The following is a 115,343-nucleotide window of genomic DNA, read 5'->3' as shown; positions in this document are numbered from 1 at the left end:
CGTAAAATAGATGAATTTTGGCAAAATAAATCACCTAATAAACCATATACTTTGAATGATTTAACCAATGAATTCAACCTTTCTCGTCATTGAAGGCAAGAAATTTATCGGAGCGAAAAGATAGTTCCTTTACTTGAAAAACAAGTTGATAGAATTGAAAGTGAAATAATTAATTTTATGATGAAATCACCTGATGGTGCTAAATTATATTGACAACGAGCATTTAATTATAAATATTCACTACAAGAAAAAGAACTTGAAAAAGAATTAAACTTAAATAATCAACAGCCAATAATTGTTAATTTACAAACTGATATTAGAGATATTAAAAAAGAAAGTGATAATAATGCTTAATCATTTTACTTATTTGTTAGAAACACCTTATTGGTTATTACAAAATAGTAGTATTGGTAATAAATATCCCTTTGCTAAGAAATATGAGTTAGTTAATGAAATTAATCAAATTGGAACACGATATAGTGGTAAGACTATTTCAAATATTAAAATGTTTGGTGAATTATTAAAAATTAGTTTATTAATTCAAGAGCCAATTTGTATTATTGCTAGTATGTATTGAAGTAAAGATTTAAAAGATAGTGTATTTCAAAACATATGAAATATGTTAGATGAAAATCATATTCCTTATACTATTAATTTATCAAATTTTACTTTTACTTTATCAAATGGTAGCAAAATATATTGTAAAGGGTTACATTCACCAAGTCGGAAAGAAAAATTAAAAGCCTTTGCTGATTTGAATAAATATAAATTAGTTATTGATTGAAGAGAAGAATGTGATCAATTTCAACAAAAAGATTTAAGTGATTTAGAATTTGCTATTCGTGGTTATAAAAATAAAATAACAATTAATACATGTAATCCTGAAAGTTTAAAAAGATATATTGTTGGTTATTGTAATCAATTATTACCTTTTAATGAAGAAATAATGCGTAGTAAATATGAACAAATTAAATATATTAAAAAATGAAATATGAAGATTATTATTCATTATTCTAGTTGAAGACTTAATTATGAATTACCACAAGATAAAGTTAATGAACAATTAAGATTAGAACAATTAGATATTGAAAGAGCAAGAGTATGGAGTTGAGGTTTACCAGGTAATACTAGTGGGTCAATCTTTGCTAGATATATTGATATAATGCAAGCAACAGATATTATTCAACCAACGAAATTATTAGGTGGCGTTGATATTGCGAATGCTACTAGTCCCAAAGGACATACAACAGCAGCGAGTTTTTGAATATATAATTCATTTGATAAAAAAGCATATAAAGTAGCAGAATATACACACTCAAATGCTACACAACAATTTAAAACTGAATTAGAACAAGTTAAAGATATTTTAGAGTTTTATAACAATCAATTAAATCAATATTTTAATTTAATACAACAAGGTATATCAATTAATGTTGATGATAGTGCTTATTCAACATTGCAAAGTTTAAACCGAGAAAAATATAATTATTCTTTTGGTCAATATATGCATTTTAAACCAGCACAAAAGCAGAAGTTTAAAGTAAGACATCGTGTTGAAGCATTCACAATGCTAATAAATACTAATCAATTAAAATGATTATGAGAAAAATGTCCTATAAGTAAAAAGCAGTATGAATTAATTCAATGAGAAGATAAACCAGATGCCCGAGAAGAACGACCGTTAGACTTATATGATGATACCTTTGATAGTGATTTTTATGCCTTACACTTTGAATTAATTCCAATGGTTAAACATAATAATTCAGCAGATTATAAATTATGACAACAAAGGGAGTGAATAACTTAATGAAAAAAGATATTTATGTAATACATGATGAGCGTGTAATAAATGCAAAAAGACCATATATGTCTGTTTGTGGACAAGTTAAAAAAAGACTTTGTCAAGAATTAAAAAAAGATAATATCGCAATATGTAAATTAAATTTATATAACGAATATATTAAAAGATACCAAAAAGTTAAAGTATGTGTGCAAGTGTTAGCAAATGAACCTAGTTTATTAACAGTAAATATTATTAATTATGCACTTATTTTAAAATTAAAGGAGCAAAATAACAATGAATAATACTTTCCCTAGTTTACCAAACTTAAATGATATTAATAGTGTTTTAAAATTTTATAATTATGATTGAACTATTAATTTAGCCAATATTATTGCTCGCCATCAAATGCGATTAGTAAATGGTAAAGATATTTTATTTAAGTCTCATCGTAAAGATATTTTAGAAAAATTAAATTGATGATATGAAACTTATAAAATAAAAGAAAAATTAGATAAAAATGAATTAACAGCAAGTTTAATGGGTAAAACTATTTTTGGTTTATTAGAAACATCAGATGGTAATATTGATTTATGAATTAATCCTTTTAACTTTACATCACGTGTAAGTAAAATAAACGAAATTGAACAAGGTGCTGATATTTGATTAAATTATCATCAATCAGATAGTGGTTTTATTTTAAATTTAATTTGTACAAAAGATAAAATAATTATTAAAGGTTGACCAAAAAATAATGAAGTAGTTGTTGGACAAAGTAAAACACAAATTAAAGATAATGTTAAACCTGTTTTAGTACAAGAATTTAAAAATAAATTAGGTATAGTACCTTTTTGAGAAATGATAAATGAACCTAATCCTTTATTTTTATCTACTTCAACTACATTAAATCCATGACCTACAATGGCAAATTGTTATAAATTACAATTTGATTTAGAAGATAGTTTTGATATTAAATCAAAAGAACGATGAGCAAACCGTACTCATTGATATGGAATATTAGATGATGATTTAATGACTGCTTACAATAAAGGTAATAAAAAAGTATTACAAAATGCTTTTGATGATATTTTTATTCAATCAGGTCAATCAGCCGTAGATGGCCAATTATCTCAATCTTTACAAGTAGTACAAGGTACACCAACCTTAGAAACATATACAGAAGACCAAAAATCTATTATTGAGCAAGTATATTTAGCATGTCATTATTCTAGTCCATTTGGTGATAAATCAGATAATGACCAAAATAAAACACAATCATTATTAACTAAAACAAAAGATTTAGAAAAACAAGCATATTTACAAGCATATCGTAAACAATATTATACTAAAATGTTTGATACTGTTTTAAAATATTATGGTTTATGAGATGGAAATGGTGAACGACCTTATGGATTTGATTTTGTTAGTGCTAGTTTAGTAGACCAAATGCGACAAAATGAATTAATTACTGCTAGATTAGAAAATGGCACAATGGAACCAATAAGAGCCATAACTGAATATGATAATATTGATGAATTAGAAGCAACAAAATATTTTGAAAAAGTAGAAGCATGACAAGATAAAATGCAAGCAAAAGAAATAGAACATAATAATAAATTAATGGAATATGATGAAACTGGTAATAATCAAAATGCTGTACAAGGTAGAACAGAAATTAAGGAGAATTAACAAATGAGTAGAATTAACCCAGGGGTTATGGAAGAATTAAGAAGACAAGCCCACGATACTTTAATAGATATTAGAGAAAACATACGAGATAATAGACATTGAATGGTATTTCCTTTTAATGTTTATAGTTCATATATACCTGATACAGAAACAGGATGAAAACCTAATAACGCTAAACCAAGTGATTATGGTAGTTATACACGAATATTTGATAATATGGAAAGTACTATTGCTCAATGACAAGGTAGTTTAAAAATAATCCAAAAATATAAAGGTGAAGAAATTAATATCTTAACTATTGATGATTTTAAAAATCAACCTATTAACTCAACTATATGAGCCAATAATGAAACACCTTTTGCGATAAAATTAAAAGATGAAAATAATAATGTTTATTGAAAATTAATTGATGGTGAAAATATTTATGATATTAATAGAATGTTAGAATACTTAAATCAATATAAATTAAGTTATTTTATTAATAATGATAATAAAGCCGATAACTTTTATACAAAAGAGGTTAAAGTTGGTAAATATTGAGATGCATATATGATTGATGATAGAAGCTCAATTCAATTTGGTGATGCTAAATTTGAGCAAGTATTTACTCAACAATCAACAGAAAGACAATATACTTTATTAATTTTAGATGAAAATGCTGAGAAATTAAATATTAATGATTATTATAATTTTTATACTGTATTTAATGATCGTGGCTTAAATATTGGTGGTGGTGATATTAATTCTGCTCCACAAGATAGACAATGATTATATCCTTCAAATGTTATTAATTATTATTCCCCTTATGATGGAAGTTTCTTATGACAAGAAATTACATTTTCAAGTATTAATGACAAAATTAGTAATAGTGGTTTATCAGTAAGACAATTTATTCAAACAAGTGCCCCTGGTGAAGGTTATTGTTTTCCTAAAATAACTTATGATGAAAAATTAAATAAAGGTATTGTTGAACTAGATGATATCTTATTAAAAGACCCTGGTGTTAGAGCAATGTCAGTTAAATTTTATGGTAATCCAATCTTTTTTGATATGCCAGTTATTGGCCGACCAATTATTAAAGGTCAATTTAATAAAAAAGTAATGAATTCTCGTGATTTATTAATGTATAACATGTTTCCTGCTCCTCCAGATAAAATTAATACTTATGCTTCACCTGATGTAAGTTGATATAATATTCAAGCTATTCAGCCAACTATGATAACAGGATTTAAAGATTGAAAAGATAGTATGGAAGCAAGATATGATTTTTGAAATCAAAAAAATAGTGAGGGTATTGTTATAACTGACCCAACTACTACATCAGCAACTAATTCTAGTGTTGGTAGAAATATTCATACAGAAGATGATAGTTCTAAGTTTTATTGGTCTAAAAACTGAAAAATAACACCACCAAATAAAGTAAAAGTAAATAGTGGTAATGTTGATAATATTATTAGTACGCAAGCTTCATCTTATTTTAGAAGAAAAGATGAATTTGGTAATACTGTTGGTCAAGTTCAAATTGAATATAATAAAATGGGCAAATGTAATGTTTGAGATATTTTAAATATGAATAATTTTATTAATCGCCAAATTACAGTATTACCCTTAAACTATACGCAAAAATTAGTATTTAATCCTTTTACAATACCAGGTGGAGTTGGTAAATTCTTAAACTTTATTTCATTTGGTATTCCTTGAGGTTGAGTTATTAATCAAGATGAAAAAACTTGACCTAATTTTCAATGATTAAATGGTTTTATGAGTGCAAATATTTATAGTTTTTATAATGATGCATTTTGAGGTGATGATTCCAAAGGTAAAGGTTATTTACCATTTGAAATATTTAGAGAACAAGGTAATGATAAAGTTGGTGCTATTTTTGGTGCAAATGCCACTAGTTTAGGTTTTACAACTTTATTAACTGATAAATGTAAAGGTACTGTTTTAACTAACGATGGTTCAAAAACAAGTGAGTTAGTTTATTCAACATATAATTTAAAACAATTAAATCCTAAAACTAACCGAGTTTATTTAATTAATGAACAAACTAAAGCAGTTGATGCTCAAACACCAGTTACTCTTAGTGAACAAGATGATGATTGTGAATTCTTACAAACACCTGATGGTACAAATTGTAGTTATATAATTGATATGTTTTCAATTCAAGCATTATATAAAGGTAATTTTGAAATTATCTTTTATGCTGATAATCCATATACTAATAATGAAGAAGATTATTTACGCTTATCAGTATGGAGTTTTCGTGGAAAAACAAAAAGTGTATTAAATAATTATTTACGAGATATGACAACTAATTATAAAACTAGTTTCTTACTCCCACACGACTATGAAATACCAACCTTTAATTACCCACAATATGTTCTCCCACCAGTACCTTATAACTATCAACCTTATACACAAGATATTTGAAATGGTAAAACAGGACAAGCATTAATAACTAAAATTACAGCACCAGCACAATGTAACCGCTCAAATACTCCTAATAGTTATATTAATTTATTTTCTGATGAATTTAAGGATGCTTATTATGAAACTGAACTTGATTTAAGACAAATTGATCCAACAATTCAAAGTATCGATAAATTTATTAGTTCTTATAAAACAATAGAAATAAGTAATCTTGACAATTTAAAAGTTAGTTGTATTGAACCTGATATAAAACATTTTATTCGTGATAGAAATGTTAATATTCTAGGAGGTTATTCTACTTGTGAATATAATTTTGGGTCACTATCTGATGCAACTTTACACAAAAAGGGATTGCAACAAAAGGATAATGTTAATTTTCCAAATACTTTTACAATAGATACGAAAAAAATAACTAATGATATTCAAACATTTGAACCTATTGCATATACTAATGGTTTACCAAGTGGAAATTATCAAAGTGAATACACTATTTCATGAAGAAACTGAGACATTAATTTTTTATTACAAATAACAAAATTATCTAATAATGATAATAATAAAATTAAAGAAACATATTTACAAGCATATTATACTAATGATGTAAAATTAAAAATTAGATTTTCAAAAGTATTATTTCCTCAATTATTAGGATATTGTTTAACAAATAATACTTCATGAGGTAATGACAAAAATATAACAATAGACTTAAATGCCTTAGGTGTATTAAATATGGTAAATACGAGCGATAATCCTATTAAAATTACAATAAAACCAAGGTAAAATGTTATAATAAAAATAAAATGAGGTAATAAAATGACATTTTTAGATTATTTAAAAGAACTTAAAAATAAAAGTAATTTAGTTATTATTTTTAATAATAAGCAATATAAATTTAATAAAAAAAATATCTTAAAAGAGATAAATTTAATAAGCTTAATTATTTAGTAAATATACCTAATTTAGATAAATGTAAAATTGTTAATATTGAATTTCTAACCAAAAAATACAATGACAATTTAAAAATTACATTAGTATAAAAAAATCTAGCATTTTTGCTAGACTCTTTTTTATTCACCATTAACTTTTATATTACCATTTTCATCAATAATTAAATCAGGTTCTTGTGTATCTAAATTTCAACGATAAACTGCTTTAAAATGAGTTCCTTTGTCTGTTCTTCAAGGTCAGTTTGTTGTTTTAGATGGTTCGTAATTAAACAAATCAACTTCATAATTTAAACTATACCTATATAAACCAAATTCATATCCTTCTTCTTCTTTCAAGACTTTTCTACTATCTCGATTTAATAATTTTTCATTATTTAATAATTTTGTTATATATCATTTTGATTTACCTTTTCATACTACATAATAATATTTATTATCAACATTATTAAATGGTTTTTCTTGTGGTGCTATTCATTCTAGGTTGTTTTTAATAGTTTCATCTGCTGTATTTATTTGGTTTTCTTTTTTTAAATGTTCTAATTCTTCTTTTGTATATTCTTGTGTTTTATTACAAGCAACTAAACTTGTTGTACTTGTTCCTAGTAATGAAATTGCACCAATAATACTTAATAATCTTTTCATTCCAATTAACCCTCTTTTCTATTAGTTAAATTATATAAAAATATAAATAAATGTAAATACCTTTATTAATTGTTTTAAGAGCTATATTAGCAATGAAATATATTAAGTTATAATATTTATATTAATAGTTGTATTACTAAAATAATAGTGTAAAATAAAGTTAACGGTTTATCCTTTTAACAAAAAAGTAATTTACGGTTTATGCTTTCCGCCTTAAAAAGACTTATGCTGACTTGTTATTCGGACAAGAATAAAAAAAGAGAGGTTTATAAAATGGCACTTACAAAAGAACAATTAATAGAACAAGGTTTAAGTGAAGAAATAGCAGATAATATTTTAAATGAATTTCATAATGAAACAAAACAAATTATTGAGGGAATACAAAAACGAAAAGATACTATTTCAAAAGAAGAGTATTTAAAAGTTGCTAATGAATTAGATGAGTTAAAAGCATTTAAAGGTGTTCCATCTACTAAAATTGAAGATATTAAAACTAATTTAGATAAAGTTAGTGGTAATTCTTTAACTGAAAAAATGCAAACTTTAAAAGAATTAAAACCTGATTTGTTTGTTGAAGAACAACAATCAATTTCACCAACTAATTTTATTAAAGATATGATTGAAAAATCAACTGAAAATAAAAATGATGAAATTGAAACTATTAAAGAAAAAGGAGCATATACTCCTGATGAAATTAAAAAAATAACTGATTATACACTTAAAAACCTTAGATAATAAGGGAGTGAAATATTATGGCAACAATTAATTTGCCACAAGTACCTTTTACATTAGAAGGTAATACAACAGATCAAAAAGCATATGTTGATATGGTTAATGCTTTATTGCGTGGACCTTTATATAATGAATATGCAAGTATTATGCAGTATGCTACTGCAACAGCTGAACAAGTTGCTTGATTACCTAATGCTGGTCAAGCATTATATAATTTAACTCATCGTGTAGTATGACAAGATGATTATTCATTACCAAATGGTGGAACAACTCAAACAATGGGATTAACAAGAATTCCAGTTCCTATTGATAAAAGATTTAATTTAAAATTAATGAATGAGGCTTTTGATTTAGCATTAATAGAACAAAATATTAAAAATGGTGTTATTGCTGATGCTATTTCTAGTGTTGTACAGAATAAATTTGTTAATTTAGAATGTGAATTAATTCAGGCTATTTATGATTATTGTTTAGCAGATGGTCAATATGAGGTAATTCCATTTCGTAGTTATACAGCTGAAAATGCTGATGATGCAAATAAAGCATTCTTTACATTAAATGAAACTTTGATTGAATTAACAAACCAAATTAGTAATTTATATTTTGGTTTGCCAACAGATAAAATGTTTATGGTTTTAGGGCGAAGAGCATATTTAGGATTAACACCTGCTTATTTAAAAGTAATTGGTTCACAAGCTCAATTAAAAGCAATGGTAAATGGTGAATTATATGAAAATACAGCAATGGGAATTCCTGTATCTAAAAGTTTTCATTTAGAAAAAACATATACAAAAGGACAAGTTAACCGAGATAAAGGTTATAATTTTAATAATGTAAATGGTTTAATTATTAATAAACAAGTATGAGCATATCCAATTAATATGGATACTATTCAACAAGTTTTAGATAATGATACTGCTAACCCTAAATGAATTGGTAAAGTTCAATATGCAACACCAACAATTTTATATCCAAAAACATGTAAAATTATTTTAGAAAAACAACCAACACAAGATGAAATTAATACTGCTAAAAGTAATCTAAATAAAACATTTAGAGTTCCAATTGATTATGTAATTCCAGCAGCAAGTAAAATAGATATTAGTAAAATTAATAAAATTGATGAACCAAATATAAAAGTAAAAAATCCGAACAGTGTTACGCAACAAGAATTAACACCACAATTTAAAGATGTTGTTTTAAAAGCAGTTAAAACCGTAGATATTTCTTTAACTGAAAGTGATTTTGATTACTTTATTGAAAGTAAAGGTGAAGATTGACCAATTAATATTACAAATGATAAAACTGTTGCCGTTCAAATTGAAGGTAAAAATAACGCCACTGGTCAAACAAACCCTATTGATGTTGTAATTAAAAATTCTTAATAAACAATGAATTTACTAATATTACGCGTTTTAACTTTATTAGTATCTAATTTAGAAAATAAACCTTTAATAAGTAAATTTGTAAATTTAATTAATAGAGTTAATCAAGTTAAAAATAAAGTATTAAAGCCAATTAATTATATTACTGATAAATATAATAAAATTACAAATAAAATTGAAGATATTTATCAGTGATTAAATCCATTTACTTATTTAGATTTAATTAAAAAAGGTCATAAAAAAGAAATACAACAAATATTAAGTCAATTAGAAAAAGATAATAATATTCAAAATAGAGAACAATTTAAAAATGAAAATTATCTAAATACTAATTGACAACCTTTAAATAGTAGTTGACTTGATAGCGGTATGTTTAATATTACAAATAAGTTAACTTTAACAGGTAATTTAACTATTTTAATATATACAAAAACAGCAAAAAATCCGAAATTTTATGGTCCATATGTTTATCCTAGTGTTCCAGTTGAAATTTGAAAATTATTAAGTAATGCTGTATCTAACGCTGGAACATTATTTTGAAGATATTGATTAAGAAAATGATTACCTAGTCATTTAAGAGATTATATTAAAAAACGATTACCACAAGCATTAAAAGAAAAATACCCCAAAGGAACTACTAAATTAACATTACCAACAGTTCAAAAATTACAACAAATTAAAAACTTTATTAATAATTTAAAAATTGGACATTTTAATTTTAATTTTGCTGGTGAAATTAATAATAAAAAATGGTATCGTGAACGCCGAAGTGATGTTAAAAACATTAAGAATTTATATAAAACACCAGTTAATAATAAATTTTATCAGGTTAATAAATCTATTAAAACAATTAAGAAAACAAGAACAAGAGTTAATAGTTATAAGCCAAGTAATTTAAAAAATAAATATCGTAATCAATTAAGGGGTGTTTTATATGGAAAATAATTTAAGTAATTTGTTATTTATAACAGTTGAAGATGTGAAAGAAAGTAAACTTTGACAACCTATTAATGATAGAAAACAATCTGCTTATAATGATAATTTAATTTATAATGCTATTTTAAAAACTAGTTTATGAATGGATAGATTATCAGGTGGAACAATTTCCGATAAAATAAATAAAAAAGATTTATTTCCCTGAGTAAAAAAAGATAATACTGGTTTAATTGAATATGATAAATGATTAAGTTATATTCAATCTGCTTGTTTATTAGCAGTTATGAATTGATATTTACCAAAAGGAGTCAATGATTTAACTGGTAGTGCATCTTTTTCACAAGGTGGTGTCGCATATTCACAAACTAATGACCCAGAAGCAAATGAAAATATTACTCGTGATGTTAAAAATGCTTTAAAATTAGCAGGTGAAATAATTGATATTATATCTAGTAAAACAGTATCTAGACCTTATAATTATAGTTTAGATAATTATGCTCATCCATGAGAAGAAGAATATAAACATATTAGTAAAAAAACTTTTTATCCAACATTATTATTTTGATTAAAAGAACGATTACAAACTAATAATTCAATTAATATAACTTATCCAACTATTAATGATTTTAGTAAGATTGATTATAACGAATATATTAAATTAATAGTTCCATTTGATAATGATACAATTTATAATGAAAATGGAGTTTGAAAAGCAAAAAAAGGTGGCGATGTTCCATCAGATGTTATTAAAAATAGTGATTTAGATAAAAATTATATTGATAAGCAAAATGGTAAATATATTGTAAAAACATCACAAGATATTAATACTAAACAAGATAAAATCCAAAATGGCGTTGGTATTAGTATTAGTAATGATAATCATATTAATTTTAATTTAGGTCGTACTTTAACAATGGGAGAAAATAATACAATTGAAGTAAAAGATTATACTCCAACGCAACATCATTATTGAGAAGTTGTAGATACTAGTGATTTTATATCAGAAAGCACAAGTTATATTTTTAATAAATATGATAGCAATTATGAATATAAAATATCAGTATATGGATTAGGAAACGATAACATATCAGGAATGTTAAGTTTTTATCCAATTAATGATAATATTAATTATTATAATAATTGTATTGCTATTTGAAATCAAGATAATTTATATACTATTTCATTTAAAGTATCTGATAAAAAAATAAGAGTTTATAAAAAAAATATAATATATGAAAAAATAAAAAATATTGTAATTATGCGTAAGAAAAAAATAAGTTAGAAAGGAGTTTAATTAATGAAACAAGATAAAACAACTTGATTAAAGGGTGCATTACCGTGAAATTGATTTAAAAAAGACCCTATTCCGACTTATAATTGAACTCATAAAGATATTAGAGAATGAGAAAGAAAATATAAAATTCGTAGTTGAGTAGTTAGTTTTTATACATTAATATTTTTAGTATTAAATTGTTGATTAGAATATGGAATGATTAATGCAATTAAAGATAATATTAATTGGTATAATTATGGTCAATATTGAGGTAATGGCATTGCTATTTTATTAACACCTTTATTTACACACGGAATTCAGGGTATATTTGTTGCTAGTAGTAAACCCAAAGTAGATATGAAAATTGATATACCACGATTAAAAATATCCAAAATGGGATTAGTATTTACAATATTACCTTTAATTACTTTAATAATTTCTTTAATTATTATTTGAATTGATAAATCAAAATGAAAAAAAGACCATTTAAGACATTGTTTAGATTGTCGAATTAATCCGCGTGTTATTCAACCACGAATAGCAAAAGCATGAAATAAATTAGATGGTATAACAGAAGATATATTTAAAAATATACAGAATGAAAACATTAAAAAACAAAAACAAGAATTAAATATAAATTAAGATAAACTATATAGGGGCGGTTGATATTTTGGGTGGTTATATAGTTTAATTTATAAATTATTTTGTTCTGAAAGGATGGATGGCCACTGTTTGAGTAAGGATAAGAAAGGAATTAAAAAAATGAATGAAACATTAATGATTACTTTACTTGTGTTAGCAGGTGCTGGTGGAATGGGTAGTCTTGGTATTCTTGGATTATCTGCTAAAAAAATTAAAAAATATAAAGCAGAAATTAGAGAATTAAGAACTGCTGTTATTGCACACGAAAAACATTTACGAGGACCTGAATATGCAACAGAATTAGCATTAAAAACAGGTCAAATTAAAAATGTTAAAAAACAAGTTAAAGTAAACGACAAAAAACAAGCACAAAAAGATGCTATTAGACAACTAACAAATAGTATTTAAAAAAATAACCAATTAAGGTTATTTTTTATTTGTTTTCTAAAAGTTATCTTCTATCATACGCATTATTATTCTGATTCCAAATTGATTTGGATTTCTCTTTATTTGTTCTTTACAAAATTCAAAAGCATAATTTTTCTTTCTAATTCTTCTGTTTTCATCTTTACAATTTTGACACTTACAATTTCCACACATTTATTTAACCTCCTTTTTTATTTTCTAATATAACTAAATTCTTTTCCCCATATGTTTTTTTATAATATTCTCAGTATTCAGTTGAATTAATATTTATATCTTCAATATCTGATCCAGTAATATAATTACCTAATGGTGTTTTACAAGGCCTATTACCTTGTAAGGTTTTATAACATAATATATAGTTATTCATTATCATTGTTGCCTTTTGTAAATTCTTGAATATCTTTAAATAATAATTTATTTTTTGATATATCGTGTGGCCCTAAATTTTTTCTTGCTTTTATTCATGGTAATGAATAACGAGTTTTTTCTACTAATTCTATTGATGACATATTTATGTATTTTTTTATATTTTCATTAATAAAATTTTTCACTTTTTCATCTGTTAAGTATTGTATTTTTTCTATTTCTAAATATTTATCAGTATAACTTTCTATTTCAATAAAATTATATCCATTATATCTTATATGGTTAAAAATTTTTCTTATAACTGGACCATAAATCCATGCTTCAAATTCATCATCAAATAATTTTTCATCATATTGTTTTAAATAATCTAAATATAAAAAATATAAAATTTTTTGTAATTTAACAGGTTCTTTAATATTATATTTTTCAACTAAATACTTTGTGATAGAAAAAATAATATCGTTGTTAATTTTATATTTTACTTTATTCATTATCATTTCCTCCTTTATTATTTATAATATAATAATTAATAAAATGCTGTATTTTTTGATTATTAGTATATAATTCAGGTAATTCATTTCATACTTTTTCTTGGTTTTCATTTAAGTAAACATTAACATTACGAATTAATTTAGAATAATATTTTCCTGTTTTTTGATTATATGATTGTTTCATAATTAACCCTCATAATTAGCAATAATAATTGCATCGCGGAGATGATTACTTATTTTTTCATTATTATAGAATCAACCTTTACCATATTCATAAGTTAAATTAACATCTTTTTCAAATTCTCATAAACAATTATCATTATATTTACTTAAATTTTCCATATTTTTAACAACTGATTTAGTATGTTTTGGTGATACTCAATTAATACTATTTCAAAATTGTTTTTCAACAACACCTAATAATCTTAATAAATCATCGCGGTCTTTTGAACCATTAGCATTTGTATATAAGCAATTTTCAATATTTATAATTTCATTTTGATATAGATATTCTCAAATAATTTCAATAATATAAATAGCATGACATTTTCAATCTTTATTATCAAACAATTCTTTTCTAATAAGTTTATTATCTTCAAAAATAGCAATAGCGGTAGTACCAGTTCCTGATGGGTCAATACCAATTTTTATCAAGTTGCTCATTCTTCATCATTGTTATTAACTGCTGGTACTACATTTGATATATCTTCTTCTTTAACTACATTATCGTTTGTGTCCGCTATTTCTGTATAAGATGTGGTATTTATATTATTTGATACAGGTTCAACGCTCATCTGCCCCTGATTTTTGGCGACAGTAATATCATTATCAATATAAATCTTTTCATCATTAGTCGTAATAACGGCTTGATCTGATTTATATGCTTGTTGTAATTCAACAGACATAATACCTCATTTTCTTAATAAACTAGTTAATACTGTTTTTAATGCCATTTCATCAAAACTAGCAATATAAAATGATTTATTTTTAGCATAAGTTTTAGAGTATTTCATAAAATGATTTTCCATTTGTTCTTTTGTCATATATAAAGTTTTTTCAAAACCATTAACCATTTTAAAATATGCTACATAACCTATAATTGATAATTTTTCTCTTTCATCTTCATCTTGTATTCAATTAAAAGTAGTACCTTTTAAACGATCATAATTTACTAATTCACCATTTCTGACATCAGATACTGACATATCTAAATATTGACCACTTCTTTGTGCTAATTGAATATAACCTTTATAACCCATTTGAAATTGTGCTTGATTAACTCATTCTTGGATTTCACGACCATTAATAATTCTTGTTATTTTAGTATTATATGGAACGACATAAGCATAACCAAATTGCTTTTCCATAGGTAAATTTAATAAAACACCTTGATAACAAGCAGTCATAATTGTTGCAGGACTTGCTTTTTGTAATAAATCATTGCTGTTAGAAATAGCTACTAAATTACTTTTAAATCTAGCAATTTCACTTTCATTAGAAAATTTACTTTTAATTCATTGAGTTGTTTTTTCTTCTTTTAAAAAATCAATCATATTTGCCATATTTTAATCCTCCTTAATTATTTCTTTTAATTGGGTAATAATATTTATAAAACTTTTATATCAACCACCAAAATCCATATCTTTTGTTGTTTCTGCATCTTCGTAATAATCAATCTCATTTTTTAAAGTATCTATATCATCAATAATATTTTTTATTTCTCTTTTAGTATCTTCTAACATATTTATTTTTCTCCTTTATTTATTTTAAAATTAATACCTTTAACTCCAATAGTATTTACATCGGCATTACTATCTCATTGGTCTTTAATTTCATTTTTAACAATTTTTTCATCAATAATTAAATAATTTTTAATTAAATTAATAAGTTCTAATTTATCTGCATTTTGTAAAAAATCATCATTAATACCAATTAATTCAATATCTTTTACTAATAATTTTTCTTTAATTATATTAATACCAACTTTTTTTAATTGTTTTGGATCAAGTGATTTATCAATTTCTTCAATTTTTTCCATTACACGAACTTGTTCATCTTGAATTTGGTCTATGTCTACACCCATATCAACAGTTAAATTATTTGCTTTTTCAATTAATTCTTGCTTTTTTAATTCTTGTTCTTTTAAAAACTCTTGTTGTTTTTGTTTGCGAGCTTGTGTCAAATTATTATTAATTTCAACTCTGTATCTTTCAATATAATTTCTATAATTAGTAATTATTTTGCCAATTCTATTATGTTCATCTAATAATTTTTGAATAGGTTCTAATCATTCTTTAAAAACAAAATTATTTTTAGTAATAGCACTTGGAATATCTTTTAAATGAACATCTTGATAACCATTTAATGCATAATGATTAATATGTCTAAAAATATACTCAGTTAATTCTTGTTTATTTTCTTCTTTAATTTTTTGAATATTATACGCTAAAAGACTTGCATTTTTAAAATCATCTCCTTTTAAAGGAAATTGAAATGTAATATTATTTACTATATTTTTAACTACATCACTCATTATTTATCATCTCCAATCAATTTTTTTAAATCATTAATTACAACTTTTAACATTTTTCGATGAGTTGGACAAAAAATATAATTTTCATTATAACTTAGATATAATCCATCTTTTGAATGTTTCTTAATTCAATCTTTACTAGCATATTTACTCATTTTTTAATCATCCTTTCTAAAATAAGTATTAATCTTCATTTACAATATAATTATTTTTGGGTTTATCAAAATATAAATGAGTAAGATTATCAATTTCTTCAGGTGTTAATTTTTTCTTTTCAACTTCAATTTCATAACGATCCATAATTGCTAAACCATAATCTTTATAACAATCTGGATAATTATCAAACATTTCATTTAATAAATCTTTTAAATTCATAATTATTTATCTCCTTTACAAATTTCACTTAGTCTTTTTCTTCTTTCACAATCTTTACAAATTTCATTTTCTTCTCAATATTTACGATTATTATCATAATCTTTAATTAACTGTTTAAATTCATCAATATTATATTTATCAAGATGTAATTCTTTAAAATTTAATGACCAATCTCCTTCAACAAAATAATGACCAACTTTAACATCATATTTAAAATCATCTTCATCTTCGTTAGCTTTATATTTATTTAAAAATTCATTAATACTAATATTATTTTTTTCCATATTATTCATCTCCTTTACCAAATAATTCATTGTATTTTTTAGGGTCCATAATTTTTAATTTTTCTATATTAGAATATAATTCTGAAGTATTTTCCTTTACTATAAGTTCTAATTTTTTAATCAATTCTTCACTATTTTTAAGAATATTTGCTTTTATAAATTCTCTTAATATATCTAATAAAGTATCTACTTGATATTCTTCTAATGTCATTTCATAATCTCTAATTTTAATTTTTTCTTTCATATTATTCAACTCCTTCTCATTGAATGCTTTCTAAATCAATAATTGTTGTTAATCATTCTTGTTTATTTTCAACATTAGCAGTAATTTTCGCTTCTTCTAATGTATAAAAGCAGTTTGTTATTAAATCACCATATTTACTTTTCATTACTAATAAATATCTTTTATTCATAATTTATTCCTCCTAACAATTTTCAATCTTAATAAATTATTTAACTCGCTTGTATTTTTAAAATTAAAATATAATTCTGATAATGTTAATATGTCAATAGAATTATCTTTTCAATAACACTTATATTTTTTATCTTTACATTTATTTCAATTAACACTAATAAAAGTTAATCAAGCGTTTTTATAATTAATTTCTCAATTCATATATTTTTCCTCTTAATTCTTTCTGCCTAATGCTCAATGTTCATCAGTCATTTCTTCAAATGAAACTGGATAACTTTTAAGCATTAATTGATTTAATTTATTTTCTTGATTACATTTTGAGCAATAACCTCAATATCTTTGTTTAAGACAAATTTTATTTAACTTTTTCATATAAACCTCCTATAATCTTGGTAAATGTTGGTAAATCAACTACAATGTTCTACAATTTGTAGTTGTTTGTATAGTTGGTACGCCAGACATATATGTCTTCCTTCTTCCGTGCCCATTTGTGCTTTCGCTCTGGGATTTGACGCTCAGTTTTTGAAATTAAATTTACTTGCACCCATATGAAGGACCGAATGCTAAACGCAAATTTAATTGTTTAAGTCACTATCTCTTTTTTTATTGTCGTTTGATATTAGCCTTGGACTTATCACGACTATCGCTTAGTTATAAAAACCAGCGCCGATTTACATTTTTCCTCATACACTATTTCAGTACTTGCCTCGGCAGGCTGTGGAATAAAAACACTTAGTTATTAAAAATAACCGTCCCACACTGCATTAAGTTGTTTTATAAAATTTAAGTTTTAAAAACCCAGTTTCTCAATCAAAGATAATTTTTGAATTTTCTAATTTTTGATAAAATTGTTTTTGTGTTTTATCTTTTACTTTATTCAATAAATCTTTATGTTTTTCACAAGTTCATAAAACTTTATTTGATAAAAATTCTTCGGTAATGAATGATATTACTTTATAGCAATCATTAACATCACATATTTTTTGTTGTTTAATTATCATTACCTCCTTTTAGGAGTTGTTTTATTTCAAATAAAAAAACAACCCTAACAAGAGTTGTTTTTTTGGAGCTTCATCGTACATTATACATATTTTAGTAATTCATTATTTTTATGGTTATCTATTTAATCAAATTATCAAATTAATAAAAGAAAATAAAAAAGAAAAGGTGGTAAAGAATAATGCGTAAGTCATTATCTTTATTTGCCATATTTATTTTAGGTATTTTAGGTTTAATTATTCCTTTTATTACTTTAACAGCGTTTAAACCATTAAATCAGCAAAATTATACTGTTAATCAACAAACAACGGGAATGAATGAAACTGACTTTATTAATACTATGTTTTTACGCAGTAGTTTCTTTGAAAATTGGTCAGAAACAAATTACTTTATTAACTCCACTTTAAAAACATCACAATCATTAACTTATAATGATAAGTGATATTTAGATTTTCTAAAAGATAGTTATTCAACGGGAATTTCATTTGATAAGCCGAGTGATGAATTTATGGATTTATATAAAAATTGAGATACTTATATTAAACAGTATAATATTGATAAATTTTATGACATTGATAGAAAACAATTTTTAAAAGAATTAATAAATTTTTCTTATTCTTTTGCAAAGTATTTTAATACTGTTGAAGTTATTAATAAATTAGAAAAAAGTGTTGATAATTTACAACAAGTTAATTTAAAGTTTCAAAATTGAAAATTAGATAATAATCCAAATTTTATTAATTATAAAGTTGATAATAAATGATATATTGCAATTTTTAAAAATTATACAAAAGATTGATATATTGTTAATTTTTTAAATGATAGTAGAAATGATAAAATTTTAGGTGAATTTTGTTTTTATGATACTTGTCAAAATCTTTATTTATCTAGTCTTAGAGAATTTTTTAAACGGGGTGATGTAAAAACAGTTTATCAATGAAATGGTATTAATAATCCAAATACGCCAGAAATCAACAAAGATACTGGTAAAGTAATTTTTTATACTGACAATGAATATCAAAATGTTCGTTCTTTTTTATTAAAGTATATTGATTTAATTATTCAAGAAAATATTAGAGTTCAACAAGGTGGAAATCCAAACTATGATGATCCAAATTTGGGTAGTGAAAGAATAATTTTTGATTTTGAAATTATTAATAATTTGGATAAGTCTAGTACTGGTACTATTTTAACTAAAAAATCAATTTATCGGATGATTTTAACGATTGATGAACATAAAAATATTGTTGCTGGGAGTTTAGAACTAACACATTTTAAACAATATTGGAATGGATATGATTATAATAGTTATCGGTATACTGATGATTTAGGGTTTTTATTTTCTTTTATGAAAGATAAAGAAAATATATTTAATTTTAGTGCTGAAACATATAATTATTATCAGGGTAATACTCCTAATACTGGTAAGTGGGTTTTTGAGCAGATGAAAGGTCAAATTGATATTAGTAAATTTTTAAAAGCATTTTTTGCTCATGCATTAGTACCTGTGTTTCAAAATCGTAGTAATTTTATTGAAAGTGGTTATATTGATAATTTACAATATGATACTGTTTTAATTAATTTTTTTGGTTTAAAGTTAGTTAATTTTAGAAATGTATTAATTGATGAAAATAATACTTATGTGCAAGGTTATAATAAAAAATATGGTTTATTAGCGAATAATGGTTTTAAAATTTATCCGCGTTATTTTTATTTTTCTGATAAATATAAGCAATTAGATATTAAATTATATTCTGCCTTCAAAAATCGGTTTTATAATACTAACTATGGTAATGTATTTAATTATGATTTTTCAGTTTCAAATGGTTATAATATTAATCAAAATGAGGGTTATGTTTTTGAAGGTGCTTTAAAAGATAAATATGGTTTAAAATATAAAAAGATTGAAGAACAAAAAATCGGTTATAATGTTTTTGAATTGCAAGCACAAAAAGAAAATGATATCTATCGTTATTATGATTTTAATTTTGGTATTTATAATTGACAAGAAATAAATAACGGTGGATTATTTCCGGATGGGCAATGATGACAAGCACAATATGAAAGTTGTAGTTGATATAATTTAGCGTGTCATATTCGAAATGCTGCAATTTGAATTGTCAATAATATTCCTGGGGTAAAACAAGTAAATGAATTAGCAAGTGGTGTTGGTAAGATTTTTCAAACAATATATAGTTTTTTCAGTCAGACATTCGAGGTATGAAAATTTAGTCCAGCATTATACAATACAATAACAAATATATTTCTATTAATTATTTTTATGAAATTTGTAAGATTAATATAAAAGGAACTTTGTAGTTCCTTTTATTCTTTTCAATTGGTAATTTTACCTGTATCTTTATCAATTATTAGTATTGTTGGTTCATTATTTTCATCTCATTGATAAACTGTTTTTACATCACCCCGTTTAAAAAATTCTCTAAGACTAGATAAATAAAGATTTTGACAAGTATCATAAAAACAAAATTCACCTAAAATTTTATCATTTCTACTATCATTTAAAAAATTAACAATATATCAATCTTTTGTATAATTTTTAAAAATTGCAATATATCATTTATTATCAACTTTATAATTAATAAAATTTGGATTATTATCTAATTTTCAATTACTATTTTCTGGCGGTTGTTGTGGATTTCAAGGTTTTGGTTTATTACCCCCTCCGTTTTCATTGTTATTTGGTTTTTCACAACTAATTAATGTTGTTGTACTTGTTGCTGTTAATCCGATTGTTCCTAAAATGCTAACTCATTTTTTCATATTTTACTTCTCCTTTATATATTTTACTTCTCCTTTATTAAAATTACTTGAATGCTATAATTAATTATATTATATATCAATAATGTATTAAATAATTTTAATATTAAATTTATAAATTAATGAAAGGTATATAAATGTTATGTATAGTCATTTAAGTTTTATTAATAAGGTTAAATTGGAAAAATTATTATTATCCAAATTATTTTTAAAAAAGAATGGTGAAATAAATATTTCACAAATTGCTAAATGTTTGAACAGACATCGTAGTACTATTTTACGAGAAATTAAGCGTTTTAAAACTATTGATGAATATAGTGCTTATAAGTCAGATAAAATGTATTATGAGAAAAGAAAAAAGAATAATAAAAGATATAAGTTTACAGAAAAACAATTAAATTTTATTAATATAAGATTTAATGTTTATCGTGATTCTCCATCACAACTTATCCATCGTTATTTTTTAAAGTTTGGTATTAAATTTCCTGTTTGTGTTAAAACATTGTATAAATGAATTTATTTAGGTTTTTATGGTTTTTTAAAACAGAATTTACGTTATCATGGTAAAAAATATAAAACAAAAGGAAAATTTGATAATCGTGGTAAATTAACTAATTTTAAATCAATATGAGATATTGAAAATAAAAAAATTAATGCTGGTTGATTTGAAATGGATACAGTAGTTGGTAAAGACCATCAATCTAGTAATTTAGTTTTAGTAGAACAATTAAGTAAAAATTACTTTGTAATGAAATTAAAAAATCATACTGCTAATGAAGTTGTAGAAAAGTTTAAAGATATTGTTATAAGTAATAATTTAATTGGGAAAATTAAAGGAATAATAACCGATAGAGGAAAAGAATTTAGTAAATGAAGAGAATTAGAAATATTTGCTGAAACACAAGTTTATTTTTGCGATCCGGGTTCACCACAGCAAAAACCACTAATTGAATATATGAATTCTGAACTTAGAGAATGATATCCTAAGGGAACTGATTTTAATAATGTTAGTCAACAAAAAATAAATTGAGTAGTTAATGTTATAAATGATAAATTAAGGCCTATTTTAAATTGAAGAACATCAAAAGAGGTATTTTTAGAGAATTTTTAAATAAATTTATTACTTAACTTAATAAATTATTTTTTAGTATGGCTAAGTGTGCTTAAAATAAAGTAAAAATTATAAATATTTTAATTTTTGAAAATTTATAATTGATTTTTTATGATTTTTATTATATTATTTGATTAATAAGATTTGTTGCATTTCATTTTACATGATTCCATTTCATAAAATAGTTTTCCTTTTGCCTTAAATTTTCTGACTTTGCCATTCTTTATTTCTCCTTTCTATTTTAATTTTATTTACCAAAAAAAAAAAAAAAAACTTGTTACGACAAGTTCTTACTAAAAATAATTTACTTTATAAAATTCAAATAATTCTGGTTGGTATGTTTTTTTACTACATTCAACAACTTCATGATATTCTGAAAAAGTAATTGAATAATTTTTAGGCAAATATGTTTTAAAACTTAACTGCAAAAACTTTTCATCATAAGCATTAGGCAATTCTAAGCGTAAACATTTAAGGTTATTGATTAGCGTAATATTCTTTGAATGGATATAAGATAATAAACTATCTTCACAATCTTTAAAGTTAAGGTTTTTTAAAATTGTTTTATTAACTCAAATAATGGAATATTTCTTAATCCTATCATTTTGATAACGAACTTTAATTAAACTCATAAAATCATTATCCAAACATTGATATGTATCAAGAAAATATTGATCAAGCGGAATATTAACAACATATAATTTATTAACTGCATTGTCATATTTTTTTTGAAAATGATAATTCCGTACTTCAAAAAACTCGATTCAAAGTAAAATAACCTTTCCCTTGCAAACTATAAATCATATTTTTTCCAATTAACTTTTTAAATGTATCACGAACAAGTTGTCCGACTAACTTGATATTGTTTCATCAGCATTGCTTCTGATGGTAATCTCAACCCTGGTTTGCCTTTACTTATCATTGTTTTTAAAATTGTCTCTAATTCTTTACTTCCCATAGTATTAATTTTAAATTGAAAATCAATAAAAAAATGCTTTTTCTTTTAAAATTTTTGATTTTAAAAGAAAAAGCACTATTATGCATGTGGACTAAATGGATCAATAACTGTTAAAGTATCTGGTTCCTCTTTTGCACCCATTTTATGATCAATATTATAGTAAGTATTGTTTGACATTTTAATTCAATCAACAATGTCTTTTATCTCTGCTAATTCTTCATAAAAATCAATCACAAATCAATCATAAAATTTATAGGTTACTAAATCCCCAACTTCTTGAGCATGATGTGCTAATTTATTGGTTAAATCAGCGAAATATGCCCGTTTTGTTTGATAGATTTCCATTAGTTCTGTAATATTTTTAATATCATGATATTCTTCAACAATATTTTTTACTTCATAATGACCATCACGTTCTGATACAAAGTTCATAATTCGACGTTGATGTAAAACTTCATCTTGTGCTTGAACTTGAAAATAATGACTAAAACCAGGAAAACCTAATTTTTCGGCCACTGAACTTAAATTATAACAAAAAAATTGCATTTTAAGGTGTTCATTAATATATTGTTGTAAGTCTTTTTCAATATCTTTTTTTAACATAAGTTCCCCCTCTTCCTACTATTATTGTACACTCTTTATTGTCAGTTTAATTTAAAACAAACTTTTTTATTAAAATAATAAAATTGGTTTGCTTTAAATTTAAATTTTGATACTTCAATTTTTTTAACAATAGGGCTAATTTTTAATTCATCAAAATTAATTAATTCATTAAGATTAAGGTTAAAAATAGTTGTTTTCTTTTCATTAATATTTGGATAAAAATTATTTCAGATTGCTTTAATTTGTGCTGCTGTTTCATCACGATGAATAAAATCATTTAATAATGTTCCAAATTGCTGACTTGATAATGTTAAATATTGATTATTATTTGGTTTTGTTAGGTCTAACGTTACTTGTCTTAAGATTTTACTTAAATCAACTTTATATGTTTGATTAACAACCAAATCATCAATAAATTTATTACTTGCTGTTGGCAATGCCACAATTTTAAAACTATAATTAGTAATTTCATTATTAGTTAAAACTTGATCATTGGTTTTAAAATATTTTAATTCAAAATATTTATCAAAAGATTCATCTTGATAACCTAAGAATTCCATTACTTTTGTCTTAATAATTATTGGTAATTTATCAACATAATTATCTTCACCAATAACAATATTATTAGCTAAATATTTATCAAATTTTCAAGTTTGTAAACTCTCAAAATCAACATATTCTTTTTCATAAATAAAACCATTCTTACGAAATTTTCGTGGTGCTCCTCATTGTGCATAAATTGCCAATACTAATCCCAATACTGCAATTAAAATTAAAACCGCATAATCTAATGCTCGATAATTTTTAATAAATAATGTTGAAACATCATCACGTTGCGTTTCAAGAACAAAACGAATTAAATTTCATAAAAAAAAATAGAAACCAGTTTGAACTCCACTACGTGTTATTGAATAACGCCCAGGATTATTTAATTTTGTTAATTCTGCACTATCATTATGCCACCATTTTTTAAAACGATTACCTAGTTCTAATTTGGTTTTAACAAATGATACTTTCGGCATCTCATCTAATTGTTTTTGGCTTGGTACATAATTAAAATATGCTTTATCTCAGACTTCTTTTCATGTCATTTTATCTTTTTTAAGATATTTCCGGTTAAAGAAATGAATAAAATTATATTTTAAATCAAAAGGATATTCTTTTGAGTCTTTTTTCCATGGTTTTTTGCCAAATAACTGTCCAGCAAAAGGAATAAAAAAAGTAATAAATAATCATGCTAAAAAGTTAAAGAACGATTCATATAAGAAAATTGGTTGACGAAAGACAATTTCTCCGCCACTTGTTTCTGGTGATAATCCAGATCCAGCTCATTGTCATAAGTTATCACGAATAAATGCTGGTAGTCAACGTAATGAATCATACGAAGTAACACTTCCTAATAATTCATGGTTAAAGAAATTACCTCAACGTCCTAATACTTGTCCCAATAAAATATTTGGAATAATAGCATCAGTATAAACTCAAAGTGAAACCTTTGATTTTCTCCCCACAATGCCAAACACAATTAAACCAGTAATGGTTCCAAACAGAACACCACCATGAATACTCATTCCTGCTTTTCAAAACGCAAATAATGACCAAAATGGCACCGCTCCTGGTTCTGTTACCCATGGATTGTTAACATCATTATTAACTTTTCCAAAAAAACTAGCACCAAATAATGAAAAAGGAATAATAACAAAAACTGATCAAATTAGAGGTTCAATCGGAATCTTCTTAATTTTTAACCGAATAAAACAGGCTAAAACAGATAAAATCATTCCCGTAGTAATAAATACAGCATACATATGAACTCAGCCACCATATGTTGCTAAAATGTCGTGCGGCGTATTAGTAGGCGTAAATCAATCCGGAGATGGTGGCCCACTTGTTAATAAAATATTACTCATTTAATTTTTCACTCCTTAATTAATAATTGCTAATAATTAATGCATAACAATTATACACCAAATTATGATAAAAAAGTTCACTTATTTTTACAACATAATTGTAATTCCTTGCTTTTTAAATTATAATTTATACAAATTAATATAAACCCAGAAAGCGAAGTGAAGTTAAAAATGAATACCACTGCGTTATCAGAAACAGCAGTTAATAAAATTAAAACTCTTCATCAAGAACATCTTCAACAACACTATAAAAAAATTACTAATTTTTGACGAAAATCAGTTATAATTGATGTTATTTTTAGTATCTTAATTACAATTTTAGGAACAGGTTTATTAGTGGGAATTATTCTTAATGTTATTAATATTAGCAATAATAAATTACAATTTTATCTTATCTATGTTGCCTTACCATTATTAGTAATAACAATTATTATTTATGTTTTAATTAAAGCTGGTGCTGTTAGTATTAGTCTTTTTCTTAATCGATTAGATTATAATGCATATTACCAAATTGCAATTGAAGATCTTTGAAAAGATGAAATTACCCTTGATGAAGTAAGCAATAACTTTAAAATTATTCCTGAACCAAACTTTACTAGTTTTAGCAAAGATCTAAAGAAAAATAATCTTTTACAACAAAGTTTAATTCGAGTAAGTAGCTTAGAAGAGAAGCTAGATAATAAAGTTATTAATGGTACAACAAAAAATAACACCTTTTCATTGGGTGTTATTACTGTTCAAAAAACAATGGTCTTCTTAAAAACATTAATTTTTTGTCTTCTTATTGGCCTAATTATTTTAGCTAGTCTTTCTAATAGTAAAGGCAAAGATTCAAAAACATCAAATAGCATTGCAAATGGTATTAATATGACTTACTTATTATTATGAATTGAAATGAAGCGTTCAGAAAACTACTTTTTCTTTACGGCCACATTACCAAAAAACTTCGAAATTGAAGCAAATATTGTTCCCCATCAAAATAAATTTAAAAAGTTTATTTTAAATAACAAAGAAATCCAACTAGAAGGAACGGAATTCCCTAATTTATTTGATACTAATACAACTGATCCAGTTGAACTACGAAAAATTTTAACACCAAAAGTAATGGCTAATTTAATTGACAATAGTAATAAATATCAAGAAGTTTTATCAATGTCCTTTGTTAATAATAAATTTACTTTACTGCTTGATAAATATTATTATAGTAAAAAAGCACATCATCAAGATCAAATTTGAAAACCCATTATTGCAAAAAACAAAAATATTCAAAATTGTATTGATGATTTAATTGCTAAGATTGAATTAGATTTAAGTCATTTGAGAAAGGGATTAGATTATTTAACTGGTTTTGATATTAAATAATCAAAAATTATTACTTGATATGGCTTAAGTTTTTCATCAATAGTTTGATAATTATTATAAATAATTTTAAAATTAGTTAACTTATTATCAAACATAATTTCTTGATTCGACAAATTAATAATTACTAAAAATTTTTGGTCCTGATAAGAGCGATAAAAACTTAACACAACAGGATTAATATCAAGAAAATCAATTTAGCCATAACTAAAGGCTAAATTTTTTTTGCGTAATTGAATTAAAAATTGATTGCGGACTATGATAATCTTTTTCCCAATTAACTCTTAAATAATTTGTATTTACATTAATTCATGGCTGATGAGAACTGAAACCACTAAACTGCTTATTATTTCATTGCATTGGAGTTTGGGCATTATCACGTGAACGAGCACTAAGAATTTTTAAAATTGCTGACACTTCATAGCCTTTTTGTTTTAAAATTTGGTAATAATTAATTGACTCAACATCCTTAAGTTGGCTAATATTTTGATAATCATTATTTTCCATTCCAAATTCTTCTCCTTGATAAAGATATGGTGTTCCTCTTAACATCAGGACAACAGCGGCTAAAGCAGTTGCCGATTCAAAACGATAATTTTGTGAGTCACCAAAGCGAGATAAAGCCCGTGGTTGATCATAATTATTTAAAAAAGTTGCTAACCAACAACCAACCGTCTTCTGCTTGAACTAACTGTTGTCATTCTTTAATGTTTGCTACTAATTTTGCAGGGTCATAAGGTGCTAATGCTCACTTCTCATTATTTAAATAATCAATTTTTAAATGATGGAAGGTAAAGGCTATATTTAATTCTTGTGATGTTGATTTAGTGTACAAAATAGCTTGCTCAATTGAAGTTGACGATAAATTCACCAACTGTGATAACATTTTCTTTCATATGGTATGTCTTTTGCCCCATTTCTTGCAAATACTTGTGAACTTGTGGCAAATCAGTATAATATTTTCGTCCATCACCAGTTAAATCATCAACAAATGTTGATGGTTTTCCAATTAAATTGATAACAGCAAAACGTAATCCTTGCACCCCTTTTTGTAATCAATAATTAATAATTTCATAAATATCTTGACGTAATTTATCATCACGTCAGTTTAAATCAATCTGAGTTTTATCAAACAAGTGTAAATAAAACTTTTTTAATCCATCATGATATTCTCGAACTGAACCACCAAACTTACTCTGCCAATTATTTGGTGGAATTGTTTTATCCCCTGATAAAAAGAAAAAACGGTCTTGATATTCTTTATTCCCTGCAAGTACTTTTTGAAATCATTCATGTTCAATTGAACAATGATTAAAAATCATATCCATCATAAGATAAATATTTCTTTTTTTTGCTTCACTAATTAATCTTTCAAAATCATTCATCGTTCCAAACAAAGGATTTATTTTTTTATAATCAGCAACATCATAACCATTATCTTTTTGCGGTGAAAAATAAATTGGGTTTAACCATAAATAATTAACACCTAACATTGCTAAATAATCTAGCTTTTGAATAATACCTGAAATATCACCAACACCATCATTGTTACTATCATAAAAAGATTGTGGATGAATTTCATACACAAACGCTTCTTGAAAATTAATTTTATCCATTATGTGCTCCTTTACTATTTAAGTTATTTATTCACTAATATTTTCCGCTATTTTTGGTTGGTTTTTAAAATTAAGTAAACTTTTTCCTTTAATGCTTAATAATTCATTTCGTAATTTTGCAAAACGCGGGACTTTTTCTAAAAACCAAGTTAGCGTCATACTTACACTCATTGTTAATAAACCACTAATAATAAATCACGTAAATCCTGTTCCAATAAATGTCTTAACACCATTAACTTGACTAAAAGGCTGAATTGAATTTGACATACATAAGATTGGAAAAATTGTTGGTTCAGAATTACGATAATGATGTTGACGACGAATTTCATTCATAAATGTTTTTACAACTAAAATTGCAATATCATCAGCTCGATCATCGTTGTTTCCATAAGTTGGAAATTCTCCTTCGGTACGATAATCAACAACAATTCCGTTTTCATCACGAATTGGATAAACTTTAGCATATTTAATTGCTGATAAAGCATCAGTTACAACTGATAAACCAGCAATCCCGGTGGCAAAGAAACGATGAGTATCTGTGGCCATAAAACATAACTGACTTCTTTCATAAAAATATTTATCATGCATATAATGAATAATATTTAATGCATTCGCATAAACACCAGCTAATCATTTTGCCATTTGAACAAATTTGCTTCAAACTTCTTCATAATTTAATGGTGTTTTTTCATCGCCATGACATGGTTCATAACGTGGTGATACTTGATTTTTATGTACCTCATCAATTCCACCATTAATAGCATATAATAATGTTTTTACTAAATTACAACGAGCACCAAAGAATTGCATTTGTTTTCCGACTTTCATTGGTGAAACACAACAAGCAATTGCATAATCATCGCCGTGTGTAACACGCATCAAGTCATCATTTTCATATTGCATTGATGAATATAAAATTGAATATTTTGCACAGAAGGCTTTAAAACCTTCTGGTAAATTTTGTGATCATAAAATTGTTAAATTTGGTTCTGGTGAAGGTCCCATATTAGCTAAAGTATGGATATAACGAAATGCTGTTTTTGTTACTAATGTACGACCATCTAGCCCCATTCCCCCAATTGATTCTGTTGCTCAAATTGGATCACCAGAAAATAATTGATTATATTCTGGTGTTCGCATAAATTTAACAATTCTTAATTTCATAATCATATGATCAACTAATTCTTGTGCTTCTTCTTCAGTTAAAATTCCTTTTTGAAAATCACGTTCGATATAAACATCTAAAAAACTACTTGTCCGTCCGTAACTCATGGCAGCTCCATTGTTTTCTTTAATAGCTGCTAAATAAGCTAAATATGTCCATTGAAATGCTTCTTTTGCATCTTTCGCTGGTTTTGAAACATCAAAACCATAAAATGCTGCCATTTTTTTAATTTCTTTTAAAGCACTAATTTGTTCTGAAATTTCTTCTCGTAATCTAATCACTTCATCAGTCATTACCATCGAGGTATTTTTTTTATCATCCTCTTTTTGGGCAATTAAAAAATCAGCTCCATATAAAGCTAAACGGCGATAATCACCAATAATTCGACCGCGCCCATATGCATCAGGTAGTCCAGTGATAATATGTGATTTACGACATGCTCGCATATCATCAGTATAAGCATCAAAAACACCTTAATTATGTGATTTACGATATTTTGTAAAAATTTCAACTACTCGTGGCGAAACTTTAAACCCATAAGATTCATTAGATGCTTCAACCATTCGAACTCCTCCGTTTGGCATCATTGCTCTTTTAAATGGTTTTTCAGTTTGAACCCCTATTACCTTTTCTAATTTTTGATCAATGTACCCTGGCCCATGTGAAGTAATACTTGCTGGCAAGTCTTCATCAGCATCTAACACTCCACCATTTTCGCATTCTTGCTTTGTTAAATCCATTACTTTTGCTCATAATTTTTCTGTTGCCACCGTTGGCCCAGCAAGAAAATCATCTGTTCCAATATAAGGTTTATAGTTCATTTGAATAAATAATCGTGTATCTACTTCATCGGTTCACTTACCTGTATGAAAACCTTCTCACTCTGGAAATCATGTTTTATTCATAATATCCTCCTATTGTTTTTTATTTTTAACTACTAAACTCTTGATTAAATATATTTTTAGAAAAATAAAATAGTTTTATCCTGCAATTTTTAATGTTATTATTCTCAAAATACCCAATCAATAATATTATACTATTAATATTCCAAAATTTACCAAACTTAATTTTTCTTTTGTTAATTCACAAATTAGCAAAAAAAGAACTATATTAAATAGTTCTTTTTATCTTAAAAAACAATAAATTACTTAATTTTTTCTTTTTTTAATAAATCGCTGTTTTTTTACTGGTAATTGGACATTATTAATTGCTTTACTAAATTTATCTTGATCCAAGACAAAATTATTATCAATGATTTCTGCAAAACCAGCTTTTAATTGTAATATTTTAATTTTACTTCCATAATTTTCTTTTTTTAAATTAACAGCTGTTGCAGCAACCTTTTTATGTGCAATAAAGTATGCCACCGTTGGAATAATAACTGCTCCCCCTAAAAAGTTACCAATAAAAGCCGGTAATAAATTAAATCCTGCAAAATAACCAACTGACGAACCTGGTAAAACTTCCGTCCCAAACATTGGGGTTCCTAACATTAAGACATTCATTCAGAAAATAAATGAATTAGCAACAACGTGTTGATAACCAGAAATACAAAATGCTAATAGAACAAAAAAGATACATAAAATTGAAGCAGTTGGACTTTTTGAAGAATAAGTAACATATAATGTTGCAGCAACTAAAATATTACAAAAAATCCCTGACATAAGACTATTTAAAAAAGTTATTCCCATATCGCTACTAGTCACTGCGTGACCATGGGCTAAAGCCTCTCCAATCGAACCAACCTTATGTTGAATCATGTTCATCGTTTGACCAGCAAAACTGTTTAAATCAGTTGTTGTTTGATGACCATAAACAGCAGCATAATAAATAATAACTGCTGCGAACAAACAACCAATAAAATTAGATAAAAAAATTAATAATAAATTACGAACAAACAATCATGGATTTGCGTGTCCGATTGCCGCATTAATAAATCCAACACAATGCGAAGTATAAATTCCACCACCTAAAAATGTTACCAACAATAAGCCAACAGGAAAAACAATCCCAAAAATTACTTGTTTAATCCCAGTTGTTGTAATTCCTTGAATAGCATACAATGCAGCAATATATCCAACCGAAATAAATAGGCCTCCTAAAAAACCATTCAATAACGTATTAATAATTCCGGCCCTAATTTTACGATCAGATGATTCAAAAGCACCAATAATAGCTTGTTCAGAATAAGATCAATGGCCCTCTAAAATTGATACATCAATTTTTGATAACTTATCAATTTCATTTTGATATTTTACTATTTTAATAGTATTTTTCATTGTTTTTCCTTTCGTTCTTAAAATAAACTCTGTTTTAAATTATACATTAAATCCTAATAATTTTGCAAATAATGTTCAGCATTCATCACGCCCAATGTTTTTACTGCCTGATGTTTTAATAAAATAATCACTATCGGTAAAATTTAATTTTGTTTTAATAATTTTTTCTTGTTTTTGAATATCATTCTTTTTTAATTTATCTAATTTTGTCCCAATAACAATTGTTAGAATTTTAAAATGTTTTAAATATTGATACATCTCATAATCATCTTGGGCTGGTGAATGCCGTAAATCAACTAATAAACAAACAAATTTTAAATTATCTCGTTGGGTTAAATATTCTTCCATCATTTTTGCAAAAGCAACTTTATGATTATCATTTACTCTTGCAAAACCATAACCTGGGGCATCAACAATTCGAAATTGATTATTATTAATTGAAAAAAAATTTAACATTCTTGTTTTTCCTGGTGTTTGTGAAACTTTTGCTAATTGACGTTGATTTGTTAACATATTTAAAAAACTTGATTTTCCAACATTACTTTTACCTAAAAAGGCAATTTCAAATAAATCATCATTGATTCAACCGGCTTTGTTTACTGCCGAGGTAAGATAATTAGCATTTTTAAATTTAAACATTATTGCCCCTCCAATTGACGATTGATTTCATACATTAAAATTGTGCCTGCTTATGCGACATTTAATGATTCTAACTTTGGACTAATTTTGACTTGAACATTATAATCACTAATTTTTTGTAACTCAACAGAAAGGCCATGTCCTTCGTTTCCTAACGCTAAAATATATTTTTCTGTTTTATTAAACTGACATTCTTGTAAAAAAATGCTCTTTTGTTTTAAAGTGGTTGTAATAAGTTTATATTGCCTTGCTTGTAAAGCCTTAATTTCTTCCAAATTAAGTTCTTTAATAATAGTCCCAAAAAATGCACCTTGACTAGCCCGCAATACTTTATCATTAAAAATATCAACAGTATGATTATATAAAATAATATTAGTAAAATTAAAACCCAAACCGGTTCTAATTAATGTCCCTAAATTTCCTTGATCTTGAATATTTTCTAATAATAAAATATTTTGATTAGTCCCGAAATCATTCTTGCTATTTATCTTATTTAAATCAATAACACCAATAATATTTTGACTATTTTTGCTTTGACTTAATTTTGCTAAAATAGGTTCTGAACAAATCGTTATTAAAACATTAGAAACATTTTTTAATTTTAATTTATTTGGTGCAGTTGTTAAAATCTCAACTAGTAATTCTTGTTGTAAAGCTTCTTCAATAATATTTCAACCCTCAATTAACGCTAAATTTAACTCTTTACGGTATTTTCTTTCTTTTAACTTTGCCAATAATTTAACGTGTTCATTTTGTGTTGAATTAATTTCACGATACTCCATCTGCTTGTTTTCTTTCTTTCTTAATTAACATACATAAAGCCGACAAGATACCTTTTTGTTTTAGGATCATCTCACTGTTTTTTTGTTATTGCTGTTTCTCGCATGGCCACCGCCATTGCCCGTGGGCGTTTTGGTGGATCTTGCATTTTTCCTAATAAAACCGATAATCCGGTACGTTTATTTTCTTGATTATTTTCTTGATTATAATCTTCCGCATCTTTAACACCAATTTGTTTTGCCATGATCTTAATCTTATTTTTTTTATATCAACGTTGAAATTGTAAGTATTTTTCAAAACTTCATTCCTTTTCTTCTCATGTTAAAAAAATACGTTCTTTTCCTTCATCTCAACTATCTAAATAATCACGGAAATTCGTTTGCGAGGTTGGACCTTGTTCCATCATTTTAAAAGTACGAGCAATTGTCTCTGCTAAAGTATCATAACCATAGCCAATAAAAGCATTGCCAATTCAATGATGTTTATAAATTGGCTTTAAAGGGTCAATTGGTTCAGTAAAAGTAATGGCATATGATCAATATTTGTTGTCAGCTTTACTGCGAAAGAGTTCATATCCAAATTTTTCATGTTTTATAATAACCGCATCTTTTTTAATTTTACATACTAAATGCTTAAAACTTTTAACAATCGTGTCAATTTCAGTTCCAGTTAATGGCGCTTTTAATCTTGGCTGTTTTAATTTTAGAATATGTTCTGCATAATATAATGGCATAAATATAAACCTCTTTCTTTGAACCATAGTAATTAACTAATTATAATTTTAACTTTTATAATTCGTTAAGTAAAGGAAAATTATAAATTAATCTTTTTCTAAAAGACATTTTTTAAAAAACTTTAAATATAGATAAGTTTTATAATTTAAAAAAAAGTACTTAATTTAATCATTTTGACAACTTAAATTGTTCTTTCTTTTTCTCTAAAAAATTATTAAAACAATAGTTTAAGTTTATCCTTAAACCTTATTTTGCTTGTGCATTCAAATAATCTTTTAAACATTTTAACGAACAAACATTAACATTATCAATTCGCATAATTTTTAATTTAAGCTTATCACATTAATAACAAACAAACTCTTTTGATTCATTTAAATGATGTGTACATGGTTTTTCTTTATGAACTCAACACTCAGCAATTCCTTGCCCTAATAGTTCAAAATTGCTGCCATTGTCATTAACCATTCGTAAAAAACTAACTCCTTGTGCAACATCATGACCACAAGTTGATTTAATTAAAACGGATAAAATTTCATATGAAGAATTTGCAAAAGCTAAATTTGACATTTGGTTCTCATAATTACAAGTTTCACAATCAACATATAGAATATTTGTTAAATGTTGAATCTTTGTTACTAATTCTGCAAATTTATCTAATCATTTATTATTACTTAAAACTTTATTATTTATCTTTTTAGTCTCCCTACTTAATTGTTTTATTAAGATATTTCCGCAAACATTCTCGTGAACAATAATTATTATTGTCAAGAACTAAATGTTCGTCATCTTGATAAAGTAATTTTTTACAATAAACACAAGCAACATTATTTCGTAAAACTTTAATATATGAATTAGTAACATCATTCATTTGATTACATTCATTACATAAATCAACATTAAATTACTCAATTGCTTCTTTTTTTACATTAATTTTATCAAAACTAAAACCAAAAAAAAGATCATAAATATTTAAATCATCAATATCTTTTTCCTGATGACAGTTATTACAACAAAAAGAAGTAATTTTCCCAAGTTTAATTATTTCACATAAATACTCAAATAATTCATCTTTAAATTTAATTCAATATTCATAATGACGTTTAACATCATTTTTATTATTTTGTTCATTATTTTCATCAGTTATTTTATCATTATCTCGCAAGTTTTCTAACTTCATTATTATATCCTCCAAAGAATTCAATGCATTTATTATATCACAAATTGAAAGGAAACAATTAAGAACTTATCTGTTAGTTAGCATTAACTTGGATAACTATGTTCAATCAACTTAACCCAAAAATTTTTAAAATTCCATAGTATAATAGTTGTATGTATTAACTATCTTTATTATGAAGGGAGTCAATTTTATGGCTAAAAGAATGCTGTCATCACTTTTCAACATTTTGTTTTGTTGATTAAATGTGATTCTATGAATTTTTAATGTGAATCCTGTTGGAACACTGATTTTTGGAACTGATTGTCCAAATACTCGCAAAGGAAAATTTGTTTATGGATTATGTTCCTTATTACAATGAATTTTAATGGTAACAATTGTTGGAACAATCTTCGTTATTATTTTCTGAGCAAAAGGACAACCATCAATTGCTCAACGTCTTGCTAAATTAATGTAATAATAAAAAGTTTTAATAAATATCTTTATAAAGTATATTTATTAAAACTTTTTTAATTGCTAAAATATTATTTTGTTGTCAACAATGGAATTGCCTTTGTATAAATTTCTAACATTTTTTGTAAATCACTAATTTTAACATACTCATTATATGCATGCATTGTTGATTCATTAATATCAAATTCAGCACCAAAAGCAACACAATTTGGCATTGCCTTTGCATAAGTTCCTCCACCAATTGCAACTGGTTTTGCATCCTGATCACCAATAACATCACGATAAACCCGCATAATATTCTTAATCATCGGACTATCAATTGGCACATGAATTGGTTTTTCTCAAGAAATAATTGTTAATTGTAAATGATAATTTGATAACTCACCTGTTAATGGCTCTTCAACATCTTTTAACTGATATGAAATTGGTACTCGCATATTTAATGTTAAACGCGTTTTTTCAGCATTAATCTCAACAATTCCATTGTTAACAATCAATAAACCAGTTTCATCCTTTATTGTTGAAAAAATCTGACTAAAATTAAAATCATTGTATAAATGTTTTTTTACAAAATTAGCAATTGGTGAATCAGTTGTTAACTCAGCATATGTTGCCAATGTTGCTAATGATGCATTAATTCCTCGTTCAGGTAAACTTCCGTGTGATGCTTTCCCCTTCACAATTAATCAATCATTTTCAAGAGCTGTTTCAATTTGGTTTTGATCTAATTTAGCTTTAATTTCTGTAAGATATGGTCCTTGATAACGAACAACATCAGTCACACAATTATATGCCTCACCACCTAATAAAACAAATTTTTCCCCTTTACCAATAATATCGGCATTAATAATGCCTTTTTCTGCATATACAACTGGAAATTCACCATCTGGAGTATAACCTAGCGCATGGGTTCCTTCAATTGCCATATATGCTTCAATTGACGCTCAATCAGTTTCTTCTGTTAAACCAAAAATTAAACGAATACAATAATCTGGTTGGTAATTATGGTCTTTAAAATATTTTAAAGCATATAAATTGATAATGGTTGGTCCTTTATCATCAAATGAGCCACGACCTAATAATTTTCCATCTTTAATCTGCGCTTGAAATGGGTCAAAATCTCATTTTTTAAGATCACCAGCCGGAACTACATCTAAATGTCCTAAAATAGCAAAGATTTCTGCACCCGTACCATATTCAACATAACCATAACGGTTTTCGGGATCCTGATAAGTTTTAAAACCTAATTCTTGTGCTAATTTAATGGCATAATCTAAAACAGCTTTTGTTCCTATTCCAAATGAAGCACTTGGTTGTGCTGCACTACGTACCGATGGAATTTGAATAATATCTTGAATTTTTGCTAATGCTTCTGAAAAATATTTTTCTTGTAATTTAATAACATCTATTTCCATTTTATTTTCCTATCCCTTCTAAGGGCCTTGATACTCATATCATAACATAAAATTTATTCCATAATATTAACTAAAATATCATTTAGAATATTTAATCCTTGTTTTGTACAACGTAAATGATTATTCTCAAAAACCAAATTATTTTTTGCAACTTCATCGGCAATTTTAGTTTCATAATAAGTTATTGCTGCTTGAGCATCTTTTACTGTTGCTAAATTAATACCCTCTAAAACTCGTAATCCCATCATCAAAATTTGAAAATAATAATCTGCTAATAATATTTCTGTTTTCTGCTGTGTTCAATTTGCATATTTCCGGGTGTTTTCTAATAAATAATGACCATCTTCATTAATAAAACCAGCGGCGCCTGGTCCAAATAATCAAAATGATTTATTAGTTCAATAGCCTAAATTATGCTGTGATTTCTTATTATTATTGGTATAATTTGAAATTTCATAACGAACATAACCCATTTTATTAAGAGCGGCATTAATAATTTCGTCAAAGGCAATATCATAATCTGGTAATTTTACTTTCGTTTTTCCTCAATAAGAATTTTCTTTTAAAATTAATGAATACCAACTAATATGATCAGGTTGTAATTGTTTAACCATTATTAAGTCTTGTTGAATATCATCTGTTGTTTGATCAAACAAGTTATAAATTAAATCAAAAGAAATATTATCAAATCCTTCGTCTCGTGCTAAATTATAACTAGCAACGACATCAGCAACACTATGATGGCGATTAATTTTTTTTAATAACTGATCGTTAAATGTTTGAACTCCAATTGATAACCGATTAACATGATAATTTTTTAAAAGTTGCAATTGACTTTTTGTAATTTTCTCAGGATTTAACTCAGTGGTATATTCAACAACTGCTGTTTGATCATTTTTTTGCAACAATTGTAATAATTTTTCTAATTGTTTATCATCTAAACTATTTGGTGTTCCTCCCCCTAAATAAATTGTTTTTAATTTAAATGGTGGCTGTGATTGTGAAATTTCTTGTTCTAACGACAGTAAATATTCATTAACCATTTCATCACGTGATTTCTTAATTTTGAAAAAATCGCAATAAAAGCAAATATGGTCACAAAAAGGAATATGTACATATAAATGTTCAATCATTATTAATCCTCGCTTCTTTATTAATAATTATAAAATAATTTTAAATAAAAAAGAATTGTTTTTAAAACAATTCTTAATTACGGTTAAATAAACGACCAAAGATTGGTTCAACACGTCGTTTACGACGACGTGCAATTAATCATGGAATTGAAATTACTAGCGTTAAAATAATTAGAAAAATAATGAAAATAACTAAACAAATCCGATTGGTTTTTTTCTTCAAGGCTGCTAATTCTTCTGGTTTAACAATTTCATATCCATAATAACCAATAATATTTGCTTTACGTTTTTTTGTTAAAACAATATTAGCGATATGAATTCCTAATGTTGCGATTAAAATTGCAATTGTAATCGTAATTGCCGCTGTTAAATCATCAACAATTCCCCAACTTCAAAATCCAAATCGGAATTCTTCGCCAGAATGTTGCTGAAAACCATAAAGAATTCCTAAAACAATTCCCCCAAAGAAATACGTTGGAAATGCTAATCAATTTAAAATAATACTACGAACTGTCATTTTTTTATAATTATCAATCAACAAATGGGGAATCGTATGATTACCACGCATTAAATGTGAAATATAATTGTTTGTTTCAATTCGAACCCGTGATAAATCAAAAATCCCAGCAAATAATAATCCTAATGAAATTAATAAAAAGGTAATTGTTAAAAATGGATGCGGAATATATTTTGCTTGAATTTCCATAATTGATGATATTCCTTGTTGATGTGTAATAAAATATAAGGCAATAAATAAACTTGTTGACATTGTACCAAAAAGCCCAAATGTAATCATAATTAATGTTCGAACTTTTTCCGAACGAATTTCACGCGCAATTTCTAATGGGATTAATTTATTAACATATTCACGATTAAAATGACGACGACGATGTTTTGTTGGTAATTGTGGTTGATAAGCATAACGATTATTTTCGAAACCATTTGGGAAAGATTGCCCTTCCAACTGAGTTGCTGGTAAATAACTATTATTTTGATAGAAGGTTGGTGGAACCGGCATTGAGTTTGCCATCATTTGATTTCCATCAAAATATGGTTGTGGATTTACATTAGGATAATAATTTTTTCCATCATAAGATACCTCTGACTGATTAAATTGTTCATTAAACTGTAACTGATTATATGGATTAACTACACGACGTTGGTAAGGACGACGATATTGATTCACATAAACATGTTCATCATTAAAATAACCATCACGATTATTTTGATAATTCATTGTTTCTGGATACGAATATCCACCATAATTCTGTTGAGCAGCTAAATATTGATCTTGCATCGAATTTGGTGTGGGTTGATGAATTCGGCGTGGTAAAATTTGCGGCTGTGGTGGTCGTGAATAATTATTAGCAGCATCATGATTATAATAAGGTTCAACATAACCTGGTGGCACGGATGGTGTTCCTGGGGCTGTAATTAACTCACGTTCTTCATCAATATATTGTCTTTCATTATTTGCATAATAATTATATTGGTTACTTAAGTTCATTCGTGCTGGACGAATTGTATTGTGATTTTGGTATAACATTTCAGTATTATTTAATTGATTTTGCTTATATGCTTCATTAGGGCGGAAATACTGATCTTGTGGCGACTGATTTTGTGCAATGCCATTATTATTTCCTTGATATTGGGTAAAATTTGGATTATTTTGATGCAATGATTCAGGATTAAAATTATCACCAAAACCATTCCCTGGTTGCATTTGTGACTGTTTATCATGTTCTTTATCTTTAGTCATAAAAGATTTTACTGTATTAAAAAAACCCATACTTTGTTTCACCCACCCTACTTGTGAAGATTAATTTATTTAAAAAAAGAATTATCTAGTTTTTATCACCCGTTTTTTTAGCTAGCATAATTTCTTGTTCAAAATACTCAATTTTTTCCTTAAAACTTGTTTCTTCTTTTAATTTCATCATATTTGTTCAATTTTGATTACTCTTTTTACTTCGAAATAAAGAAAAAGTAATAGCAAAATAAATAAATAATAATAGCGTTGCGAATCCTAATAAAAACCCAACTAACCCGATTATTGGAATTTCTAAATCTAAGATTTTGATACTAATAGCCAAGATTCCTCCCATATAACCACCACACTATCTAAAAGTATTATACTATAATTTTCTAATTTTTACAAAAAAAATATTTTTTTATTTCAAACCATATTCTAACATCAATAGTACCGCTTTTTTAAGGGTTTGTTGGGTTTCATATGTTAAAGCTAACGTATCAACAAAATGTAATTGGTTTATCTTACTATAAACTGTTCCCACCGCTGTTGCTAATTTCATTAACTTTTGGTCTTTATTAATGTAACTAATAATCTTATTATCAATTCATTTTGTCTTTTCAACACCCAACCAATTAGCATTTGTTTTTGATGATTGATCAGTATTAATTCAACAGTTATTAGTTGTTTTACTATTATCTCATGTTTTACTATTTGCTTGATAACTACACGCTGATGAGTAAATATTTGTTAAAGCGTCTTCTGTTGCTTGGGCAATATTTAATAAACCACTCGTAATAATGTATTGGTCACCATAAATTTCTGATTGAGCCGTATCAACACCAACGACCTTTGTATTTGCTTCGTTATATTTAATTCGATCAATTGTATCTTGAGTTTGTGGTCCTGCGACAGGAAAAATAACATTAGCTTTTTTACTAATTAAATAATCCGAAATAACTTTTCCATCTCCCTGATTAAATGATTGTGAAAACCATGATTCGTTTTTGTTTAATACTGTTTGTGCTTTACGAATCGGTTGTAATACTGTTAATGCTGGATTGATTCCTTGTAAAAGAGTTAAAATGTCTTGTTTTAACTCGTGCAAATTAGGATAAACACTATTATTATTAATTATTTCGTTAAAAATATCTGCTGATAATAAAAATCCTCATAAATAATTTGAAACCCCAATTGGATTATCCATCCCACCATAAGTTCCAATCCGTAACTGACCATTAAATTCTGTTTGATGCAAATTAAGTCACATTGTTGTAACAAACCCAGCTAAAAAACCAGCAATTTCTTTTTGAAATAAAATTCCAACAATGTTATCTGCTAAAGATCCTTTTTGTTCCATATTTTTATGAATATTCTGACCACTACCATCAATAAAAATTACATTATTGGCAAGGGTTGATGCTCAACCAATTGTATTTCCATGAATAAATCCTGGTAAAATTAATGTTTTTGCCCCAGCAATACTTGCTGTAATATAAGCTGCTTTAAATTCAGCTGGTGTTAACCCTACTGGTTCAAAATAACTGGCACGAATCTTACTATTTTGTCAATTTGATAAAGCTGGCTGTCCCCCTTGTGAAACAAGATATTTACTTGCTCCTTCTCATACTGATTGATTAAAAGACTTATCATTAATGGTACCACTGCTAATAACTCAAATATTATTCATGTAATGGTATTTTTTTAAACAAGCTGTTAAAAAACCCGCCGAATGAATAACTATTTGCAGTGCCATTATAAATTTCATTATTTTTCTCATTACATACTCCTTCTAAAAATAAAGTTAAACACAATAAAAAGCATTGCTTCTTAAACCAAGAAATAATTCATTATTATGTTAACTTTTATTTTTTTCATCTGCCTCAATTACCATATTTGACTTTACACGACTAATAAAGCTTTCACGTAGCAACAAGTTAATTTTAGGAACCAATAATCGCAAATGATTACGATATTCAGCTAAAATTAGGTCTGAGGTATAATAAAATATTAACAGAATAATTAGTACAATTGATGCACAAATTGTAAAAATTATTGTTGTAATATTATCAATTTGACCAGCAAAATTATCAACTGGAATATAGTTTTGCCCCGGAACATAATTACTAAATATTCCTATCTTTTTTTCACGAACAAAATCATCAAAGAATTTTGTAATAAATTCAACTCCAAATCATAATAATTGTAATTGAGCAACAACAGGACGATTGATTGGGGAACGATATTTTCATTCGCAAGTCATTGCAAATAAAATACTAAAACACATTGAATAAGCTAAACCATTAATTATTTGTAAAAATAAATAAGCATCAGGAGAATGGTTAAAAGCAGCAATGCTAAAGAATAAGAATCATAATAATAATCCTAAACCAAAACAATACTTAACACCAATTTTATTATAAAGTAAATGACATACTAAATAAGCCCCAAAAAATTGTGGAATTAAAAATAACTGTTCATTCAAACGAACAAATTGATTTACCTTTAAGACATCATGGTATTTTCCCCAAGTCCGTTGCCCTAATAATCAAATATAAATATTTGATTGTGATATTTCTTTTAAAGCAATAATTAAAAGAAACATCAAAAAGATAATTAAAACTTTTTTTCATTTAAATGGTTCAAACATTTTTTGTTGTTCAATTGTAAAAGGTTGTGAAGTAAATTCTTTATGTGAAAATAACGAGTATAACATTGCTGCAATCCCAATCGCACAAACGGCAATCATTCCAATAATTACTATTTGCAAATGATTGGATAAATTGCTAGCTCCTGTTATAACCAAATTATTAAGCTCACTTCCAAAAATAAGGGCAAAAGTCATTAATGGTGCAATTAAACTAACAGTTTTAAAAGGAAAGAACTTACGACCGTAAACTTCATTATATGATAAAAAATAACTAGCTTTGCTAACAATTCCAAACCCTAAAAAAATTGCCGCAATAATTAAAGTTGGTAGCGACGGATAAGCAATTAAAATAATAATACCTAGGGCCGAACCAGCAAAAATTCCATATTGTACAAAATGTCAGCCAACGCGAGAAAAAACCTTATGTAAAAAAACATAAGGGATCATTGCTAACACTGTATAAAATGAAAGAGATGCAACTGTAATTAACGCAATCCCTTCAAAATTATTAATTGAAGCAACAAAAAAAAGGTTTCTAAATTCTAAATTATCACCAACAATGGCTGATAAAGCAAACCAATATAAAAAAGTTTGAACAAAGAATGCTTTTTGACTAGCATGTTTAATTTTAATGTTTTTTACTAAAATTAAGATATAAAGAACAAATAACAATAATAGCATTAATGGACTAAATAAAAAAACATCTCAATTATCGTTTAACATGCTTAGACCCTCTTTCTTCTCTGATAAATTATAGCACAACTTAATTTACATCTGTTCAATAACATTAACCCCTAATAAATTAAAGGCATTTGCTAAGATTTGATAAATTACTTTAATAAAAACTAAACGTTGTTTTGTTAATTCTAAGTTATCTAAATTAATAACTTTTGATTCATTATAATACGAATGGAACTGACGTGCAATATTTTGTAAATAATCACAAATTAAATGCGGTTGGCGCAACTTTGCCGCCCCTTCAACACAACGATTAAATAAATCAATATCATTTAAAAGATCTAATTCTTTTTGTGAAGTTAATAACTCAAAAGTTTTAACATTATCAATTTTAATATCATTAACTTTGGCTTGTTGTAAAACACTATTGCAACGCGCTGTTGCATATTGTGCATAATAAACGGGGTTTTTTGATGAATGCTCTTTTAAAACACCAATATCTAAATCCATATGACTTTGTGCACTTTTTGAAACTAACATATAACGAATTGGATCAACCCCAATTTCTTCAATTAAATCAATTAATCAAACTGCCGTTCCTTTTCGTTTACTCATTTTATATTCAGCACCATCTTTAATTAATCGCACCATTTGAATCATATCAATATCTAAGATATCTTTTTTATAACCTAATAATTGTAAACCCGCCAACATTCGAATAATGTACCCATGGTGATCACCACCTCAAAAATTAACTAATTTATCGGCTTTTGTTCGCATTAAACGTTCATTATGTGCAGCTAAATCTGGCGTAATATATGTTAAATCACCATTTGATTTAACTAAAACACGATCTTTATCATCACCAAAATCAGTAGTCTTTAATCATAAAGCGCCATCTTGTTGATACGTTTTATTTAATTTGGCATATTGGTCTAATGTTCCTTGAATTTTACCGCCTTCATACATTGAGGCTTCTGATGAATAATATTCAATATCAACCCGAAATAATTTTAATTGTTCTTTGATAATATCTAAAAATAAATCAACCGATTTCTTGCGAAACAATTCGTGCACCTCTGAATCACTAAGTTTATAATCCTCATTAAAAGTTAAATTAATAAATTTATCTTGATAATTATCCACAAAATATTGTGCTACTTCATCATACATATCACCACGGTATGCTTCTGGTGGTAATTCAGTTTTTTTCCCTAATAAATTTAAATAACTAACAAAAACAGTTACGGCTAAATTATTAATTTGATTACCAGCATCATTAACATAATATTCAGTTTGAACTTTATATCCCGCCGCACGTAAAATACGCGCAACACTATCCCCAATAGCTCCATTCCGTGCATGACCAATATGTAAAAAACCGGTTGGGTTTGCTGATACAATTTCTAAATTATAAATAAAATCTTTTGGTGCTGAATGTCCATATTTTGCTTGTAACTTTAAAACATCATTAATAACTTGATGTAATTGTTCGTCAGCTAGCGTAAAATTAATAAATCCTGCTCCAGCAATTTCAATTTTTTTAAAATATGTTTTATTATTTTTTTCAATAAAAGCAATAATTTCTTCGGCAATTTTATTTGGCGCTTTTTTTAAATCTTTAGCTAATAATAAAGCTAAATTTGTTGATAAATGCCCAAAACCTTCTTGTCGTGGTTTTTCAATCATTACTTCTTTGGTTAAATTGTGTGCCTTTAAATATTGCTGCAAAAGATCTTCAATCAGTTTAACATTCGTATTCATAACTATGCTTCCTTTCTTTCTTATTCTTATATATATTTTACATACTTTTTATAATTACTTATCTTTTTTTCTAATTTTACAATAATAAAATCCATCAGTATTGTTTTCATACCCAAAAATTTGCTCAGTTGTAATTATCTCAAGATCATTATATTTTGCTAAAAAATTTCTAATTTGTAAACTGTTTTCATATACTTCAAATGTACAAGTAGAATAAACTAAAATACCTCCTGGTTTTAATAATTCATAAGCTTTCTCTAACAATTGTTCTTGGATTTCTACTAAATTAGCTAACTTCTCACTTGTAAAAGAATGATATTTAATTTCTGGTTTTCGTTTAATAACACCAAGACCACTACAAGGTGCGTCACATAAAATTTTATCATATTGAACCGATGAATTAATTTTTCTAGCATCTAATAAATGCGAATAAATATTAGTAATCCCTAATCGTTGGGCATTAGTTTTAATTAAATTAAGTTTCTTTTCACTGATATCATATGCATCAATAATGCCTTTATTATTCATTAACTGACTTAAATGTGTTGTTTTACCACCAGGAGCACTACACATATCTAAGACACGATCAGTTTCTTGGGGATCTAAGACTTCTGCAATTCGCATACTCATTTCATCTTGAATAAAAATTAAACCATCTTGAAACATTGCGGAATTAATAACCGGTTTTTCAGCAATAACTCCAACTGGTGAAACCACACTTTTTGTTAAATTATAATCAGCATATTTTGTTAATAATTCATCTTGTGTAATTTTTAAAGTATTAACACGAAAAGCAAGTTTTGGAAGTGTTAAATTATCTTCCATAACTTTTCGCGCAATCTCTTCATTATATTCATTTCGAAGAATTAAGTATAATGACGACGGAAAACTATATTTAATACTTAATTTTTTTGTTTCATCAGCAAGGTTGATTTCAAAAATATCATCACTGCTTTCAAAAATCCTTTTTAAAGTAGCATTAACAAACCCCGCATATTTTGAATTAAGTTTTTTTCCAATGTTAACTGCTTCATTAACAATAGCATAGTTTGGAATGCGATCCAAGAAACGAAATTGATAAATGCTCATTCATAAGATGACTTGTAGTTTTTGATTAGTTTTTCTATTATCAATAAATTGATTAGCAATATATTCTAAATATAATTTGTTTTTAAGAGTGCCATAAACAATTCGATAAATTAAGGTTTTATCCTGATCAGTAAAACTGGCGTTTAGTTCAATTGTTTTTGCTAATAAATGATTACTAAATTTATTTTTTGCAAAAACCTTCCACAGAATATCTCAGGCTAATTCTCTTGCTCGCATACCTTAACCACCTTTAGTTAACTTATAAACGATTAGCAATTTCTTGCTCTAAAATTGTTTTAATTTCTGCCACTGCTTGTTCAACGGTATTATTCACAACAACATAATTATAATTACTTTGTAGCGGAAGTTCATCAGCTGCTTTTGCTAATCGGGCTTGAAGAACAGATTCGGGCTCACTTTTTCGTCCACGAATCCGCTTCTCTAATTCATCTAAACTTGGCGGAATTAAAAAAATTGAAACTGCATCAGTAATTTTTTCTAATACTTGTGTTGCTCCTTGAACTTCAATTTCTAATAAAACATTTTTCCCTTTTTCAATTTGTTCAATACAATATGATTTTGGTGTTCCATAATAATTCCCAACAAATTCTGCATATTCTAATAGTTCATCATTTTTAATTGCATTTTCAAAGGTTGGTCGATCAACAAAAAAATAATTTACGCCATCAATTTCATCTGGCCTCTTTTCTCTTGTTGTCATTGAAACTGAATAAGCTAAATTTAATTCTTCATATTTAAACAGTTCCTGGCAAATTGTTCCTTTCCCAACTCCCGATGGACCAGAGAAGATAATTAAAAAACCCCTTTTTTGCACACTAATTTTCTCCTTTTTCTAAACGTAGTATATATAAATACTTTTTTTTATATCTTTTGTAACATAACATCACTAAGTCAAATTGAGCAAATGATAGTTCTTGATTTGATTCACAAACTATTATTCCATAGTTATTTATAATATTGTTTTTCAATATTGTAGTAATAATATCATAATAATATTGAATTTGCTTAAAAGGTGGGTCCAAAAATAAAATATCAATCGCTATTTGATTTTGAAACATTCAATTTAATAACACATTATAATCATAATTTAATACTTTTCCATTCACAATTTTTAGATTTTGAAGATTAATTGTAATTATTTGATAAGCACCTTGATGGAAATCATTAAAAAAACATTGTTGTAATCCGCGTGATAATCCTTCAATTCCTAATTGACCACTACCAGCAAAAATATCTAAACCAGTTTTATTTTCATAGATAAAATAGTTATCTAAAATATTAAACATATCTTCTTTCACTCGGGCAGTCATCGGGCGGGTGTTCATTCCTTCTAAAGTTTTAATTTGATAACCCTTATACTTTCCACTAATTACACGCATACTTCTAATCTCTTTTCTATCTTTTTTATTATACTAAATTTCATCAATAATTATGGTATATGTTATAATTTTCTAAGAGGTGATTTTTAGTGTTGCAAAATGAAATTCCAAAGAAGGATTGATTAGTATTTGATGATACACCATCAATTCGACAATCATCAAATAATGTTTCGTTTCCATTATCGCCCGAAAATGAACTTGTTATGCAAAAATTAATTGATTTTGTGCGATATTCACAAGATTTACAAAAAAATGATAAACAAACAATTAGACCTGCGGTTGGCCTTGCCGCCCCACAAATTGGTCATAATATTAAGATGTATTATATTAGAATTGAAGATACGGATGATGAAACTGGAACCAAAAAAGTAATTGAACACGCAATGATTAATCCAACAATTATTGGTAAAAGCGCACAATTAGCTTGTATTGAAGAAGGCGAAGGTTGTTTAAGTGTTGATGGTGATAAAGAAGGCTTTGTTCCCCGTAGTTTTCGAATTATCATTGATGGATATGACTATCTAAAACAACAACAAGTAACAATTACCGTTCGAAGTTATGAAGCAATTGTTTTTCAACATGAACAAGAACATTTAGAGGGTAAATTATATTATGATTTAATTAATAAAAAAAATCCTTGATTAAAAAATTCGGATTGAATTATTCTATAAACTTAATAATTTTTAACTTTTTTAAGAAAAAATATTTTTTTGTAAACTTATTAATCTTTGTGTTATAATTTTTTGGATACTAGGGAATTAATTTTTTTCTTTTTAATAATATTAAATAATAAATTTAATAAGAAAAAACTATGAATTTTTAGAATTATGAGGTGATAGTTTCAATGAATAAAGAAAACAAAGAGATAAATAAAAATAAAACAACAACTACAAAACCAGCTAGTATAGTACCAAAAACAACAACACAAAATATTATTAAAAATAAATTTCCAACAAAAGTCTTTGCCTTAGGAGGTTTAGAAGAAGTTGGTAAAAATACATACTGTATTGAGCATGATGAAGAATTAATTATGCTTGATGCTGGAGTTAAATTCCCTAGTTCAACAATGCTTGGAGTAGACGCTGTTATTCCAAATTACAATTATTTAAAAGAAAATCAACGAAAAATAAAAGCTCTATTTATTACTCATGGGCATGAAGACCATATTGGAGGAATTCCATACTTGTTAAGAGAAGTAACAATTCCAATCATTTATGCCCCTCGATTAGCTGCTGCTTTGATTCGTGATCGATTAAAAGAAGCAAAATTAGAACAAACCACTATTGTTAAAGAAGTTGACAATATGAGTGTTATTAAAACTAAAAACTTTAAAATTAACTTTTTTGCTGTTAACCATAGTATTCCTGATGCCTTTGGAATTTCAGTTATGACACCAAATGGCAAAGTAGTATCAACAGGAGACTATAAATTTGACTGAACACCATTAGGACATCGTTCTGACATTGAACGAATGGCAAATATGGGGCAAGAAGGTGTTATGTTATTGATGGCAGACAGTACAAATGCGGAAGTTGAGGGATATACTCAAACTGAAACAAAAATTATTAAAAATATTGCAGAATTATTCGTAAAAGCAAAAGGACGAATCTTGATTTCAACATTTGCTTCAAATGTTCACCGAATTCAACATATTGTTGAAATTGCTAATAAATATGGTCGTAAAATTTTAGTTTTTGGAAGAAGTTTAGACCGAATTATTAAAATTATCCGTCAAATGGGACATTTAAAAATTTCTGATAAAGCCTTTATTAAAGCTAATGATGCTAAAAACTATAAGGATAACGAGATTTTAATTATTTGTACCGGAAGTCAGGGAGAACCAATGGCTGCTTTATCACGAATTGCTAATAATCAGCATCAACATATTTCAATTATTCCTGGTGATACTGTTATTTTCTCATCATCACCAATTCCTGGTAACCAAGCCGATGTTGAACGCGTTATTAATAAATTGGTTCGTACTGGGGCAATTGTCCAAGAAAATAGTCCTCTGAACCAGATTCATACTTCAGGGCATGCTTCGCAAGAAGAACAAAAATTATTATTTACATTATTAAAACCAAAATACTTTATGCCAATGCATGGAGATTATCGTATGTTACGTCAACACGGTGAAACAGCAACTAGTGTTAATGTTCCAAAAGAAAACGTCTTTATTTGTGCTAATGGTGATCAAATTGAATTGTTAAACGGTACCGGAGCGATTGGAAAACGAATTGAAGCCGAAGCAGTTTATGTTGATGGAAAAGATTTATCTGGTCAAACAACTGCTGTTGTTCGTGACCGTGAAATTTTATCAAAAGATGGTTTAATTGCTGTTGTTATTTCAATTGATTCACAAAATAACCAGTTATTAACACCACCTCGTATTATTTCACGAGGAAGTTTCTATGTTAAAGAATCAGGAAATATTATCAATGAATCAATTCGATTAGCGACTGAAGCAGTTAATGAAGTTTTAAAAACTCAAAAGCCAACTTTTGGTGCTCTTAAAAATGCAATTAAACAATCACTATCGCCATTTATTTGCCGTTATAAACGTCGTAATCCGCTAATTATCCCTGTCATTTTAAATAAAAAATAAAAGAATACTTTAATTATTCTTTTTTTATTTTATAAAATAACATATAATTTTAATTAATATTAAGAACTATGAATAATGAACAAATTGAATTATTATGAACTAACTTAAAAAAACAAGATAACAAAGTTATGATTCCCCTAACAAAATTTCATGGGTATCAACAAATGACCAACAACGGAACCGTTGTAGCTCTCTTTAATGAAGCAGGGCACCCCGTTGAACAATTAAACGGAGTTGGTTTTAATGCCTTTGACCATACTGTTTTTTATGCTCTTGGTGGGGGCCAAATTTCAGATACTGGTGTTTTAATTAAAGATAAGCATAAAATTATGGTTTTTGATCTTAATAAGCAAATCTATAAAAAAGTATATCTTCATCTTGTTGATACACAAGGAGCAACAATCAATCTTAACGATACTTTAGAACAAAAAATTGACACAGAACGTCGCATTAAACTTACAAAAAACCATACTGCCCAACATCTCTTATCATATCTTATTGAACAAATTTTAAATGATGGTGAAATAACAGATTCAGTTCAAATTAGAATTGATTATGCTTTATTAGCAATGAATAAAGTTGATAATTGATTAAATATTATTTTAGCAGCGCGTCAGAAAATTATTAATGATTTAATTAACCATGATATTGCTAAAATTGAACATCAAATGCCAATTGCTGAAGCAGTAAAATTAACAATTGCACATCCAAATTTTGAATATGATCCAATTGTTCGGGTAGTTGAATTCCCTACTGCCACAATTGATTTATGTGGTGGAACGCATGTTAATAATCTACAAGAAATTGATTTTTTTGAAATTTGAGATTGTTGAGCGGATAAAAAGAAAATTCGAATGCAATTTTCAACGAATAAGAAAACAACACAAGCATACTTTACCAACTGAATTAACCAAAAAAGAAACGGTTTAGAACAAAGTGTAAAAAAAATTAGTGGTTATGATTCAACCTTTACTCTTATGTTTCCTGATTTTCCTGTACCAACAACCTTAATTGAAAAAAACAATTTAAACCTTGAAATTGAAAAATTAGAAAAAGAATTAAATGAAATAGCAAAGGTAAAATATAAGCAATTATTACAAACCATTGAAGAAACTACTTTTCCGGTTAAAACAACTGCTATTAATAATAACCTAACAGTGGAAGAAATTATTATTAATGATAAAAAAATAACTCTTGAATTAATTCGTAATAAATTAAACAAATATTTGCAAGAGTATCAAAATACCTTAATTATTTTTGTTAATGCAACCTTAAAATATGGTTTTATTAGTTTTACTAAAAAAATCAAACTAACTTTAATCTTAATAATTTCTTGCAAACAAATAAGGAACATTTTAAAATTACTGGTGGTGGAACCCCATTTTTTATTAGTTTTACATATCAAAATGAAATTAATTCATTTTTAGAACAATTGTTAACAACTCTAAAAAAATAAAAAGACCAACAAGGTCTTTTTATTTTATCTAGTTAAAAAACTCGGAGCTGCAATAATTAAAATGGTAGTAATACAATTTAACCCCCCATGTGCAATAATATTATAAGTTACATTTCCATTAACAACCATAAACAACATTCCTAATGCTAATGCTGCTCCTAAATAACCCATAATGTGTTCTCAATCACCAGTCGAAGTAACATGCATTCCAGCAAAGAAAATTGTTGAAGCAACAAACGCAATTCATTTGTTTCCTGTTAAACTAAAAATTCCATGTCGACAAGCTAATTCTTCAATAATTGGGGCAAAAAAAACGGTATAAATCAATAAAATCACAATGTTCCATCACTTACCAAGACCTTTAACTAAATTCTCTTGGTTCTTTGATTGAGTTGATGTTATTAATGACTGTAAATAACCAAAAATAAAATTAAAAAGAAAAACGACAATAATTGCAATTAAACTAACCAACAGCAAGCGTTTATAATCTTGTTTAAAAGTTAATTTAATTTTTTTAAAAATAAAGGGTGAAGTTTTGTAAGTAATAAAAATCGTTATCCCAGCAGCAAGTAAACTTGTTAATAAATTAATTGTTATTAAAGCAGAAGCAGATGGCTGAAATGACTTAACAATGATACCAATTATTAAACCAACCATATTAGGAATAAAATAAAAATAATAAAATGCAATTGCACCAGAACGCATAATTTCGTTCTGAGCGCCACCAATTACAAAATAAGAACCAACAGCAACGATAATTCAACTAACAAAATTCATTCCAACTAAAGCATATTCATTATGAGCAAATAAATATGAAATTAAAATGCTAATAAAAAATGGTGCAAAGATTGCTGTTCCGATAAAAATATAACCAGTATTACGAATATTAACTAATTTAAAATCAAATGGTGAAGCACGATCAACTAAGGTTGGTTTTAATTCATATCATGGTCTTTTAAAATTATTATAAACATTTTCATTGTTATTCATTTTTAATACTCCTCTAAACCTTACTAGTTTATTATATACTGATTTTTAACCAAAATGTAGTTAAAACTACAAATTATTTCATAAAAAAGATATTAAATAATATCTTTTTTTATTTAAGAATTAATGATGGTTGTGTCATTTCGGCAGGAATTTCTTCTTCCAATAATTCTAAAATAGTTGGAGCAATATCGGAAATTGCCGGATTTTTATCACGCAATTTTAATCCTGCTTTGGTAATAATAATTGGAACTAATTGGGAAGTGTGTTTTTTATTTGGTCCCCCAGTTTCATCAATCATAATTTCAGCATTACCATGATCCGCAGTAATAATCATAATTCCATTAACTTTTTGCATTGCCAAATAAATTTTACCAAGACAATCATCAATTGTTTTTACTGCTTCAATCGCTGCTGGTAAAATCCCAGTATGACCAACCATATCACAATTGGCAAAGTTTAAAATAATAACATCAAATTCATTACGATTAAGTTCAGCGATTAATTTATCAGTAATTTCATATGCTGACATTTCTGGTTTTAAATCATATGTTGCAATCTTTGGTGATGGAATTAAAGCGGCTGATGCACCTGGCAATGTAATTTCAGTTTGGGTTGCTAAACCATTTTTAAAGTAGTCTTTTCCCCCATCAAAAAAAAACGTAACATGTGCAATTTTTTCCGTTTCTGCAATTCGTAACTGATGATAACCCTTTTTACTTAACCATTCTCCTAATCCATTAACAACTTCAATTGGCTGAAAAGCAACATATTTTGATCCAACTGTTGCAGCATATTCCATCATTGACACAAAATAAATATCATTTAATTTTGGCATAAAATAACTTTCTGCTTCATTAACAGGAAAATCAGCATTTGTTAATGCTGAAGCAATAGCAATTGCACGATCGGGACGGAAGTTAGCAAAAAAGACTCCATCACCTGGTTTAATGTATCCTTGTGGAGTATTAATATTATAAGCTGGCATTAAAAACTCGTCATTACGACCCGCCTGATATTCTTGATCAATATAGGTTAACGGATCACTAAACTCAGCTCCTTTTCGCGAAACTAAAACATCATATGCAACTTGAACCCGTTCATATTTTTTATCACGATCCATTGCATAATAACGGCCTCCAATTGTAGCAATTGCCCCTACTTTCAAGTTTGCTTGTAAAACATTGAATTGTTCAATATATGTTTTAATACATTCTGGTTTGGTATCACGGCCATCACCAAATAAATGTAAATAAATTTCCTTAACTCCTTCTTTTGCTGCTAACTGATACGCTGCAAAAATATGATTAAGATGTGAATGAACTCCACCATCTGAAAATAAGCCCATAATATGAAAAGCACCATTATTTTGTTTTGCAAAATTAATTGCCGCTAAAATTTCCGGATTTTGATTAAAAGTTCCATCTTTAATAGCTTTATTAATTAACGTTAATGACTCATATTTAATTCGACCAGCTCCCAAATGAATATGACCAACTTCTGAATTTCCCATTTGACCATCTGGTAACCCAACTCATTCTCCCGATGCATGAGCAGCTACTCAAGGGTATTTTGCCTTTAACATTTCAACATTTGTCATATGTGCCTGTGTAACAGCATTTCCTTTTGAATCAGGGGCAATCCCTCACCCATCAAGAATTGCTAATAAAATTGGTTGTTTAGCTTTCATTTCAATATTTCTCCTCTTTTTCTTTTTCCTCAACAATTATATAATTATTTTTTATGATTGAAAATATATTTTTCAATCATTTTGGCAACACCGCCCTCTTCAACATTACTAGTAATATCTTTCGCAATTGCTTTAATTTGATCTTGACCATTGTTCATCGCAATTCCTAACCCAACATTTTTTATCATTCAATAATCGTTCATACTATCACCAATTGCCATCATTTCTGATAGCGTAATTCCCCATTGCTTTGAAATTCATTTTAAACCCGCTAATTTACTAATTCCGGGAGCATTCATTTCAGCAGTATGACTAGCATCAATTGCAATTTCAATGTTTTCAGCACGTGCTAAAATAATAAATGGATCTGTTTCTTGTACATCCATTACAATACATTTATAAGCAGTATTCTTAATTTCAGATAAATTATCATATTGAATAAATTCACCATGAAAAAAAGTTAATTCTGGATTATTTTCTCCAATCGGGTCAAAATTAACAATTACTTTCGTTAAATCATCAATATAACATCATATTTTTTTGTGATATTTTTTTGCTAATTGAAATAAAAAATTAACTTGTAAAACAGATAATGTTTGTTGATGAACAATCTTGTTTGCTTTAATATCATAAATACAAGCACCATTAAAACCAATAAAATATTGCTGAAAATAATCCATTTTTACTTTTAATGCTTCTGGTAATGATGTTAAAATTGGTCGCCCAGTTGCAAAAATAACCCGTACCCCCATTTCTTGTGCCTTAATAATTGGCATAATATTAGCAGTTTCAATCCCTTGATGAAAACGACAAGCAGTCCCATCCATATCTAATGCAATTAATTTAATGTTTCTTATAATTTCCTACTTTCTATTAAAAATTTCATAATTATATTGTAAAAGAAAAAACCATATTTTTAAATATGGTTTATGAATTTAAATAATAACTAGTTGGTGAAATTGATTTATCATTAGGTAATAATGCTCCTGCGCTTTTACTTACAATTGGTGATGAATTTGCAACAGTTAGTTCTGTTCCTAATAATCATTCTTTAATTTGAACCCGAAAACCATAAATAGCTCCAACAGCCCCGCCTAAAATTGCTAGCATTATTAAAACACTAACCAAGACCGTTAATCAAGGGCGTGATTTTTTTACACAATTTTTGCATTGACATTGTAATCCATCAATTTCAACTTCAGCATTTAATTTTCGATTTTTCTTACGGTTTCCTTTTTCAGTTTCACTTTCAAATAAATCTGATGGTAAGGCTGCTGCAATGTTCATATTTTTGCCAAGACCTACCTTAATATTAGGATCAATTGGAACATTTAATAAATCTGATGGTTTAATATTTCTTTGACCAGAATAATTTTCATTTTGATTTAAACCACCACTTTGTAAATTAGCAATTCGTTCTGCTAAGGTTTGGTTTTGCGTTGGAACAGCAGATGGTTGCTGCTGCATCATTGGTTGTTGATGTTGTTGTTGCGGCTGATACTGCTGTGCTCCGGTATTCAGAGCAGATTGCTGCTGCTGTTGTGCCATCGGAGCAGGCTGCGGCTGATACTGTTGTGGAGCAACATTCTGCTGATACTGCTGCGGAGCAACCCCCACTTGTTGCTGTGAATATTGTTGCGCCATCGGAGCAGCCTGCGGCTGATAATGTTGTGAAGCAACATTCTGCTGATACTGCTGCGGAGCAACCCCCACTTGTTGCTGCTGTGAATATTGTTGCGGAGCAACACTTTGTGGTGGTTGTTGCATTAAATTTTGTTGCTGTGAATATTGTTGCGCCATCGGAGCAGCCTGCGGCTGATAATGTTGTGAAGCAACATTCTGCTGATACTGCTGCGGAGCAACATTAAAATTACTCCCTTGATTTGAGGAAAGTTGCTGTTGATTATTGTCAGGTTTATTTTCTAAACCATTATTGGTCCAAGTATGATGTAAACTCATTTTATGCCCTTTCATTTAAATTTTGCCATACACTATTGTACAATAATTATATCATAAAATGATAATTTTTGCTATGCCAATATTGCTTTTATAAAAACACTATTAATAATCGCACTTGGGCGTTTATTATTATATAAAATATCATATAAAGCTTCAAATAAAGGTAATACTATTTTATTAGCGCGAGCATCTAAAACAATTGTTTTGCAAGTTAAAACTCCTTCAACTGTTTTAGCATGACTTTCTAATACTTTTTTAGCATCATCTACTTGCGCAATTTCAAAACCAAGCGAATAATTTCGTGATTTGTTCGAAGTTGCAGTTAAAATTAAATCTGCCAATCCAGCAAAATTTAAAAAAGTTTCAATTTGAGCACCTTTTGTTTTTGCAAAAAGTTGAATTTCATTTAACCCCATTGTGATTAATGATGCTTTAGCATTATCTGATGCATAAAGACCATTAAAAATTCCTGATGCAATTGCAACAGCATTTTTTAACGCAACAGCATATTCAGCACCAATAACATCTGTATTCGCAAAGGTAACAAAATATTCATTATTAAATAAATTACGAACTTCATATGCAATTGCAATTTCATTTGAGACTGCCATAATGCAAGTTGGTTTACGTTGTAAAACTTCTTTAGCAATACTTGGACCATAAATCCCAGCATATGCTTTTAAAATTTTATTATCAATTAATTTAACAATTGAATGTGATAATACTTCATGTGTTTCAGGATCTAATCCTTTTGCGACATTAATAATAACGACTGGTTTTGTTACTGTTTGATTAAGTTTTTCAATAACTGGTTTAATAGCAATAACTGGAATTCCCAAAATAATATATTCAGCATCTTCAACGGCTTCGGCAAAATTAGTTGTTGCTTTAATCTCCCGATTAATTTTTAAATCACCAAAAAAATGACTATTCAAATGTTCATTGTTAATATCATCAACTTCTTTACTATCAATACCATGCATTATAACATTATGATCATTATCAGTTAAAACATTAGCTAAAACAGTACCATACGCTCCCGTTCCGATAATAGTGATATTCTTTTGTTCTTTTCTCATTATTACTTACCTCATTACTTTCTTTCTCTAAATAATATTTTAATTGGTACACCGTCAAACCCGAAATGTTCACGAATTTGATTTTCAAGAAATCGTTTATAGGAAAAATGAATATACTTAGGAGTGTTACAAAACATAATAAAGGTTGGAATCATACTTTCGGGTTGCGTTGCATAATAAATTTTTATTCGCCCGCCATTAAAATCTGATGGTGGATTTAGTAATTGTGCTTTAACTAAAATTTCATTTAAAACACTTGTTTTTACGCGCTGAGTTAAACCAGCATAAACCTCATCAATCGTTTGAAATAATATATGCAAACGCTTTTTTTCTAACGCGGAAACAAAAACCATTTTTGTATAATTTAAATATTTAAAATATCCACGAATTTGTTTTTCAATTATCTGCATTGAGCGATCATTTTTTTCTGCTACAGCATCTCATTTGTTAACAACTAAAATAATTGGTTTATTTTGTTCAAAAGCAATTCCTGCAATATTAGTATCTTGATCAGTAATTGGTACTGTTCCATCAATAATTAATAAAACAAGGTCACTTCGTTCAATTGCACTAACAGCACGAAGAACACTATATTTTTCTAGTTTTTCATAAACTTTTCCTTTCCGTCTAATTCCTGCTGTATCAATAACAGTATAAAGGTGATCATTTCGTTTAAAGGATGTATCAATTGAATCAGTTGTTGTTCCTGCAATTGGTGAGACAATTACTCGTTCTTCTCCTAAAATAGCATTTGTTAATGATGATTTCCCAACATTTGGCTTTCCAATTAAGGAAAAATGAGTTCCATCGGTTTTTGGTTGAATTGGAATTTGATCTAAATAAGAAATTACTTTGTCTAATAAATCACCAACCCCAATTCCATGGGTTGCTGAAACAGCAATTGGTTCACCAAACCCTAATGTCATATATTCGTATAATTCACTTTCTTTTTCTTGTTTATCATACTTGTTAATAACTAATAAAACTGGTTTTTTCGCACGATATAATATTTTTGCAATCATTTCATCATCTGGCTTAATGCCTTCTTTATACGATAAAACAAAAATAATAACATCAGCTTCTGCAATGGCAATTTCGGCTTGCATTTTAATCTCTTGTGCAAACATTGCTTCATTATCTAACGTAATTCCCCCTGTATCAATCATTAAAAATTCGCGAGTCAATCATTCCGAAAAAGCATAAATTCGATCCCGTGTAACACCCGGAGTGTCTTCAACAATCGCAAGCCGGTTTTTAATAATACGATTAAATAATGTTGATTTCCCAACATTTGGTCGTCCTACAATTGCTACGGTTCCTTTTTGTGCCATTTATTTTCCTACTTTCTTATAATCCATTACTACTTGATAAATTGCTGCTACTGTTTGTTCAAAGGTTAAAGTACTACTATCAATTACAATTGCACCAGCAGCAATTTTTAATGGTCCCACTGCACGAGTTGTATCAACATAATCTCGTTCCTTTAACTTTGCAGTAATTTCTGTTAAATTATTTGGCATAATATTATTTTCATTATTCTGACTTCATCTTCGTTCAACCCGAGCAGCAATACTAGCTGTTAAATAAATTTTTACTTCTGCATCAGGTAAAACAACCGTCGTAATATCGCGGCCAACAACAACGTTGCCTTTCTTAATAACTAATTGACGCTGTAATGCGACCATTGCTGTTCGAATAAACTCAAGGCCAGTAATTTTGTTAATATTATCAAGCACTAAACTTGTTTGAAGCATCATTGTTACATCTTCATTATTAACATAAATTTTATTATTTAGCACTTGATAATTAAACTTTGCCAATTGATTTTTTAACTGCTGATGATTACTAAAATCAAGTTGTGCTTTTGCACAAAAATAAGTAAAAGCACGATAAGTTAATCCCGTATCAATAAACTGATAATTTAATTTTTTGGCCAATTCATAACCAGCAGAAGATTTACCACTACCAGCTGGACCATCAATAGCTACATTTAATTTCATCATCTTCTCCCATTTTCTATAACACAAAGATTAGTGCTAAACAAACACCTAATAAAACAACAAGCAAAAGCATTGTTAATAATAGCATCTTGTAGTGTAGTTTTACTTTACGATAAGTAACTAGTACATTATTATGTTTTTCTTCTAATAAAATACTTGATTCTTTTAACATCTCTGCTGTACTACGATTGTCATTTTTACGCATATGAGCAATTGTACTAAATTCAATATTTGTTGAATTAATTTTAAAATTACTATTTTCTTCTTGGATTTTATCACTTAGACGATGATATGTAATTTTTTCAGCTAAAATGCTTTCTAAAATTGTCTGATATTTTTGATAAGTTGGTTTATTTAACAAGGTTTCAGCAATTAAAATATTATGCATAACATCACCAGCATTTTGTTCATTTTTAGGATTAACCTGTGCTGTTAAATTAGTTGTATTAACAACTTGCTCTAACAATTGTTGTAAATCATATTTAAAATCAGATGGATATGGTTGCTCATCTGGATTTTTATCCAAATATACTTTTTCTCAACTAAATTCTTGTTCAAAATCTGATTTAACATTATTAAACAAAGTAGCATCAATTACATTTAATTTTGCCATATAACTATTAATTACTTGATTTGCCTGATTAATTTCTTGATCTAATTCAATTTCTTTCTTAATCATTTCACGTAGTTGGGCAAATTTTTCCATTCTAGTTTCCATTGTACCCCTCCAACTTTTTCAAACTACATTAAAATTATATATTATTATTAAAATTTTTGTTATCATTATAGTAATAAATAAGATAATGGAGGGATCTTGATGGCAGACCGCGATATTTCAAAAAAAAGAACATATGTTAACACTGACTTGTGTATTTCTTGTGGAAGCTGCATTATGATTGATGAAACCGAAACATTCTTTATGGATGATGATGGTTTTGCAAATACAACAGAAAATAATCAAGAACTAGTTGAAGCTCAAATGGTTTGCCCAACTGCTGCCATTTTTATTAAAACATTAGAAGAATTTAAAGAAAATCGTAAGAGTAGTCTTGATACTGATTAAAAAATGTTTTATAAATAGTTATAAAACATTTTTTAATAATTATTTTCTTGCCGAGCAAAATTTATTTTATTTTTCTTATTATATGCTGTAATTAAATCAGCTTCAGTAAATTTTAATTGTTCAGCAATAATTAAATATTGATTTAAAACTTGAAAATAAGTTTTAATTGTTTGTTTTTTAATTAATTTGGCACAAGCAGTAAAACATTCTAAATACAGTTTTGTTAAACTAATTGTCTTACCAAAATATTTATTTTGATAATGAAATTTATTAAAATCAACTTGTAAACTACTACTAATACTAATTAAAAAATGAATTCCATCAATATATTCTGCTAATAAAATATCTTGCTCTGAAGCTGGTTTAATACTTCAATATTTAAAATCACGTTGTTCATTAATAAATTCTGCTAATTCAACTAAAAAAGCTAAAATTCGTTTATCTAAAGTTTGTTCATCATTTAACTTAAATTTTGTCAAAATATGATGATCTAGTTTTTTTTGATTTTCAAGTAAATATGCAAAAGTTGTGTTACTTAACATTTTTATTGGCCTCCTGTTCTGTTCTAATTTTATTTAAAATTGTTTTTGCTCTCGGAATTTTATCATATTTTTTAACAACTTCCCCCGTTAAGGAAGCAATAATGCGTTCTGAAACAAATGGATCGCGAAGATCATAAATTCATGCATTATCAAAAACTGTTGTCACCTTTTCTTCGCCCATTGTTCCAATAACAATAGCATGAAAACGATTACGTCTTTTTCTTAATACTTTAATTTTTTCAATAATATCAGATGATAAATCCGAAGTCATAAAGTCACTAATTACTAATAAATCAGCATTAAAATATTCATTACTATCCATTACCGTTAAAGTATGTTGCAGCGCTGGTTCAACATCCGTATCACCACCAAAACTTTTTGATAAAAAATCAATTAACTTTGGAACAGAATCTTTTAGTTGCGATAAATTATAAACATCTAAACTTTTTGAAAAATTAATCATATAACATGGGCGGTGTTCTGATAAAGCAATTTTAGCAATTGCCAACGCCAAGGCCTTAGCAATTTGTTCGGGACTACCTCGCATTGAAGAGGATGTATCAATTGATAACACAATTGGTCCTTTTTCTTCAGGAACATATGATTCAACTGTAGTTAATTTAATTTGCTCTTTTGGAACTTTATCTTGTGATAAAAATTCAAATGTTGTTAGTTTTCCTTCAATATATTTCTTATAAAAAATATATTTTAAAACAGAATCGCGTAGTAAAACTAATTCGGCAGGAAACATATGTTCTAAATCTTTTGATTCAGTAGCACCAATAATCTCTTCTGGTGATGAACCGACTGGTTTTCATTCATAGTCCATCACAATTTCTTCTAAAATTCGCTGTTCAATTAAATTACTTTCGCCTTGATAACGCCCTAATAAAGTTGCAATCTCCATAATTGCCGGGTTACTTTCTAAAAATTTAGCAAACTTATCAATTGCTGTCATATCAACACCCGGTTTCAATAATTGGATTGGATCTCACATTTTTCCAAAAAAATTTCATACTGTTTTTAACAAACTACTAGCTTTATTATAAATTGCAAGTTTATTATATAAATCTTGCATAAATTTATTACGTAACTCTTCAATTTTAGCAAAACGATAATCATTAATTCTTTTAATCAAAATAGATTCTCATATACCAACAAAATCTCGAAATAACATATTCGGATTATTATTTTTTTTATTAAATTCATAACGATAATAATTTAGTCGATCATAAAACGGTGAATTAACTTTAAATAAAAAATCCTGTGTTGAAGCATAATTATTTTTTAAACCCTCATACCCATTAACCTTAATTCAATGAAATAAATAAATTTCCTTTTCAATATTCGGGGTTAATTTAATTTTCATAATTTCATCTTCAATTTTTTGATCATAAAAATTATTAATTTCTTGGTCAAAAATATCACTTAATCATCGATTTGATTTTTTTAGCAGAGCAAAATTTGGACTAGATAAATCCGTCTTTTTTAATTCTGTTAATTTTTCCGCTAATTTAACTCCCGTTTTTTGCTCTAAATATGGATTCATAGTGAATACTCCTTTGTTTCACAAAATTAATTTTTAACTAAATTTGATAAACTTCCAGAATTAGGTTCTGTGTTATCTCTTGAACGATAATCAACATCAACAATATCCTCATTAAAGTTTAATTTATCATCATTAAAAGCATTATTAACTGCTAAAACAAAACGGTCTTTAAAAAAGATACAATTTAATTCTAATAAACGGTCTTTTTCATCAGGAAAAGCAGTTGCTAAACTATCAATTTCACGTTCAACTGCTAAAATTCTTTTCTCAAGTTTTGAATTATTGTCTTCTACTTTTGAATTTTTAATTTCAACTCTAATTTCTTCATCTGTTTTAATAACTTTAAAAGTACTATCATTCACATAACTAATTTCAGTTCGTAACACATCAACCATATTATCTAAATCTTCTCCATAATATAATTCAACTAATGTCGGTTGCGTTTTGTTATGACGAGCATCAATCAAATCTTCAACGCGAATAAAGCAAATTGGGTATTGTTGATTTTTTCAAAGAATCCGATGGAAAGTTCCTTGTAATTTTCCATCAAAAACATCTAAATACTCACTTTTACGACTATTAACTCCTTGAATATCTTCATATTGCGCTGATAATTCTTCTAATTCTTTACTTAAACGATTCTTTTTTTCACGAACATCGTAAGTTAAAGCATCTAAATAAAACTCATTAAAAATAGCATTATATTCTTCTTCTTGTTCTTCATCATCTCAAATACAATATGGAATAACTAATCAATCAGCCTTGTCAACTGTATCACGACCATTATAAAAAGCTGATGCCTTCATTAAATGAGCAATCTTTTTTCATCGACGATCAGAAATATAATATTCACCGTCAGTCGCAATATACATTGCTTTTCGAAACCGTGAAATAAAATCAAATGTTGACTGAATTATTTTAACTTTATTAATTTCTTTTCGTCACACATCATATTCTTCATGCGTAATTTGTGAAGCTTCATCAACTTTAACATCTAATTCTGTTACTCCGGCAATCATATAATTAAAATTTGCTTCATCCTTTAAACCATGAGCAATATAACGAATAATAAAACGGTCATATAACGCCTCTAATCCTTGCCCTTCTGCTGGTAACTCATTTGACGCAGAAATCAATAATTTCATTGGAACTTTAATATCAACTCCAGCATTACGAAAAATCTTTTCATTAATAATTGTTAATAAAGTATTTTGAATTGAAGGTCCCGCCTTTCAAATTTCATCTAAAAAAACAATTTCTGCTGTTGGCAAATATTTATCAATTAATCGTTTATAGACTCCTTTTTGTAAATCCTCAATTGAAATTGGTCCAAAAATTTCCTCTGGAGTTGAAAAACGATTCATTAAATATTCAAAAATAGTTCCATTTTTAAAAGCATGTTTTAAACGTCGTGAAACTAATGATTTTGCAATTCCTGGTTTTCCTAAAAGAAAAATAGATTCCCCACTTAGCATTGCTAACATTGCTAAATTAAAAATTTCTTCTTTTTCATAAACATTTTGTTGTAACTGTTTTGTTAATTCTTCTAATCTTTCTGTAAGTGTCATCATTCTTCTTTCCTCCTTAAACTTCTAAATTAATTCTTCGTTTGGCATCATCTGATTTAACAACTAACAGACATGCGCCAACAATTCAGATTGAGGTAATTACTAAAACTAAAACAATAAATATTAATAATCACTGGCTAACTGGTTCTGATGTGTTTGTTTTAATACTACCTAAGATTAATAAAGTCGCACATAGAATTTCAACAAATAGAAAGTACAAAATCGCTAACATAATATAGGCAACTGCCCAACCGTAAACTGCTCCGGCAGTTCGCGCCATCCCCATTGGAATAAAATACAATAAACTAAATAATAATGTAATAAATAAAAATCCATAACTTAAAATATCCTTAACATAAATATTAGCAAAAACCTTAATATTAGGATCAACATAGTTACTTAAAGCAATTAAGATTGCTTTTTGGCCAATAAAGTACGCCAAAGTAATTGCAAATACTTGACCAAGAATAATAAAACTACGCCCAACCCGTTCTAACGGACTATCTCAAAACATGCGACGTTGAGAAAAATCATTATTTTGTGTTGGTGAAACATAACTAAAACGCTTTTGTTCTTGTTTTGATAATTCTTTAACATCTTCCTCGTACTTTCGTCGTTCTTCCTCTGTATCAAGTAACTCTAAATCCGGAAATTTGCTCCCATATGTTGGCTTATTTTTATTCATTTTGAACCCCCTTTTGCTACATATTGAACCATATTGTTATTATTTTAGCATTTTTTCATAAATTTAAGCAATTAAATTACATTTTTCCTACTTTTCAACAACGAAAATATGTTGTATTATCCCATTAAAATATTTTGAACCGCCCATTGCTGTTACTTCAATATCATATCAATAGGTTCCTGGCGTTTGAAAAATATCACTATCATTTAGGTGCCTTCCATTTGTATCAGTGATAACAATTGTAAAATAATTAATAATATCATTAATATTATAACCATCCTTATTAATTGCTTCTTTTAATTGATTCATAATGATACTTATGACATTTTGACCAGAACTTCCAACTTTTTGAGCGCCAGGATTAGTCTTATCATAATATTTACTAATTGAAACAGGATTAACAATTAAATTAAAAGTTGCCATTCCTGTTACAACATTATCATTACCAAGTGCGGTAATCGTAATTGTTTTATTTCCTGTTCTCAATTTTATTAAACTATTTTCCGAAATCCCACTAATTCTAAAATCAGATTCATTTAAATTCAACCCTCTGCTTCGTGCTTGTGCTAAAATTCGTCTTTGAATTTCACAATATACATCCTGCTGAGTTCAAGAACTATCTACCACCAACCGTGATAAGGAAATAGCACTAATTGGAGCTGCTGTAACATGAATAACCCCTGTTTTAAAACTGCCTTGGTAATTTAAAGAATCTTTGGTTGCAACAATTGTTGCATTATATGTTCCCACTCGTAAATTAGTGTTATTATATCGCCCAACCCTAACTTCATTTACAGCAATATTAAAACCATTACTTCTTGAAATCTCAACCGGATAATTATCACCTGGTTGGCCACTCCCCGTTGGATGATTATGCTCTCATTCATTAGCAACTTGAGTAATTGTTTGTTGATAATCGTTATATAATTCTTTTGTACTATCCAAAGTTGTATACCTTTTTGACAAGGCAAAATTTGATTGTAAAACACTAAGACTGTTTTTGTCAACTCCACGCGGGTCCTTCACAACTTTAGTTGGAATTTCATATTCATAAGATAAATCATAAAGATTCCCAATAGTTCCATCATATGAAAATTGTACCTTAATAATAATTTTGGGAAGACTTAAAAGTTTATCTTGATACACTTTATTATTATTTCCGCGTAACATCCCATTAATCGGTGGTTGTTTATTAAAACTTGTTCCCATAATTGTTGTGGCATTTGTCCCGACCCCAACTGTAATGTCTTTAACAATATTATTTATGTTAATATATTGGTTATTTAATTTTTCTAACAAATAACTTTTTAAACTTGTTTTAATTGCTGTAATTTTATTTGTTAAACGAAGATCAATTTCTCGTTCTAAATCATCATATTGAACATTTTCAATTACATCTTTAACATTATCAACTAAATTAAATTCCTGATAATTAATTGAACGATCAGTATAACTTTGTTGATCATAATACATTTTAGTTGGATCACGGTTAACTTTATCGGGAAGACCATTATTATTAATATTTAAAAACTGAATTAATACTTCATTATAAAAAATTTGGTGTTCAGAACCTCAGACATACTGACTAAAATCATTATTTTCATAATCAAAATTATCAGAAACATTATCCGATTCTAGTCCCATTTCTTTAATATAACCTTGGTAAGAATTAACCCGTTCATTCCGCATTGCACCATTTAAAAATGTTTGGTCAGTATTTCGTTCATATAAATCATAACTATTTTTAACATTAGTAAAAGTTGGCATTTTAATTCCAATCTTAGTAAAAATATTTGCAATCGCCCCATAATTATTGCGATGATAATCAAAAAGACTAGCACCAAATTGTTGTAAAGAATTAAATTTTTTAGAATTATATTTAACATTTAAGGCTAAATTACTCGCAGAAGGATTATCGGTAATTGTGGCAAATGGGGCTCCATCTTTATTAACAACTTGTTCATTAATAATACTATTATCATCTTTTGCTATTGGATAATATTCTGTTAAAAGAGCATTTAAAATTGTTTCATTGCTAGTATCTAATGCAATCCCATATTTCTGAACTAACATAGCAATCTTACTATTACTCATTAAATTTAACATTTGACTTAAATTTAATCATGTTGGCGTTGCGGCTTGCGTCGTATCATATGTATAATCAAATGTTTTGTTTAAATCAACATAATAACCAACATTATCAGTTCCAATTAATTGCAAAGCAAATCTAATTTTATAAGTAAACAATCCACGATCTTTATCAACCGGTGTAACTGTTACTAAACCATATTTATCATCATCATTATAGGGATAAGTTAAAATTTTTGGTCGTAAAATTAAATTTAACCGATTTCCTTGATAAATTATTTGTGTTCCCGATAAAATTGCCCCCGTTCCTTGTAACATTGTTTCAACAATACTTAAATTATTTTTAATTCAATCCTTTTTTGCAAAAATTTCTTGAATAATTTTAATATTATCTAGATTAGCATAAATATCAATCCCATCTTTTTCACCAACATTAAAAGAAACATAGGTTGGTAAATGTTTTGGATCTGGATCACCATTAAGATCAATTAATGGTTTTGATAATTGTAAATTTATCATTCTTGTAATTTTATTATCTAATAAAGTAGCATTAGCTCACGGATTTTTATTATGATAAGAAGAGGGCGCAACAGCTGAATAAATAACACCACCCAAACCAGCCGCAATCGCAACTGTTCCAACAATGGCAAAAATCTTTAAATTGGTTTTTCGTGATAATTTACGTCGAATTGGTAGTGATGATTTTAAAATATTGTTAGTCTTATCTTCTTTTATCATTAATAATCTTTGCTCCTATCTATATTAATCGTTTTTTTACTTTTCTTTAAGCTCTTTTGACTTTGTTTCTAGCTTTTTTTCTTGTTGTTCTAAAACTGGTTTTTGAACATAAATCCGTTGTTTTTTTTCCTTTAAATTATTTAAATTATATTTTTCTTTATTATACTTAATTGTTTCTAATTCAACAAGATGTTGTCGTTCTTGTTCTAATGTAACTAGTTTTGTTTCAACTTTCTTCATTTGTTCCTCATCTGCTAAGTATTCAAATTGTTTTCGTAAAACTCATTGTTTTTTAACTTCTCGTCACAATAAAACATATGAAGGAAAAATCACCAAAATACAAACACTAATCAAGGTAAAAGTAACAATAAAATAATTGTTAATTGTATTAAACATTCCAATATAAGTAACTCCTAAAACAAAACAAACAACATAATATACAATAGCAAAAACAGTGGAAATAATAATTCAACTTTTAAAACTAGCAGCTCTTTTTAACTTAAGATATGGCAAACCAATAAAACAAAAGAAAAAGAATGCACAAACAAGACCAGCAACACCAGCAATAATGTAATGAATTTCATAGGTTCGATGTGAAATAACACCTGTTAAATTTTTAATATTATTGTATGCCATTGCACAACCAGCACTAATAAAGTAACCCATAAAAGTACCTAAAATAGAAAAACCAATAATTAATAACCGAGCTGCAACTTCAACTCTAGTGTTTCATTGTAATGCTAATTCATCACGTTTTGAACTAATTTTTGTTAACATCCTAATCTCTCCTTGTCCTCTTGTTGCACGAATTTGATTTGCTAATTCATTTTCTACCTTGCGTTGATATTTCTTACGGTTATTTTGTAAAGCCATACATCCAATTGTAAAACAAACAAAACAAGCAAGAATGATTCCTGGCAAAATAAAAGGGTTAATATTTAATCCAACAGCTGAACCTTTGACATAAAGGATCTGCAATACTGCAATTAAGAAGACGATTAAACAATTAATATTACCAACAATACTTACCACAATTGTTCAAATATGAACAGTTCGAAATGTTTGAGCAATTAAAATTGGAATTGTTAAGAAAAAGAATGTTGCTACTCAGGAAATTGATAATAAAATAATTAAAGCAAGAACAATTGGCTGTCCAATCGCAACAATTGGTCCTGTAAAAGAGGTGTTTAATTTTGAAACCAAAGACATCAGGAATTGAGCAAGAACTTGGCTTAACGTTGAAATATAAATTAATGAAACAACAATTAATAGTAATTGGGCAAAAACAATCATTACTCGTGCTAAAGTTTCACCCCTTGTTGCAAAATAATATTTAGTTGCATCAACATTATGCTGATACGGCAATGGTTTATTTTGCTTCTTTCGTTTTAATTCATATTCACCTAATGACTTAACTGTTTTATCAATGACAGTTTTATCTAAACTTTTCAATGACGCTGGTCGATTGTCTTCCACAAATTGAATTGTCTGAACCAGTTCTGGTGAAGTTTCACTTTTTGACAATATTGTTTTTTCTTTTTCCATTTGACACCTTCCTATTCAACCACTTTTAATTGTGCTCTAAAATCTAAACTTTCCACCATCGCAATATTAATTCGTTTTTGTTGTTGTCATGCTGAAAATCATAGTAAAAAACTACCCCAAAACAAAACTAATGTACAAACCCCAGCCATAATAACCCCAGGAAAATTTAAGCGAACTGGAATATAAAGATAAGCAACAACACTTATTGCTAACATTAATAAAGTAAAAAAAGAACCTAATGTAATAAAAATAATTCCTGTTAATTTTACTGTTTTAATATTACGAACAATTAACGTTGGAATAACAAAAACCAACGAAAAAATAATACCTAAAAGAGCAAGAATAATTGTCATCCCGCGAAAAACACCATCAGCAACACCGAAATTATTAAAAACAGCAGGAATTGGAAGATTACTAGTTGCAATCATTGCTAATGAAGCTGACACAATTATAATAACCCCCAACATAATTCCTTCCCCAAGTAAAATCATAATACGACCAATAATTTCCATTGTATTATTAAAATACATTCGTGTTAAACGAATATCCTGGTCTTGTGAACTTGCTTTTGTTGTTCATTTGTCTGTTTTACTCATCAATACCACCTAAAATTATTACTTCCCTTTTATTTACAATGATTATAACATCTTCTCTAAAAAATACTATCCTCAAAAAATAAAAAAATTCTTCTAAATTAGAAGAATTTTTATGATTGATAAATAAGTTTTACTTTAAATTTAATTGTTCCTTCAAACACTGGAATCGATGCTTGAATTGTAATAGTTGATTCCTTAATAGTATCTGTTGTTGAAGGTAACACTAATTGGTTTAAGACTTCCTCTGTAAAAGCATTATAAACATTTAAATCTAACGGTACATTTGGGTATTTATTATGTAAAGCAGTATTTTTTGTAATGCCTTCATCTAATAATATTTGCATAATGTTTCCTAGCAAAGCAGTTTTTTCATCCTCAGTTGTTGGCAACTTATGAATAAAAATTGGCACTACTTTATTAGTTAAATCAATATCGCCAAAAGCAGTTGATGCTCCTGCTGTTAATTTAAAATTAACAGTTATCTTACCATCATAATTTGTTGGATTTCGTAACATCAAATCAAATTGTAAAACGAGTTCATTTCCTTGATTTGGGTCATAATTTTTAATTTCAGTGCCAATCATTGTTCCTAATTCTTTCACATTTCAATCAGCTTCATTTTTTGAAATTCCAAAAGTAGCCTCTTGCTGATCAACAAATGCTGATTGTTTAATCACATCTTTTCAAATTTGTTGATTAAGGTAATACCCCTGGTCTCTTCATGTTTCTAATTTTGTTGCATTAAAACTATAATTTTTATTTGTCAAATCAATTGCTGAATCCGTTGTAATTGGATTATCAATCATTTTAATTTTTCCTTGAACAAGAATATCGACATCACGACCAGATCCATCTTCTTGATTGCCAAGAATTGAAATAACATAAGGCGTTCAATCACCACTGCGTTCTGTTGCTTCCAATGCCCGTTTTAAATCATCTTTTCGTTCAATTCTAAAATTACTTAATTGTTTTGATAAATTAGGTCCCCATTCTGATGTATTAATAACATTATTTCAAACTAAATTTAACACTGAATCAACGGTATGATTATCTTGACGAACTAATAAAATTGAATCAACTGGTAATAAACTAATAGCGGTTCCTTGATTAATTAACTCAACTTCAATTGCAATATCACCTCTAAACATTAAATTCGTATTAAGGTTAATCGCATTCAATGTCACAATTCTTGACCCACCGATGCTAGGTCAATTTTTAGTTAAGGTTGTTTCTCAACTTGTTACATCAAAGTCCTTTAATTCTGGACCATTTACTAAGTTTGCTTCTTGCATTGCCATTGTTCAAATATAGTCTTTATTAACATTTGGACGTTCTCTTTGCGTTACAACAACTGGCACGGTTAATTTAATTGTTGATGATAATCAAATTGGATCTTTTGTCACACCCCCAACAACACGAATATAATGATGTGCCTTTTCATCTTTTGGCGTTGCTAAGAAGTTTAGATAAATAGCTTCTCCAACTGGTGGTTCTATCACACTACTTCAATCAATTAAATAATCATTTCGATTATTTGAAACTCTTGCATCATTTACAAAATATTTTTTAACTTCTATTCAAACTAAATCATATAATGCATCTGGTGGTAAATTATTTTGTTGTAATTTTAGGTTAACTTGCGCACGATAACTAATAACTTCTAATTTAACGGTAATTGTTCCACTATAAAATGTTGTTGGTGTATTAGCTTTACCATTATAAGTTGCAAGCATTTCAACATCTAAATTTTGGTTAAAAATTAATGGTAATTTAAACCCCGACATATCATAAGTATCATAACCCGTTGGTACATCTGGTTGAAGATTATTAACTGCTACTTTTCAAATATCTTGGTATAAGTTATCAATTGAATCATATTTTGTAATATCTCAAAGCTCATTTAACTGAATTGTTTGGCTAAGATCAATTGATGCCTTTTTAACCACAGTAAAATAAATACTGATTGAACCAATAAACGGAATATCTTTATCATCACGAACTGTTAAAACAACAAAACCATCTTGTGGTGTATTGGGGTTAACAGGCTTTGTTAAATTAGCGGAATCAGTAACCGTAAAAATATCCAATGTTACTCCCGACTGAATTCGTTGTTCTGTTTTTGCTTGTTCAAAAATTGAGTCAATAACAGGAACATTGTCATCAGTAACAATCACATTATTTGTTAAAGTAAATTCTGTTGCTAGATTCTCTTTCCCATTAATTTTTGAAGGTGAAGGTGTTCCACATGCTATCATACTAGCTGCTGAACTGCTTACCAAAACAGTTGCTGTTAAAAGTGCTAAAATTTTTCACATTGAGAACATCTCTCCTTCCTTAAAAATATTTACTAATATAATTATACACTGTTTACTATCTTATTGGTAATTAATATTAAAACGGAAAGTAACCGCCTTTAAATCCTCTGGAACATTGCCACCTGCTTGTAATGCTAATTTAATATCACAGACAGTGAAAAGACTATAACGGTTTTCATCATTAGCAAGGATGTCATTGAATCATTCAAACAATGAACCAGCACTACTATGATAATTATTCAGAGGAGTAAATGTTATTTGATAATTATTTTCAAAAGCTGTCTCATATTGTCCTTTTGAAATACCATTAACAATATTTAAGTTATTACCTGCTACTTGAGCAATATTTTGAATAAATTCTCATGTTTGATCAATAACTTGATTCATCAACATTGCTTCAAATGCCTTTTGATCAAGGCCAACATTTCGCACATCAATATTAATTTGATTCAACGGTCTTGTTGCACCATATAAATTAGCACTTCAATATTTTGTAAATAAAGCATTCCGTTTCTGTGGATCATCAATGGTATAGACATCAAGATTTCCCGGATGTACTAAATTAATAACTGAATGTAATGATGGCTGATCAATTGTTACAAACTCTGTTTCTAGCACCGGATTACCAAGAAAATCAATTACTAAATTTTTATTTTCTTGAATTGTTCGTTTAACGACAGTATAGTCACTCTTTTCAATAAAACCATATGATTGAAATGGTAAAATATTTCAATCATAAACCCATTTATATTTTGAATCATTAGGATTACTCAAAACATCTTCTTGTAAATCTTTAATAGCGGTTGCTAATGTCTCTTTACCATCTAAAACATCTCTTGCTTGTTCACGAAGACGATTACCAATGATATTTTGAATTGTTTCATCTTTTGGTAAGAACATAAAATAAAATTGCTCTGGTTTAGTTACATCTAATCGTTTGGGTTGAATTAATCCATATCAATCTTTTCAATCATTTGGCACTAAATCTTCTGGTAAAACCAACCCACGGTTTTCTGATGTTTCTAAAACATTAATTAGAAAAATTAATAACTGTGGAATATATTTACCACCAATATTAATGTCTTTTTTTGCTAATGGTCCGTTAAATTCATTATTTTTTTGATATGCTGATTGAATCACTCGATTCATATCAAACATATATCCAACAGTGTTAACAGAAACACCCGGTAAAATTTGATCTTGTGGATTAACACTTGAAATAGCAAAATTACTATATGGATTATAATCACCAATAAATTCTTTATTAGCACCTTTATTTTCACCATAAAAAGCAGTAAATTTTGTTTTGTAAGCCGCATAAACTGCATTAGTTAATTCTAAACTATTATTGCTTCCATTTAACATAAGATTATTTGCTTGACTACCCAGAATTTTTGTCTGATTTTCTCAAATTGTTGGGTTCGGCTTATCTTTGTTCATTGTTTCTGCTGTTTTAAAATTTAAAAAATTTGACAAAAATCCTTCAATTCCAACAAAAAGAGTTGGCATTCAAATTAATGTTGATTGCTCTACACCTTTATACTTAATTTTTAAATACAACATATTTTTCATTAAATTTAACTTATTTGTTTGAACATCAGCAAGTCCTAATGCTTTTGTTCCTTGCGGATTAGTATAAATATTTAAAATTTGAATTTGGTTATCATCCCCATATTTTCCTTTAAAAAAGATATTATTAGCAATATACATCTTTGGAGCATTTTGAAAAATAAAATTATAAGCATATTCTAATCTTAATGATGTTGCTTGAACTCGTGTTTGAGCAACACGACCAGTGTTTGGATCAGCGGGCAACTCATATGTCGCGAAAACAGGTGTTTTTTTCGTATTATCTCGGAGTTCTGTTTTAGCAAAATTAACTTGAAAATAATCCCCCGCCTCAAAATCTGGTAAAGGACCATCCGTTTGAATACCACCATAACTTAAAATTTTTGCTAAAAATGACACAGCAAAATAAGACGACGGAATCAAAACCGCAATATACAACAATGCACAAATTGCTGCAATTCATCCTTTTTTTCGCGAAGCAACAGTAACATTTTTAGTTAATTTATTAAGTTTATCTCAACTTCCTGGTTTTTTTGCCATTAGTCTCTTCCTTAATTCCCAATTCCCCTTTATATAACCCACTTGCTATAATGGATTTATTATAGCAAAATTAAGAATAAATGCAATTAAAGATTAAATCAGCTTAGAATAAAGTTTTAGGTACCGACTATTCCCCAAAAAACCATAGTTTTTTGAAAAACTCCTTATATTATTTAGTTAAACGTCTACAAAATTAAGTTTCTTTAATTTTCTGATTTAATTTAACCTTAAAATAACTTTTTTTGCAACCTAAAAAAGTAATTATTTTTAAAATAATTTATTTAAAAACTAATAATTTATTAATGAGTTATTATAGTTTTTACTGCTCTTGCTAATGAATGATTACCAGAATATATAATTGGTGTACTTCCTTCATTAATTTTATATTCAGTTATATTCTTAGTATTAATTCAACGAGTAGTTTTATTAAATTGGTCTAATTCTTTTAACTCTGTAACTTGGACCATATTTATGTAGACTGTAAAAAAATAAGCTAAAATTATTAGGAAAGCAGGAATATAAAAATGGCAAAAAACCAGTACACCGATGAATTCAAGAAACAAATCGTAATGTTATATAAAAATGGTAAAAGTAATATTGAAATTGTTAACGAATATAAAATTTCAAAGGCAGTTCTTTATCAATGAGTAAAAAAATTTGAGAATTCTGGTTCTTTTAAAGCAAAAGATAACAGAACACCAGAAGAAAATGAGTTAATTGAACTAAGAAAACGAAATAAGCAACTAGAAATGGAAAATGATATTTTAAAGCAAGCAGCACTGATAATCGGCAAAAAGTAATATTAATTACTAACAATAAAGACAAATATTCAGTGAGGAAAATGTGTCAAATATTAAAAATAGAAAAATCAAAGTATTATTATCAAATTAATAAGAACACTAAAACTGAAATTAATATTTATGAAAATGAAGTTATCAGTGCATTTAAAGAAAGCTATAAAGTTTATGGTGCTAGAAAAATTAAAATTATTTTAGCAAGAAAGAACATTATTTTATCTCGACAAAAAATTAGAAGAATTATGGCAATAAATAATTTAGTATCAAAATATACTAAATTAAAATATCGCAATCATAAATCTCCTGTAAATAATGATCAAATTAGTAATATTCTAAATCGTGAGTTTAGTAATAAAAGACAAAATGAAGTTATTGTGAGCGATTTAACCTATGTTCAAGTTGGTTCAAAATGACATTATATTTGCTTACTAATTGATTTATTTAACCGTGAAGTAATTGGCTATAGCGCTGGAACAAATAAAACTGCTGAACTAGTTCAGCAGGCATTTTATAAAATAACACGACCACTAAATTAAATTAGGTTGTTTCATACAGATCGTGGTAATGAATTTAAAAATAAAATTATTGAAGAAATTTTATTAACATTTAATATTAAAAGATCATTAAGTGCAAAAGGTTGCCCTTACGATAACGCAGTAGCTGAAACAACCTATAAAGCTTTTAAAACTGAATTTATTAATGGTCGAAAATTTAAAAATTTAGAACAATTAAAGTTGGAACTATTTAATTTCATTAATTGATACAACAATATTCGAATTCATGGTAGTTTGAATTACTTAACTCCAGTTGAATTTAGAAATCAGAAGTCTACATAAAAAGTGTCCTAAAAAGTGTTGCCATTCCAGTATAACATTTTAAATTACAAAATAATAAAAAAAGTTACCTTTTGTAACTTTAAATATGAATAGCATGTCCTTCTAATCCATGGGCAACTTCCATTAAAACTTCTGATAAAGTTGGATGCGGATGAATTGCTTTTCCAAATTCATGAATTGTTCCTTCTGTTTCCATACAAACAGTAATTTCTGAAATCATATCAGTTGCTGTTGCAGCAATAATATGTGCTCCTAAAATTTCACCATATTTTGGTTCACATAAAATTTTAACAAACCCATCAGTTTCACCATCAGCTAATGCTTTTCCATTAGCTGATAAGGGGAATTTAAAGGCTTTATAAGCAATCTTGTCTTTAATCGCTTGTTCTTCGGTAATCCCAACTGTTGCAACTTCTGGAAATGAATAAATACATGATGGAATTCGATTATAATTCATTTTTTCATTTTGTCCTTTAATATTGTTAATTACTAAAAGTCCTTGTGCTGAAGCAAGATGGGCTAACATTGCTCTTCCAACAACATCCCCAATGGCATAAACGCCCGGTAAATTAGTGCGGCATTGATCATCAACTTCAATATTTTTTCGTTCACCAATTTTTAAACCAATATTCTCAAAACCAGTTGTAACAGGTACACGCCCAACTGATACTAAACAATAATCAGTTGCTAATTTAACTTCTTTACCTTCACTATCATCATAAATAACTGTTTTACCTTTAATTTCTTTAATTTTAACAGATGTTTCAATTTTAACTTTATTTTTAATTAATAGTTTTGTTAATTCTTCCCGAATATCTTTATCTAACATTTCTAAAATTGTATCTAAACCTTGTAAAATTGTTACTTCTGTTCCTAAACGACGATACAAACACGCAAATTCAATTCCAATAACACCACCACCAATAATTGCTAATTTTTTTGGAATTTTTGGTAATGATAAAGCTTCTGTTGATGAAATAACATAACCTTCTTTTTCCGCTTGCTCAAATCCTGGTAATGGTAAATTACGTGAAACACTTCCTGTTGCAATAATTAAATTTGTATTTGTATAACGTTTTCCCACTACTTCAATCGTATTTTTATCAATTGCTTTAGCTTCACCTTTAACTAAATCCACCTTATTTTTTTTCAATAAGAATTCAACCCCTTTTGTTAATTGCGTTACCACCTTTGCTTTTCGTTCCTGCATTTTGATTCAATTTGGGGCAACTTCTGTCATTTTTGAAATATCAATCCCATAAGTATCAGCATGACCAATTAAATCATAAACTTTACTACTTTTTAATAACGCTTTTGTTGGAATACAACCAACGTTTAAACAAACACCACCATAATATTCTTTTTCAATAATTAATGTTTTTAAACCTTCTTGGGCTGCTTTAATTGCCGCAACATATCCACCCGGACCAGCTCCGACAACAATTACATCATATTTATTTTCCATCTCATGACCTCTTCTCTTACAATAATAATAAAGCCGGTGATTCTAATAATTCAGTTACCCGTGCTAAAAAACGTCCACCATCAGCACCGTCAATTAAACGATGATCAATTGTTAATGACAATGGTAAGATTGAACTAACCTCAACTTCATTGTTACTATTAATAACTGGTGTTTTTTTAATAATTCCAACACCTAAAATTGCAACTTCTGGAAAGTTGATAACTGGTGTTGCTAATTCAATTCCAGCTGAACCAAAATTTGTAATTGTAAAAGTTCCATCTTTCATTTCATCTGGTTTTAATTTACGTTCACGTGTTTTTGATGCTAAATCATTAACCATTTTCCCAATTTGCATTATATTTAATTGATCAACAGCTTTAACAACGGGAACCATCAACCCTGTTGGGGTATCAGTTGCCATCCCAATATTATAGTAATCTTTAAAAATAATTTCTTGTTGTTCTTGATCGTATGATGAATTTAAGATTGGAAAATCTTTTAACGCAATGGCACATGCTTTCATAAAGAAAGGCATATAAGTTAATTTAACTCCTTGCTTTTCTGCTTGTCCTTTTAATTGTGTTCTAATTCCAATTAATTTTGTAACATCAATATTTTTCATTAATGTTGTTTCAGCAATAACTGTTTTTGACAATGTCATTTGTTTAGCAATTGCCTTACGAATTGGTGACATTGGCTCACGACGAACAGCTCCTGTTGCATTAATTTTTGGAATTTCAATTGGCATTGCTGATAATGATGGACCAGTTGCTGCGGCGCCACCACCTTGTGCTAAATCAACTTTCATAATCTTACCGTTTGGTCCTGACCCTTGAATTTTTGTTAAATCAATCTTTAAATCAGCAGCCATTTTTCGCACAAGTGGTGTTGATAAGACATTGCTGTTATTCCCACTATTAGCATCATTGCTGCTTGGTAAATGACGAGGAGCTAAAACAGTATTGGAAATTGGCACTGCACCAACGACTCCAGCCGCTTTTTCTTCTTCTGCTGGTGCTGCTAGTTGTGCTGGAGCAGGGCTATCAGCACTATCTGCTCCACCATCATCAATTTCAACCACAACATCGCCAACATAAATTGTGTCACCAACATTCATGTTAATCTTGCTAACGATTCCATCACATGGAGCGTAAATTTCGGTGTTAACTTTATCTGTTTCAACAGCAAACATTTCATCTCCGTCTTTAATTTTATCGCCAACTTTAATCATAATATTAGCAACTTTTCCTTCGGTTAATCCTTCTCCAATATCTGCAAATTTAAATTTAACCATTTTTCTTACAACTCCTATCTAAAATTGGTAGTTAATTAATTCTTTAATTTTAACTGCAATTTTTTGTACTGATGGTTGATGATAATGTTCTCCAAGATCAAACGGAATAATAATATCATAACCTGTTACCCGTCCAGCGGGTGCTTTTAAATATTCAAAGCAATTTTCATTAACCGTTGTAATTACTTCTGCGGCAACCGAAAATGAACGAACAGCTTCATGTACAACTAAAATACGACCAGTTTTTTTAACTGATTCAATAACCATATCACGATCTCATGGTTGAATTGTTCGTAAATCAATTAAATCAACATTAACATTGACTCCTTCTTCTTTTAGTTGCGCTAAGGCCTTTTCACATTCTCCAACCTGTGCCCCATAAGTAACAATTGTTAAATCATCACCTTCTTGAATTTTATAACCTTCCCCAATTGGTAAAGTATAATATTCATCAGGAATTTCTTGTTTAAAAGCACGATAAATTTTTGTTGGTTCTAAAAAGATTACTGGGTCTGGTGATTCAACAGCAGCTAATAATAATCCTTTAATATCATAAGGGGTAGCAGGAATAATTACTTTTAATCCTGGATTATGAGAAAACATTGCTTCCATTGCCTCAGAGTGATGTTCCAGGGCACGAATTCCTCCCCCCATTGGCATACGAACAATTAATGGACAAGTAAAACGTCCGCGTGAACGATTACGCATACGTGCAACATGCGTAAAAAGTTGTTGCAAAGCAGGATATGAAAATCCCTCAAATTGCATTTCAACAATTGGTTTCATTCCATTAATAGCCATTCCAACGGCACTTCCAACTAAAGTTGCTTCGGCAATTGGCACATCAAAACAACGGTCTTCACCATATTTTTCTTGTAATCCAACTGTTGCTCGGAAAACTCCCCCTTCAAATCCAGCGTCTTCTCCATACACAACAACATTTTTGTGTTTTTCCATTGCTAAATCTAAAGCATGTGTTAATGCTTGAATATTATTTACAACTGCCATTAGTGATGTCCTCCTTTACTTGGATATTTTGCAAAAAATGCTTCTGCTTCTTGGTATTGTTCTTCTAAGAATTTTGGCATTTCAGCATATGTATAAGCAAAAATATCACGAATTGAAACATTATTGTTTTCTTCAACTCAAGCAAATTCACCTTTAATAAATTTATCTTGCTCAGCATCTAATGCTTCTTGTTCTTTTTCTGATCATTTTTTTTGGGCAATTAAGTATGCTTTTAAACGAATTAAAGGGTCTTTTTTCAAGGCTTCTTCGTGCAATTTTTCATCACGATAAACTTTTGGATCATCAGCTGATGAGTGGGCTCCTAAACGATAAGTATTACATTCAATTAATGATGGTCCTTCACCTTTACGAGCAAAACTAATTGCTTCTTGAACAGCTCCATAAACAGCAAAAAAGTCATTTCCATCAACTAAAATATTGCGCATACCAACAGCAAGTCCTTTAACAGCAAAGTTAATTGCTTTTGTTGCTTTTTGACGTGGGGTTGAAATAGCATATTGGTTATTTTCAACAATAAAGATTGCTGGAACTTCATGTAACTGAGCAAAGTTAATTGCTTCATAAAATTCTCCTTCTGATGTACCTCCATCACCGGTTGTTGTAATAGCAACACCATCACGTTTATTATACTTTTCAGCAAACGCTAAACCAGCTGCATGTGAATATTGTGTTGCAATCGGAATATTTACCGGCAAAGTATTAACCCCTTCTGGCATTTTACTTCCCATTTCATTTCCACATCAATATAGCATAATGTTTCGCATTGGAACACCAGTTGCTAATCAAGCAGCATTATTTCGGTAAGCTGAAGAAAATCAATCTTTTCCTTTAATAATTTGCATTCCATACGCTACTTCTGTTGCTTCTTGTCCTGTCGAAGATAAAAACGATAACATTCGCCCTTGACGTTGAATTTTATTTTGAAAATCATCTTGGCGACGTGATAAACACATTAATTTATACGCGGTTAAAACTTCATCATCGCTAATTTTTGGCATCAATTCTGGTTTAACAATTTTTCCTGTTGCATCCATAATTTGAAGCATTTCATTTTTTAACGAATTAAACTTGTCAAAATACATTTTTAATTCCATCCTTCCTGTTTTATTGTAACTTGTTAATTAAAAATAACATCTAAGATTTCTTGTGTTTCAAATTTTTCCCCAAAAATTTCTTTAATATTAATTTTTAATAATTCTTCTTTAATTTTATCTGGGCTATATTCGCAACCTGTTAAAAGCGTTTCAAGGTGGTTTGTACCACCTGAACCTAAAAAATCACCATAAAATTTAATATTTGTAATTTTTCCTTCATTAACACTTAAACGAACATCAACAGTTCCTTTTCCTTCATAACGGATCTTATTTTGATAACTAAACTCTGGTGAATTACCAAAGTTTCAGTTTCATGTTCGATATTTTTCATCAGCTAATTCATTAGCAGCAGCAATAATATCGGGTGACAAATCAACCACGGTTGTTCCTTGGGCTAATAGTTCTTTTGTAATAAAATCCATAAATTGATCAATTGTAATATCTGTCTCTAACAATGGGCGAATATTTGTTACGCGCGCTGGAATTGATTTAATTCCTTTTGAAACAATTTTACTCTGATCAACATTCAAATATTTCTGCATCTTACTTAAATCAACATCAAACAAAAATGTCCCATGATGTAATAAGCGATCTTTATATTTTATTTGAGCATTTCCAGAAATTTTTTTACCATCAATTTCAATATCATTTTTACCGGCAAACTTAGCATTTAAACCAAGTTTTTGTAAAACATTAATAATAGGTTGCAAAATACTTTCATAATTTTTTGCGATTTCATCATTTTTATCAACAATGATGGAAAAACATAAATTCCCTTCATCTTGATAAACAGCTCCTCCACCAGTAATCCGTCTAACAACATTTACTTTATCAGTTTCAACTGCCTGTAAATTAATTTCTTCAATGGTATTTTGGTTTCGACCAATTACAATTGTATTAGAATTTTTTCACAAAAAGAAAATATTGTCGTTAATCTCACTTTTTAAAAGATATTCATCTAAAGCCAAATTAAAATAGACATCCGTTGAAAGATTTTTAAAACAAATCATAGTTATTTTTTAAAGTAATTTAAACCTAATACCTCTAATGCTGGTAAAGTAATAAAGTTATATGGTTTATTAAAGTGTGGCAAGAAGAAAATATCAACTAATGGTAATTCATCAATTGTAACTCCTTTCATAATAGCTAATGAAAACATATACATAACTTCTGTATGATTAGCTACTGAACCAACTTGTGCTCCAATAATTTTTCTTGTTTTTTTATCCCAAAGAATTTTGATTAAAACTTCTTGATAAGATTCCATAAATTCTGGACAATCATTATCCGTAAAAGTAATTTGTTCATAATCAAAACCAAGATCTTTAGCAACTGTTTCTGTTACTCCTGTTGAAGCTAATGCTCAACCAAAAACATTAATTGCATTTGAACCTTGGAATCCGGGTGAGGCTAAACCTTCTGGTTTTAAAGCATTAACAGCAGCAATAACTCCTGTTCGAACAGCATTTGTTGCTAAAGCAATATATGCTGGTGCTTTTTTAGCATTATCATAAACTTCAACACAATCTCCAATTGCAAAAATATTTGGATCTGAAGTTTTCATATATTGATCAACCATAATTGCAGCATTTTTATCTAAATCAACAACACCATTTAAAATTTCTGTTGCAGGTTTAAATCCAACCGATCAAATTACTAAATCAGCATCATATGAACCTTTATCGGTTACTACCTTTGTTACCTTGTTATTATTTCCTTCGAATTTAACAACTTTTTCGCCACCACGTAAATTAACGCCTGCTTCACGCATTGCGTTTTCAACTTTATCAGTAAATGGTTTATCGTAATAACGCGGCATAATACGATCTGAAATATCAACTAGGGTTACATTTTTTCCTTTTTGGTAAAAAGCATCAACTAATTCAACGCCAATGTATCCTGCTCCACACACAACCACATTTTTAATATTTTTATCATCATTTGCTTTTTTTACCAATTCCCCATGTTGGTATCATTTAACAATATGCACACCTTCTTGATTAATACCCTCAATTGGTGGAATGATTGGCCATGAACCAATTGCTAAAATCAATTTATCATAATTGTCTTCAAATTCTTTACCAGTTTTTAAATCTTTAACACGAATTTTTTGACCTTTATTATCAATTGATAATACTTCATGTTCCATGTTTACTTTAATACCTTCACTTTGCAAAATTTCTGGTGAAGCATAAAATAAACCTTTTGGATCTTTTACCTCTCCTGAAACTCATAATGCAATTCCACATCCCAAAAACGAAATATTGTTGTTTTTATCATAAGTAACAATTTCTGCTTTAGGGTCTAATCTTCTTAGGGTTCTAACAGCAGTTGTCCCCGCATGATTAGTTCCGACTACAATAACTTTCATTTATATTCTCCTTCTCTGTTCTCATAGTATTTTTAGTTTTTTCGATATAACTAACTAAAAAAATGCCCATAGTTATATGTTAAACTACGGCATTTATTCCTGAAAATTAAATCATACCGTAACTCTATTATATACCTGCCATAAAAAATAAAAAAGAAAAACATACGAAAAAGATCAGAAAACTGAAAAAACACTGCTTATTTTTCAAAATGCTTTAAGAATCAGCGACCTTCAACAGCTAATAACCGCTGTGTTTGTTCATTAACTGGCATTTTTTCTAATTCCTTATCAATTCGATAAATTCGAGCATCTAAATTATCTAAAAATGATAAAATTTCAGCTTCTAATAAATGCGGTTCAACTGGTGACCCATATTCTAAGCGGCCATGACTAGCTAAAATCATATGTTCTAATAAAATAATTTTTTTAAAACTTAAATTATTAATTTTAGCGAGATGGTTTAATTCATTCGCCATAATTGAAATATGACCCAGTAATTTTCCCTCTAATGAAAAATCATTAGTTGCCCCACTTGTAATTTCAATAACTTTTCCTAAATCATGTAAGATAACCCCACAATATAAAAGTTCAGCATCAATTAACCGGTCAGAATATACATTGGCAACATTTTTAGCCATTTTTAACATTGTTAAACTGTGTCAAATTAATCCCGACTTAATTTCATGATGGTTGCGAACTGCTGCTGGTCAAATTTTAAATTGTTCACCATATTTTGTTAAAATTAAAGTCATAATTTCACGATATTCTACTGTCTGCATTGCTTGCACTGTAGTAATAATTTCATCATACATTACATCAGGTGAAAGTGGTGCTACTTCAATAAAATCTTCTAAATTAATACTATCATTATCAATAATGTCATAAGTATTAATTTTTGCTTGTAATACTTTTCGATATTCAATAATATTAATATTTACTTTATAACAATTACCTTTAATTCAACAGTCAATATCAGCAGGACGAGCATCTCATAGACGAGCTTCAATTGTTCCGGTACGATCTTTTAATGTTATTAACAAATAAGTGCTCCCGTTAGAAGCAGTTCCTTGTGTTACTTTATCAGCAATTACCACTAATTCAACATTATTGGTCTCTTTTGTTAAGTCTTTAATATTCATTGTCTTTTTTCCTTTCTAAAAATAAAAAAGTACGTAATGAAGAAAAACATCACTTTTTTGTTTTATAATAATAATCCTGGATTTGATAATAAATATGCAACATAATGAACAAATTTACTTGCTTCAGTAACATCAACCACCGCTTCATTATAACCAAGTGTAATTACCATAATATCACGAATTGTAATATCATTTTTTTCAACAACAACTGGTTTTTTAAAAATAATTCCCATAGCAATACCAGCAACATTGTCAGCTGGAATGGTAAAAGTACCTCGTGTAATTCCATACTCACCATAATTCACAATTGAAAATGATGCGTCTTGATAATCTTTGTCCATTAATTTATCATTAATAGTTTGCTCAATTAATTTTGTTGACTTCACTGCAATTTCTTTAATTGATTCATTTTTTAAATCATACAAAACCGGCATTTTAACCCCTACATCAAGGTCAACACTAAAAGCAATATTATAAAATCATTTTAATAAGAGTGCATGTTCTTTATTAATAAATGCTGCATTTAAAATTGGGAATTTTTTTAAACCCTCATAAACTGCTTTAATATAAAATGTTAATAATGTTAATTCAAGTCCATTTGATGAATATGCTTCTCGCATAATTGACAATAAACTAACTAATTCACTAACATCAACTTCAACATCAATAAAACTATGGGCAATATTCTTTCTACTCTCCATAATTTCTTTTGCCCGGGTAATTGCCTGATGATTTAATTTAACTTGATCAGCTTGTAATTTTTGACCGCTATGATCAGGAGCAACCTTTTCTTTAATATGTTCTGATGCTTCAGAATGTACACTTGAATGTTCTACTGAATGTGGTTTTGGTTCAGCAGGAATCGAAGCAGATTCCCTATGACTACTATGGGGTTTTGCATGCGAACCAGAATGATGGACTTTTACTTCTTCATCATGTTTCACTTCTTTATGATGACCAGTAGCCTCTGAGTGAACTCCTGAATGTGGTTTTGACTCCGTCGGATGGGCAACAGTTTCGCGATGATGAGGATGTGATTTTAAATGTCCTGGATGTTCAACATGCGTTACATGTTCATCATTATGCGGTTTTGCTATCGTTTCATTAATTTCATTTAAAACATCAGGTGCTAACTTTGAATTGGGATTCATTCCATCAATATTTGAAGCAGATAAAGCAATATCTTCTCCTAATTCTTCTAATGTTAAATCCTCACTAAAATAAATTGTTTCAGGATTATCATCAGATAAAACCAATTCTTTTTCATTACTTTCTTGATTTAACTCATGTTGAATGTCCGTATACATACGATGAATCATTGTATTTGATATTTCATCATAGTTTTTTGTTCTTTCAGTCATTTCTGCTGACAATGCTAAATCTTGTTCTAAATGAGTAATGTCTTCGATAATTTCTTCTTGAATGTTAATTGTTTCTAAATCATCTTTAACTGTTACTAAATTATCTTTTAATTGTCCAAGATCCTTTTGCAAGGTTTCAATATTATTTTCATTTGGAATATTCTCAATGACATTTTCAACCTTGTCTTTTAAAAGAAATGACGTTGTACTGACATTATCCTGAAACAAATTTTGCGACACTTGTTGTGATGATGATACTTCGGGCTTTAATTCAACCGTAGGTTCAAACTCACTTTTAAGATTCTCACCGGCAACTTCACGCGCTAATAATGTTTCAATTAATTCTTCCCGAAAAATTTCAGTTTCTGATTTTTTAATATCACCTGGTGGATTATTATTTGCATTATATCTGGATGCACCACTAAAAGAACTAGTATTATAAATTTGACTAGTTTCATATTTTTGTTCATTAAGAGTGGGCTCTAGTGGTACTATTTCTAATAAAATATCGCCACTATTAATAACTTTATTTTCATAAGCAATAAGATTTTGTACTTCACCATCTTCTGATGTTTTTATTTCATATACTTTATTTTGGGTGATGACATTAGCAATTTTATCTCCTACTTGAACTTTTTGTTGATTTTTAACAAAAAGTTTATCTATAATACCTTTACGATTATCATCAGCTTCAAATATAATCTTTGCCATTTAGTACCCCCTATTTTCTAAATATATCTTAGCACACTTTTAAGCATTTAAATAATTAGTTTCTAATTCTTGATACATTGCCTCCATTTTTGCTTTCGCTTGGTTATTTGACTTATCAACACAGACAAAGTAAAACTTAATCTTTGGTTCTGTTCCACTTGCCCGAACAGCAAATCAACTACCATCTTCAAAATAAAACTTTAATAAATCTTGTCCTGGCATACCATATAACCCTTTTAGATAATCTTCCTTTTTAATACATTTGATGCCATTCAAACTAAGAATTTCTTCTTGACGCAATTTTTGTAACATATTGTTAATAATTGTTTTCCCATCAACACTATCACGGACTAAGTTAACAGTATTACAATAAAAATATCCAAATTTATCGTATTGTTCAACCAAGACATCAAGTAGTGTTTTTCCTTGTTGGTGGTAATATCAACAAGCTTCAGCTATCACCAACGATGATTGAATTCCATCTTTATCACGGGTAATATCTTTTAAAACATAACCATATGCTTCTTCAAATCCGAATAAAAATTGAATTCCATTGGCATCTGTTTTACTCATTTGATCACCAATTCATTTAAAACCAGTTAATGTTTTAATCACTTTAACACCGTAACTTTCAGTAACTTTATCTGATAAATTACCCGTTACAAAAGTATTATATAGTACACCATTTGTTGGTAATGTTTTGTTTTTTTGATAATGGGAAAACAAATATTCAATTAAAACCGGTGCAGTTTCATTACCTGTCATTAAATAGTATCCTTTATCTGCAGTTTTAACACCAATTCCCAATCGATCAGCATCTGGATCATTCAAGATAATAATATCCGCATCAACCTTTTTCGCATATTTTAAGGCTAACTCATAACATTCCGTTAATTCTGGATTTGGATTAGGCGCAAAAGTGAAATTAGGATCATTGGCAAATTGTTCCTCAACAATAATAACTTCATACCCACATTCTTGCAAAATCCGTGGTGTTCAATCTTTACTCGTCCCATGCAAATTTGAAAAAACAATTTTAATATTACGTCGTTGATTTGGATAAAACTGCATTGCTTTGACATCAGTAACATAATCCTCTTCAATTGTTGTAGGAACATAAGTAATTAAATTTGGATCTGGTTTCAACATTAAATTAAAAACCTCTTCCTTAATTTTTAAATAATTTGCTCCAATAATATCCGTTGCCACTGGCAAAAACTGACAACCATTATGATCATAAATCTTATAACCATTATACTCACGCGAATTATGACTAGCTGTAATAATAACTCCTGCCACCGCATTTATTTTACGAATAGTATATGAAACAATTGGCGTTGGTCGTAAATCATTATTTTCAAATAAAATTGCTTTAATATTATTAGTAGCAAAAATATCAGCAACTTCTTGTGCAAACTCCGTTGAGAAATGACGATTATCATGGCCAATTACAACACCCTTTGTTTTTAAATCTGCTTCTGAATAAATTTTCTTTAAATATTGTATAAACGCTAATGTGGCTCTTCTAATTGTATATAAATTCATTTTTCCTGTTCCAGGGCCAAGTAATCCCCGTAATCCAGCCGTTCCAAATTCCAAATCGTTAGAAAAAGCAGCAATTAATTCGGACTCAGACATTTGTTGAAATTCAGCTGCTAAGGTTGGATCTAAATTTTTAGCATTTTTTCATAACTTTAAATTAACTAAATATGACATATTAATTCTCCTTTAAAATTCACCTTTAAAATTCACCTTTTTAACAATTTTATTTTATAATATTTATAACAAATTACTAGTAAATCAGTCCTTATTTTCAATAATATTATTAATAAAAAATAATCTTCATAAAGAAGATTATTTTAAATTGGTAATTCAAAGTCATAGATTTTTCCTTCAATAATATAAATTAAAGTTTCTGCAATGTTAATAATATGCGTTCCTGCTCGTTCAATTGAACGTAACTGTTGCATTGTTAATGTAATAACTTTAATTTCTTCTTTAGTTTTTGCTTCTCGAATTTTTTCAATTAATGCATCATTTTCAATTTTATAAATTTTATCTAATTCAGTATCATATTTTAAAATATTATAAGCTGATTCAATCCGTTCTTCTTCAAAAATATTTGATACTTGCGTTAGCATTTCAATAACCTTAGCAACTAATTTTTTTAAAAAATTAATTAATTTAGTTGATGGTTTATATTTAATATAGTAACGACAAATACTTTTTGCATAGTCAGCAATCCGTTCAACTTCCTTAACAATTAAAATAAAACCAACTGCTCGTCGTAAATCTTTTGCTACCATTTGTTGTTTTGCAATTTTTCATAATGAAACTTCGATAAAAGCTTCTTGCATTTTATTAATTGTTTCATCAGATGAAATCACATTTTTCCCAAGTTCAATATCATTTTCTTCAAGGCATTTAACCATATCATCATATTGATTTTTTGTCATTGCAATCATATCAATAATCATTTGTTTTGTTTGGGCTAGATCATTTTCAATTTTAATGCTCATCATTTCCCTCCTTTTTATCATTATTCAAAACGACCAGTAATATAATCTTCAGTTTTTTTATTAGCCGGACGTGAAAAAATAATCTTAGTTTTATTATATTCAATTAATTTCCCTTTTGCAAAAAAAGCAGTATAATCAGCAACTCGGGCTGCTTGTTGCATGTGGTGCGTTACTAAAATAATTGTAAAATCTTTTTTCAACTGAGTAATTAATTCTTCAATCTTTGATGTTGAAATTGGATCTAACGCACTTGTTGGTTCATCCATTAATAAAATTTTTGGTTTCATTGCAATAGCACGAGCAATACACAATCGTTGTTGTTGTCCCCCCGATAAAGCAAAAGCAGAATCTTTTAAATTATCTTTTACTTCATCTCACAATGCTGCTTGTTTTAAACTTTCAACAACAATACTATTAATCAGTTTTCGATCGCGAATTCCTTGGTTTCGTGGTCCATAAGCAACATTATCATAAATTGACATTGGAAATGGTGAAGGTTTCTGAAAAACCATTCCAATATCAGTTCGTAATTTAACAATATCTGTTTCAGGACTATAAATATTTTTCCCATTAATTAGGATTTCACCTTTAACAACCGATTTGGGTTCAACATCATTCATCCGGTTAAATAGTCGTAATAATGTTGATTTCCCAGACCCTGATGATCCAATAAAAGAAGTTACCGTATTTTCTTTAATTTTCATTGAAATGTTAAAAAGGGCCTGTTTATTTCCTTTATAGAAAAAATCAACATTTTTTACTTCAATTAAATCTGGATTATTATCTGATGAATCAAATGTTGGATTATTAATAATTACTTTCGGATCCATTATTGTTCTCCCTTCTTATCATCTTTGTCTTTTTTTGCTGCTTGTTTTTTCTTAGGGACAAATTTCTTTCAAAAATTATTAACGTTCTCTTTTTGATGGAGATAGTTTTCCCTTGAAAAGAAAAATTTCAAACTATTAATTCGCATTTTTCACTTCTGCTTAAATCCAATTTTAACATAATTTGGAGCAAATTTTTTCCCTAAAATATGAGCAAAACTATTTGATAATCAAATTAACACCATAATTGCAAAAGCTAATTCAAACATAATTCGCATCGCATCAGCAGTTGCTCCTTCTTTGGATAACATTAAAATTTGAGTTGTCATACTTGCTCCTGGCGACATAAATCCTGCAATTGGCAAGCGGACAGCCGTTCCTAATGTTAAATAAACTGGTGCTGATTCCCCAATTACTCGCCCAATTGCTAAAATAATTGCTGTTACAATTCCTGGCATTGCATTTGGCAAAACAACTTTTAAGGTTGTTGCTGTTTTATTTGCGCCTAGCGCTAACGAAGCATTTCGCATTGAATTTTCAACGCCCGCTAAAGCTTCTTCAATACTACGAATCATAATTGGTAGAATAACAATTGTTAAAGTTAATCCTGATGCTAAAACCGATAACGGCAACCGACAAACACCAATAAAAAATGCTAATCCAAATGTTCCATAAATAATACTTGGTGTTGATGATAAAACATCAATTGCAAAGCGTACTGCTTTAGCAAAAACACTACTTTGACGAGCATATTCATTTAAATAGATAGCAACCATTAAACCTAACGGCACAGCAAATATCATTGAACAGATAACTAATAACAAAGTAACAAGAAAGGTTGAAAGAATCCCAGCATTACCATCAAATGTTGATGTAGAAATTAAGTCTCGCCAAACCATTCCAAATAGTCCTTTTCAGATAATAGTAATTAAAATAATTAAGGTGAAGGATACAACAATTACTGTTGATGAGATTAAAAAGAACATTTCTAAACCATCTTTAAATTTTTTAATTCCTCGTGTTTTTTCAATTCGTTCATAAAATAATTTATTAATTTTATTACCATTATATGATTTGCTTAAACGCAAACTTTTTGTTGTTTTACGAGTATGATAATTTCGTTTACGTTTATTAAACGCTTGTGATGAAATAATGAAAATATTAATAATACAAACAATGATGAACAAAACTAACCCAATAGCATATAAAGCTGACTCATGCATTGGCCCAGAATTTTCTAACATTTCTAACCCAATAGTTGAAGCTAATGTTGCAATTGATGAAAAAATAAAATTAAGAAAACCATTCCCAACTTTTAATCCATCAGGTGCATTTCCAGCAATCATCATAACAGCCATTGTTTCTCCAATAATTCGTGCAACCCCCATCATAATGGCTGTAATAATTTTAAACCATGCTGATCGTAACACAATTCGATAAGTAGTATGGGTTTTACTTAATCCTAATGCCAATGACCCAAAACGATATGAATCAGGAACATTTTCTAATGCATTTATTGATAAAGAAATCATAATTGGTAAACCCATAAATGCTAATGTAATTGATGTCACCAACAAGTTTGATGTTGATGGTGCTCCCATTAACATAAATAATGGTCCCAAAATAGCCAAGGCAAATAACCCGAAAACAACCGAAGGAATTCCTGCCAGTAATTGAATAATTCCTATTACACGGTGTTTAAGGGTTGGACTTAAATATTCTGAAATATATAACGAAGAAAAAATTGTTAACGGAATTGCAAAAAGTAAAGCAATTAACAAAACAAAAAAAGTTGCAATAATAATTCGTCAAATTCCAAATTGATTATTATTAGCATTTCATGTTTGACCCGATAAAAATCCTCAAAAACCACCAGGATAATGCTGGAAGAAATAAATTGATTTATAAATAATAAAGCCAACTAAAGTTAATAAAATTAAAATTGTTAAAATCGCAAAACTATAAATAATAATTTTAGACCCAAAATCAATCAGCTGTTTTCGGCCACGAAAATTATTGGCAAAGCGAATGCGTAACATACGCATTTTCCCCCGCATTGGTTTTTTATCTGCTGTGATAACTTCTTTAACATCTTTATTTGCCATCGTTAGTTCTCCAATCCGTTATATTCATAACCAGGATACGCCTGATATGTACCAGGGAATTTTTGTAAAATAGTATCTCAAATACTACTATAGTTTGTTTTAAAATTCCAAGGTACTTTTTCATTAAGTGTTGTTTTCCCGCTTTTTGCAAATTCTGTATTATTATTATATTTTCTAAAGAAAATATCATCAAATGTTAACGGTTCTTCTCCCTCTTCAATATATCAATATGCTGCATCATGAGCACTTAATTTAAAATTTGGGTCATAATACGGATTAACTTGCCCATTACGCAAATATTTTTTTGTTTTTGCATATGGCAACGGATCTAACATTCAAGCAATAAAAGCTAATGCTCGGTCAAATTGCGACCCACGATAATTAATAATTCCGGTAAATGGTCGCGTTAAAGAATACGCCGGATTAAATTCTAAGTTTTCATCAACAATTTTATATGGTAATTCAGGTACGGTTGTATTTTTTCCAATTACACTAGCAATTGATTGTGTTCCAAGACGGTTATCAGCAATAATTGTTTTAAGATAGGAAAATGAAATAAAACCAATTGATCCTGCTGTAGTTGAAACAGCTTGATACATTGCTCCGTTTGAAGCTGCAACTTGATTTGTATCATAGTTTTTGGTTTGGATTACTGCTGACTCAAAGAAATCTCTTGTTCCACTTCCTGCTTCTCGTGTTAAAGTATAAAACTTATTGCTGTCACTACTACAAGCTAATTGTGAACCAAAAGCTTGTTGTCAAGTGAAGTTAGGATCAGTATAAATTCGACGAATTAATTCTGTTCCTTCTCCGCCATAAAAACTTTTAAATTGTAATGAGTGTTGCTTAGGATCAATTTGACAACCAGTTGGTAAATGATAAAACAATACAATATAATCACGGGCAAATACAAAACGAGATATTTGATAGTCTTCTCATAATTGTTGTGCATTAGCATGATTATCGTCTTGGGTTGGCGTTGAATTAACATCTTTTGATAAAAAGCCAAAAGAATAAGCCTCACCTTTAACCCCAACTAAGGCAGCTGCACTTCCTAATGAATTATATAAAATGTCTGTTTTTTTATCACGTTTATATTGTTCAGTAATATTTGCCATCACTTGTGCAACAGAGGTACTTCCCCCCGCAACAATAACGTTACTCGCAGAAGCAACTGTTCAAATAACAATTGATATTACTAACACTAAAACAAAACAAATTAAAGTAATCATTTTATGGTTGCTAATCTCTCCTACTAAAGTTTTAAAGAAATTCTTCTTTTCTTTCTTTTTTGAAACAGCTTTAGTAGATTCGTTTGGCTTCATCCGTTAAGTTTCCTCCTGCTGTGATATATCTTAAACTCTGCTCATTTGTTTACATTAATTGTATCAAAAAAAAAATAAAAAATCATAAAATATCTTATGCTTTTTTATTTTCAAAATCTTTAATCATTTCCTCTGCTTGTTGCAATTTAATTCCCACAATCTTAGTTACCCCTTTTTGTTGCATTGTTGCACCATATAACACATCACAATTTTTCATTGTTCCAACTCGATGAGTAACAACAATAAACTGTGTTGTTTCAACAAACGTACGAATATATTTAACAAAACGTTCAACATTTGCTGGATCTAATGGTGCTTCTGCTTCATCTAAAATAACTAATGGAATTGGACGGACTTTTAAAATCGCAAATAAAACTGACAATGCAACTAATGATTTTTCACCACCAGATAATAAATTTAAATTAGTAATATTTTTCCCGGGTGGTGATACTTTAATATCAACACCAGTCTCTAATAAATTTTCTGGTTCAGTATAAATAATTTTTGCCGACCCACCACCAAATAAAACTTCAAAGGTTGATGGTAAATTCTTATTAACTTCTTTAATTGTTTTGTCAAATTGTTCTTCCATAATAGCATCCATTTCATCAATTGACTTTAATAAATTTTTAACAGAAGCATATAAATCATTATACTCATTATTCATAAACTGAAAACGTTCATATTCTTCCTTATATTCATCAATTGCTTCTAAATTAACACTACCAATTTGAGTTAAATCACTTCGTAATTGTTTAATTTCGTCCCGAATTAAGTTTTCGTTATCAATTACTTTTAATTCCAATGTTTTGGCATGATCATATGTCATCTGATATTCTTCTGTTAAGTGTGCTAAATTTTGTTGAATTTTAACATTAATAATTGATAAATCAGTATTAATTTTACTAATTTGTTCTTGTAACGCGGAAACATAATAACGTTTTTCTGAAATATAATTATTCAATTCATTAATGTTAAATGATTGTTTATCTTTTAAACTACGTGCAACATTTAATTGTTGTTCTAATTTTGTTTTTAAAAGTTCTTTTTGTTGAATTTTATCAACAATATTCAAAATTTCTTGATTTTCTTCTAATTTTGTTTCATCAATATTTTTTGCTGTCAACAAATGATATTCACTTTGTAATTTCATCTGATCATGTTTAATAATTTCAATTTGCCGTTTTGCTGCCCCAATTGAAGCTTGGCTTTCAGCAATAATTTCATTAACTTCATCCAATTGATGACGAATTGTACTTAATTGTTGAATGATTCCTTGTTGTTCATCACCTTTAAGTGCTAATTTCCCGTTAATCTCATTAAGTTCTTTTTCCGGATTCGCGATTGTCATTTTGGCACGGCGCGACCCACCCGAAACAGCACCTTGGGGGCGAATTACTTCGCCATCTAAAGTAACAATATTGTAACGATATTTTGTTAATTTTCCAACTTCTTGAGCGCTATCAAAATCATTGCAAATAATATAACGACTTAATAAATAATCAATTGCAATACGATATTCCTTGCTAGTTTTAACTAAATTATTTCCAAGTCCCAAATATCCCGGTACTGACTTAATCACAAATTCTTCATCACTGCTAAGATAACGTGGTGAAATAACATCCAATGGGATAAAAGTTGCTCGTCCAGCACGATTTTGTTTTAAATATAAAATTGCTCGTTTCGCACTATCAACATTTTTAACTAAAATGTCTTGCAACCGTCCCGTTAAAGCTGTTACAATTGCTTGTTCATATTTGTCATCAACATTAATTACTTCTTGTACTAATCCAATAATACCTGGCAAAACATTTTTATTATTAATAATATTTTTAACCCCTTCATGTAAATTATCTTGATTTTCAAATTTATGTTGTGCTCGTTCTAAATCGCTCTCTAAACGCACAATTGTTTTATTAATTGATCCTAAATCTTCATTTAATTTAGCTTGAGCTGCATTAAAATCATTTCGCTTAGTGCGATATTCAAGTTGTTGTTTTTCCAAAATCTCTAATTTTTCTTGTTCATTTTGTAGATTAAAAGTTAATTCATTATAATCACTAAGCATATTAGTGATTGTAATATCGTTATTTGACATTTTTAAAGCAACTTCTTTATTATCTAATTCAATTTTATGTACTTTTAAGTCACTAATTTCTGAAACCAAACTCTGAAATTCTTTACTTAAGACACTAATTTTTGTATCTAAGTTAAAATTTTCTTTATTTAATTCATTATATTCAATTTCTTTATTTTTTAATTCACGATCAGTTTCTTGTTTGGTACTTGTGATTGTTTTTTGTTGTTCACGTAATTCAAGTAATTTATCATTAAAAAAAGTAATATCTTTAACTAAAACTGCTAATTCAATTTCATTCAATTTGTCTTTTAAAGCAGTATATTTTAAAGCTTTTTCGCTTTGTCGTTTCAAACTTGGCAACTTTCGTTCAATTTCATTTAAAATATCTTTTAAACGAGCCAAATTTTCATTTGAACGTTCTAATTTTTTTAATGACTCTAATTTGCGTCGTTTATATTTTGCAACTCCCGCCGCTTCTTCAAACAAAGCACGTCGCTCTAATGGTTTTGCTTCTGCAAAACCATTAATATTTCCTTGCGAAATGATAGCTAATGATGATTTTGTTAAACCACTATCCATCGCAAAATCTTGAATATCTTTTAAGCGCACACGTTGTTTGTTAATAAAATATTCATTTTCTCCTGTCCCTCGAAAAACACGACGAATAATTTCAATTTCATCATAATCCATTGCAAAAATCCGTTTTGTATTATCAAAAGTTAATTTCACTTCTGCCATATTTAAAGCTGATTTTGTCTCAGAACCATTAAAGATAACATCTTCACTGTTATTTCCGCGAAGTGATTTAATTGATTGTTCACCTAAACATCAACGAATTGCATCATTAATATTTGATTTTCCACTCCCATTAGGACCAACAATTCCAATCATTTCATGATCAAAACTAACAGTTAATGGATCAGCAAATGACTTAAATCCAAAAGCCTCCAGTTTTTTCAAAAATAGCACTGATTTTCACTTCCTTAAAATTTAACCTAATAACAAACCGAATTATTCCTTATTAATTATTCTACAAAAGTTAACTATTTGCAACTAAATTTTTTAAAATCATTTATAAAAAATAAAATTATGGAAATAATTTTTACAATAAGAAAAGATAAAACAATTTTTTTGCACGTTATTAAGCATATAATGAAGCCGGTTATAAAATAAGTGAGGATTAACCGCCCTCACCTCAGAACCAATAATTTAAGAAAGAAGATGGAACTATGAAAAAGATACTGATTCTTTTTACTAGTTTAGCAATAACTAGTACAAGTACAATTAGTACAATCGTTATCAATAATAAAAATAATAATGTTAAAGTCACGAATGATGTTGATGTTAAAAATGGTGAATTCCCATGATATGGTCTTATAAATGCCAAAGGTGCTCCAATTACAACCACTGGTGCAGGTGGTGGTGTTCTAATTGCCCCAAATTGACTTTTAACAGCCGCTCATGTTGCTAGTGATTTTCAATTTGCACAAATGCCAATGAAAATCACCTTTGGTATTTATGATACAATAAAACCTTATCAACCAGAAACAGTATATGCTAATCAATATTTTGTCTATGGTGGTATTCATTATGATATGACAAAAGATATTGCCTTGGTTAAATTAAATCATCCTGTAACTGATATTACACCAATTCAAATTGCAAGTAAGTTGCAAATTCCCCAACCAGGGCAAAATGCAACTGTAACTGGTTTTGGAATTAGTGGCGTTGATTCTCAAGGCCATGCAATTTGACCAACACATATGAAAAAAGCCTTAATGCCAATTCAAGACCCAGCAATTGCCAAAGATCCAAAATACCAAATTTCTAATTTTGATCAAAACTATGATTTTTTAGGCGGAACAATTACGGGGAAAAGAATAAGTGGTGCTCTTAGTGATAGTGGTGGTCCTGTGATTCAAAAAATTAATAACCATTGAGTAACAGAGGGAATTGTTAGTCATGGTGTTTATGACTGAACAACACCATTGCCAAATGTTTTTACGGCTGTTGGAGCTTTTAGTGACTGGATTCAAAACATTATTAAAAATAATTAATAAACACATTTACATTCAAAAATGCATTAAAAAAGCAATTTTCATTGCTTTTTTCTTTTATTATAATTTATTCCTTTTCCTTATCAAGCTTCTTATTTTTGTTTGCTTTTTGGTCTTGGGTTATTTTTTCTTTTTGTTTATTTTTTTGTTTTATTTTGATTGAGCGTTGTTCTTTTTTCTTTTTAATAATTAGTTTAATCTTTTCTCACCATAAAAAACCATTATTTTGATGATCTGGCAACAGTAAATTTAAGAAAATTCCAACAAAAGCAGCTAAAGCAACACCCGTAAATTGTAAATTACCACTACCAATATTAAAATTAAAAATTGCTCCGCCCAATCCTAAAACTAACATAATTGCTGTTACAAAAACATTTTTCATATTTGTATAATCAATCCGATTATTAATTAAAACACGAATTCCATTCGTAGCAATTAATCCAAACATAATCATACTAATCCCGCCCATAACTGGACCTGGTAACATCTGTACCAGCTGATTAACGGGAGCAATAAAAGATAATACTATCGCAAACAGCGCCGCTAAACCCGTTACTCACACGGAAGCAATTCTTGTCATTCCAACAACTGATGCATTTTCACCATAAGTTGTGTTTGCGGGCCCTCCAATTAATCCATCAAAAATAATTGAAACTCCATCGGCAACTAATGTTCGATGCATTCCAGGATCTTTAACAAAATTCTTACCTGTCATTTGACCCATACTAATATGATCACCAATATGTTCAGCAATGGCAATAATTGCCAAGGGACTAATTGCTAAAATTGCTGGTCCAATATTACTTGCTTTTAAATCTCAAATTTTTTTAAAAGAAGGATATCATTGTCATTAACTTGGGTCACTAATTTTTGAAGTGTCTAAAATATGATATTGGGTTCCAATTGCAAAATGTAAGATGACACACAATAAATAACCCATCACAACACCAATAATAACTGGCACTACTTTTGCAAATCCTTTACATTTTAAGGAAATAATTGCTGTTACTAAAAAAGTAAAAACTGCAATTCCAATCCCGATTCAATGTGAATAACTTTCTTTTCAAGCCATTGGATTAAATCCAGCATTATTAATAGCACTCGGAGCAACTGACATTCCAATAATAATGATTAATGGTCCAACAATAACTGCTGGTAATAGTCGTTCTAAAAATTTATTACCAATAAAGTATACTAAAACTCCAACCATCATAACAGCAATAAAAATTGCATTGCCATATAGCGGATAACAAACCCCCATTGCTCCCATATAAGCAAAGGAACTTCCTAAATACATTGGTACTTTTGCTGCTGTAATAGCAATGTAAATTAATGTTCCAACCCCCGAACAAAATAAGGCCATTGAAATATTCATAACTTCAACACCTGCCGTTTGGTTAATAATCAGGGGTACTAATACCGTGGAACCAAACATTGCAAAAACATGTTGTAATGATAAAATTGATCATTGTAAAAAACTTTTTGGCCGTTCATGTGGTGCTAATAATAATTTAACATTATTATTAATACTTGTAATTTGTTCTTTCTCCATTTTTTCTCCTTTCATTGTTAAAATTGCATAAAAAACTAGTTTGTAAGTATTACCAACTAGTAAATTGCATTATTAATTTTCATTATATTTTTAATTTGTAGAATATTAAAGATATCAAAAAGAATTAACTTATTTTTTTGTAAAAAAGTTTTAAATTCTTGTAGCATCTTAACTTGCATTTTATACCTCAACATTTTTAAAATAATTTGCAAATAATTTATCCCCTTTTTTATTGCCTTATAATATTCTTTATTAAACAATAAAAAAGGGAGTGGTTATCCTCACACTTTTTTAATTTAATCATTGATATCAGAACAAAAAATCCTTAAATTAGCAAAACAATAAATTATTCTGAATAATCTTGAAAAATAACATTACTAATATAATTTGTTATGCGAAGTGGGTGTGTATTTCCTCGCACAGTTCCGATAGCCTCGTGTTCAATTGTAACCTTATAATCATTATCTGCTGGTTCTATAAGAACTATTGTAACATTAACTTTAATTTGTCCAAGTCTATATCCATTAGGGTCAGAATCACTACCATATTGTACTTCATCATAATACGTAAATATCAGTTTTTTAGCAGTAGACTTATTTAAGTATTTTAAAATAGTAATTTCTCGATATTCTTTTTTATTAGTTCAATCAATGATTGCAAAATAACCTTTTATATGAACCTTATTTATTAGTCTACTAGGATTTCCTGGCGTAGAAACCCAAGTGTTGATAGTTCTTGGATCAATTTCACCAGCACTTATCGCTGGATCTAATTGCACTTCAGCTGTTGAATGAAAATCCTGATCGGTAGTAGGATAATTAGTATGTAAAATACTTATATTTTTATCTATATAATGTGCACTGTTGGTCATAACACTGGGTACTCCACAGCCAACAACTGCCATTGCCCCTAAAATACTTAATATGTTGTTCATTCTATTGTCCTTCTTTCCTTTTAATTTTATTTATTTAATATTCCAAAATAAAAAATATAATATAGTTTCTATAAAACAAAGTTAAACATTGTGTACAAAAAAATAACTCTACAATAAATTCTAATCCAACAGTGTAGTTATTTGTTTTGTTTTTATTTAATTAATATTATTTATATTTTTAAATTGGTAGGTTAATATATTGGTATTATATCAAAAAAAAAAAAAAAAACAGGTTATATTTTAAATATTTTCCCATTTTTATCCTAATACTTTCTTTGTTAAACAATATTGTAATTGCTACTCTCATTCAATTGTTCCTGGCGGTTTTGAAGTAATATCATAAGTTACACGATTAATACCATGAACCTCACTAACAATTCGTGACGAAACTTTTTCTAACAATTCAAACGGTAATCGACTTCAATTTGCTGTCATAAAATCAGTTGTGTCAACACTTCGTACAACGGCAGTATAACCATATGTTCGCACATCCCCCATTACCCCAACTGATTGAACTGACAATAAAACAACAAAGGCTTGGGCAACTTGATCATATAAATTAAAATTATATAATTCATCAATAAAAATTTGATCAGCTGCTTGTAATAATGTTACTTTTTCGGATGTAATTTCCCCAATAATACGAACCGCTAAACCTGGTCCCGGAAAAGGATGTTTGTAAACAAATTTGTGGCCAATCCCTAATGCTTCCCCAGTTTTACGAACTTCATCTTTAAATAACTCACGTAATGGCTCAATTAATTGAAAAGGTAAATCTTTTGGTAATCCCCCAACATTATGATGCGATTTAATTGTTGCTGAAGGCCCTTTCACTGATACCGATTCAATGACATCGGGATAAATCGTTCCTTGTCCTAATCATTTAACATTTTTAATTTTTTGGGCTTCTTCATTAAAAATTTCAATAAACAAGTTTCCAATAATTTTTCGTTTTTGTTCCGGGTTATTAACTCCTTTTAACGCTGTTAAAAATCTTTCTTTAGCATCGATTCTTAAAATATTTAAACCAAATTGTTTTTGAAACTTTTGTAAATCATTTCAACCACTATCTTGACGTAATAATCCCGTGTCAACAAAAATGCAAGTTAGTTGTTGACCAATTGCCCGATGTAATAAAACAGCACAAACACTAGAATCAACCCCTCCAGATAATGCTAAAACAACATTGTCAGTCCCAACTTTGGTCTTAATTTCAGTTATTGACATAGTAATAAATTCTGAAATTTTTCAATCTGATTCACATTTACAAATTTTAAAAACAAAATTTTTTAATAATTGTTGACCAATTAAAGTATGAGTTACTTCAGGATGAAATTGTAACCCATAAATTTTTTTGGTTTTATGTCTAATTGCACTAACTGAATTTGCACTATGGGCAATTTGAACAAAATTTGTTGGCATCATTTCAATGTGATCAGCATGACTCATTCATACTTGTGATTTAACTGGAACATTAGCAAATAAATCATGTTTATCATCAATAACTAATTCTGAAAAACCAAACTCTTGTTTTGCTGCTCGTTGAACTTTTCCACCAAACAAATGACTAATTAACTGCATCCCATAACAAATTCCCAAAATTGGTAAATCCAACTGAAGTAATTCTGAATCAATTAAAAAGGCATCATCAGCATAAACTGAAGCAGGACCACCTGATAAAATAATTCCTTTCATTGGAGTTGCTTTGATTTTTTCTAATGGTGTATTATATGGTCACACCTCACAATATACTTCTAAATCACGAATTCGACGGGCAATTAGTTGCGTATATTGCGACCCAAAATCTAAGATAATAATTTTATTTTCTGTTTTCATTTATTCACCTCTAAAAATATATACATCGGGTAATTGACGATATTGATCATCATAGTCAAACCCATAACCAACCACAAACTCATTTGGGAATGTAAATAAAGCATCATAATCATATTTAAAGTCCGGATGCATTTCTATTTTATCTGCTAAACAAACCACTCGTAAACTATTTGGTTTTTTTGCTTGCAGTTTTTCAATCACAACCGATAATGTTTGACCCGTGTCAATTAAATCTTCAATTAACAAAACATCCTGACCTGTAATATCTTTTGAAATATCTTTATGAATTGTAATATTGTTATTTGAATTTGTTTTTTTATAACTTGAAACACTCATTGTATCAACAACAATATAATTTTTAAGTTGTTTTAACAAATCACTCATAAAAAACAACGCCCCATTCAACAAACCAACACAATATAATTTTTTTCCAGCATATAACGTATTAATTTTTTCCGCATAAGTTTTAATTCCTTGCTGAATCTTGGCTTCAGAAAGATATAATTCTAGTTTTTCCATTTGCACAATTAATAATCTCCTTTACAAAAATAAAAAAATAAAAGCATAAACTGCATTAGTTAATTCTAAATAGGTTATGCAAATTATTTTTGTTAAATTAAGAAAATAAAACAAAAGAATCTTCATGACCTATAGTATCTTAATAACGGTAAGATGTAGAAACATTAGTCCATAACACTAACATATATAAGCATTTTATTTTTATCATACAACAACTATAACTTATTATTGCTATTAATGCAAGATAATTTTTGAATTATATCCTATCTTATTTATAATTGATTATGCCTTTAATTTAAAAAATGTTTCAATAAAATAAAAAACTAATAAAACATTATAGCTTGCAAAAAATATCATTAGCACTTTCAATTAACTGTGCTCCATTTTTAATAAAACTATTGTTCTTATTAGCAATTGTAATTCGTTCGGGAAAACAAAAGACTTCTTTACCATCATGATTTGCTAATTCAACAAGGCGGTGCGTATCATCATCGGGTGTTGATTGAACGATAATAAGACCATCCATTAAACCTGACATAATTCGATAAAGTTCATACTTTGTCTTTTTAAAATTTCCATCATATGATTCAGAAATGATGATTTGAAATTTAACATCGGGATATTTTTTACTAATGTGATTATAATCTTGCCATTTTTTAATTATAATATACTATTGCCCAATCCAAGATTTTCAATAACACATTGATTAATTCCTTTTTCTAGCATTACAATTAAAGTTAACTTTCGTTTGATAATTTTTTTGTTAACATTTTAGTAATCAATAATCCTGTTTCGTCAGGTTTTGTTGTTCCACAAATTACTAACTTATGACATTTATTATTAACTATCGTTAAATCACCATCATAAAATAATACAAAAGGTGGCCGATAAATATTACAAAGAGCTTTCGGATAATCCTGATCAATAATTGTAACATACCGACAAGTAATTTTTGCTTCAATATCAATTAAATCTTCATAAACAATTTTCTCTTTTGTTTCTAATGCTTGATAAATCTTAAGTCAATTTCCCTCATATTTTAATGCAAAAAAAGTAAAACTCGACGCATTTTGCTTCCTTTCTATTAATAAATAGCATCTTATTAACATAAAAAATATAACACGAAGAATTTTACTTTTTTAATTTTTATTTATCAGGAGACTTATATTTTTTAAAATAATTTCTCGAACCGGACGATAAGTTTTCCGATGAATTGCTGTTACTCCATATTTTTGTAAAGCAGATAAATGTTTTTTAGTCCCATAACCTTTATTATTTTTAAAATCATATTGCGGATATGTTTGATCGTATTCTAACATTAAATTATCCCGCGTTACTTTTGCTAAAATTGAAGCTGCTGCAATGGATTGTGAAAGATTATCACCATCAATAATTGCTTGATAATGATAAGATGGTGCTAATTTCTCAGCATCAGTTAAAATCAAGGCTGGTTTAACCGTTAACTTATCAATGGCATTTTGCATGCCAATAATACTTGCTTGTTTTGGATTCAGTGTCTCAACCATTTTAACTGACATTATTTCAATTGTATAACTAATAGCAACATTCATAATTTCTGTTGCCAACATTGTTCGTTGTTTTACAGTTAGCTTTTTACTATCTTTAATTGCTGGATTGAAATAATCAGTTGGTAAAATAACGGCACTAACAACTAAGGGCCCCGCTAAACAACCTCGACCCGTTTCATCTGTTCCTGCCATTATTGTTTCTGGTGGATATATTTCTAAAATCTTCTGCTCAAAAATATTCATAATTTATCTTTCCTTTGTTGGGGGAAATTCAAATGAAACTAATCCAAATTCATTATTTCATAATTTATTTAAAAAATCAGTTACAATGTTCGTTACATTGTCCTCATCAACTTTATGAAAGCGATTCTTTTGCATTGTTAACAGTAAACAAAACAATTCAACTTCGTTAGTTACATCAAACTGATCAGTTGGTAATAAATGATATTGTTTTACTAATAATGAAAAGTAATGTTGATACATTCATTTAACCGCTGCCAAACAAATATCTTCCTTTGGTAAAATGTCTTCTTTAATTGCCCGAGTAAATGCTAAATTAAGAGCAACTTGCTGTTGTTCAATTTTTGGTCATAAAATCCCAGGTGTATCAACTAAATCAATTTGTTCATTTAATTTTAATCATTGTTGACCTTTTGTTACCCCTGGTTTATTACCAACCCGCGCTGAATTACGGTTTACTAAAGCATTAATAAAAGTTGACTTCCCAACATTTGGAATCCCTGTTACTAATACTTTTAACTTTGGCGTTTTAATTCCTCGTGCTTTATCGCGTACAATTTTGGGGTTTAAAATAGCATAAATTTTTTCAACAATAATTTTATTAATTTTAGTGTGTTTACTATCTAATGGTAAAACAGCAATTTGCTGGTGCTCATAATAACTAAGCCACGCTTTAATTACGATTGGATCCGCTAAATCTTTTTTATTTAAAATAATTAGTTTTGGTTTTGAACCCCGTAATCTATCAATTAAAGGATTGGCAGAAGAAAAAGGAATTCGACTATCAACAATTTCAATAATCAAATCAATTAATTTACTTTGTTCATCAATTTGTTTAATTGCCTTTGCCATATGACCAGGAAATCAATGAATATTTGTTGACATCTTCTTTTCCCCCTTTTTAATATGCTCCTTTATTAAATTATTATTTTAAAAATAATTATTTAAAATAGTCCTCAACTCATTCTAATGAAACTGCTGGGATTTTTTTGCCATTTTGAAGATCTGCTAAAAAATCAGCACACAATAATAAATTATCCGTTGTTTCACCTTCTGGTAATGAAACATTTGCTGACTTTAACTTAATAAACTCTTTCACAAGTTCATCAACAGATGTTTTTAATTGAACACGGACACTATATGCTGTTTCTAATTTTTCTTGATATTTTGTTAATAATAATTTAAAGGCTTTAATGGCCACAACTTCTGTGTTATCCTCAATATCAAAAATTCCTAAAATTTGAGTATTTCAATAAACAGTTGGTGTATTGAAATTAACACCAGTAATCGGTGCTGTGTCAATAAATTCAACATTATTATAACGATGAACTTTTTCACGACCAAATAATGCTAATCTTGCTTTTTCAAAACTTTCACTATTGTTAAATAGCTTTGCTAATAAAATTTCTTTATTACTGTGTGGTAAACTAATGATTAATATTTTTTTATCAACATAATCTTTTAAAAAGGCATTAAAACCCTTAAGACACTGCTGATATTCTTCCTCACTCTGCTGATCGGGACTTAATAACATTTGACAATAAATTCCCTGATCACGATAATATTGCATTCATTTTTTTGTTTGTTCCACATCAGCTTTCTGCGTGTTTGAAAAAAGGATTATTCTTTTTGCTTGTTCTAATTTAGCATAATTCAAGAGATTAGCACCAGAGTAGGCAATTCTTGCATCAACAACTTCAATAATAACGTCTGCTGTTAATGCTAGTTTATCAGCTCTTTTATTATTTTTAATAAATTCACTTGGGATTTCAAACGTATTGTCACACATAATTGTGTTTCCTCCTTGTTTTATAATTTAGTAAAAATTAAAAAGACTTTAACAGTCTTTTTAATTTATTTAGTTTTAATAATTTCTTTAATCCGTGCAGCTTTACCAACACGATTTCGCATATAGTAAATACGAGCACGACGAACACGCCCATATTTTACAACTTCAATTTTGTCAATTAAAGGGGAATGTAACGGAAAATTTCTTTCAACTCCAGCACCATTACTAATTTTACGAATTGTAACTGATTTGGCAATGGCACTACCTTGTAACTTAATTACTACTCCTTCAAAAATCTGGATTCTAAACTTATTTCCTTCCTGAATTTTATAGTGAACCTTAATAGTATCTCCTGAAGAAAATTCAGGTAAATCAGTACGAAGTTGATTTTTTGTAACTTCTTCTGTTAAACGCATATTCATAACTATTCTTCCTTTCTACGGTTAATAAACCTATTTTATTTTTCGTTTTTAATTTTTGTTAATAAGATTTCTTGTTGTGGTGTTAAAGTTATTTTTGACAATAAATCTGGTCGTTTTAATCAAGTTTTTTTTAACGCCTCATATTCTCGTCACTGTGTAATGTTCTGGTGATGACCGCTTAGCAGGACTTCAGGAACAAGATGCCCATCATATGCAACTGGTTTTGTATAAACAGGATAATCTAAGAGATTATTTGTAAAAGAATCATTAAGATGTGATTGTGCATTAATAACATCACTGCATAGTCTTGCAACACTATCAATTACAATCATACTTGCTAATTCTCCACCTGTTAAAACATAATCGCCAATCGACAATTCATAATCAACATAATGTAAAATTCTTTCATCAAAACCTTCATAATGACCACAAATTAAAATCAAATCCTGTTCTTGTTTTGCAAACTGTTGTGCTTGCTGTTGATTATATTGTTTTCCCTGAGGTGATAATAAAATAATAGTAGTATTTTTAATTTGATGAGCCTTAATAGCTTTAACTAATGGTTCAATCATTAGAACCATTCCTTCACCACCACCATATTGGTAATCATCAACTTGGTGATGTTTGCCAATACTATAATCACGAATATCAACAATATTAATTGCAACCAGTTTCTTTGCTAAAGCCTTTTTAATAATTGATGTTGTTAAAAAATTACTGAACATTTCTGGAAATAAAGTTAATACTATAAACTGTTTCATTTAAATCACCTTTTTTAAAATTATTCTTTGTTGAATAAAATCAATTTGTTCAACATATTCATCAACATATGGAATCATCATTTTTGTCTCATCAGTTTTTTTAATTTCAAAAACAACATGTGCTTTTGTTTCAAATTGATGCAATAATGTTCCAATTACAACATTCTGGTAAAAAACTTCAAAATTAGTTAAATCTTCTTGACTAATAACTGTTGCTAGTTCCAAATCTGTTTTTTGGCATAACAGATAACATTCTTTAAAGGTCATCACTTCATTAATATTACTAAACTCTTTAAACTTCAGAATATATCCATGATTAGTGGGCGTAATTTTAATTAATGTTACTGGTTGATAAAGCAGTGGTAATTGTAGAAACATTAACTTATTAACTAACTGTTTTACATCTTTAATATTAACTAATAAGGTTGCCTTAACTTCCCCTTTAATTGCATGTGGTTTATTAATCTTAAAAATTTTTAGTAAATCTTCCATTTAAAAAACCTCAAATTTAATATTAACTTTATGTTGATCAACTTGTCCTCTAATATTTAATAATGTTCACAAACTATTAGCAATCAATCCTGATTTACCAACAACATACCCAAAAACTTCTTCACTACACATTACTAATAAGTCAACTTCACCGGTTTTTGTTTCTGGCAATTGTCGAATTTCATAATATAATTCGTTATCGTCTTGAGAAATTAACGGTTCAATTAAATTTTTAAGTTCTGTAATGTACATATTATTTATTGTTGAAATTTTAAACAACAACTATTTTTTTGTGCTTTTTTTGGGTTTTGAAACTTGTCTTTCATTATGTAATTTAGTCATTAAACCTTCTTTACTTAATAAATTACGAACGGTATCAGTTGGTTGCGCTCCTGTTGATAATCATTTGTAAGCAATATCTTGGTCAATTTTCACATCACCATTTATAGGATTATACGTTCCAATTAACTCAATATATTCTCCATCACGCTTGACACGAGCATCTGTTGCAACAATTCGATAAAAAGCTGCTTTCTTTTTACCTGTTCTTTTTAAACGTAATTTTACCATTAATCTTTTCCTTTCTAATTCTCTTCTTATGTTAAACTATGAAACTTAACATCCTATATATCATACCCTAATTAAGAAAAGAGTCAAGTTTTTTAACTTAACAGTTTTTTTACTTGGCAAAAATAACAAGAAGAAATATTTAATAATTTCTAATTAATAAAAATCTTTATTAAAAAGCCATAAATTTCATTCCCACTACGATATATAAATACATATGTATTAATGATGTTTGACAAGTTATAGTAAACCAGTAAACCGATATTAATATTTTATTAAATTTTGTTTAAAATAATTACTATTATTACTAATAATTATTTTTATCAATTCTTGCTTGCATAACTAATTAATTTTGTTGTTAATTTAATATTTGTTTATTTAACTATTTTTCCTTACCCATCAGTTTCACCAATTAAATTATTTATATAAAATAGTTTTAATATCTTAAATAAAAAAACTTTGTTGTGAAAAACAAAGTTTTAAAAAGTTTTAGTTTTTATAAATATTGATAATGTTAAAGATATAATTTTATCCTATTATTCCTTTAATTATCTCTGTTACTTGGATCATAAAAATCTTTATTTGTAACATCAAATGATGCCACTTTTAATGAATTTCATACTCGATAAACAGCATTAGCACTTTGTGTACCAACATTTAAAAAGCCATGAATTTCATCCCCACTACGATATAAATACATATCTATTGTTGATAATTGATAAGCTACAATAAAGCGGTATTCATATCTTATTAAATTTTGTTTAAAATAATTACTATTATTACTAATAATTATTTTTATCAATTCTTGCTTGCATAACTAATTAATTTTGTTGACAAACCAATATTCACTCGTTCAACTGTTGTTCCCTGCCCACCAGCACTAGCAGTTGAATTATTTAGATTAATATAATTATAATATTTTAAAAATTCTTCTCATGAAGTAGCATAATCCGTTCACTTAAATAATTTAATATTAAAATAATCCCTTGTAGCGCCTGTACTCATAAATCCTATTTTTTTAAAATCGATTTTTGGATTTAATTTTCCTTCTTCTATCTTTAACTTATTTTTTTCATTATTTTCTGCTTCCAAAAAGATATTTGTTCCTAAAATTCAGGCATAAAAAGCAGAAGTTGTTGCTAATATTGCAGTAAAAGCCGGCATTACTACCGATGTTCCACTAGCAACTGTCACATTAGCTGTTAAAATTGGAAAAATAATATCTCAAAAACTATGCGCTAATGTTTTAATAGATAAAGTGATATTAATACTTTTAATAATATTGTCCGCATACTCATTATGCAGAGCTAAATAATAGGATATTACCGCCGTTGTAACACCCAACGATGCTGCAACAACAGTCCCGCAATTGCTCATGGTACACTAATTCCAAAAAATCAGGCTGCCGCTCAAAAACCGGCTGCTGCAATTGCCACAATAGCAGTTGCCGTTTTAAATCCTGTATTTATATTATTTAGTTTATCTCAATATTCTAATGCAGCTTGTTTATCTTTATTTATATTACTAAAATTTGTATTATTAGTAAATTCATTAGGATTTACCGTTGAATTTGAACCAAATGACTTAGTTCCCTTATTATTTTTTTGTACTTCTTTGTCATAAAGATTTCTAAAGTTTGGAAATTCTTTACGAAAATCATTTATCATACTATCAAGTAAGTTACTAAAAGACTGGACTTCCATTGTTTGATATTTTTTACACTTTTTCTACCAAAATCACTTGCTAATTCAAACATCTTTTTTTCACGTGAACTTTTGTTCGAAGATTGTTTATGTAGATCTTTAAAATACTCATCAACTTCCTCAACATCAGTTTTTATGCCTTGGATAGTTGATAAATTGTTATTAATAATAGGGTCTTTGCTCCCTAACAGGTTACTATTAGCAGTAGCATTTGCTATTCCGCTTCCAACAATTATCATTGTTCCTAATCATACTAATAATTTTTGCATATCTATATTAATATTCCTTTTATTCTATACAACCCAACCACCCTACCAAAATTACTAAATTTAACAATAAAAAAATGATTACTATAATATATCGGTAATCATTTTCAGAATGTAAGTAATTTATGGTCAAAAAGTAAAATACAGTGATTTAAAATAAAAATAATTTCTCATCGTTTTCATAAATTTATTATAACAATTTTTTGTTAAAATAAAACACCTTATTTATAAAAAATATTTAATAATGTTTGTGGTATAAAGACATCTTTGTTTTGTAATGTTACACTATCTTCTTTAATCCCAAATACTTTTTCATTCACCCGTTTATTCAATGTTTGGCCATGATACTTATGATATAACTTATTATTTAAAAAAATATATAAATATTGTAAACCAATAAATAATATTAAAATGCAAATGAAAGCAAAGATTAAAATTAATCATCCTCATTCTTGATAAACATTTAAGAAGAAGTATGGATATCATGTATTTAGTGGTCTATGGTCTAAATAACGTAGTGTACCACGAATTAAAATAACAATAAAATATAAAATTGGATAAACTAAAATTAATCATAATGCCAATTTATGATGTTTTTTAAGATTATATTGAAAATTCCCCGATGTTAAAACATAACTAATAATCATACTAATTGGAATTACTAAATGTAATACAATCGTTGATATTCATGAATAAGCATCATATTGATTAGCATCTTGCGTATTTGTAAAAATTCCTAATCAAAAAACTAACATTGTAATTGTAATATATGTTGTAACTGCTAATTTTATTAAGTAACTAGGGCTTCGATTTGCAAACTTACCTTCAAATAAATAAATAAAAAAATATATCGCAACAATATAATTTGTTTGCGTTGTAAAAAAAGCATAATAATTTGATACTCGTTCCGCATAACCTAACGCGCTAAATTGTGGTAGTGGATCAATAATTGTTAAAACTAAATCAACAATTAAAAAGGATAATACTAATAACAAAGTTCCTAAACGGACATAAAATAAAATTTTATTATTTCATTTAAACATACAAAAACCTCCGATATTAAATTAACTAATTTTTACTTAATATTTTGTAATATTTTTGTTACGATGTCACTTTCTCATTGGTATTTCTTTAATTTGTCAATAATGATTTGAAAGGTTGTTGGGAAAACACTACTTTTTTGATCAAAGTGGTATCCAGAAGCATCTTCTAAATCAAATAAATATAAATCATTCAAATTAGCTCGCGACCAATATTCAAACCCATCTTCATGGTCTAAATCAATTGTTTCAAATTTACTCTCACTTGTTTTAAAAAAACTTTCCCAAAGTTCGTCAAAAGATTTTATCCCTGTCTGTAATGCTTCATATTGATACATTATATCTAAAATCATTTTATCAAAATAACCAATTGCTTTTCCAGTTCCTTTTTTAACAGAACTAAACTGTAATCCCAACACATATTGTTCATCAAGGCCAATAATAATAAAGAGATGACGTGATCAATTTTGAAATTTATCAAAATGGTCAGCCATAACAATATCCCCTGGTTTTAAAAAATCTTTCATTATTTAATTGTAATTTTCAAATTTTTAATTAATGTTTTAGAACAATCAGAACAAGCTAAAAATGGAAAAACATCCCCATTTGAAACAAATTTAATTCCGACTGGATTAAAAAAGTTATGACAAACTTCGCATTCTTTTAGTCCTTGTTTAACTTGCCCCAAACACTTTTCACACATATTTGCATTATTTTCCCGCAAAAAGTATTCATAACAATGAATACAATTACCAATGTCATTTTTAAATTGACCCGTTTCTCATTTTGAATATTCATAACGATCATTTGAACCAACATAACCATAAACTTTTAAAATTCATTTATTATCTTTTGAAACTTTCTTACCATTCAAAGTCACTTTTGTTAACAAATATTTGTTAGCTTCTGCTTGGTTCGTAAAAATTTTCACAACTTTAGCTTGATCTGGATAAAGTGCATTTTCAGTGTAAAACACTATATACAAATTCTTAGTCTCATTCACTATGTTTTCATCCTTTCTTGTTGTGGTAATTGATGATAATTTTGTTCTGCACATTTAAAACAAATAAGATAGTCTTTATTATTAACTAATAATTTGCCAAATAATTCACGGTTAAAATCATCACGAACAAGCCGGTGTTTTTTACACAAATCACATTGAAATGTTTCAACTCCTAATAATTCACTTTCACATTCTGAACAAAGGTGATGACGATCTAATTTACTTTTTACGCGGTTGCATTGCTGACAAACCGATAATTCTTTAATGAATTCTTCCGTTGCGCGTTTATTTAATTCATAATTATCAGTTGTATTATCAAAGGTAAAAATTAAGCAGAATGAAATTTGCTTAACAATATCAGTATTATATTTATCATCTAAATAACAATCTTCCAATGCTTGTTTTGCATCAGCGGCCGTTTTGCAAATGCAACGCAATGTTTGTGTTGTTCCATTTCCACCAAAAATAAAATAATAATCCCAATTCACTGCTTTGCTCCTTATTTCACGACATTAATAACTATTCTTTTATTATTATATCATTAATTTACAAAAACAGGACAGAAAAAGACAAAAGACTCTTTTGGTCTTCATTTTTCTTCATAATTGATTCAACTGCACGGTAAGACAATATTATCTAACTATTTTAAATTAATTAGTAAAAATTCGTAAAACCTTTAACGCTAATACTCGTAGGTTCCGATCAAGTTCTTTTCGAATTTTTGGATTATCAATAATTAAGGATAAAAATTCATATACCTTATTTTCATTATATGTTGATAGTTTATCAATAAATTTCTTAACATCTAATTTTAATGCAACTAGTAATTTCAAAATTTTATTTCAACTAGTTTTTGAACAATCTTTTTCAATTCGACAAATTGTTGATTGTTGTAAGCCAGATATCTTTGCTAATTCACGTTGGGTTAAACCCTTATGGATCCGTAATTGCTTAATAACTTCGTTCATTTATATATTTCTTTCATATAAAAAATAACTAAGTTAAATAATATATCTCTTTATCTATGCAATGCTAAAATTATAACAGAAAAAAAATTTTATTGTTAAATAAAATTTTTGTATGCATCAAATTAAAATAATAAATTACGGGGGGTGCGTGGAAAAGGAATCACATCACGAATATTCAACGTTCCGGTCACATACATTACCAACCGTTCAAACCCAAGCCCAAATCCAGCACTTTTATAATAACCATATTTTCGTAAATCTAAATATCATTGTAAATCTGATGTTGGAATTTGTAATTCATGACAACGTGCAATAATCTTATCATAACTATTTTCACGAACACTTCCTCCTACTAATTCACCAATTCCTGGTACTAACAAATCACAAGCAGCTACTGTCTTATTATCATCATTAACTTTCATGTAAAAAGCTTTAATTTCTTTTGGATAATTAAATAAAAAAGTTGGTTTCTTAGTTTCTTGTTCACATAAATATCTTTCGTGTTCAGTTTGTAAATCCATTCCCCAAAAAATGTCAACATTGTCAAACTTATGGCCATTCTTTACCGCTGTTTGTAAAATTGTAATTGCTTCGTTATATGAAAGACGCACAAATTGATTGTCAACAACATTTTGCAACCTTGTTAATAACTGATTATCACCATTATTATTTAAGAACTCAAGTTCACGACGATTATTATTAAATAAATAATTAATAATATATTTCACCATTGTCTCAATCAAGTCCATATTTTCGGTTAAATCAATAAAGGCAACCTCTGGTTCAATCATTCAAAATTCTGCAGCATGTTTTGTTGTATTAGAATTTTCAGCGCGAAAGGTTGGACCAAAAGTATAAACTTGGCGAAAAGCTTGGGCAAACCCTTCCACATGAAGTTGACCTGAAACAGTTAAACTTGCTTTTTTACCAAAGAAATCCTCAGCATAATTATCATCGGTTCTTGTTGTGACAACAAATGATTCTCCCGCTCCTTCAGCATCATTACTTGTAATAATTGGTGTATGAACATAAATAAAATTATTCTTATTAAAGAATTCATGAACTGCAAATGCACTACTACTACGAATTCGAAAAATTGCATTAAAAGTATTAGTTTTTGCCCGCAAGTGCACAATTTCACGTAAATATTCATAAGTATGTTCTTTTTTTTGTAACGGATAATCTTCACTTGCTTGGTCAAGAATTTCAATATTACTTGCTTGAATTTCAAATTGTTGTTTCGCGGTTGGTGTTAAACAAAATTTTCCTGTAACTTTTACTGCCGATAAAATACGAACTCCACTAAGTTCTAAAAAATTAGTTAGTTGTTCTGCCTTATAAACAATTTGAACATTATCAAAAATAGTTCCATCATTAACAATTAAAAACCCTAGTTTTCCACCGCTCCGATTTGAGCGTACTCATGCTAAAATTGTAATTTCACTTTGATCTTGAATTTCGTTTTGATATAATTGTAAAACTGTTGTCATTATTTGTCTCCTTTTTTGTATTTATAATTTAAGTGCACTTTGCAATGCTAATTCAACCATCTGGTGAAAATTACTTTGACGTTCAGCAGCTGAGGTAACTTCGCCTGAAACAAATGAATCTGAAATGGTTAATAATGCTGCAGCTCTTTTATTTAATGCTAAAGCATTAGCAAACAAAGCAAACGATTCCATTTCAACACAAACTGCATTATATTCAGTTCGAATCTTTTTTCAATCATCGACATTTTTACGATAAAAAACATCGGAAGAATGTACGATTCCAGAATAAGTCTTAATTTTAATTGCTTGAGCCACTTTTTCAATTGTTTCAAAAATAGCTTCTGAAGCCTGAAGAACTTTATCATTAACACCCGCAACAATTTGAGCAAAATTATTTTCCCCATAAGCACTTGTTACATTAACAATATCATAAACTTTTAATGAAGCATCATAGCTTCCGGCCGACCCAATTCGAATAATATTATCAACATCATAAAACTTAAATAATTCATATGAATAAATTCCAATACTTGGGCAGCCCATTCCACTTCCGGCAATTGTAATTGGTTTATTTTGATAAGTTCCGGTATACATATACATATTTCTAATTTCATTTACTAATTTTACATTTTCTAAAAAAGTTTCTGCAATAAATTTAGCGCGCAGCGGATCTCCGGGCATTAAAACTGTTTTAGCAATATCTTCTTTTTTGGCATTAATGTGTGGTGTCATTGTTGTCTCCTCTTAATATTCTATATTTAATTTATATTGTACTATAAAAAATAAAAAGGAACATTAGTTCCTGATAATTTAACGATACTTTTTTAAAATTTTATTACTTTTAACCTTATTTTCTAAATAT

The 115,343-nt window shown here is 28.0% G+C and carries 120 protein-coding genes, 3 pseudogenes and 1 riboswitch (2 of these 124 only partly in view); of the genes and pseudogenes, 21 read left to right on the top strand and 102 right to left on the bottom strand.

The genetic code is table 4. The annotated features are described in order from the left end of the window. The 5 genes in view from ACOBWH_RS02720 to ACOBWH_RS02700 are tightly spaced (at most 3 nt apart) and all read left to right on the top strand, a layout consistent with a single transcriptional unit that may run on beyond the window. Positions 1 to 354, top strand: partial view of a hypothetical protein gene (locus ACOBWH_RS02720; protein WP_424525643.1) — the 3' portion only. 63 nt of this gene lie to the left of the window's left edge; the window shows 354 of its 417 coding nt (coding positions 64–417); its start codon lies beyond the left edge, outside the window; it ends in the stop codon at positions 352 to 354. Beyond that, positions 347 to 1,807 carry a PBSX family phage terminase large subunit gene (locus tag ACOBWH_RS02715; RefSeq protein WP_424525852.1) on the top strand — a complete coding sequence of 487 codons (1,461 nt, stop codon included), beginning with the start codon at positions 347 to 349 and terminating at the stop codon, positions 1,805 to 1,807. Before ACOBWH_RS02720 ends, ACOBWH_RS02715 begins: the two co-directional genes overlap by 8 nt. Beyond that, complete coding sequence (locus ACOBWH_RS02710) at positions 1,807 to 2,085, top strand: hypothetical protein (protein ID WP_424526440.1); 279 nt, start codon at positions 1,807 to 1,809, stop codon at positions 2,083 to 2,085. Before ACOBWH_RS02715 ends, ACOBWH_RS02710 begins: the two co-directional genes overlap by 1 nt. Continuing rightward, positions 2,078 to 3,469: a hypothetical protein gene (locus ACOBWH_RS02705; protein ID WP_424526441.1), complete on the top strand. Its 1,392-nt coding sequence runs from the start codon at positions 2,078 to 2,080 to the stop codon at positions 3,467 to 3,469. Before ACOBWH_RS02710 ends, ACOBWH_RS02705 begins: the two co-directional genes overlap by 8 nt. A 3-nt stretch (positions 3,470 to 3,472) precedes the next feature. After that, positions 3,473 to 6,682 (top strand): hypothetical protein, encoded by a 3,210-nt coding sequence (locus ACOBWH_RS02700; RefSeq protein WP_424526442.1) that lies wholly within the window; start codon positions 3,473 to 3,475, stop codon positions 6,680 to 6,682. A gap of 287 nt (positions 6,683 to 6,969) precedes the next feature. Here ACOBWH_RS02700 and ACOBWH_RS02695 read toward each other — a convergent pair whose 3' ends face one another. Continuing rightward, positions 6,970 to 7,491, bottom strand: a complete 522-nt coding sequence (locus ACOBWH_RS02695) for a lipoprotein (RefSeq protein ID WP_424526443.1) — start codon at positions 7,489 to 7,491, stop codon at positions 6,970 to 6,972. Positions 7,492 to 7,764: 273 nt separating this feature from the next. On the opposite strand from ACOBWH_RS02695, the gene ACOBWH_RS02690 reads away from it, so the two are divergent. From ACOBWH_RS02690 to ACOBWH_RS02665, 6 genes are all read left to right on the top strand, one after another. Continuing rightward, entirely contained in the window at positions 7,765 to 8,226 is a 462-nt protein-coding gene (locus ACOBWH_RS02690; RefSeq protein WP_424525653.1) for a hypothetical protein, read from the top strand. 17 nt (positions 8,227 to 8,243) lie between these two features. Beyond that, on the top strand, positions 8,244 to 9,608 hold the full coding sequence (locus tag ACOBWH_RS02685; RefSeq protein ID WP_424526444.1) for a hypothetical protein: 1,365 nt from the start codon (positions 8,244 to 8,246) through the stop codon (positions 9,606 to 9,608). Positions 9,609 to 9,614: 6 nt separating this feature from the next. Further along, positions 9,615 to 10,553, top strand: a complete 939-nt coding sequence (locus tag ACOBWH_RS02680) for a hypothetical protein (RefSeq protein ID WP_424525862.1) — start codon at positions 9,615 to 9,617, stop codon at positions 10,551 to 10,553. Beyond that, positions 10,543 to 11,826: a hypothetical protein gene (locus ACOBWH_RS02675; RefSeq protein WP_424526445.1), complete on the top strand. Its 1,284-nt coding sequence runs from the start codon at positions 10,543 to 10,545 to the stop codon at positions 11,824 to 11,826. The genes ACOBWH_RS02680 and ACOBWH_RS02675 overlap by 11 nt, the downstream gene beginning before the upstream one ends. A gap of 15 nt (positions 11,827 to 11,841) precedes the next feature. Further along, complete coding sequence (locus tag ACOBWH_RS02670) at positions 11,842 to 12,459, top strand: hypothetical protein (protein ID WP_424525661.1); 618 nt, start codon at positions 11,842 to 11,844, stop codon at positions 12,457 to 12,459. Between the two features lie 75 nt (positions 12,460 to 12,534). Beyond that, complete coding sequence (locus tag ACOBWH_RS02665; RefSeq protein ID WP_424525663.1) at positions 12,535 to 12,867, top strand: hypothetical protein; 333 nt, start codon at positions 12,535 to 12,537, stop codon at positions 12,865 to 12,867. 36 nt (positions 12,868 to 12,903) lie between these two features. Here ACOBWH_RS02665 and ACOBWH_RS02660 read toward each other — a convergent pair whose 3' ends face one another. The 16 genes from ACOBWH_RS02660 to ACOBWH_RS02585 all read right to left on the bottom strand — a co-directional run bounded on the left by ACOBWH_RS02660 (position 12,904) and on the right by ACOBWH_RS02585 (position 18,350). Next, the gene (locus tag ACOBWH_RS02660; RefSeq protein WP_424526446.1) at positions 12,904 to 13,059 is read right to left on the bottom strand and encodes a hypothetical protein; all 156 of its coding nucleotides are present in this window, start codon (positions 13,057 to 13,059) and stop codon (positions 12,904 to 12,906) included. A gap of 4 nt (positions 13,060 to 13,063) precedes the next feature. Further along, a complete protein-coding gene (locus tag ACOBWH_RS02655) occupies positions 13,064 to 13,252 on the bottom strand; it encodes a hypothetical protein (RefSeq protein WP_424525667.1) in 189 nt (62 codons plus the stop codon). Further along, complete coding sequence (locus ACOBWH_RS02650) at positions 13,245 to 13,742, bottom strand: Panacea domain-containing protein (RefSeq protein ID WP_424525669.1); 498 nt, start codon at positions 13,740 to 13,742, stop codon at positions 13,245 to 13,247. The genes ACOBWH_RS02655 and ACOBWH_RS02650 overlap by 8 nt, the downstream gene beginning before the upstream one ends. Then, positions 13,735 to 13,926, bottom strand: coding sequence for a hypothetical protein (locus tag ACOBWH_RS02645; protein WP_424525671.1), 192 nt, complete (start codon positions 13,924 to 13,926; stop codon positions 13,735 to 13,737). The genes ACOBWH_RS02650 and ACOBWH_RS02645 overlap by 8 nt, the downstream gene beginning before the upstream one ends. Positions 13,927 to 13,928: 2 nt before the next feature. Beyond that, positions 13,929 to 14,405 carry a hypothetical protein gene (locus tag ACOBWH_RS02640; RefSeq protein ID WP_424525673.1) on the bottom strand — a complete coding sequence of 159 codons (477 nt, stop codon included), beginning with the start codon at positions 14,403 to 14,405 and terminating at the stop codon, positions 13,929 to 13,931. Further along, a complete protein-coding gene (locus tag ACOBWH_RS02635) occupies positions 14,390 to 15,304 on the bottom strand; it encodes a recombinase RecT (RefSeq protein ID WP_424525675.1) in 915 nt (304 codons plus the stop codon). The genes ACOBWH_RS02640 and ACOBWH_RS02635 overlap by 16 nt, the downstream gene beginning before the upstream one ends. 3 nt (positions 15,305 to 15,307) lie before the next feature. Next, positions 15,308 to 15,484, bottom strand: coding sequence for a hypothetical protein (locus ACOBWH_RS02630; RefSeq protein ID WP_424525677.1), 177 nt, complete (start codon positions 15,482 to 15,484; stop codon positions 15,308 to 15,310). A 2-nt stretch (positions 15,485 to 15,486) separates the two neighbouring features. Then, a complete protein-coding gene (locus ACOBWH_RS02625; protein WP_424525679.1) occupies positions 15,487 to 16,275 on the bottom strand; it encodes a hypothetical protein in 789 nt (262 codons plus the stop codon). Beyond that, positions 16,275 to 16,430, bottom strand: a complete 156-nt coding sequence (locus ACOBWH_RS02620; protein WP_424525579.1) for a hypothetical protein — start codon at positions 16,428 to 16,430, stop codon at positions 16,275 to 16,277. Before ACOBWH_RS02620 ends, ACOBWH_RS02625 begins: the two co-directional genes overlap by 1 nt. 28 nt (positions 16,431 to 16,458) lie before the next feature. Next, positions 16,459 to 16,650, bottom strand: coding sequence for a hypothetical protein (locus tag ACOBWH_RS02615; protein ID WP_424525577.1), 192 nt, complete (start codon positions 16,648 to 16,650; stop codon positions 16,459 to 16,461). 2 nt (positions 16,651 to 16,652) lie between these two features. Continuing rightward, complete coding sequence (locus ACOBWH_RS02610; protein WP_424525681.1) at positions 16,653 to 16,934, bottom strand: hypothetical protein; 282 nt, start codon at positions 16,932 to 16,934, stop codon at positions 16,653 to 16,655. A gap of 1 nt (position 16,935) precedes the next feature. Then, positions 16,936 to 17,178: a hypothetical protein gene (locus ACOBWH_RS02605; protein ID WP_424525683.1), complete on the bottom strand. Its 243-nt coding sequence runs from the start codon at positions 17,176 to 17,178 to the stop codon at positions 16,936 to 16,938. Between the two features lies 1 nt (position 17,179). Then, positions 17,180 to 17,347: a hypothetical protein gene (locus ACOBWH_RS02600; RefSeq protein WP_424525684.1), complete on the bottom strand. Its 168-nt coding sequence runs from the start codon at positions 17,345 to 17,347 to the stop codon at positions 17,180 to 17,182. Further along, entirely contained in the window at positions 17,326 to 17,550 is a 225-nt protein-coding gene (locus tag ACOBWH_RS02595) for a hypothetical protein (protein ID WP_424525686.1), read from the bottom strand. Before ACOBWH_RS02595 ends, ACOBWH_RS02600 begins: the two co-directional genes overlap by 22 nt. A 12-nt stretch (positions 17,551 to 17,562) precedes the next feature. Then, positions 17,563 to 17,721 carry a hypothetical protein gene (locus ACOBWH_RS02590; RefSeq protein ID WP_424525688.1) on the bottom strand — a complete coding sequence of 53 codons (159 nt, stop codon included), beginning with the start codon at positions 17,719 to 17,721 and terminating at the stop codon, positions 17,563 to 17,565. 392 nt (positions 17,722 to 18,113) lie between these two features. Then, positions 18,114 to 18,350, bottom strand: coding sequence for a hypothetical protein (locus ACOBWH_RS02585; RefSeq protein WP_424525690.1), 237 nt, complete (start codon positions 18,348 to 18,350; stop codon positions 18,114 to 18,116). A gap of 179 nt (positions 18,351 to 18,529) precedes the next feature. Here ACOBWH_RS02585 and ACOBWH_RS02580 point away from each other — a divergent pair, with 179 nt between their 5' ends. After that, positions 18,530 to 20,653, top strand: a complete 2,124-nt coding sequence (locus ACOBWH_RS02580) for a spiroplasma phage ORF1-like family protein (protein ID WP_424526939.1) — start codon at positions 18,530 to 18,532, stop codon at positions 20,651 to 20,653. Between the two features lie 20 nt (positions 20,654 to 20,673). Here the strand turns inward: ACOBWH_RS02580 and ACOBWH_RS02575 are convergent, their stop codons facing one another. Beyond that, positions 20,674 to 21,129 (bottom strand): lipoprotein, encoded by a 456-nt coding sequence (locus ACOBWH_RS02575; protein ID WP_424526938.1) that lies wholly within the window; start codon positions 21,127 to 21,129, stop codon positions 20,674 to 20,676. 139 nt (positions 21,130 to 21,268) lie between these two features. Here ACOBWH_RS02575 and ACOBWH_RS02570 point away from each other — a divergent pair, with 139 nt between their 5' ends. Continuing rightward, positions 21,269 to 22,237: an IS30 family transposase gene (locus ACOBWH_RS02570; RefSeq protein WP_424526937.1), complete on the top strand. Its 969-nt coding sequence runs from the start codon at positions 21,269 to 21,271 to the stop codon at positions 22,235 to 22,237. Positions 22,238 to 22,530: 293 nt separating this feature from the next. Here the strand turns inward: ACOBWH_RS02570 and ACOBWH_RS02565 are convergent, their stop codons facing one another. The 4 genes from ACOBWH_RS02565 to ACOBWH_RS02550 all read right to left on the bottom strand — a co-directional run bounded on the left by ACOBWH_RS02565 (position 22,531) and on the right by ACOBWH_RS02550 (position 25,708). Continuing rightward, the gene (locus tag ACOBWH_RS02565) at positions 22,531 to 22,869 is read right to left on the bottom strand and encodes a UTRA domain-containing protein (protein ID WP_424526936.1); all 339 of its coding nucleotides are present in this window, start codon (positions 22,867 to 22,869) and stop codon (positions 22,531 to 22,533) included. 191 nt (positions 22,870 to 23,060) lie between these two features. Further along, complete coding sequence (locus tag ACOBWH_RS02560) at positions 23,061 to 23,195, bottom strand: hypothetical protein (protein ID WP_424526935.1); 135 nt, start codon at positions 23,193 to 23,195, stop codon at positions 23,061 to 23,063. A 78-nt stretch (positions 23,196 to 23,273) separates the two neighbouring features. Further along, a complete protein-coding gene (locus ACOBWH_RS02555; protein ID WP_424526934.1) occupies positions 23,274 to 23,798 on the bottom strand; it encodes a ferritin in 525 nt (174 codons plus the stop codon). Positions 23,799 to 23,833: 35 nt separating this feature from the next. Further along, entirely contained in the window at positions 23,834 to 25,708 is a 1,875-nt protein-coding gene (locus ACOBWH_RS02550) for a prolipoprotein diacylglyceryl transferase (protein ID WP_424526933.1), read from the bottom strand. Positions 25,709 to 25,867: 159 nt separating this feature from the next. On the opposite strand from ACOBWH_RS02550, the gene ACOBWH_RS02545 reads away from it, so the two are divergent. After that, positions 25,868 to 27,070 (top strand): DUF3137 domain-containing protein, encoded by a 1,203-nt coding sequence (locus ACOBWH_RS02545; protein WP_424526932.1) that lies wholly within the window; start codon positions 25,868 to 25,870, stop codon positions 27,068 to 27,070. On the opposite strand, the gene ACOBWH_RS02540 is transcribed toward ACOBWH_RS02545, so the two are convergent. From ACOBWH_RS02540 to ACOBWH_RS02485, 12 genes and pseudogenes are all read right to left on the bottom strand, one after another. Then, the gene (locus ACOBWH_RS02540) at positions 27,043 to 27,237 is read right to left on the bottom strand and encodes a hypothetical protein (protein WP_424526931.1); all 195 of its coding nucleotides are present in this window, start codon (positions 27,235 to 27,237) and stop codon (positions 27,043 to 27,045) included. The two genes, ACOBWH_RS02545 and ACOBWH_RS02540, sit on opposite strands and share 28 nt — an antisense overlap. Before the next feature lie 37 nt (positions 27,238 to 27,274). Beyond that, positions 27,275 to 27,688 carry an alpha-amylase family glycosyl hydrolase gene (locus tag ACOBWH_RS02535; RefSeq protein ID WP_424527383.1) on the bottom strand — a complete coding sequence of 138 codons (414 nt, stop codon included), beginning with the start codon at positions 27,686 to 27,688 and terminating at the stop codon, positions 27,275 to 27,277. A 19-nt stretch (positions 27,689 to 27,707) separates the two neighbouring features. Next, positions 27,708 to 27,938: an alpha-amylase family glycosyl hydrolase gene (locus ACOBWH_RS02530; RefSeq protein WP_424526930.1), complete on the bottom strand. Its 231-nt coding sequence runs from the start codon at positions 27,936 to 27,938 to the stop codon at positions 27,708 to 27,710. Further along, positions 27,892 to 28,683: an alpha-amylase family glycosyl hydrolase gene (locus ACOBWH_RS02525; protein ID WP_424526929.1), complete on the bottom strand. Its 792-nt coding sequence runs from the start codon at positions 28,681 to 28,683 to the stop codon at positions 27,892 to 27,894. Before ACOBWH_RS02525 ends, ACOBWH_RS02530 begins: the two co-directional genes overlap by 47 nt. Before the next feature lie 252 nt (positions 28,684 to 28,935). After that, positions 28,936 to 30,753: pseudogene (locus ACOBWH_RS02520) on the bottom strand (pyruvate formate lyase family protein); the annotation flags it as partial. A 243-nt stretch (positions 30,754 to 30,996) separates the two neighbouring features. Next, positions 30,997 to 32,127 (bottom strand): formate/nitrite transporter family protein, encoded by a 1,131-nt coding sequence (locus tag ACOBWH_RS02515; RefSeq protein WP_424526928.1) that lies wholly within the window; start codon positions 32,125 to 32,127, stop codon positions 30,997 to 30,999. 39 nt (positions 32,128 to 32,166) lie between these two features. Next, positions 32,167 to 32,766, bottom strand: a complete 600-nt coding sequence (yihA, locus tag ACOBWH_RS02510) for a ribosome biogenesis GTP-binding protein YihA/YsxC (RefSeq protein WP_424526927.1) — start codon at positions 32,764 to 32,766, stop codon at positions 32,167 to 32,169. Positions 32,767 to 32,816: 50 nt separating this feature from the next. After that, on the bottom strand, positions 32,817 to 33,548 hold the full coding sequence (locus tag ACOBWH_RS02505) for a TrmH family RNA methyltransferase (protein WP_424526926.1): 732 nt from the start codon (positions 33,546 to 33,548) through the stop codon (positions 32,817 to 32,819). A gap of 20 nt (positions 33,549 to 33,568) precedes the next feature. Continuing rightward, positions 33,569 to 34,279 (bottom strand): hypothetical protein, encoded by a 711-nt coding sequence (locus ACOBWH_RS02500; protein WP_424526925.1) that lies wholly within the window; start codon positions 34,277 to 34,279, stop codon positions 33,569 to 33,571. 343 nt (positions 34,280 to 34,622) lie between these two features. Next, positions 34,623 to 34,847, bottom strand: a complete 225-nt coding sequence (locus ACOBWH_RS02495) for a hypothetical protein (protein WP_424526924.1) — start codon at positions 34,845 to 34,847, stop codon at positions 34,623 to 34,625. Positions 34,848 to 34,983: 136 nt separating this feature from the next. Then, the gene (locus ACOBWH_RS02490) at positions 34,984 to 35,148 is read right to left on the bottom strand and encodes a hypothetical protein (protein ID WP_424526923.1); all 165 of its coding nucleotides are present in this window, start codon (positions 35,146 to 35,148) and stop codon (positions 34,984 to 34,986) included. 33 nt (positions 35,149 to 35,181) lie between these two features. After that, positions 35,182 to 35,457 (bottom strand): hypothetical protein, encoded by a 276-nt coding sequence (locus tag ACOBWH_RS02485; protein ID WP_424526922.1) that lies wholly within the window; start codon positions 35,455 to 35,457, stop codon positions 35,182 to 35,184. Positions 35,458 to 35,647: 190 nt separating this feature from the next. Here ACOBWH_RS02485 and ACOBWH_RS02480 point away from each other — a divergent pair, with 190 nt between their 5' ends. After that, on the top strand, positions 35,648 to 35,911 hold the full coding sequence (locus ACOBWH_RS02480) for a hypothetical protein (RefSeq protein WP_070406553.1): 264 nt from the start codon (positions 35,648 to 35,650) through the stop codon (positions 35,909 to 35,911). A gap of 67 nt (positions 35,912 to 35,978) precedes the next feature. Here the strand turns inward: ACOBWH_RS02480 and ACOBWH_RS02475 are convergent, their stop codons facing one another. The 10 genes from ACOBWH_RS02475 to rsmD form a co-directional block, all read right to left on the bottom strand. Beyond that, complete coding sequence (locus tag ACOBWH_RS02475; protein WP_424526921.1) at positions 35,979 to 37,322, bottom strand: Sapep family Mn(2+)-dependent dipeptidase; 1,344 nt, start codon at positions 37,320 to 37,322, stop codon at positions 35,979 to 35,981. Between the two features lie 53 nt (positions 37,323 to 37,375). Continuing rightward, positions 37,376 to 38,455 (bottom strand): radical SAM family heme chaperone HemW, encoded by a 1,080-nt coding sequence (gene hemW, locus ACOBWH_RS02470; protein WP_424526920.1) that lies wholly within the window; start codon positions 38,453 to 38,455, stop codon positions 37,376 to 37,378. A gap of 73 nt (positions 38,456 to 38,528) precedes the next feature. Next, on the bottom strand, positions 38,529 to 40,214 hold the full coding sequence (locus ACOBWH_RS02465; RefSeq protein WP_424526919.1) for an MSC_0882 family membrane protein: 1,686 nt from the start codon (positions 40,212 to 40,214) through the stop codon (positions 38,529 to 38,531). 85 nt (positions 40,215 to 40,299) lie between these two features. Next, positions 40,300 to 40,560, bottom strand: a complete 261-nt coding sequence (locus tag ACOBWH_RS02460; protein WP_070406549.1) for a hypothetical protein — start codon at positions 40,558 to 40,560, stop codon at positions 40,300 to 40,302. Positions 40,561 to 40,626: 66 nt separating this feature from the next. Then, entirely contained in the window at positions 40,627 to 41,985 is a 1,359-nt protein-coding gene (locus tag ACOBWH_RS02455; protein WP_424526918.1) for a BMP family ABC transporter substrate-binding protein, read from the bottom strand. 78 nt (positions 41,986 to 42,063) lie between these two features. Continuing rightward, positions 42,064 to 43,578: a hypothetical protein gene (locus tag ACOBWH_RS02450; RefSeq protein WP_424526917.1), complete on the bottom strand. Its 1,515-nt coding sequence runs from the start codon at positions 43,576 to 43,578 to the stop codon at positions 42,064 to 42,066. A 45-nt stretch (positions 43,579 to 43,623) separates the two neighbouring features. After that, positions 43,624 to 45,297 carry an arginine--tRNA ligase gene (gene argS / locus ACOBWH_RS02445; RefSeq protein ID WP_424526916.1) on the bottom strand — a complete coding sequence of 558 codons (1,674 nt, stop codon included), beginning with the start codon at positions 45,295 to 45,297 and terminating at the stop codon, positions 43,624 to 43,626. 54 nt (positions 45,298 to 45,351) lie between these two features. Beyond that, entirely contained in the window at positions 45,352 to 46,623 is a 1,272-nt protein-coding gene (rsmB, locus tag ACOBWH_RS02440; protein ID WP_424526915.1) for a 16S rRNA (cytosine(967)-C(5))-methyltransferase RsmB, read from the bottom strand. A gap of 22 nt (positions 46,624 to 46,645) precedes the next feature. After that, positions 46,646 to 47,221 carry a guanylate kinase gene (gene gmk / locus ACOBWH_RS02435; protein ID WP_070406544.1) on the bottom strand — a complete coding sequence of 192 codons (576 nt, stop codon included), beginning with the start codon at positions 47,219 to 47,221 and terminating at the stop codon, positions 46,646 to 46,648. A 1-nt stretch (position 47,222) separates the two neighbouring features. Continuing rightward, positions 47,223 to 47,795, bottom strand: a complete 573-nt coding sequence (rsmD, locus tag ACOBWH_RS02430) for a 16S rRNA (guanine(966)-N(2))-methyltransferase RsmD (protein WP_424527381.1) — start codon at positions 47,793 to 47,795, stop codon at positions 47,223 to 47,225. Positions 47,796 to 47,875: 80 nt separating this feature from the next. Between rsmD and def the strand changes: the two genes are divergently transcribed. The 3 genes from def to ACOBWH_RS02415 all read left to right on the top strand — a co-directional run bounded on the left by def (position 47,876) and on the right by ACOBWH_RS02415 (position 51,818). Continuing rightward, positions 47,876 to 48,457: a peptide deformylase gene (gene def / locus ACOBWH_RS02425; protein ID WP_424526914.1), complete on the top strand. Its 582-nt coding sequence runs from the start codon at positions 47,876 to 47,878 to the stop codon at positions 48,455 to 48,457. 173 nt (positions 48,458 to 48,630) lie between these two features. Beyond that, on the top strand, positions 48,631 to 50,391 hold the full coding sequence (locus ACOBWH_RS02420) for a ribonuclease J (protein ID WP_424526913.1): 1,761 nt from the start codon (positions 48,631 to 48,633) through the stop codon (positions 50,389 to 50,391). Positions 50,392 to 50,459: 68 nt separating this feature from the next. Continuing rightward, positions 50,460 to 51,818 carry an alanine--tRNA ligase-related protein gene (locus ACOBWH_RS02415; RefSeq protein ID WP_424526912.1) on the top strand — a complete coding sequence of 453 codons (1,359 nt, stop codon included), beginning with the start codon at positions 50,460 to 50,462 and terminating at the stop codon, positions 51,816 to 51,818. 53 nt (positions 51,819 to 51,871) lie between these two features. Here the strand turns inward: ACOBWH_RS02415 and ACOBWH_RS02410 are convergent, their stop codons facing one another. From ACOBWH_RS02410 to ACOBWH_RS02375, 8 genes are all read right to left on the bottom strand, one after another. Beyond that, positions 51,872 to 52,837, bottom strand: coding sequence for a lysostaphin resistance A-like protein (locus ACOBWH_RS02410; RefSeq protein ID WP_424526911.1), 966 nt, complete (start codon positions 52,835 to 52,837; stop codon positions 51,872 to 51,874). Between the two features lie 109 nt (positions 52,838 to 52,946). Then, positions 52,947 to 54,524 carry a 2,3-bisphosphoglycerate-independent phosphoglycerate mutase gene (gene gpmI / locus ACOBWH_RS02405; RefSeq protein WP_424526910.1) on the bottom strand — a complete coding sequence of 526 codons (1,578 nt, stop codon included), beginning with the start codon at positions 54,522 to 54,524 and terminating at the stop codon, positions 52,947 to 52,949. 44 nt (positions 54,525 to 54,568) lie between these two features. After that, positions 54,569 to 55,351 (bottom strand): Cof-type HAD-IIB family hydrolase, encoded by a 783-nt coding sequence (locus tag ACOBWH_RS02400; RefSeq protein WP_424526909.1) that lies wholly within the window; start codon positions 55,349 to 55,351, stop codon positions 54,569 to 54,571. Positions 55,352 to 55,451: 100 nt separating this feature from the next. Further along, a complete protein-coding gene (locus tag ACOBWH_RS02395; protein ID WP_424526908.1) occupies positions 55,452 to 56,498 on the bottom strand; it encodes a hypothetical protein in 1,047 nt (348 codons plus the stop codon). A gap of 56 nt (positions 56,499 to 56,554) precedes the next feature. Next, positions 56,555 to 57,562, bottom strand: a complete 1,008-nt coding sequence (locus ACOBWH_RS02390) for an NAD(P)H-dependent glycerol-3-phosphate dehydrogenase (protein ID WP_424526907.1) — start codon at positions 57,560 to 57,562, stop codon at positions 56,555 to 56,557. A 14-nt stretch (positions 57,563 to 57,576) separates the two neighbouring features. After that, positions 57,577 to 58,893, bottom strand: coding sequence for a ribosome biogenesis GTPase Der (gene der / locus ACOBWH_RS02385; protein ID WP_424526906.1), 1,317 nt, complete (start codon positions 58,891 to 58,893; stop codon positions 57,577 to 57,579). Continuing rightward, positions 58,894 to 59,565 (bottom strand): (d)CMP kinase, encoded by a 672-nt coding sequence (gene cmk, locus ACOBWH_RS02380; protein ID WP_424526905.1) that lies wholly within the window; start codon positions 59,563 to 59,565, stop codon positions 58,894 to 58,896. Positions 59,566 to 59,578: 13 nt separating this feature from the next. Next, positions 59,579 to 60,280: a hypothetical protein gene (locus ACOBWH_RS02375; RefSeq protein ID WP_424526904.1), complete on the bottom strand. Its 702-nt coding sequence runs from the start codon at positions 60,278 to 60,280 to the stop codon at positions 59,579 to 59,581. A gap of 99 nt (positions 60,281 to 60,379) precedes the next feature. Between ACOBWH_RS02375 and ACOBWH_RS02370 the strand changes: the two genes are divergently transcribed. Next, positions 60,380 to 60,625, top strand: coding sequence for a ferredoxin (locus tag ACOBWH_RS02370; RefSeq protein WP_424526903.1), 246 nt, complete (start codon positions 60,380 to 60,382; stop codon positions 60,623 to 60,625). A 32-nt stretch (positions 60,626 to 60,657) separates the two neighbouring features. Here ACOBWH_RS02370 and ACOBWH_RS02365 read toward each other — a convergent pair whose 3' ends face one another. The 10 genes from ACOBWH_RS02365 to ACOBWH_RS02320 form a co-directional block, all read right to left on the bottom strand. Further along, the gene (locus tag ACOBWH_RS02365) at positions 60,658 to 61,167 is read right to left on the bottom strand and encodes a dUTP diphosphatase (protein WP_424526902.1); all 510 of its coding nucleotides are present in this window, start codon (positions 61,165 to 61,167) and stop codon (positions 60,658 to 60,660) included. Further along, positions 61,157 to 62,716, bottom strand: coding sequence for a VWA domain-containing protein (locus tag ACOBWH_RS02360; protein ID WP_424526901.1), 1,560 nt, complete (start codon positions 62,714 to 62,716; stop codon positions 61,157 to 61,159). Before ACOBWH_RS02360 ends, ACOBWH_RS02365 begins: the two co-directional genes overlap by 11 nt. A 26-nt stretch (positions 62,717 to 62,742) precedes the next feature. Further along, positions 62,743 to 64,287 carry an AAA family ATPase gene (locus ACOBWH_RS02355; RefSeq protein ID WP_424526900.1) on the bottom strand — a complete coding sequence of 515 codons (1,545 nt, stop codon included), beginning with the start codon at positions 64,285 to 64,287 and terminating at the stop codon, positions 62,743 to 62,745. A gap of 13 nt (positions 64,288 to 64,300) precedes the next feature. Further along, complete coding sequence (locus ACOBWH_RS02350; protein ID WP_424526899.1) at positions 64,301 to 64,969, bottom strand: hypothetical protein; 669 nt, start codon at positions 64,967 to 64,969, stop codon at positions 64,301 to 64,303. An 87-nt stretch (positions 64,970 to 65,056) separates the two neighbouring features. After that, positions 65,057 to 67,795, bottom strand: a complete 2,739-nt coding sequence (locus ACOBWH_RS02345) for a hypothetical protein (protein ID WP_424526898.1) — start codon at positions 67,793 to 67,795, stop codon at positions 65,057 to 65,059. A 36-nt stretch (positions 67,796 to 67,831) separates the two neighbouring features. Continuing rightward, positions 67,832 to 69,340: a hypothetical protein gene (locus ACOBWH_RS02340; protein WP_424526897.1), complete on the bottom strand. Its 1,509-nt coding sequence runs from the start codon at positions 69,338 to 69,340 to the stop codon at positions 67,832 to 67,834. 11 nt (positions 69,341 to 69,351) lie between these two features. Further along, on the bottom strand, positions 69,352 to 69,936 hold the full coding sequence (locus ACOBWH_RS02335; RefSeq protein ID WP_424526896.1) for a hypothetical protein: 585 nt from the start codon (positions 69,934 to 69,936) through the stop codon (positions 69,352 to 69,354). Positions 69,937 to 70,046: 110 nt separating this feature from the next. Then, the gene (locus tag ACOBWH_RS02330; RefSeq protein ID WP_424526895.1) at positions 70,047 to 72,251 is read right to left on the bottom strand and encodes a hypothetical protein; all 2,205 of its coding nucleotides are present in this window, start codon (positions 72,249 to 72,251) and stop codon (positions 70,047 to 70,049) included. 60 nt (positions 72,252 to 72,311) lie between these two features. Continuing rightward, positions 72,312 to 74,360, bottom strand: a complete 2,049-nt coding sequence (locus ACOBWH_RS02325; protein WP_424526894.1) for a hypothetical protein — start codon at positions 74,358 to 74,360, stop codon at positions 72,312 to 72,314. 299 nt (positions 74,361 to 74,659) lie between these two features. Beyond that, a complete protein-coding gene (locus tag ACOBWH_RS02320; protein WP_424526893.1) occupies positions 74,660 to 74,827 on the bottom strand; it encodes a hypothetical protein in 168 nt (55 codons plus the stop codon). A 57-nt stretch (positions 74,828 to 74,884) separates the two neighbouring features. Between ACOBWH_RS02320 and ACOBWH_RS02315 the strand changes: the two are divergent. Further along, positions 74,885 to 75,993 (top strand): annotated as a pseudogene (locus ACOBWH_RS02315) (IS3 family transposase). A 79-nt stretch (positions 75,994 to 76,072) separates the two neighbouring features. Here ACOBWH_RS02315 and lpdA read toward each other — a convergent pair. The 14 genes from lpdA to ACOBWH_RS02245 all read right to left on the bottom strand — a co-directional run bounded on the left by lpdA (position 76,073) and on the right by ACOBWH_RS02245 (position 96,282). Then, entirely contained in the window at positions 76,073 to 77,458 is a 1,386-nt protein-coding gene (lpdA, locus tag ACOBWH_RS02310; RefSeq protein ID WP_424526892.1) for a dihydrolipoyl dehydrogenase, read from the bottom strand. Positions 77,459 to 77,474: 16 nt separating this feature from the next. Beyond that, positions 77,475 to 78,752: a dihydrolipoamide acetyltransferase family protein gene (locus tag ACOBWH_RS02305; protein WP_424526891.1), complete on the bottom strand. Its 1,278-nt coding sequence runs from the start codon at positions 78,750 to 78,752 to the stop codon at positions 77,475 to 77,477. A gap of 18 nt (positions 78,753 to 78,770) precedes the next feature. Next, positions 78,771 to 79,760: an alpha-ketoacid dehydrogenase subunit beta gene (locus ACOBWH_RS02300; protein ID WP_424526890.1), complete on the bottom strand. Its 990-nt coding sequence runs from the start codon at positions 79,758 to 79,760 to the stop codon at positions 78,771 to 78,773. Continuing rightward, positions 79,760 to 80,863, bottom strand: coding sequence for a pyruvate dehydrogenase (acetyl-transferring) E1 component subunit alpha (gene pdhA, locus ACOBWH_RS02295; protein WP_424527379.1), 1,104 nt, complete (start codon positions 80,861 to 80,863; stop codon positions 79,760 to 79,762). The genes ACOBWH_RS02300 and pdhA overlap by 1 nt, the downstream gene beginning before the upstream one ends. Positions 80,864 to 80,898: 35 nt before the next feature. After that, positions 80,899 to 81,885: a lipoate--protein ligase gene (locus ACOBWH_RS02290; RefSeq protein ID WP_424526889.1), complete on the bottom strand. Its 987-nt coding sequence runs from the start codon at positions 81,883 to 81,885 to the stop codon at positions 80,899 to 80,901. A gap of 2 nt (positions 81,886 to 81,887) precedes the next feature. Further along, on the bottom strand, positions 81,888 to 83,246 hold the full coding sequence (locus tag ACOBWH_RS02285) for an FAD-dependent oxidoreductase (RefSeq protein WP_424526888.1): 1,359 nt from the start codon (positions 83,244 to 83,246) through the stop codon (positions 81,888 to 81,890). Positions 83,247 to 83,443: 197 nt separating this feature from the next. Then, positions 83,444 to 84,385: a 3'-5' exoribonuclease YhaM family protein gene (locus tag ACOBWH_RS02280; protein WP_424526887.1), complete on the bottom strand. Its 942-nt coding sequence runs from the start codon at positions 84,383 to 84,385 to the stop codon at positions 83,444 to 83,446. 62 nt (positions 84,386 to 84,447) lie between these two features. Then, complete coding sequence (locus tag ACOBWH_RS02275; RefSeq protein ID WP_424526886.1) at positions 84,448 to 86,457, bottom strand: 2-oxo acid dehydrogenase subunit E2; 2,010 nt, start codon at positions 86,455 to 86,457, stop codon at positions 84,448 to 84,450. Positions 86,458 to 86,496: 39 nt separating this feature from the next. Continuing rightward, positions 86,497 to 88,173, bottom strand: a complete 1,677-nt coding sequence (locus ACOBWH_RS02270) for a phospho-sugar mutase (protein ID WP_424526885.1) — start codon at positions 88,171 to 88,173, stop codon at positions 86,497 to 86,499. A 143-nt stretch (positions 88,174 to 88,316) separates the two neighbouring features. Next, a complete protein-coding gene (gene phoU, locus ACOBWH_RS02265) occupies positions 88,317 to 88,976 on the bottom strand; it encodes a phosphate signaling complex protein PhoU (RefSeq protein WP_070406511.1) in 660 nt (219 codons plus the stop codon). Positions 88,977 to 88,996: 20 nt separating this feature from the next. Then, on the bottom strand, positions 88,997 to 89,806 hold the full coding sequence (gene pstB / locus ACOBWH_RS02260) for a phosphate ABC transporter ATP-binding protein PstB (protein WP_424526884.1): 810 nt from the start codon (positions 89,804 to 89,806) through the stop codon (positions 88,997 to 88,999). Next, entirely contained in the window at positions 89,806 to 91,908 is a 2,103-nt protein-coding gene (gene pstA / locus ACOBWH_RS02255; RefSeq protein ID WP_424526883.1) for a phosphate ABC transporter permease PstA, read from the bottom strand. The genes pstB and pstA overlap by 1 nt, the downstream gene beginning before the upstream one ends. A 2-nt stretch (positions 91,909 to 91,910) precedes the next feature. Then, positions 91,911 to 93,233: a phosphate ABC transporter substrate-binding protein gene (gene ptsS, locus ACOBWH_RS02250; RefSeq protein ID WP_424526882.1), complete on the bottom strand. Its 1,323-nt coding sequence runs from the start codon at positions 93,231 to 93,233 to the stop codon at positions 91,911 to 91,913. A 94-nt stretch (positions 93,234 to 93,327) separates the two neighbouring features. Continuing rightward, positions 93,328 to 96,282, bottom strand: coding sequence for a chromosome segregation protein SMC (locus tag ACOBWH_RS02245; protein ID WP_424526881.1), 2,955 nt, complete (start codon positions 96,280 to 96,282; stop codon positions 93,328 to 93,330). Between the two features lie 260 nt (positions 96,283 to 96,542). Here ACOBWH_RS02245 and ACOBWH_RS02240 point away from each other — a divergent pair, with 260 nt between their 5' ends. Continuing rightward, entirely contained in the window at positions 96,543 to 97,370 is an 828-nt protein-coding gene (locus ACOBWH_RS02240; protein ID WP_424526880.1) for a serine protease, read from the top strand. A 67-nt stretch (positions 97,371 to 97,437) separates the two neighbouring features. Here ACOBWH_RS02240 and ACOBWH_RS02235 read toward each other — a convergent pair. The 26 genes and pseudogenes from ACOBWH_RS02235 to ACOBWH_RS02110 form a co-directional block, all read right to left on the bottom strand. Then, positions 97,438 to 98,805, bottom strand: a pseudogene (locus ACOBWH_RS02235) (uracil-xanthine permease family protein). 463 nt (positions 98,806 to 99,268) lie between these two features. Continuing rightward, positions 99,269 to 99,793: a hypothetical protein gene (locus ACOBWH_RS02230; RefSeq protein ID WP_424526879.1), complete on the bottom strand. Its 525-nt coding sequence runs from the start codon at positions 99,791 to 99,793 to the stop codon at positions 99,269 to 99,271. Positions 99,794 to 100,153: 360 nt separating this feature from the next. Continuing rightward, the gene (gene guaA, locus ACOBWH_RS02225) at positions 100,154 to 101,692 is read right to left on the bottom strand and encodes a glutamine-hydrolyzing GMP synthase (protein ID WP_424526878.1); all 1,539 of its coding nucleotides are present in this window, start codon (positions 101,690 to 101,692) and stop codon (positions 100,154 to 100,156) included. Continuing rightward, positions 101,693 to 102,211 (bottom strand): hypoxanthine phosphoribosyltransferase, encoded by a 519-nt coding sequence (hpt, locus tag ACOBWH_RS02220; protein WP_424527377.1) that lies wholly within the window; start codon positions 102,209 to 102,211, stop codon positions 101,693 to 101,695. Between the two features lie 112 nt (positions 102,212 to 102,323). Beyond that, positions 102,324 to 102,421, bottom strand: a riboswitch (purine riboswitch). Between the two features lie 124 nt (positions 102,422 to 102,545). Continuing rightward, positions 102,546 to 102,749 (bottom strand): hypothetical protein, encoded by a 204-nt coding sequence (locus ACOBWH_RS02215; RefSeq protein WP_424526877.1) that lies wholly within the window; start codon positions 102,747 to 102,749, stop codon positions 102,546 to 102,548. Between the two features lie 199 nt (positions 102,750 to 102,948). After that, positions 102,949 to 103,320, bottom strand: a complete 372-nt coding sequence (locus tag ACOBWH_RS02210; RefSeq protein ID WP_424526876.1) for a DNA-processing protein DprA — start codon at positions 103,318 to 103,320, stop codon at positions 102,949 to 102,951. Positions 103,321 to 103,350: 30 nt separating this feature from the next. Then, a complete protein-coding gene (locus ACOBWH_RS02205) occupies positions 103,351 to 103,983 on the bottom strand; it encodes a ribonuclease HII (RefSeq protein WP_424526875.1) in 633 nt (210 codons plus the stop codon). 3 nt (positions 103,984 to 103,986) lie between these two features. Next, positions 103,987 to 104,865 carry a ribosome biogenesis GTPase YlqF gene (gene ylqF, locus ACOBWH_RS02200; RefSeq protein ID WP_424526874.1) on the bottom strand — a complete coding sequence of 293 codons (879 nt, stop codon included), beginning with the start codon at positions 104,863 to 104,865 and terminating at the stop codon, positions 103,987 to 103,989. Between the two features lie 55 nt (positions 104,866 to 104,920). Continuing rightward, positions 104,921 to 105,769 carry a ribosome biogenesis GTPase RsgA gene (locus ACOBWH_RS02195; RefSeq protein ID WP_070406500.1) on the bottom strand — a complete coding sequence of 283 codons (849 nt, stop codon included), beginning with the start codon at positions 105,767 to 105,769 and terminating at the stop codon, positions 104,921 to 104,923. A 65-nt stretch (positions 105,770 to 105,834) separates the two neighbouring features. Further along, positions 105,835 to 106,191 (bottom strand): 50S ribosomal protein L19, encoded by a 357-nt coding sequence (gene rplS / locus ACOBWH_RS02190; RefSeq protein ID WP_070406499.1) that lies wholly within the window; start codon positions 106,189 to 106,191, stop codon positions 105,835 to 105,837. A 35-nt stretch (positions 106,192 to 106,226) separates the two neighbouring features. Beyond that, on the bottom strand, positions 106,227 to 106,952 hold the full coding sequence (gene trmD, locus ACOBWH_RS02185) for a tRNA (guanosine(37)-N1)-methyltransferase TrmD (protein WP_424526873.1): 726 nt from the start codon (positions 106,950 to 106,952) through the stop codon (positions 106,227 to 106,229). Further along, a complete protein-coding gene (gene rimM, locus ACOBWH_RS02180) occupies positions 106,953 to 107,444 on the bottom strand; it encodes a ribosome maturation factor RimM (RefSeq protein ID WP_252156420.1) in 492 nt (163 codons plus the stop codon). Beyond that, on the bottom strand, positions 107,445 to 107,696 hold the full coding sequence (locus ACOBWH_RS02175) for a hypothetical protein (RefSeq protein WP_424526872.1): 252 nt from the start codon (positions 107,694 to 107,696) through the stop codon (positions 107,445 to 107,447). A gap of 30 nt (positions 107,697 to 107,726) precedes the next feature. Continuing rightward, complete coding sequence (gene rpsP / locus ACOBWH_RS02170; protein ID WP_197490520.1) at positions 107,727 to 108,017, bottom strand: 30S ribosomal protein S16; 291 nt, start codon at positions 108,015 to 108,017, stop codon at positions 107,727 to 107,729. A gap of 538 nt (positions 108,018 to 108,555) precedes the next feature. Then, positions 108,556 to 108,813: a hypothetical protein gene (locus tag ACOBWH_RS02165; RefSeq protein ID WP_424526871.1), complete on the bottom strand. Its 258-nt coding sequence runs from the start codon at positions 108,811 to 108,813 to the stop codon at positions 108,556 to 108,558. Further along, complete coding sequence (locus ACOBWH_RS02160; RefSeq protein WP_424526870.1) at positions 108,807 to 109,388, bottom strand: hypothetical protein; 582 nt, start codon at positions 109,386 to 109,388, stop codon at positions 108,807 to 108,809. The genes ACOBWH_RS02165 and ACOBWH_RS02160 overlap by 7 nt, the downstream gene beginning before the upstream one ends. Next, a complete protein-coding gene (locus ACOBWH_RS02155; protein ID WP_424526869.1) occupies positions 109,334 to 109,678 on the bottom strand; it encodes a hypothetical protein in 345 nt (114 codons plus the stop codon). Before ACOBWH_RS02155 ends, ACOBWH_RS02160 begins: the two co-directional genes overlap by 55 nt. Then, positions 109,672 to 109,983, bottom strand: a complete 312-nt coding sequence (locus tag ACOBWH_RS02150) for a hypothetical protein (protein ID WP_424526868.1) — start codon at positions 109,981 to 109,983, stop codon at positions 109,672 to 109,674. Before ACOBWH_RS02150 ends, ACOBWH_RS02155 begins: the two co-directional genes overlap by 7 nt. Positions 109,984 to 110,201: 218 nt before the next feature. Next, the gene (locus tag ACOBWH_RS02145; protein ID WP_424526867.1) at positions 110,202 to 111,023 is read right to left on the bottom strand and encodes a hypothetical protein; all 822 of its coding nucleotides are present in this window, start codon (positions 111,021 to 111,023) and stop codon (positions 110,202 to 110,204) included. A 32-nt stretch (positions 111,024 to 111,055) separates the two neighbouring features. After that, positions 111,056 to 111,547: a hypothetical protein gene (locus tag ACOBWH_RS02140; RefSeq protein WP_424526866.1), complete on the bottom strand. Its 492-nt coding sequence runs from the start codon at positions 111,545 to 111,547 to the stop codon at positions 111,056 to 111,058. Further along, positions 111,547 to 111,951 carry a hypothetical protein gene (locus ACOBWH_RS02135; protein ID WP_424526865.1) on the bottom strand — a complete coding sequence of 135 codons (405 nt, stop codon included), beginning with the start codon at positions 111,949 to 111,951 and terminating at the stop codon, positions 111,547 to 111,549. Before ACOBWH_RS02135 ends, ACOBWH_RS02140 begins: the two co-directional genes overlap by 1 nt. 71 nt (positions 111,952 to 112,022) lie before the next feature. Beyond that, positions 112,023 to 112,511, bottom strand: a complete 489-nt coding sequence (locus ACOBWH_RS02130) for a hypothetical protein (RefSeq protein WP_424526864.1) — start codon at positions 112,509 to 112,511, stop codon at positions 112,023 to 112,025. A 162-nt stretch (positions 112,512 to 112,673) separates the two neighbouring features. Continuing rightward, on the bottom strand, positions 112,674 to 112,991 hold the full coding sequence (locus tag ACOBWH_RS02125; protein ID WP_424526863.1) for a helix-turn-helix domain-containing protein: 318 nt from the start codon (positions 112,989 to 112,991) through the stop codon (positions 112,674 to 112,676). Between the two features lie 122 nt (positions 112,992 to 113,113). Further along, entirely contained in the window at positions 113,114 to 114,481 is a 1,368-nt protein-coding gene (gene asnS / locus ACOBWH_RS02120) for an asparagine--tRNA ligase (RefSeq protein ID WP_424526862.1), read from the bottom strand. A 21-nt stretch (positions 114,482 to 114,502) separates the two neighbouring features. Continuing rightward, positions 114,503 to 115,213, bottom strand: a complete 711-nt coding sequence (gene deoD / locus ACOBWH_RS02115) for a purine-nucleoside phosphorylase (RefSeq protein ID WP_424526861.1) — start codon at positions 115,211 to 115,213, stop codon at positions 114,503 to 114,505. A gap of 78 nt (positions 115,214 to 115,291) precedes the next feature. After that, positions 115,292 to 115,343, bottom strand: the 3' end of a protein-coding gene (locus ACOBWH_RS02110) for a MurR/RpiR family transcriptional regulator (RefSeq protein WP_070406487.1). 779 nt of this gene lie beyond the right edge of the window; only the last 52 of its 831 coding nucleotides appear in the window; its start codon lies beyond the right edge, outside the window — the gene reads right to left on this strand; its stop codon occupies positions 115,292 to 115,294.

This window comes from Spiroplasma endosymbiont of Glossina fuscipes fuscipes (assembly GCF_049669535.1).
GTDB lineage: Bacteria > Bacillota_I > Bacilli_A > Mycoplasmatales > Mycoplasmataceae > Spiroplasma.
This window is presented reverse-complemented; position numbering and strand designations above follow the sequence as displayed.